Genomic DNA, 102568 nt, shown 5'->3' on the forward strand with positions numbered 1-102568 from the left:
CGGGTACCAGTGAAGACCTCAATGTGTTGGTCATGGAACCCAAGCTTGAACAAATGATTACCCATGCACACACCGCAGCAGGGCAAGACCAGGTTGGTATTGACCCCAACCTGGCAGAAAACCTGGCTCGCCAAACTGCCGATGCAGCAGGTCGTCAAGAGCAACTGGGTCAAAGCCCAGTGCTGTTGGTGCCCGACGCATTGCGTTTGTCCATGGCCCGTTTGCTTAAGCGTGCAGCGCCCAACCTTCGGGTGCTGTCGCACAGTGAAATTCCTGAAAACCGTACTATCCGCGTTGCGCAAGTCGTAGGAGCGAAAGCATGAAGCTGAAAAAATTCACAGCCCCCACCACAAGAGAGGCCTTGCAAAAGCTGCGTGCTGAACTGGGTGAAGATGCAATTATTTTGTCCACCAAGCAAACTGCTGCGGGCACCGAAGTGCTGGCCGCGTCCTCGCAAGATCTGGACACTGTGATCGAGAAGCCGGCTGCTTCGTCAGCGCCCCTGTCGTGGACCAAGGCTGAGCGCACACAATTTGCCGCGCAGGAAGCAACACGCCAGCCCACACCCGCCGAGAAAATTGCACAGCAGGTGGCCGCGCAGCGCGAGGTGTTGATCAATCGCGCACCCGTGATGCACCAAATACCGCAAGCCTTGCCTGAACACGACATGATCACGGACGTGGCCAAGCGCCGTTCGCAAGCGGCCAGCGATTCCATGGCCAGTGAGCAAACCGCGGTGCTGGAAGAAATCAAGCAAATGCGGCAGCTGTTGAAAGACCAAATGGCCATGATCACCTGGCGCGATGCACTGGAGAAAAATCCCCAGCGCGGCGAACTGTGGAACCAGTTGACCCAATCCGGGTTCTCACCGCTGTTTGCGCGCACTGTGGTTGAAAAACTGCCCGCAGACCTTTCCGACAGCCAGGTTCAAGACTGGGTGATGAACGTCATCAAGAAAAACCTGAATGTGGTGCCAGCCAACAAAGACATTGTTGAGACCGGCGGCACATTTGCTTTGGTAGGCCCCACCGGTGTGGGCAAAACAACCACCACAGCCAAACTGGCCGCACGTTGCGTGGTGAAGTATGGTGCTGACTCGCTGGGCTTGATCACCACTGACAGCTACCGGATTGGCGCACAAGACCAACTGCGAATTTACGGCAAGATTCTGGGTGTGCAGGTGTACACCGCACAAACCCACGCCGACCTCGCCCAGTTGCGCAACACCATGCAACGCAAGCGCCTCATTTTGATTGACACTGTGGGCATGGGCCAACGAGATTCTCGCGTGGCTGAGCAAACAAAAATTTTGACCGACAGCCATGTGAAGCGCGTGTTGTTGCTCAACGCAACCAGCCAGCCAGAGACGCTGGATGATGTCGTGCGCCATTACAAAAGCACGGGTTTGAGTGGTGCAATTTTGTCCAAACTGGATGAAGCCATCAAAATTGGCGGTGTACTCGATGTGGTCATGCGTCACAAACTGGCTCTGCACTACATTGCCACCGGCCAGCGTGTGCCTGAAGACCTATTCCCGGCTGACCCTCGCGTGTTGGTGCACCGCGCCATGCGTGCCCGCAGCAGTCAGGCGTTTCAAGCCTCGAGCGAGGAATTGAAATGGAAAATGGCCCAAGTCTCAGCGACTGGAATTTAAAGTTTCATGGTCTACTGAATCCTATGGATCAAGCCAAAACACTTCGACACTTGCTGGGCCGCAAAGCCGCCACCATTCACCCGATTCTCGGTGATATGGGGAGCGACTATGCAGCCTGTCTGGCTCGTTTTGTATTAGAGCAGCAAGCGCGCTCCGATCGGGCAGCCGTGTTGTTTGACGGGTCTGCAGCTGGCTTGCCGCAACTGCTGCCAATCCATGCACGCACAGATCTGATTGAATTTTTCAACGGCAATCTGAACCTGGAAGATCAGGTCATTGAGCTTGCTGAATCCCAATACCTGGTGGTGGCCCGAATTGGTCTTGAGGCCTTGGCCAAAAAGCCGGCTCAATCCCTGGCCCTGCTGGGCAAGCTTCATCGCATGCCGGTGAGCTGCGACCGCTTTTATGCCACATTGCCCTACGAGGCAGTCCAACTGGCCAAAGCCTTTTCCCCACAAGACGACTGGTACTGGGTGGTGCAGCCCACCGCCCGATCGGTGACCCGTGCCTTTCAGGCCATTCGTTCTTCAAAAGGGGTAGACGAAAATATTCGCCATCGTGTTATTGTTGCGGGTGTAAGAAGCACAGATGAAGCCGATCACGTGTTCGCAAATTTGCTGGAAAGCACCTCGAGCTTTCTGGTCAATCCTCTGCAGTATGCGGGGCATTTGCCAGCCTTGCCTTCGGGCAAAGCCTTGAACCAGGTCGGTCGGGAGATGATTGCGGCAGGTCGGCGAATTGCGAAAGCCATTTGCTCTTTCGACGAACACGCACTGGCGTAATAACAAGACAGGAAGCACAGACTCCATGTACACAGCCCAGGGCACTTTAGACAAATCAAAGCAAGTGGACCAATACATCCCCTTGGTTCGCAGGTTGGCGCATCACCTGATCGCCAAGCTGCCCGCGTCTGTGCAAATCGATGATCTGATTCAAGCCGGCCTCATCGGCCTGATGGACGCCATTACCCGTTTTGAAGAAGGGCAGGGCGCCCAGTTTGAAACCTATGCCAGCCAACGAATTCGCGGTGCCATGCTGGATGAACTCCGTTCGGCCGACTGGATGCCGCGTGGCGTGCGCCAGGCGCAGCGAAAAATTGAAACTGCCACGCTGAGAGCCGAGCAAAAGCTTGGACGCTCAGCCTCTGAGAAAGAGATTGCAGACGTTATGGGCGTTAGCCTGGACGAATACCAGGACATGCTGTTCGATTCGCGTGGCGCATCGCTGGTGTTTTATGACGATTACGCCGACGACGGCGATGGCGAAGGTTATCTGGATCGCCAGATCGGCGGTGACGAGGAAGCCAACCCACTTGAAATGCTGGGCGACCAGCGTTTCCGTGAAAACTTGATTCAGGCCATTGAAGACCTGCCTGAACGTGAAAAAATGCTCATGGGACTGTATTATGAGCAGGAGTTAAACTTCCGTGAAATCGCCGCTGTCCTTGGCGTGACTGAGTCCCGGGTGTGTCAGTTGCACACACAGGCGGTCAGTCGCCTCAAAGCCAAGCTTCGCGAACACTAAGCACACATGGCTGATCCCAAAGCCCAGGGAAAACCGAAAACTTTCGAGCAGTCTCGCACCCGGGTCAATCGTTCCCTGATTTTGGTCATACTCACCGGTGTTGGTCCCTTGGCCTTGGCCGCCTTTTACATGGCTGCCACAACTTCCGATGCCGCCAACTGGAATTTGACCGTTCTCCTGACCTTGGCGTTGGGGGTGTTGGGCGCGTGGTTCATGGGCAACAAGCTCATGTCGGGTCTGCTTGAAATCATCCGCTCTTCCATTCAGTCTGAAAGTCAGTTGCGCCGCCTCATGGAACTGTCGGGCGATTGGTATTGGCACCAAGATTCTGCCCACACCATTGTGCGGATCATCTACCGTGGCAAAGATCAAAACAGCGAGGCCAAAAACGGATTCAAGCTGCCTTTCGATGGCCTCGCACGTTGGGATGTTGAAGGCTTGAAATGCATTGACCCGCGCTACAACTGGGATACTTTCAAAGAACTTCTCGACAGTCATCAACCCTTCGATCGGGTCTGTTTCGAGTATTGGCCGCAGGATTCCGAGCGTATTATTTTTGAATCGACTGGCCGACCCCTGTACAACACCAACGGCGATTTTGTGGGCTACATGGGCGTGTCTTCTGATCGCACGCAGAAGCGCTTGAACGAGCAGTTGTTGTCCTTGCAACGTTCACTGCTGCAGGGCGTTTTGCTCTCTGCGCCCATTCCCGAGTTGGCAGCGTCGTACGCGCGTGGTTTGAAAAACTGCCTTACTGTGCATGCTGAAGTGGTGCTGGGTTTTCGGGACAAATCCGAGCACAACCACTGGCGTGTACGCGGCACCCATCCCAACCTGCGCATGCCTTTCGAGAAAGGACAGGCATTTTGGGACAACGCCGAACAGCTTTGTGAACCCTTGGAGGGACATGACCAGCACGGTGTGGTCTGGATCGCCAAAATGAAGCCCGAGCATTATTTTGAGAGCAACTGGGCCACAGAGCTTGGCATTACAGCGGTGTGGTTTGCCCTGCGCAAAGCCATCGAACCCAACCAGCCAGAGTACTGGATCATGGTGGCCCAGAAGGGCGTCGACAACACACGCCATGATGATGTATTGCGTGTTTTAACCGCTATTCGTCTGCTTGGTTTGTGTGTTGAGCGCCGTGTTTTTGAAGACGATTTGCAGGGGCTGAACGGAACCCTCGAGCAGCGCATCAATGACCGCACCGCCGAGCTTACCCGCAGTAACTCTGAGCTGGAGGCATTCACTTACACGGTGTCGCACGACCTTCGAGCCCCCCTTCGGGCCATCGATGGTTTCTCCAGTATTCTGAAAGAGGATTTCGCGGAAAACCTGCCAGAGGATGCCCGGGGCTTACTCGATCGAATCAGCAACAACGCACGTCAAATGGGTGGCCTCATAGACGGCCTGCTCGACTTTTCACGTTTGCTGCGCACCGATGTTGCGCGGGTCAAAGTAGATCAGCAGCAACTGCTGGATCAAATCCTGGATCAGCTCGATGCCCGGCGAAAAAATGTGGTGGAGTTGTGTGAGTTGCCACCTGTGTATGCCGACCCGGTGTTGTTGAAGCAAGTGTGGATGAATTTGATCGACAATGCCTTGAAATTCAGCAGCAAGGCAGCGCAACCGAAAGTCACCATTGAATGCGAAAAAACAGGGCGCTTCTACCGGTTTAGTGTCAGGGACAATGGCGCAGGTTTTGACATGAAGTACGCCGACAAACTGTTCAACGTGTTTGAACGTTTGCACCACAAGAAAGATTTCGATGGCACCGGGGTGGGCCTGGCCATTGTGAAACGAATCATTGAACGTCACGGCGGCGAAATCAGTGCCAAGGGTGAACTGGGCCAAGGTGCCTGCTTCACATTCACCTTGCCTGAGCACGCTGATTTGAACGACTAAAAGGATACTTGCCATGGCTGACGTAGTGCTGGTTGATGACAATTCCAATGACGCAGACCTTGCTTTGCGCGTGGTGCGCAAAACTTCCTCAAGCTCCACCACGGTGCTGCTTGAGGATGGTGAACGGGCTATCGAATACTTCAAACAGTTGATGGAAGATCACCCGAAAGACAGCGCGGCCCTGAATTTGCCCAAGCTCGTGCTGCTGGATCTGAAATTGCCCAAGCTGGATGGTCTGGAAGTGTTGAAGTTCTTGCGCTCGCACGATGTGTTCAAGACCATGCCCATTGTTGTACTGTCTTCATCACGCGAAATCAGCGATGTCAAACGTTCTTACGAGTTGGGAGTGAACAGCTTTGCAGTCAAGCCAGTGCAATTCGATCAGTATCTGACCCGAATTTCTGCACTGGTATCTTATTGGCTAACGATTAACGAATTACCGCGCGGGGCATAGCGCCACCGGTGAGGGCTGACTGGCTCATGCCGCCTTTGGGGCCATAGGTATCGCTGGCGGTGGGCTTTTGTTCAGCCACAGCAGCTGCAGTCAAAATCGAAATTCTTTCCTGCAGTCCCGCCAATTGCTCGGTTACCAACTCGCCATTTGTATTGTTCAAACGCTGTGCGTGGGTGAGGGTGGTGCGCAGGGTTGAGTAGGTGCCCAGCAGGCGAGGTTCGTGTGCTGCAAGTACATCGACCCACAGGGCGATGCCGTCCATATTGGGCTGAAAGCCCTCAGCCTTGGCCAATTGAACGTTGTTCAGGTAACGCTTTTCAAGCTCCAGCATCATGGCTTCCTTGCGAAGGGCCAGGCTGTTCAGCTCAGTGGTTTGCAGTTTTACAAGGCACGCCTGTTCTTCAAGCAAGATATCCACCAGCGCCATGGCCATGTCACATTCATAGGCCAGGTTGCGGTACAAATTTTTTGCTGCGTCAGCGTGCGACATAATCTTCAATCCTCAGTTACTTTTGACCAAGCAACTCGCGAGCACTTTCAATCACTTTGGCGGCAACCGCCTCGGCATTGACCTTGAACTCGCCTTTGCTAATGGCCTCTTTGATCTCGGCCACTTTCTCGGCGTTGAACGGCGCACCTGCTGCGCTCAGTTCACTCGACTGCCCGGAAAGCTTGGCTACTGCGCCTTCCGAACCGGTTTTCTCTGTGGAGCCAACCGATGCTGACTTGCTGCCACCTTGTGGCTTGGTCAGTTTGTCAATCGGGTTGCTTCCCGGGTTTATTCTATTAATACTCATGATGTCCTCCGCATTGGGGCAGAGCCTAAGTGGGTTTCGTATGTTTTCTTAACGGCTCGATTCCACCTAACTTTAACGAATTCTGGAAAGAATTCCTACTTTTTGAGGATCACCCCTACAAACTAACCTCAACCAGCAGCGCATCTCGCGCCACACCATGCAGTATCTTGCCCTGTGTGGTTTTGATTTTTACCACCTCGCCCAACTCGGCCTCACCCATCGCAACCGCGGTACCACCAATTGCAAAGCCAGGGCCTTTCATCATTACTTTCACGGTATCGCCGTTTTTCACCAAGGCCTGGCCGCGCAAATAGTCGTGCTTTAACAGCGTGCCTGGCCACAATTGGCGGGCTGCTGTTTTGTTGTTTAAATGCGCAAGGTCGCTGACCCAGCCGTGGCTCAGCTGGCTTAAATCCATGGTTCTGAATTCAACATCATTCAGGCCCAGCGTTTGGCCCGATTGAATTGTTCCTTTTACCACCAGCACAGGCGCCCACACTTTCACATCGACACCCACAAAGAAGGGGGCTGTGTCCGATCCCACGCACTGCACGCGCACATAAGTGCGGCCCCACATTTTGTTGCCTGCCGTATTGGCAAACAAGGCGGCGGGGCATTGCAGGCTGCCAATCCGTTCATCGGCTTTTACAAACTTCACATCCACACTTGCGCCAGGTGGCAGCAGCGCGGGGTCGACCAGTTCACTCAGTTGGGCTTCAGTCACCCAGCGAGAACTGTCGGTTTGTGCTGCACCAGTCTGAACAAGCCCAAGGACAAGCCCTGCGCCAAACAGCACTCGAAATGCGATGTTAAAAAAAGTGAGAAATTTCATTCAAGTTCTGGGCACTGCTGCCGTAAATGTCACTGTAAGAAACAATTTCTGCCTCGATGACAACATCCTAGGCGGGAGCTTGCTGCACCCTAAGCAGAAAAAGAGCACCCTTTCCCCCCTTTCTCTCCACTTTGATTTGACAGCATCAATTCAATAATCCATTCATCCGTCCGTGTATGAAGGATTAAAAGATGTTGGACAAACTTACAGATGCAATGCAGTTCTCTGCCGAGGCCCTGAAACTCAGAGCGCGTCGGCAAGAGGTATTGACCTCCAACATTTCCAACGTCGACACCCCCAATTACAAAGCAGTCGATTTCGACTTTCAAAGCGCGCTGAAAGCAGCCACAGGCGAGAAGGGTTCTATGGGTAGTCCTTCCAATCCAGGCCTTGGCAATGGCGCAGGCGCCTTGGCTGTGACCCACCAAGGCCACATAACCGGCAAAGGCAACGCAGGCATGAGCACCGCCGAGATGTTGCAGTTTCGCCGCGGCAACAATGCCGCCATCGATGGCAACTCGGTCGACATCGACCGCGAGCGCGCCGCATTTGCAGAAAACACGGTGAAGTACGAAGCCGCCTTGCGTTCAATCAACGGAAGAATTTCTTCCTTGAAGCAAGCCATGGGTTCGGGCAACCAATAAGGGTATAGGGAGCAAACATGTCGCTATTTAATTCTTTCAAACTGGCCGGTGGCGCGATGCAAGCGCAAACCACACGTCTGAACACAGTGGCGAGCAACCTCGCCAACGTCGACACGGCAGCGGGTGACCCCAATTCTGTTTATCAAGCCCGAAAAGTTGTGTTCGAAGCCGTGCTTCAAAAAGCGGCGCCTGGCAAGGCCTCGCTGGCTGAGAACGTGCAGGTGAAAGACATTGTGGAAGACAAAACCGAGGCCAAAAAAATGTTCGATCCCAAGCACCCCATGGCCGATGAAGACGGATATGTCTACATGCCCAATGTGAATGCCGTGGAAGAAATGGTCGACATGCTGGCCGCCTCGCGCAGCTACCAAACCAACGCAGAAGTAATGAACACAGCCAAACAGTTGATGTTGAAAACCTTGAACATGGGCAACCAGTAAGGAGCAATGAAAAATGACGATTGACGTAACTTCCGCACTGGGTAACAACAGCGGCACCACAGCAGCAAAAAAGAAAACCGATGAAAACAGCCCCGAAGCGATTCAGGAGCGGTTCATGTCTTTGCTGGTGGCCCAGTTGAAAAACCAGGATCCACTGGCCCCCATGGACAATGCCCAGGTGACCAGTCAAATGGCTCAGTTAAACACCGTTACCGGCATTAACACACTGAATGCCACCATGGAAGGCGTAGCAGCGTCGATCAATGCCAACCAAACAGTACAGGCCACCAGCATGCTGGGTCGCGCAGTATTGACCGAAGGCAATGATCTGAAACTGGTGGATGGCAAAGCTGTGGGCTCCATGGAACTGAACCAGAGTGCCGACATTCTGCGCGTGAATGTGCTGGATGCCGGGGCGAATGTGGTGCGCACCATCGAATTGGGCCCGCAATCCAAAGGTACGCATGAGTTTGAGTGGGACGGCAAAAGCAACGACGGCAGCACCTTGCCCGCCGGCAACTACAAGTTTGAGATCGAAGCAAAAGCAGCAGGCAAAGACGCCAGCGTCACTCCACTGACCCTTTCTGTGGTTCAAGGCGTGCGCAATGCCGGCGCAGAAGGCACCAAACTTTTAACCAGCAATGGCAGCGAAATTACCTTCGCAGACATCAAGCAGGTTTTCTAAATTAAAGATTTTTCAAGGAGTCAAGCATGGCTTTTTCAGCAGGTGGTAGTTTCCAGCAGGGTTTGAGTGGTCTGAACGCAGCGCAGCGCGGTTTGGAAGTCATTGCAAACAACGTGTCCAACGCCAGTGTGGTCGGCTTTAAAGGATCGGAGGCAGAGTTCTCCGATGTGTTCGCCCGAGCATTCAATGGCGCACGTTCTACCAATGGCATTGGTTTGGGTACCAGCCTTGCGGCGGTCACGCAAAACTTCAAACAAGGCAATATCAACGTGACAGGCAACCCCTTGGACCTGGCCATCAGTGGCACTGGTTTCTTCAAGGTACAGGCTGGCAACGGTGACAACATTTATACCCGCAATGGTCAGTTCACATTGAACAATGAAGGCGTTATCGTGAACTCCCGTGGCGACAAACTGCAGGGCTTTCCGGTGGATGCAGCCACTGGCCGTCCGTCCGATGTTGCCCAGGATATTCTGGTGCCACGCGGCAGTATTCCTCCTGCTGCAACCCGTTCGGCCAATCTGGAATTGAACCTGGATGCACGCGCCACTGCCATCGATCCTGCTTTGGCATTTGATCCTGCCAATTTGAACACCTTCAACAATTCAACATCGATGACGGTGTATGACGAATTGGGCGGTGCGCACATCATGGCCATTTACATGCGCAAGGAAGCGTCCAACGACTGGTCCGTGTTTGCAACCGTCGACGGCACACAGGTCGACGTGGGTACTGCGCCCGTGGCTGTAACCACTGCACCTGCGCAATCGACTTCAGCCAACCTTCAATACGGCGTGGACGGTTTGTTGACCACGCCCAACAGTGGCAACCTGACCGTGGACATGTCGCGTTTTGTCACTGCCAGTGGTGTGCCATTTTCTTCCACAGGCACAGCACCCAATCAGTTCACCTTCGACATGAGCAATACCACCCAGTACGGCAGCTCGTTTGTGGTGCAAAACCTGGGTCAGGATGGTTTTGAATCCTCTCCATTTGCAGGTTTTGATGTGGGCGCAGACGGCATGTTGACCATCAGCTACGCGAACGGTCAGTTGGTGAATCATGCACAAATTGGTTTGTATCGTTTCCCGAATCCCGAAGGTTTGCAGCCAGTGGGTTCGAATGGCTGGTTGGCCACCAACTCCTCGGGACCTGAATTGGTGTCGCTGAGTGAAGACACCGCATTCGGCATTATCCAGTCGGGTGCTTTGGAAGAATCGAACATTGATTTGACGGCTGAACTGGTGGCCATGATTTCCGCACAGCGCGTGTATCAGGCCAACTCACAGACCATTAAAACGCAAGATTCAATTTTCCAGACCATCACCAACCTTCGTTAATGTGAACTGAAGCGGGATCGCAAGAATGGACAAACTGATTTTCCTGGCCGCCCAAGCCGCCAAAGGCACAATGTCTCGCCAAGAGAACATTGCCAACAACCTGGCCAACGTGAACACGCCCGGGTTTAGGCAACAACTCATGGCTTTTCAAAGCGCGCCTGTGACAGGCGAGGGCAGTGGTTCCAGAAGCTTTGCGGTGGAAACCAGCATTGGCTTTGACACCACGCCAGGACAAATTCAGTCCACGGGGCGGGAAATGGACGTGGCCATTCAAGGCGAGGGCTGGTTTGCAGTCAACGACGCGAAAGGCAATGAAGCCTACACCCGCAACGGCTCCTTTCAGCTGGATGGGCAGGGCAATCTGGTGACCCAGGAAGGTTATTCGGTGATTGGCAGCAATGGCCCTATCAATGTACCGCCTGACCACCGTTTGTCGTTCGAAGGCGATGGTTCTGTGTCTGCCATTCCAATCAGTGGCGACACCAATGTGGTTCAGTTGGGCCGCTTGAAACTCGTGAATATTCCCGAAGGTGACATTAATCGTGGTGACGACGGTTTGTTTCGCGCTGCCAATGGCGATCCGGCCGAAGCAGATTTGAATGTGCGTGTGGCGGGTGGTTTTATTGAATCGAGCAATGTGAATGCGGTGGACATGATGGTGCAAATGATCACCGCGGCCCGCCAGTATGAAACCCAAATGAAAATGATCAGCACGGCCAAAGAAAACGGCCAGGCCGCCAACAGCCTGTTTGGCATGAATTAAGGAGAAAACCCATCATGATGCGTTCTTTGTGGATTGCAAAAACAGGTCTGGATGCCCAGCAAACCCAGCTGGATGTGATTTCAAACAACCTGGCCAACACAGCCACCAACGGCTTTAAACGCTCGCGCGCTGTGTTTGAAGATTTGCTGTACCAAACCCTTCGCCAGCCCGGTGCACAAACCACCGAGCAAACCCAGGTGCCTTCCGGCCTGCAAATTGGTACGGGTGTAAAGCCGGTGTCTACAGTGCGAAATTTTGCACAGGGTAACTTGCAGCAAACCGGCAACACACTCGATGTGGCCATCAACGGCCAGGGGTTTTTCCAGGTTCAAATGCCCGATGGCACCACCAGCTACACCCGCGATGGCAGCATTCAGATTGACGCCAACGGCACACTGGTCACTTCCAACGGTTACCCCGTGCTTGGTCCTGTCACCATTCCGCAAGGCGTCCAGGAAATATCAATTTCTCAAGATGGTGTGGTGTCCGCAGTGGTGCAGGGGCAGGTTCAACCCCAGGAACTGGGTCAAATCCAGTTGGCGAGTTTTGTAAATCCGGCCGGCTTGTTCAGCATGGGTCAAAACCTGTATTCAGAAACAGCCGCCTCAGGCGCACCTACACAAGCTGTGGCAGGTACCAATGGCGTGGGCTTTGTTTCCCAAGGCTTTGTCGAAACATCCAACGTCAACGTGGTGGAAGAACTGGTCGGCTTGATTCAGGCCCAGCGTGCCTATGAAATCAACTCCAAGGCAATCTCCACATCAGACCAGATGTTACAGCGCTTATCTCAGCTTTGATTCTTGAAACATTGGGCACACTGAATGTGTTCTGATGGAGTGTATGGCATGAAAAGATTGGTTCTAATCGGTTTAACGGCAGCGTTTTCAATAACTTTAGGGGCTTGTTCAACTTTCGCACCGAAAGTGGACATGCCCGAGAAAACCACCGTGTCGCAGCAGGTTCAACAACCCGCCCAAGTCGCCATGGCCGCGCCAACTGGCAGCCTTTATAGCCCTGCCACCTACCGCCCTCTGTTTGAAGACCAGCGCGCCCGCTTTTTGGGTGACACGCTCACCATTCAAATCATTGAGCAGATCAACGCTGCGCAAACCAACTCCATGAGTGCCTCACGCAGTGACTCTGCAAGTATCGATGTGCCACTGATTCAGGGTTTCTTTGGCAGCCGCGATTTGCGCGCCATCAACGGCAGTGCCAGCAGCGACAAAGATTTTTCTGGCGAGGGTTCCAGCCGCGCCGCGAATACCTTGACTGGGTCCATTACGGTCACAGTTGCCAGCGTATTGCCCAATGGCAATTTACAGGTTGTGGGTGAAAAGCAGATTGGCACCAATCGCGAAGTGGAATATTTGAAATTCAGTGGTGTCGTGAACCCCATCACCATATTGCCCGGCAACGTGGTGCCCAGCACCAAGGTTGCTGATGCCCGCATTGAATATCGTGGAAAAGGCGCATTGGACTCTGCCACTGCCATGGGCTGGTTGAGCCGCTTTTTCCTGACTGTATTGCCTTTCTGAACTGGACCACATCATGAAACGCATTTCCTTTCTGGAACTGAAAGATCGAATTCTCAAGGGTGCTGTATTGGCACTGACCGCCGCCGCTGTCATGGCTTTTGGCACACAGGCCGAGGCCCAAACCCGAATTCGTGATCTGGTCACTGTGTCTGGCGTTCGCTCCAACCCTGTGTATGGATATGGCCTCGTGATTGGCCTGGATGGCACCGGCGACCAAACCACGCAAACGCCGTTTACAAGTCAAAGCATTGTGTCCATGCTGCAGCAGTCGGGCATTACCTTGCCACCCGGTGCCAATTTGCAGCTGAAAAATGTGGCCTCAGTCATGGTCACTGCCAATTTGCCAGCCTTTGCTCAGCCTGGCCAAGCGATCGATGTGACAGTCTCGTCCATCGGCAATGCCAAAAGCCTGCGCGGTGGCATGTTGCTGATGACCCCGCTGAAAGGCGCAGACGGCCAGGTGTACGCCCTGGCCCAAGGTCAACTGATTGTGGGTGGTGCAGGCGCTTCTGCAGGGGGCTCTAAAACCGTGATCAACCACTTGTCGGCAGGCCGCATTCCTGCAGGTGCCTTGGTTGAGCGTGAAGTGGCCTCTCCTTTCTTGCTGGGTGAAACCCTGCAACTTGAGTTGACCAGCACCGATTTCTCCAATGCCATTCGCGTGGCCGAGGCGATCAACAACAACATGGGGCCGAATGTGGCCCAGGCGCTCGATGGCCGTACCATCAAAGTTCGTGCCCCTTCCAACCCCAATGACCGCGTCGCGTTTCTGTCGCGTGTTCAGGAACTGAGCATCAACAAAGCCATGGGCAGTGCCAAGGTGATCGTGAATGCACGCACCGGCTCTGTGGTCATGAATCAGGCGGTGATGCTTGAAAGTTGTGCTGTGGCCCACGGCAACCTCACCGTAAAAATTACCTCTACCCCAGTCATTTCTCAGCCTGCACCGTTTGGTCAGGGCGAAACCGTGGTGACCGAGGTGGCCGACATTCAAATTTCCGAGTCCGGCGGTGAGCTGATCGAAATCAAGGGTGCTGCACAATTGTCCGATGTGGTCAAAGCCCTGAATGCATTGGGCGCTACACCCAGCGACCTGATTTCCATTTTGCAGGCCATGCAAACAGCGGGCAGCCTGAAAGCCGAACTTGAGGTGATCTAAATGGCGCCATTGTCGAACAACCCCGTGGACACCCAACAAATGCTGTCGATGGATTCGCGCAGCCTGGAGGGCTTGAAGCGAGGCGCACGCGCAGAACGCGGCAGCGAAGAATTCAATGCTGCAGTCGATAAAGTGGCGGTGCAATTTGAATCAATTTTCTTGCAAATGGCCCTGAAAAGTATGCGGGATGCCACGCCCGAAGGTGGCTTGTTCACCGATTCCAGCACCAAAACTTACCAGGGCATGTACGACCAGGAACTGGTCCAGAAACTATCAGGCAAAGGTTTGGGTTTGGCAGGCGAAATTGCCAGGCAATTAAAAGCCGGGGCTGGTGTGGGTGGCGAGCAAACCATTTTCCCGCCGGGACAGGTAAAAAAGGACTTGCCCTCAACTTTCCCGAAAACTGACCGTTAAGTCGTTCAAGACACCAAAGGATCCTGAATTATGTCGAACTCGGTCTACGGAATTGCGCTCAGCGGCCTGAATGCGGCCCGGGCAGGGCTATCCACCACCTCGCACAACATTGCGAACAGCAACACCGTTGGCTTTAACCGCCAGCAGGTGATCCAACAGTCACGTCCGTCCACGGGCAGCGACATTGGTTATATCGGGCAAGGTGTCGATATTGCATCGGTACAGCGTGTGTACTCTGATTTCATCAATTCGCAAGAACAGAAAGCCACTTCAGATGCTGCTTTTTACAATGCCAAGGCCCAGCAAATTGCGCGCGTAGATGCGATGATCGCCGACGATGCCTCAGGTCTTTCCAGCGCATTGAGCATCTTCTTCGGTGCAGCACAAACACTCTCGACCAACCCTGCCGATCTGGCTGCACGCCAAAACTATTTGTCTTCTGCTGAAACCCTGAGTTCCCGTTTCAATGGTTTGAACACGGTGATGGATGAACTGCGCAGTGCCACCAACCTGAAGGTTCGTGACACCGTGGAGCAATTGAACAATGCCACATCGCAAATAGCCGCCCTGAACAATCAGATTGTGACAGCACTGAACCAGACGTCCAACGGTGGTCCCCCCAACGACTTGATGGATCGTCGTGACAAATTGATTCTAGAGTTGTCCGAGCAAGTACAAACCACCCGTGTGGACATGGCCGATGGCTCAACCAATCTGTTCTTGGCCAATGGTCAGTCATTGGTGATTGGTACTACGCAGTTTAAAGTTCAAACTCAGGTGGATCCTCAAGATCCACAAAACCTGTTGGTCGGCATGACCACCAATGTCAATGGTCAGGACCGTTTGCTGGCATTCGATTCCGGCAGTTTGGGCAATGGCGCTTTGGCAGGTTTCCTGAGTTTTCGGGAAGAGGAACTGACTGAATACCAAAACACCATTGGTTTGCTGGCTGCGCGCATCGGCCAAACTGTCAATGACATTCAAACGGCTGGGGTCGACCTTGACAACAACCCAGCCAGCGCACTGTTCAGCTTTGGCAGCAGTGGTAGTTTTGTGGACGACATTTCTCGCGTTGTTCCCAATGTAAACAACAGCACGGTCAACCCAACGCAAGTCACCTTGCGTGGTCTGGATTTGTCCAAGCTTGGCCCTGCCGAATACGAAGTTCAAATTGTGGGTAGCCAACCTCGCTATCGCGAAGTGGGCTCGGATGGCCCGTTTGTTCCTGCAAGCCTGGTGACCGATCCCAGCGGTGATTACTATGAATTCGCGATCCTGCAGGCGCACCTTTGCTCATTTTCATTGAACAATGCCACACCGCAAGAAGGGGACCGCTTTGTGCTAATGCCCGTGCGTGAAGCCGCATTGAACATGCGCACAGCGATTGACCGTCCATCGGAAGTCGCGGCCTCGTCGGCTGTGAATCCCAGTATCGGCAACAACGAGAACATTCTGGCGGTGGCTGCATTACAAAATTCACGCACCCTGTTTCAGTCCAATAACTCGGCGGGTGTGTCCATTTCTGACGGCTTTAACCAGCTGGTGAGTCGAGTGGGCAACAAAACCCGTGAATTTAATCTGGCTGCTGAGTCGCGCGAAACCGTGTTGAACCAGGTGGCTGATTCACGCGATGCCTTGCAAGGCGTGAACATGGACGAAGAGGCCGCCAACCTGATCAAGTTTCAGCAGGCTTACCAGGCTTCCGGACGGGTTATTTCATTGTCCAAAGAATTGTTTGATCAAATCCTCAGCATGTTCTGATCGGGTTTCAAGGAAAAATTATGGCAATCGGCAGAATCAGCACCAACCAGTACTTCAAGCTCAGCACAGACCGCATGAGCAAACAGCAAACTGAGCTGGTGAAACTACAAGGACAGTTGGCGACGGGGCAGCGCGTGCTGAAACCATCAGATGACCCTTTGGCCATGTCAGTTGCCCTTGGCGCGAAGGCGGGTGTTAAAACCATCGACAGCTACCAAAGCAACATCACGTATGTGAACAACCAGCTGGGTCAAATGGATGTGGCCTTGCAGTCGGCTTCTGACATCATGGTGTCTATCAAGGAAGCATTCCTGCAGGCTGGTAACGCCGCACTTAGCCCGGCCGACCGCGAAATTATTGCGCAAGACATTGAGGGCCGCATGGAAGAGTTGCGTGGCATTGCCAACCGCACCGACGCCAACGGTTATTACATGTTCTCCGGTACTTTCCAGGATCAGGAGCCATTCCAGACCCCTGGTGGTGCGATTACTGGCACTTTTCTCGAAACATCCACAGCTGCAGCCGGTGAGGCTGTAGTGGGTCGTGAAATTCAGGTGGCCAGCGGCCGTTTTGTAAACCTCAGTATTACCGGTCAAGACGCGTTTGTTGATCCGAACACCAACGAAGACGCATTTGCGATTCTTCGTGATGCCGTTGCCTTGTTGCGCAACCCAGCTTATCCCAACGGGCAAGAGGGCGCCACACCACAAGACACCTACCTGAGAGCATTCAATGACAAGGGTGCGCAGCTCGACGATATCTTTGACCAGGTTCAAATTTCCCGCACCAAGGTGGGTGTTCGTTTGCGTGAAGTAGAAACACTGCAGCAAATCAACCAATCGGCTCAGTTAGAGCTTGAGCGCGTTGCTGGCGAGGCGGTGGGGCTGGACTATGCCAAGGCCATCAGCGAGCTGTCACAGGGCCAATTGCAGCTCCAGGCAGCACAACAAAGCTTTGCGAGTACCTCGCAGTTGACTTTGTTCAACTTTATTGGCTGAACTTGAAGAGTCAGCGCTGGGGGTTTTTAGCCAACTCGGCACGGGTTGCTTGTGCCGCACAGAAAACCGCTTGATCCCTTGTTGAATTGATTCTTGCTCACCTCGCTCGGCAAAAGGTCGAGCCGAGTCTTGGTGTCGGCTTGAAGCCGAACGCTGCGAATCCACTCAAACGGGGCGGTTTTCTTGAAGTGCGCCCCAAGCAATCCCACTGCCGAGTTGGCTTAAACCTACTGTGCGCCACCACTTGTAAGTTCAGCTCCGAGTCACTAGCGCTAGCGTCTCTCCATCACCGCGCAACTCACCGCTGGATTCACAGCCCAATCGGCGGCGGTGTTTCGATCGTCTCGCCTTCAAGAAAACCTGCCCGTTTGAATTCACCCGCCACGGTCGGCCGAAGGCCGGCACCGAGACTCGGCCCGCCTTTTTGCCGAGCGAGGTGAGTCAGGGTGAATATCAAAAAGGGAAATACAGGTTTTCAGGCGAGAGATTGAACATCGCGCCGAATGGGTGAATAAACCAGACGATTAGATCAGCCCGTTCTCCAACGCATAGCGCGTCAGTTCACCATTGGTTTTCATGCGCATTTTTTCAAGAATCCGCGCCCGGTACACGCTCACAGTCTTGGGGCTAAGTGACAGTTCATCCGCAATTTCGCTCAGTTTCTTACCCGCAGCAATCATGCGAATGGTTTGAAATTCACGATCACTCAACGTGGCGTGCAGCGGTTTCTCAGAGTCCTCGGTGAGGTGGCTGGCCAGCGATTCTGCCAGCTCAGGCGTAATGTATTTGCGACCCGCTGCAATCACCTGAATCGCGTCTACCAGTTTTTCAGGGGCTGTATTTTTGGTCAGATACCCCGACGCGCCAGCCTTCAGGCAACGCACCGCATATTGATCTTCCGGGTGCATCGACAACATCAGGATTTTCAGGGCCGGGTATTTGTCTTTCAGAATCTTGACAATGTCCACCCCGTTTTTGCCAGGCATTGATATGTCCAGAATCGCCAGGTCAACTGTGTGGGAAGTCATGGCCTTCATGATTTCCGAATATTCGCCCGCCTGGGCCACCACCTGTACAAATCCTGTGTCGTCCAGCAACTGCTTCAAGCTTCCCCGAAGCAATGCATGGTCATCTGCCAGCAGCACCTTAATCATTTCCCGCCTCACCTGTCTGAATGCTTCTTGGTATGGAAACCATGACCGTTGTCCCGGATCCCAAGGATCCGCTGACATCGACCCACCCCTCGAAGGCTGCAACCCGTTCTTGCATGCCACGAAGGCCGAACGATGTTTCTTTTAATTTATCAGTATTCTCGATTCCGCGACCGTTGTCACGAATCTCCAGTGTTAATTCACTTTCTGTTACAAACAGTTCCACGTCAACCCGTGTGGCCTGTGCGTGTTTCACAATGTTGGTCAGGGCCTCCTGCAAAATCCTGAACAATGCCGTGCTTTGCTCGCTGTCCAGGTCCAGCTCTTCAACATTGCACTGAAAGGTGCCTTCAATCTGGGTGCGCTTCTGAAAGTCGTTCATCTGCCACTCCAGGGCAGGGATCAAGCCATAATCCAGAATTCCAGGGCGCAAATCTTTGGCAATCCGCTGACTGCTGGCCAGCAAATGTTCAATCAGCTCCAGCATGTCATCCAGCTTTTCCTGTATGGCAGAATCGGCCGTCAAGTTCTTGTTTAGCCACGCTACATCTGCCTTCAGTTTGGTCAGTGATCCACCCATGTCGTCGTGAATTTCTCGGGCAATTGCGCCGCGTTCCTGCTCACGTCGTTTTTCGAATTCAGTGGTCACCAATCGTAGTTCTGTCTGGGCATTCTGCAGGCGTTCCTCAGCCTGTTTGCGATCTGAAATGTCGAGCAACACGCCATCCCATACAAACACATTGCCGCGCGGTTTGGCCACCGCATTCATGTACACCCAACGCGATTCACGTTTGCCGTAATTCTTGATTCGACCCTCCCAGCTTACCGGCACTCCGGGTTTTGGGGGTTCCATCAGTTGCTCAAACAGGGTTGCAGCGTCTTCGGGTTCAAACTGTTCAAAGAAATAATGCGGATTTTCAAGAAACAGCCTGGGTGGGACACCAAACAGGCGTACCACGCCCTCGCTGACAAACGGCACCGTAGGTCGAGGCATCGAGGGGCCCGACTGCATCTGAAAAATAATGCCTGGAATATTTTCGGCAATCGCTGCGAATCGTCGCTCGGATTCACGCTGCGCAAGCTCAGCCGCCGCCAGGCTACGTCGTTCATTTGCAGCGCGCAGTGAACGCTCGATCGCTGGCACCAGGCGCGCCATTTTGTCTTTCATCAAATAATCATCGGCACCGGCGCGCATGGCTTCCACGGCCACATGTTCACCAATGCTGCCCGATACGATAATAAAAGGGATGTCCAGCCCCGAATCACGCACCACGCGCAGGGCCTCCTCTGAACCAAAGCCAGGCAAATTGTGATCAGAAATCACCACTTGCCATTCTTCGTGTTCAAGGCATTTTCGCAGGTCTTCTATGCGGTCTACCCGCGTTGCCGTGTATTTCAAACCACCCTGTTTCAGGCGGTAACACATCAGCTCAAAGTCCGAATCATTGTCTTCCACTACCAGAACTTTCAATCCACCGTCTGAAAAGTTACTGATGTCCAACAATGAAGGGGGTAGTCCTCTGGATTCACTCATTGTCTGTTCGCTGGTTGTTGGTTTTTATTGTTGTGTGCAGGATCAAAGCGAGAGATAACGCCCTTTCAAGGTTTTAATCCTTGCATTATTTTGTTCATCTTATCGGAACATATCAGGGTATAGAACTCATTCGCGTCGGGGCACCTCCCAAATTGTGTTAACCCCGCGACAAAGGCCCTGATGAACCGACCTCCAGTGAAATTTGAATTCTCCAAAGCACAATACGCCAACGACGCCGTCGCTGGCGCCAAACAGGCCGCAGCTGCGGTCAATCGCAGTTTGTTGAGCGATGACAATGCCGACCGTGAGTTTGAATTCAATGACAAGGACTTTGCCCGGGTACGTGCGCTTATCCTGAAAATCGCAGGAATTTCACTGGCACCCAGCAAGCAAAGCATGGTGTACAGCCGCTTGGCCCGGCGCTTGCGCGCCTGCAACCACAGCCGGTTTTCCACCTATCTGGATGCGCTTGAGTCCAACTCAAGCAACCCGGAATGGGAGCACTTCACCAATTCCCTGACCACCAACCTGACTTCGTTTTACCGAGAGGCGCACCACTTCGACATTCTGAAAAAGCAGTTGCAATCACTCTCACGCAACGCGCGAATCGAATTGTGGTGCAGTGCAGCCTCCACTGGTGAAGAACCTTACACCATGGCCATTACTGCCATGGAAGCCTTCAACAGCATGAATCCGCCAGTGCGAATTCTGGCCACCGACATTGACACCAAAGTGCTGGACCATGCCAAACAAGGTGTGTACCGCATGGACCAGGTCGACAAGATTCCGGATGAAATACTGCGCAAGTATTTTCTGAAAGGCAAAGGTGACAGTGAGGGCTTGATTCGTGTACGCCCCGAGGTGCAAGCATTGTTGACATTCAGAAAGCTGAACCTGATGGACAATGTTTGGTCCCTGCGACCCGGCTTTGACGCCATCTTCTGTCGGAATGTCATGATCTATTTTGAGAAAGACGTGCAGCTACAGATTCTCAAGCGGTTTGCTCCCCTGATGAATCCAAACGGTCTGTTGTACGCAGGTCACTCCGAGAATTTCGCCATGGCGCGAGACTATTTCACCTTGCGTGGCAAAACCGTGTACACCGTCAACACCGACAAGGCCGCGAAAACCGGCGCCGGCGGTGAAGGCCAGCCACGTCAGGTTACCGCATGAGCGCTGGGCTGCTAACCTCTCCTGCTGCCTCACACTGTTCACCTTCGCTGGTGAAAAAAGTCATCATGCCTGGCGATTATTTCGTGTCATGGGCTCCTGCTGAAATTGCTACCTTGTTGGGCTCTTGTGTGTCTGCATGTGTGTGGGACAGCCATCGAAAAATCGGAGGACTGAATCATTTCATGCTACCCGATTCACCCTCCGAGGCTCGCAGCCTTGGCGACAAAACCAAGTCGCTGCGATACGGTCTGTACGCCATGGAATGCCTGATCAATGACTTGTTGACCATGGGCGCAAAGCGAGAGCACCTCAGTGCCAAGGTATTTGGTGGCGCCAATATTACCGGTGCTTTGAACACACAGCATGTGGGCCGCCGAAACGCAGAGTTCGTGATCGACTTTCTGCAGAAAGACAAAATCAAAGTGGTGGCATCCGATTTGGGTGGACCACACAGCCGCCGTATTCGTTTCAATACCCATACCAGCGCTGTGCGTGTTGAGCGAGTGGCCAGTGCCAACTCAGCCGCCTTGCAGCAGGAAAAGCGCTACAGCGAAAAGATCAACAAAGACCCCGTCAATGGCGACATTGTGTTTTTCTAAGGGCCAGTGAGATGAACAAAATCAAAGTGTTGGTGGTAGACGATTCGGCCTTGATCCGAAACCTGATGAGCAAGATCATCAATTCACAGCGCGACATGGAAACCGTGGCCACCGCCCCGGACCCATTTATCGCCAGGGATCAAATCAAGAAATTCAATCCCGATGTGATTACACTGGACATTGAAATGCCGAAAATGGATGGCATTGAGTTTCTGGAAAAGATCATGCGTTTGCGCCCGACGCCAGTGTTGATGGTTTCCACATTGACCGAGCGTGGAACCGATGTAACCTTTCGCGCCCTTGAACTTGGAGCAGTTGATTTCGTGACTAAACCCAAACTGGACATCAGCCAAGGCATGATCGACTATGCCAACGAAATTACCGACAAAATTCGTGCTGCGTACGCAGCCCGTTTTCGCCTGAACCGCCTGCCACCCAAACCAGCCGCGCAGCCCGCTGCAGCACAAATGGATCCGGTGACTGGAATGGTAGTGCCAGCAGAAGTGGCCAAGCCTGTGCCCATCAACAATGCGCTGGGCAATCGCTTCGCAGCCACGGAAAAGCTGGTGTTGATTGGCTCTTCCACCGGAGGCACTGAGGCCATACGAGTCATTCTCGAGCAACTGCCCAAAGACAGCCCCGCGATTTTGATTACCCAGCACATGCCCGCTGGTTTTACCAAAAGTTTCGCAGATCGCTTAAACCAGGTGTGCAACATCACAGTAAAAGAAGCAGTGCACGGTGAGCGCGTATTGCCAGGCCATGCCTACATTGCGCCTGGCGACAAACACCTGCTGTTGGGGCGCAGTGGCGCCAATTACATTTGTCAGCTGTCTGATTCCGAGCCAGTCAACCGTCATCGCCCTTCGGTGGAAGTGTTGTTCAAATCGGGGCAGGAAGTGTCGCCGCGCAATATCGTGGGCATCATGCTTACCGGCATGGGTAAGGACGGTGCTCAAGCCATGGCTGACATGAAAAAAGCCGGCTCCTACAACATTTGTCAGGACGAAGCCAGCTCTGTGGTGTTTGGCATGCCACGGGAAGCAATCGCCTTGGGCGCTGCCGACGAAGTGGTGCCACTGAACCTGATTGCCAAGCGCTTACTCGATTATCTCTCGAAAATTGGCGGACGCTCAGCCGTGCGGATTTAACTCAGAGACGTTCGGCTTTCGCCAACCAGTTTTTCAGGCTGTCCAAGTCCATCGGGCGTGAAAACCAGTAGCCTTGCAGCCTGTCGCAGCCCATCTGAATCAGGCTTTCCCGCTGCTCCGCGGTCTCAATGCCTTCCGCATGCACAATCAGGCCAAGTGCATGCGCAAGGTCAATCACAGCTTTCACAATCATGTGGCTGTTCTTGTCCTCCAGCAAATCCATCACAAAGCTTTTGTCGATTTTCAGAACATCCACAGGCAGTTGGCGCAGGTAGTTCAGCGAGGCATAGCCGGTACCAAAATCATCCATCGCAATTTGCGAGCCCTGTGCTTTCAATTTGTTCAGCGCGTCCACCGTGCGGGTCATGTCATCAATCGCCGCAGATTCAGTGACTTCAAACTCAATCCATTTGGGGTCAAGCCCCGCATTTCGAATCGTTTGTTGGGCTTTGGCCGGAAACTCCGGATTCAGCAACTGGCCTGCCGAGCAATTGACTGCGCACCACAGCATGTGCCCTTGCTGGTGCAGTTCCAGAACTTTCTTGCTGCTTGATTCAATTACCCAGTCACCCAAAGCATCAATCAAGCCTGAGTCCTCGGCAACACCGATAAATTCACTGGGCATGATTCGACCCAATTCCGGGTGGGTCCATCTCACCAGGGCCTCAAGACCACAAATACGACCTGTTTTAAGGTCTTCAATGGGTTGAAAATCCAGCACCAGCTCGTTGCTTTCAATGCCTTTGGCCAAGCCCAGTTCAATGGTTTTTCGGCGCTTGGCAAGGTCATGAATTTCCGGATCCAGAACATTCAGAAGTTCCAGGCCACGCGACTCAATTACATGGGCCACCGACTGCGCATGCGTCACCAACTCGGCTGCATGTTGACCATGCACACCGGGGCGCGCCAGCCCCAAGCGCATATTGGGGCGCACCGCAATGTTGTCGACTGTGAATACACGATTCAGGTTGGCTTCAAATTCGCACAGGGTGTCTGCAATCAAGGTGCTGTCAGCACTCCAGTCCAGCTTGTTGGTCAACACCACCAGCACATTGTCAGACCAACGGCAAAGAATGTCCTGCTTGAACGTGTCCCGAATTCGCTCCACAATTTTTTCCAGCATATTGCGTCGAATGCGTGGGTCCACTTCCGGGCGTCGCGCCTGGTTTCTCGACACATTTACGCTCAACAGGCACAGATCGTTGTCATCGCCAGAATTCGTGCTCAACCCCGATAAAGTTTTTACCAAACCTTGGCGGTTCAAAAACCCGGTGCCTGCATCAAAATACACAGCACGCCTGTGGGCCTGCTCAAGCAGCAGTTTTTCACGGCGAAGCCTGTGGGTGTGTATCTCCCGGCGTACGGCAGGAATCAGCCGCTCGGGTTTGGACTTCTCGACATAATCCCGCACACCCTCGTGCATGGCTTGCACGCCCAAGGCATCGTTGGCCAATCCCGAGAGCAGGATCATCGGCGTGTCGGGTCGCATGGTCTGAACCATTTCAATGGCTCTCTCGTGCGTCAGTTGCGGCATGGAATAGTCGCAAATCACCAGGTCTGGTTCGATGTCTTCCAGCGTTGTTTTCAGCGTCTCCTCGCTGTGGGCGTGCCGGACAATGGCTGTGTTCCAGGTTTTGGTCAGCTGCCGCTTGATCAGTAAAAAGTCATCGTCGCTGTCGTCGACAACAATGATTCTGGGCGCTTCCTGTTCTATCGTCATTGAAGGTTTTATGATGGTGTTATTGGCAAAGAAACGACCGCTTTCCTGTATCCTGCACACTTCTGCAGAGGCTGTCTAGTCGGGCAATTCACGAGAAAAGACATGAGCAAGGCTTTCACGAAAGAAAACGATTCAGAATTTGAGGACGATGGTCCCGACGCGGGCCCGGCTTTGCCCCAGGGCTTGAAAAATTACATCACGCCAAAAGGCTATCGCCGTTTGCGCGACGAACTCACCCACCTTGTGAAAACCGAGCGACCCGAGGTGGTGTCGGTCGTCTCCTGGGCAGCATCCAATGGAGATCGATCCGAAAATGGAGATTACCTGTACGGCAAAAAACGCCTGCGTGAAATTGATCGTCGTATTCGTTTCCTCACCAAGCGCACTGAGATCGCAGAGGTAGTTGACCCAGCCACACAGCAAGAACTTGAGAGTATTTTCTTCGGTGCTACGGTCACCTACATTAATTCAAAGGGTGAAGAGCTGACTGTGAAAATTGTGGGGGTCGATGAAGTGGACACCGCCAAGGGGCACATTAGCTGGATTTCTCCGGTGGCCCGCGCTTTGTTGAAGGCAAAAGAGGGCGATGTTGTGCAACTGATGACGCCAGCAGGGCGCGATGAGCTTGAGATTGTCGAAGTGCGGTATGTGATTGATTGACCCGGTACGTGTGCTTTTTGATCTGAACTTGAAGGGTCACCGCTGGGGTTTTTAGCCAACTCGGCGCGGGTGATTTCTGATCTGAACTTGAAGGGTCACCGCTGCCCGAAAACTTGGCATTTCGGCTTGTCAGCTTGAGCCTGCACTAAGCCAAGCCCTCCAAAAGTAACGGTCGGGTCTTGGCTTTCGCGCCAGGGCGCGATCGTTTGCCTCGGCGCGCCAAGCCGGCAAGTTTTCTGACTGGTCATCGTGCGACCCATTGCAAGTTCAGCTCCGAGTCATGGCTGGCGCAACGCCCAATCGGCGGCGGTGTTTCGATCGCCTCGCCTTCAAGAAAACCTGCCCTTGCGTGCCGAGCAGGGCCGGTGTTGCCCAGCATGGGCGACAGAGAACGAACCCGACCCGCAGTTTAGGAGGGTCGTTCTCAGGCATCGCAAGGCTCAGCAAGGGGAATACAGGTTTTCAGGCGAGAGATTGGAACCCTAGCCGAGTGGGCGATTTAGAAGCTCTGGGAGATTGAAACTCACACCGAATGGGCTAAGCAAACCAGCCGATCAGTGTGTCGCCGTGTCTGCCACGGGCAAACGCACCTTCGCAAAAGCCCGGCCTTTCACGCGGGTTACGCGTTCCACGTACTCAAGTCTGCGCAGCGCCATCAAAATGCGCGCCAAGTGCACTCGGTCAGTGACCTGAATTGTGAAATGCAACAGTTTGCGGTAAGCCGTTTCATCACTCATCGTCAGGTTGGTGATGTTGGCACCTGCATCTGACAAAGTGGCTGCAATGGTAGCCAGCGCGCCTTTCTCGTTCACCGCCTGCAAGTCCACATTCACATCAAATGGTCTTGTAATTTCAGGCGACCACTGCACATCGGTCCAGCGCTCAGGTTCTTTGCGAATCTGCTTGCGGGCTGTTTCACATTCATCGGTATGAATAATCAGGCCCGAGCCCTTGCGCACATAGCCAATAATATTGTCGCCAGGAATTGGCAAACAACAGGGCGCGCGTTGCACTGACATGCCTTCTCCACCGTGAATCATGATCGGTGCACGGGCTTCACCCACATTGCCAGAAGGTGCGTCTACCCTTGCATCTGCACGACCCATGGCGATCAGTACACGGCGAGCGACAACCGGCGCCACACGGCGGCCAGCGCCAATGTCTGCCAGCAGTTCATCCCGAGTGCTGACTTGCGAATCTTTTTGCAAGCGGTCCCAAACCTCGTTGCTTAAGTGCTCCAGTTTGATTTGGTCCGCCTCAAGTGCCTGCTCCAGCAACCTGCTGCCCAAGCGCACGGTTTCCTCAAGGTTCATTGACTTTAAATAGTGCCGAATCTCGGAGCGTGCCTTTCCCGAGCGCACAAAGCCCAGCCAAACAGGGTTGGGGCGGCTGTGGGGAGCGGTAATAATCTCGACCACATCGCCACTTTTCAGAATGGTACGCAGGGGTTCGATCACCTGGTTCACCCGTGCAGCAACACAGTGATTGCCCACATCGGTGTGCACGGCGTAGGCGAAATCGACCACCGTTGCACCACGGGGCAGGCTCATGATTTTGCCGTTGGGCGTGAACACATAAACCGCGTCAGGGAACAGGTCTACCTTGATGTGCTCTAAAAACTCGGCTGAATCGCCGGTTTGGTTTTGAATGTCGAGCAGGCTTTGCAGCAGGCGGTGGGTTTGCGTTTGAATGGTATTCAATGCCTCGCCTTCGCCCTTGTACAGCCAATGCGAAGCCACGCCTTTTTCGGCCACCTGGTGCATTTCTTCGGTGCGAATTTGAAACTCTACCGGTGTGCCGTATGGGCCCAGCAGGGTGGTGTGCAAGCTTTGGTAGCCGTTCAGTTTTGGAATGGCAATGTAGTCTTTGAATTTGCCGGGAACCGGCTTGAACAACTGGTGCAGCATGCCCATGGCCATGTAGCAACCGGGCATGTCTTTGACCACCACGCGGAAACCATACACGTCCAGCACCTGAGAGAAGCTCAGGCGTTTTTCAATCATTTTGCGGTAAATGCCGTACAGGGCTTTTTCGCGGCCATACACCTGGCACTCAATATTGGCGTCGCTCAGGCACTTTTCAACCGCTTCCAGAATTTTGCCCACCACCTCGCGGCGATTGCCGCGCGCAGCCAGTACCGCTTTTTTCAGTACTTCATAGCGCATGGGGTAAGCATGCTGAAAGCTGAGTTCTTGCAGTTCACGGAAAATTTCATTCAAGCCCAGTCGGTGGGCAATTGGGGCATAAATTTCGAGGGTTTCAAGCGCAATGCGGCGTTTCTTGGCGGGGCTCATGATGTCGAGCGTTCGCATGTTGTGCAAACGGTCGGCCAACTTCACCAGAATGACGCGCAAGTCGCGGGCCATGGCCAGCAGCATTTTGCGGAAGTTTTCGGCTTGGGCCTCTTCCCGCGAAGAAAACTCCATCTTGTCGAGCTTGGAAAGCCCGTCCACCAAGTCGGCCACCGAACCGCCAAAGCGCTCGATCAGGTCTTCCTTGGTGGTGCCAGAATCCTCCATCACATCGTGAAGGAGGGCTGCTTGAATCGCCTGGCTGTCCAGGCGCCAGCTGGCACAAAGCTCAGCCACAGCGATGGGGTGGGTTACGTAAGGCTCACCTGTGGCTCGAAACTGCCCCAGGTGCGCAACGTCAGAAAACTTGTAAGCCTCGCGAACGCGCCGAATCTCAGCCTCGGGCAAATAAGTCGAGGCTAGTCCGATAAGCTGTGCGATAGAGACCACATCGGGTCGGTTTGGCTCAGGTTGAAGTTCTCTGGCTTGCATTGCCCCCCGCATTTTGTACCACTGTTACAACTAAAACTACGATCTTCTATTGTGCAGTCTTACTTCTGGTCCGGCAAGACGATATTGACTTCCAACATCTCCATATTGCCTTGTTTTTGAAGGTTAAACTTCACGTCTTCCTGATCAATCTTGACGTATTTTGCGATCACCTGCATCAATTCGTCCCGCATTTGGGGCAAAAAGTCGGGTCCATCCTGGTCTATACGCTCGCGCGCAATGATCAAAGACAGTCGTTCTTTTGCAACATTGGCCGATTTTTTCTTTTCGCCAAACAACATGCTCAGTAGTGACATGGCCTTAACCTCCGAACAAACGCTTCAGCAGACTGGGCTTTTCATAGTCTACGAATCGCAAGGGTTTGGTTTCACCGAGGAAGCGTGAAATGCAATCTTGGTAGGCCAAGGCTGCGTCGTTTTCCTCGGCATGAATCACCGGCATGCCCTGGTTGGAAGCCTGCAACACGGTCTCACTTTCAGGAATCACACCGAGTAAAGGCACGCGCAGCAGGTCGGCCACGTCGGTGTAGCTCAGCATTTCGCCGTCTGCGGCGCGCTTGGCTGAGTAACGCGTAATCAACAAGTGTTCTTTCACAGGCTCGCCGCCTTCTTTGGCGCGTTTGCTTTTTGCTTGCAAAATGCCAATGATTCGGTCGGAGTCACGAACTGAAGACACTTCGGGGTTGGTCACCACAATGGCTTCGTCGGCGAAGGTCAGGGCCATCACGGCGCCACGCTCAATGCCAGCCGGGCTGTCGCACACAATGTACTCGAAACCCATCTCGATCAGGTCTTTGATCACCTTTTCCACGCCTTCCTCGGTCAAAGCGTCTTTGTCGCGTGTTTGCGAGGCGGGAAGAATCGACAACATGGGGCAGTGTTTGTCTTTAATTAGGGTTTGCTGCAGGCTCGCCTCGCCATTAATAACGTTGACCAGGTCGTAGACCACCCGGCGTTCGCAACCCATGATCAGGTCGAGGTTTCGCAAACCCACGTCAAAGTCGATGACCACTGTTTTAAAACCACGCAGGGCCAGGCCTGCAGAAAAACTTGCGCTGGTGGTAGTTTTACCAACGCCACCCTTACCGGATGTAACAACAATGACTCGACTCACAAATGGTCTCCTAGCGGATGTTGATGGCTTCGAGTCGCAATACTGCCGGCTCAGTGCCATGGTCAAGATGAATTAATGTGGGTTTGGAGCGGTTTTCCTCGGGAAAGCCGCCTTCGAAAGTTAAGTAGTAACCAGCAACGGCCACCAGTTCCGCTTCGAAACAAGTGGAGATGATTCTGGCTTGGGTATCGCCTGCGGCGCCCGCCAAGGCGCGACCACGCAACACTCCGTAAACGTGCACATTGCCATCGGCGATGACTTCGGCGCCGGCTGACACCTGACCCATCACGATCAAGTCAGCCCCTTGGGCATAAATTTTCTGTCCACTGCGAACTGATTGATCAATCACCATGGTTCGGCGGGCGTTGTCGAAACTGGGTACAGCGGGGTGACTGGCCTGCTCGGAATCGGTTTCGAGCAATTCAGCTTGTACGGCCTGGGCGGCTTGTTCAGTTTTTTCTGGTTGCGGCTGTGGCTCAGGTTCAAGCTGCTCTGTCTGGCCCGTTTCGAAACGAATGCCCAGCTCTTCTGCTTGCGCTTCAAGGGCTTCGCTTTGGCCACGCACCTCAGCCAACAGCACGCCAGCAGCCCTCAGCATTTCTGCGTAGGTTTTCAATTCGATGCCATGCTCGGCCAGTTCGGTATCGTTCCAGCCAGAAAAGTCGAGCACAGCGGGCTCAGCGGAGTACACGCCGGGTGTTGGGCCCAAACGCTTCTTCAAGGCTTCAAGGCTTTCTTGCAGCGGCGCGGGGCGCAAAGCGAATGTCACCGCCTTGATTTTGGCGAATTTGATGTCCAGCGGTGCTGAGGAAGGTTTGTTCAAGGTAATCGGGGTCCGGAAATTCTGAGTTTCAGCCAGCTTGGTTTTCGGTCAATTTTACGAACAAAGCCCGAGCCGTATGCCGGTCTCGGGCTTTTTTGAATGCGCAATTGCCCGATTTAGATGGGCACGCGTTTCAGCATTTCGATGCCGATTTCACCGGCTGCAATTTCACGCAGGGCGGTCACAGTGGGCTTGTCCTTGTCGGACTTGACTTTGGGAGTGTGGCCTTGGGCCAGCATGCGAGCGCGGTAAGTGGCGCACAGGGCCATGTCGAAACGGTTAGGGATCTTTTTCAAGCAATCTTCAACGGTGATGCGGGCCATCTGGTGTCCTTACAGTCCAATACTTTTGAGTTGCGCCCCGTGGCGCGCCATTTGCTGATTGAAACGGCAACGGGATGCGAAGACGATCGATTTCAGCTCCAAAAGAGCCTGTGTGAAATCATCGTTAAGGATAACATAATCAAAGCGCCTCGCTTGCTCGATCTCGAGTTGTGCGGCACCCATTCGCTTCAAAATGACTTCTTCGCTGTCGGTGCCACGTCCACGCAGCCTTTTTTCTAGCTCCTCCATGCTGGGTGGAAGAATAAAGATGGACACCACGTTCTCTACCTTCCGTACCACTTGCTCGGCACCTTGCCAGTCGATTTCCAGCAGAACGTCGCGATCAATCGACATTTGCCCTTCGACCCAAGCTCGGGAGGTGCCGTAATAGTTGCCGTGTACGTGGGCCCATTCCAGAAATCCATCTTGATCGCGGATGGCTTCGAATTCGGGCTGGGAGATGAAATGATAGTCCTTGCCGTCCACCTCGCCAGGGCGGGCGTTGCGAGTGGTGTTGGAAATGGACAAACCAATGCCCTGAACCTCAGCCAGAAGCGCTTTCACCAGCGACGATTTGCCAGCGCCAGATGGGGCGCTGACAATGAACAGGCTGCCGGAATACTGTGGCGTGTGCTGGGGTTGGGCCAAGGCGGTCATGAAGCGCTCGAACAAAGATCAACAAGCCGTGATTCTATGGGATTTCCCGATGACTCGCCATGTTGAGTGCTTATTCAGAGGGCTTGGCATGTTCAGTCAAAACAAACCAGGGTTTTGCCGAAGTTTCATCGCCGAATCCACTTCCTTTGCTGACCTTGTAACTGGAAATGGGGGCGGCGATCAATTCCCGCTCATTGGGCAACAGGGCGTTCGACACGGAAATGTCTTTGGCCAGCTCGGATTGAACGATACAGCTGACCGCACCAAATACGCTCGGAATCAGTGGAGTTGACGCGTCATCGCGCTTGCTCATGCTTAAAAAGTGGTCGGGTACAAAGGGCCTTCCTGTCTTTGCAGCGTCCAGCAAGGCCTGAAACATGAGCGATTTTGGGTTCAGGTTGTGTTGTGCCTGCGCAGACTGCACCGGCAATGCATTCAAAAAACTGATCAGTATCAGGCTGCGTTCTCGCAGGTCCGAGTGCAGTTGTGGTGCGCCTTTGAACTCCCCACGCAAAAACTCGTTCATGGCTTGTGAATACCCGTCTGTTGCAATGTAGTCACGAAGCACGCAGCGCTCAGCTGCACTGACCGGTAGTGCTTGCAGGCCATCTTGGGGCGCGTTTGGCAAGGTTTGTGGGGCGGAAAGTACCTCGATCCGTTCCTGAATGGACAACTCGTTTTCAAACTTGTATTGCTCGCCCACTTTGACTTTCGGTATTTCCCCTTGGCTGGAGTTGCCGTACTCCAATCGTCCACTTTTGATCAGGTCCATATTGGCCAGTTTTTCCTGGCCAACACGATATTGCGCGAGCTCGCTGCGTTGCAGGCGCAAAGTGGGGTGGCACAACAAGGCCTGCCCAGCCATTGATTGTCCCTTGGCGACCAAAAGCAGACCAGCAATGCGCGAGTCTGTGGCTGCCTGAGGTAGCACGTGTTTCAGGAGCTGATTGAGAAAGGAGATCGGAGAAGTCATTGGGCAGGGTCTCGAACAAGGATAAGTTCGATTGGGTGCCCAAGTATTCAGATTGGTTCAGTTCAATCCAGAATTCAGGGTTTATTCAATATTCTGAACTTGCTCGCGGAACTGCTCCACCAGCACTTTCAGGTCAATGCTGGCTTGGGTTTGCGCAATGGCGTGAGCTTTGCTGCCCAACGTATTGGCTTCGCGGTTCAATTCCTGGGTGACAAAATCCAGCCGTTTGCCAATCACCCCGCCTTTTTTCAGAATGCGACGCACCTCAGTAAAGTGCGTTTGTAGTCGCTCTACTTCTTCTTTCACGTCAATGCGCACGCTGTGCAGGGCCACTTCGTGTTTGATGCGTTCTTCAAGGTCTTCCACCGTCAGGTGGCTGGCTTTGTCGGAAATGATTTTGTCGAAGGCCTCGGTCATGCGTTCCCGAATCTTGCCTTCGTAGTGGGCCAAAAATTGCGGCAACATGGGCAGCAGGCTGTTGACAATCGCTTCCATGCCATCCACTTTCTCCAACAACACTGCCGCGAGGCCAGCACCCTCACGTTCGCGGCTTTGCTTCAGGGCATCAATCGCCTGGTCGCAGAGGGTTGAAATCGTCTCTTGCAGTTCCTCGCCACTCAAGCTGTTGTCTTCCACCACGCCAGGCCAGTTCAACACCTCGGTTATGCGAAAACCGTTGGCTTTGGGCAAGGCGCTTTGAATGCTGGCCTCCAGGTCGGCCAGTTGTTTCACCTGTTCCAGATCAACCTTTGGAATCCGTTTCTCGCCTTCTGCACGCCCCCAGGAAATTCGGCATTCCACTTTACCGCGGCTTAGCGCATTCATCAGTTTTTCGCGAATCAGGGGTTCCACCATGCGCAGGTCGTCGGCCATGCGAAAGTTCAGGTCCAGAAAACGGGAATTGACGCTGCGCAACTCCATGCTCAATGTGCCTGCACGGGTGGTACTTTGTGCATTGGCAAAGCCTGTCATGCTGTGTACTGCGGCGGTGTTTTTGCTGTCCTTGCTCATTTGCGGCCTGTGCGTGATTGTCGGTGGTGCATGGATTGTAAACTCTGGGCTGGTGCTTGTTTTCTGTGGGGGTGTTTTTGTCGGGTCGAATCATTGCCCATCTGGACATGGATGCCTTCTACGCCAATGCTGAATTGGTGCGCAACCCGGCCTTGCGGGGTTTGCCAGTGGCCGTGGGTGGTCGCCGGGGCATGCAGCCGCTGCCCGGTCAGCAATTTCCAACACTGGCACAGTACGAGGGCAGGGGCGTTTTAACCACCGCCAATTACGAAGCGCGCGCATTGGGTTTGCACTCGGCCATGCCCACCATGAAGGCCGCCAAGCTGGCGCCCCATGCGGTGTTGCTTCCCGCAGATTTCGACTGGTACAAAACCCTTTCGAGGCAATTCAAGACCGCCGTGCGGGAATTGGCCCCCAACGTGGAAGACCGTGGCATCGATGAAATTTACATTGATTTGACCGATGAAACCGGGGGTGATTTTGAGGCAGCCGTCGCGCTGGCCCAGCGCCTGAAGGCGGCTGTCACCGACGCCACCGGTGGCATGACCTGTTCCGTGGGGCTGTCGGAAAACAAGTTGACCTCGAAAATTTGTTCAGACCTGCAAAAGCCAAACGGCTTGAGCGTGGTGCGCCCCGATCAGTTTCAGGAAATAATCTGGCCGCTTCCCGTGGGCAAAATCAACGGGGTGGGGCCCAAGGCCCAGGAAAAACTGAAGGCGATGGGGGTGAACAGTATTGCTGAACTGGCCGCGCAGCCGGTTGAGTTGCTTCGGGAACGTTTCGGTGAAAGTTATGGGCTGTGGATGCATGAAAGTGCGCATGGAATTGATCGCCGGGAAGTCACTTTGTATTCAGAGCCGAAAAGCATCAGCCGTGAAACCACGTTTGAGAATGACATGCATGTACGCAGGCAGCGCGACAACTTGACACAAGTATTGCTACACCTTGCTGACAGGCTTGCTCAAGACCTGGCCCGCAAACAGCGGCTCGCAAAAACCATCGGCGTGAAGGTGCGCTTTGCTGATTTCAAATCGCTGACGCGCGATACAACCACGGGTTTGACTGTGGGTTCTGCTGAAGAAATTCTTCAAGCCGCGCGAGCCTGTTTGAAAAAAATTCCTTTCGAGGAAAAAGGATCACGCTCAACCATCCGCTTGTTGGGTATCAAAGCCAGCCATTTGATTACGCCTGCAGATGCAGTGCCTAAAGGGTCGACCCAATTGTTTCTCGACCTGGAAGATGCGCCATAATGCGTGCACGACACATGGACACGTACTGGAGAATTTGAATGAATGCCACCCAAGCCCGCCCCGATGGACGAAACCCACGCGCATTACGCAACATCAGCCTGGAGCGCAATTACACCAAGCATGCAGAGGGTTCGGTCATGGTGCGTTTTGGCGATACCCATGTGCTGTGCACCTGCAGTGTTGAAGACAAAGTGCCCGGCTTTTTGAAAGGAAAAAACCAGGGTTGGTTGACCGCCGAGTACGGTATGTTGCCCCGTTCCACCCACTCCCGAATGGATCGCGAAGCCGCACGTGGCAAGCAAAGTGGACGCACGCAAGAAATTCAGCGCTTGATTGGCCGTGCCCTGCGCGCAGCAGTTGATTTGAACAAGTTGGGCGAACGTACCCTGAAAATTGATTGCGATGTGATTCAGGCCGATGGCGGCACACGCACCGCATCCATTACTGGTGCCATGGTGGCCGTGGCCGATGCAATCGGCAAACTGATCGCCAATGGTGCATTGCCTGAAAACCCCATCAAGCAGTTTGTTGCGGCGGTTTCGGTGGGCGTGGTCAATGGCCAGGTGGTGCTCGATTTGAATTACGACGAAGACTCCACCTGTGAAACTGACCTGAACGTGGTGATGACCGAGAAAGGCGGCTTTGTTGAAGTGCAGGGCACAGCCGAGGGCGATGCGTTTAGCCGCGAAGAACTAAATGGCATGCTAGATTCCGCGGCAGCCGGGATCATTGAGCTGGTTCGTTTACAGAAAGCCGCCTTATTGGCATAAAAATTAACGTTGGACTGCAAAGCAATGGCATCAAACAGCGAATGGGTATTGGCCAGCGGTAACAAGGGCAAACTGCGGGAATTTCAAGATCTGTTTGCCCCTTGGGGCGTGAATTGGCTTGCTCAAGGTGAGTTGGGTGTTCCCGACGCCGAAGAACCTTTTCACACATTTGTTGAGAATGCGCTGACCAAGGCGCGGCACGCCAGCCGGCTGACTGGCCGCCCCGCGCTGGCCGATGATTCGGGTTTGTGTGTGCCGGCCATAGCGGGTGCGCCGGGCGTGTTGTCGGCTCGCTATGCCACCTTGTTTGGGCAAGAAAAAAGCGATGCCAACAACAACGCTTGCCTGGTTGAAAAATTAAAGGGTATTGAAGACCGACGCGCTTATTTCGTGTGCGCCATGGTGTGGGTGGCCCATGCAGATGACCCTACACCTACGATTGCCCAAAAAATGTGGTGGGGTGAAGTAATTGATGTGCCGCAAGGTGATCATGGTTTCGGGTATGACCCCCTTTTTTGGCTGCCCGAACACCAGTGCACAGCTGCGCAAATGCCCAAGGAATTGAAAAACAAATTCAGTCACCGGGCACAGGCCACCCAAGCCCTGTTACAGGAATTGCAGCAGCGCCTGGATTTGAAGAAGGCGAATGTTTAATTGGAACAGGGCGAGGACAAAAAAGAGGGGGCGGTATTCATGAGCTCCACCACGGCCAACAACCTGGTGGGCCGTGTCTTCATGCCCAGTGAACTCCGTTTTGCGGCCATGCCGCCTTTGGCCCTTTATATTCACCTGCCTTGGTGCGTACGCAAATGCCCGTATTGCGATTTCAACAGCCACTTGGCCCCGGAAAGCAAGCTGCGTGAAGTGGGTGTTCCGCTGGTAGCCTCGGGCGAGCAGGGCTTTGCGGAATCCTTACCACTCGATTTGCAACGCCGTTACCTCAATGCCCTTATTGCAGACCTGGATCAGCAATTGCCCAAAATTTGGGGGCGCAAGCTTTACTCAATTTTCATTGGCGGTGGCACACCTTCCTTGTTTGCGCCTGAACTGATCGATGAATTGCTGGGTGCAGTACGTGCGCGGTTGGGTATGCCGCAAAGCGGTGAAATTACCATGGAAGCCAACCCCGGAACTTTCGAGCAAGCGCGGTTTGAAGGGTTTCGAAAGGCAGGGGTGAACCGCTTGTCGATCGGTGTGCAAAGTTTTTCAGACTCGCATTTGAAAGCCCTGGGCAGGGTTCACAACAGTCATCAGGCCCTTGCCGCTGTAAGCAGTGCGGTCGCCTTGTTTGAGGAAGTGAATATCGATTTGATGTACGCCTTGCCCAATCAAAATGTGGAGCAGGCCCTGGCCGATGTGGCACAGGCCGTGGCGCTGAACAGCACCCACCTTAGTCTGTACCAGTTGACCATGGAACCCAACACCCTGTTTGCAGCAAAGCCGCCGCCTTTGCCCGATGACGACACTTTGATCGATATTGAAGAGGCTGTTCACAAGGCTGCCAAGTCTGCAGGCTTTGAGCAATATGAAATTTCAGCATTTGCCAAGCCTGGCCACCGTTGCCAGCACAATCTTAATTACTGGGGTTTTGGTGATTATTTGGGCATTGGTGCAGGCGCGCATGCAAAAATCAGCTACCCAAACCGTATTGAACGGGAAACCCGCCATCGCAACCCCATGGCTTACATGGAAGAAATGGAGGGCGCTGCGCAACCGCTGGAGGTGCGCACCCTGGCCGTGAAAGAGTTGCCATTCGAGTTCATGCTCAACGCCTTGCGCTTAATCGATGGTGTACCCGAAAGCTGGTTTGTAGAACGTTGTGGTCGGCCTTTGAGTGATTTGCAAAAGCCTTTGAAACAGGCCTTGACGAAAGGCTTGATTGAAACCCAACCTGGCCTGTTCAAGCCGACTGAATTGGGCTTTCGTTTTCTCAATGACCTTCAGGAAATGTTCTTGGCCGGCTAAGTTGCAGGCCTGCTTAATTTAAGTGGCGTGTTTCCGGCCGCTCGATAATGCTGGGCACGCTTTTGAAATGCAATCCCCAATCGGCTTGGCCACAAGTCTTAATCAGAAGGTCGGCAAACCCATGCTGCAATTGTTCGGCCATGCGCATCTCAAATCCCTTGCCGCTGCCTGCCACCAGTTTCAACACCAGGTCGGTGTTGTGGGCTTCGCCACTGGGGCGCAGTTCAATTTGCGTAATCAGCAGCGGGTCCGCGCCCAGCGGCGTGGTGGTGTTTTTGTCTTGGAACGGGCTTTTGAAATCCGCAGAATACAGCGACACTTCCCGGCTCATTTCCAGCAGTGCCTTGCGGCCCGCTTCGTTCAGCGGTCTGTCGCTGGCCAGCAGTTTCTGCATCATCTCATCCAGGCTGGGTATTAACATGCGCACCATGCGGCGCGTCAGCCATACCCGAACCTCTTGATTTTCAGCTGAATTGATCCGCATCAGGATGCGATCATGTTCCGGCGCATAAGCAACTTGGAGTTGTTTGATTTGCATGGCAGCGTACTTGAAAAATAGTGCAAGTCATTTGTGTTGGCGTTATCTTGAAATCACCACGCTCGCCCACACATACGGTTCATGGGTATTGTGACTCAAAATTGTTAAGAAGGGTTTGCACACATGCGTTTAGATCGACTCACCACCAAGTTTCAGGAAGCTTTGGCCGACGCCCAAAGCTTGGCTGTGGGAAAAGACAACCCCACGGTTGAACCTGCACACGTGCTGTTGGCCATGCTCAAGCAGGGCGAGGGGTCTGTTCGCGGGGTGATCAGCAAAGCGGGCGGTAACCCGCAGGTGTTAGTGAAAGGTGTCGAGGCCGAGGTGAACAACTTGCCGCAAGTGGCGAACAATGCCGGTCAGATCCAGATTGGCAGCAAGTTACAGGCCGCCCTGAACCTCACCGACAAAGAGGCTCAAAAGCGTGGCGACCAGTTTATTGCCAGTGAGCTTTTTTTGCTGGCTTGTCTGCAAGACAGCACGGGTTTGGCCCGGGTAATGAAAGAAGCGGGCTTGAACGCCCAGTCGCTGAACACTGCAATTGAGCAGGTGCGCGGTGGCGCAGCCGTTGACAGCGCCGACGGCGAAAGCCAGCGGGAGGCCTTGAAAAAATACACCATTGATTTAACCGAGCGCGCCCGCATGGGCAAGCTGGACCCCGTCATCGGTCGCGATGATGAAATTCGCCGTGCCATTCAAATTTTGCAGCGCAGAACCAAGAATAACCCAGTGTTGATTGGCGAGCCTGGTGTGGGTAAAACCGCCATTGTGGAAGGTTTGGCCCAGCGCATTGTGAATGGCGAAGTACCCGATACGCTGAAAAACAAGCGTGTGTTGGTATTGGACATGGCCTTGTTGCTGGCGGGTGCCAAGTACCGCGGCGAATTTGAAGAACGCCTTAAAGCCGTGTTGAAAGACGTGGCCGCCGATGAGGGGCAAACCATTGTGTTTATCGACGAAATTCACACCATGGTGGGTGCAGGCAAAGCCGAGGGCGCGATTGATGCCGGCAATATGTTGAAGCCCGCATTGGCCCGTGGTGAATTGCATTGCATTGGTGCCACCACGCTGGATGAATACCGCAAGTACATTGAAAAAGACGCGGCACTTGAGCGTCGCTTCCAAAAGGTGTTGGTGGGCGAGCCCAGTGTTGAAAGCACCATCGCCATTTTGCGCGGCTTGCAAGAACGCTATGAGTTGCACCACGGCGTGGACATTACCGACCCAGCGATTGTGGCCGCTGCTGAGTTAAGTCATCGTTACATCACCGACCGTTTCCTGCCCGACAAGGCCATTGACCTGATCGACGAGGCAGCCGCGCGGATCAAGATGGAAATTGATTCCAAGCCTGAGGAAATGGACAAGCTGGATCGTCGGATCATTCAGCTGAAAATTGAACGCGAGGCTGTGAAGCGCGAACAAGACGACGCCTCCAAAAAACGCCTGGCCCTGATCGAAGAGGAAATTGTTCGTCTTGAGCGTGAGTATGCAGATCTCGACGAAATCTGGAAATCTGAGAAGGCAGCTGTGCAGGGCAGTGCCGCCATCAAGGAAGAGATCGATCACATTCGTGCTGAAATTGAACAATGGAAGCGCAAAGGCGACTGGCAAAAAGTGTCTGAACTTCAGTACGGCAAATTGCCCGATCTGGAGAAAAAACTGAACGATGTGAAAGACAACGAGGGTGGCGAGAAGAAACCCAACAGGCTGTTGCGCACGCAGGTGGGCACCGAAGAAATTGCGGAAGTGGTTAGCCGCGCCACGGGTATTCCGGTGAGCAAAATGTTGCAAGGCGAACGCGACAAATTGCTGCAAATGGAAGCGGCCCTCCACATGCGCGTGGTTGGGCAAGATGAAGCTGTTACTTTGGTATCCGATGCCATTCGCCGTTCTCGTGCGGGGCTTTCCGATCCCAACAAGCCCTTGGGTTCATTTCTTTTCCTGGGCCCAACAGGCGTGGGTAAAACAGAATTGTGCAAAGCCTTGGCGGGTTTCCTGTTCGATTCGGAAGATCACCTTGTTCGCATCGACATGAGCGAATTCATGGAAAAGCACACCGTAAGCCGATTGGTGGGTGCGCCCCCCGGCTATGTGGGGTACGACGAAGGCGGTTATTTGACCGAGGCTGTGCGCCGCAAGCCTTACAGCGTGATTTTGCTGGATGAGGTCGAGAAAGCCCACCCCGATGTATTCAACGTGCTATTGCAAGTGCTGGATGATGGCCGCCTGACTGACGGACAAGGCCGCACGGTGGATTTCAAAAACACAGTGATTGTGATGACCTCAAACCTGGGGTCGCATGAAATTCAGCGCTTGGCCGGGCAAGATGGCGAGGTCATTAAGGCCGCAGTGATGGAAGAAGTGAAGATGCACTTCCGCCCTGAATTTATTAACCGGGTGGATGAGCTGGTTGTGTTCCACGCTTTGGACAATGCACACATTGCGAACATTGCACGCATTCAGTTGCAGCGTTTGCAACAGCGTTTGGCCAGCCGCGATATGCGCCTGGAAGTAAGCGACGCCGCCTTGGCCGAGGTGGTGAAAGCTGGCTTTGATCCCTTGTACGGTGCGCGACCTTTGAAGCGGGCCATTCAGCAAATTATCGAGAATCCGGTTTCAAAAATGATTCTTGAAGGTCGGTTTGGGCCGAACGACGTAGTCCCGGTGGATTACAAGGATGGTGCTTTCACTTTTGATCGGGTGGTTCACTGAAATAGTGTTCAGGAACCTGCCTGTTGAAATCATTCGAGAAACTCGACAGGCTTGATTCAATGGAGTGGCGGGCCAGGTTTAATGCCTGGCCTGCAAATAGTCTGGGCAAGCCCGAGTAGGGCATCAAGTCGTGTTCGGGTGTTTCCAGCTGCTTGCCGGCTTCATCCCGAAAGTAGCTGCTAGTTTTGTAAAGGCTCTCGTATTCGTTCTCTCTCAAGCGGGCGACATAGCACTCAATTCTTTCCAGTGGGTGTGCCAGGCCGGTTTCCGCCAAATAGTTTGCTTTGGCCTGCCGAATGGCCTCCAGGCGACCCACGCCGTCCAGGGTGATCAATTGATTCTGTTTTGCACAGCCAATCTTCAATGCGCCAGAGGACCCTGCAAGTTCATCCATTGCGTCCATGTCAATCGTTTTTTCTGAAGGATTCGCCTTTAACCACGCCAGAATACGGCTGGCACGTTGGGCTGTTTTTTCAATCGCCTCACCATCGATACTGTGTTGTGACCGAATCGCATCGATTGGCACGTTTAGGAGGTTGTAATCCAGATTGCTTATTCTTCCCGTGATCCAGGCCGAGGTGTTGTGTCGTTTGACACGAGCAGGGCAGGCGATGGCTGTCAGCAGTTGGGGCAGGGCCTTTAGGCTGCCGAACTTGGAAAACATGGCGCGAATTCCGCCGCTGTCAGCTTGCTGCAGTGGCATGGCTTGTTGCGCAATACAGTCTTTCAGCGTCGTGCTGGATTGATGTTGGTTGAAGTGACTGGCAATTGCTTTCGCGCAGAGCGGGATTGATTCGTCCGGGGCGGGTTTGCTGTGTGAGAAGGTTTTGACACTGGATTGTGGGCTGGCTTCTGGCGTATTGGATATCACTTGGCGATTCAACAGTGGTTTCAATACTTTTTTGTGTCGCCCGGGGTCTTGAAAGTTCAACCCCGGGTTGTTCAAATCGCGCTCAATGCGCCGCTGCGTACATGGCCTCGCCAGCTTCTACCGGGTTACCTGTTTTGTTGAAGGTTTCCAGCCAGACACCGTAGTTGTGCACGGTTGGGTCTTGCCAGGGGTGAAAACCAGGTTTGAAGTAATTCAACAATTTGGGCAGCAGGCTGCTGTACAGGCCTTTGGGGCCCAACAACCACACCAAACCTTTCGAATACATCTTGAACCGGGTCCAGCCTTTAAAGCCATCCGTGCCCAAAATAATCCACGTGAACACCAGCGTGTGCAAGGTGAAGTTGAACATGGCGTGGGCCATGGCAAGGCTGCGTTTGAAGTAGCCGACCTTGGCTACTTTCTGCATCACATCAAAAGCCACTGCCTTGTGTTCCATTTCTTCGACTGCATGCCAGGCCAGCATGGCGCGAACGCGGTGATCAGCGCCTGCCATCACCTCTTTGCGCGCAAAAAACATTTCAGCCATCATGGCCGTGAAATGCTCTAGAGCAGCGGTCATGGCCAGGTTGTATTCGGGGGACAGCACCTGCAAACGGCGGTTCATGATTTTCGTAATCACATGCAGCATTTTGTCCACTGGCACACCTTGTTCTTTCAGGCGTTTGTTGTAATCGGTGTGCACCTTGCCATGCTGACCTTCCTGAAAAGAAAAGTCTTTAACCGCTTTCAACAATTCAGGATCGGTAATTTTGTCTTTGAAGTTGCGCACACTCGAAATGAAATAGCGTTCGCCGTCGGGAAAGCTCATTTGTACGCCGTCAATGACGCGGGTTTTGAATGCGTCGCCGTCCATCCAGTAGCGTGGAATGTCTTTGTCAGTGATTCCAAAATCAAGATCTTTGCGAACCACGATGTCTTCTTTGAATGATGTAGTAACCATTTCCGCCTCCTGCTGCTTTGTATGAACAAAGATTACCGAATCAGCTCGGTACACGATATGATTTGAAATGACAAAAAAGGAAGAATTCGCGACATATTTGATCTGATCCTGCCACAGGAGGTTTGGTGGAAACCATCAATTTTCAAATGCTTGCAAGCCTGGCCAACGCCGCGCGGCGCTGCGACATTGACTTGAACAGTGTGATGCAAGAACTGAAGCTAGAGATCGACATGAGCGGGGATCCACGCCGACGCATGTCTTTGTCTTGCTTCAGTTCCCTGTTTTCGGCAGTTGAGGCACGCAAGCCCAGCCAACACTTTCCGCTGGTGTTTGGTGATTCTTTCAATTTTGATGGTTTGCCCGAGCTTGCAACCTTTGTGACCAGCGCTTCAACGCCCCAGGAGGCCATGCGAGTTTTGGACTGGTCGCCAAAGCTGTTGCACCCCAATTTACACTTCATCACACTGAACCTGGGGGCCGAAGCGGCTCTGGAAGTCAGGGTCTCCGATCCGGAAGGTGTGCACGAGAACCTACCCGGATTTGTTGAGGCCTCCATGTCGGCCGTGTTGAAGTTTATTCATCTTCTCAGCCCTGGTTCGCACTTGATCAAGCGGATTGAGTTTCGCCATGCGCCTTTGACGCTGGAATCTGCTTATCAAGAAGTACTAAAAACCACGGTGCTGTTTGAGCAGCCAAACAACCGCTTGGTGGTAGATTCTTCCGCGCTGGATTTGCCCTTGCCGGGGGGCATCCCTTCAGCACACCACAAGGCGCAAGCCGTGATTTTGAACCGCCTGCTGCCGGACGTAGAAGAGCAAACCCTTGAAAAACAGATCAAGCGCTTGTTGAAGTCGCGCTTGAGTATGCTGAGTGAGCCTATACAGGTGATTGGCGAGATACTGCACATTCACCCCCGTACCCTGCAGCGAAGGCTGAAAAGCGAAGGCAAATCGTATGCTGAAATTCTGGGGACTGTTCGGCATGAGCTGGCCTGCGAAATGTTGAAAGGTTCGGTGCTGGACATTGAAACCATTGCCGCGAACCTCGGCTATTCAGATCGCCGAAGTTTTACCAGTGCATTCTTGAAATGGCAGGGTATCTCCCCGAGGGAATTCAGAAATCAGCAGTGAAACCTTTCGGTCATGTTTGGTGCCTGAATTTCATGTTTAAATTTTGGCTATTCATTCACTTAATTTTCGGAGCTTTCCATGACCCCTACCACTGATCTTTGCGATGCCAACGAGGACAAAATTGCCGCAGGCACTTTGCGAGTTGTTGAGCCCATGTTTCAAAGTTGGGGCTTGAAAAGCAGCTTCATGGGGCAAGCCCACACCTTGAAAGTGTTTGAAGACAATTCAATGGTGCGCAGCGCCCTTGAAAAAGACGGGCAGGGCAAAGTGTTGGTGGTCGATGGTGGTGGCAGCATGCGCTGTGCCTTGGTGGGAGGCAATCTGGGTATGCTGGCCGAGAAAAACAACTGGGCTGGTATTGTGGTGTATGGCTGTGTACGCGACACCCTTGAACTGGATGAATGCGATGTAGGTATTCGAGCGCTAGGCACACACCCCATGAAAAGCCAGAAGCGAGGCATCGGCCACGAAAACATTGATGTGGCCTTGAGTTTCACCACTGTGCGCCCCGGCAATTGGGTGTATGCAGATGAGGACGGCGTTTTGATCTCAGATTCAGCTTTGATCTGACCCTTTCAGGACAGGTCTCCGGTCAAAAAATTCGGGGGCCTGGTTTCATCGGTTTGAATCAACGAAGTTCGACTGACCCGTATTGCGCCTGTACCCGAAACTATTGATATTTCATCGTAGCCTTTTTTCACGACAGGTTCCACACCATACGTTTTAACCAATGAGGCAATGATTTCGTCTGTGCTTTGGTCTATGCCGGCTGTCACGCACAAGAATTTGCCGGGATTGGGAATCAGTTGATAGATTCGGTTGACTGCCCCCTCAATTTTGCTGAGTTGATCCGGTTGTATGTGGGCCACCAAGGCCTTGCCATCGGACTCGCGCCACAAGGCCAGGCCCACGCAAAGCGCGCACCCCGTGGTGCCAATCCGAACTGAATGGTTGTGGTTCGCGGCAGATGAGATCAAGCCATATTGGTTCTGTCCGATCATGTGGGTAGCAAGCAGGCGAGTCATCTTCATGTCCATTTGATGTTTTTGTTGAGTGGTCCGGCAGGGTCAAAATGTTCACACGAACCATTTTTAGAAGGTTGCGGCGCATGATTTAGAGTGCAGACTCTTTTTCATTTAGAGAAAAAGTATTTCGCATCGTGAATAATTTAACTTAAGTTATTGATTTTAAACAATACGAAAAAAAGTCTTGTATAAGATATAACTCTTGTTGCTCTGCGAAATGATCTGTAAGATACGGCTCATCACCTGATCGACACCACTTGCCCAAGTGATACCCGCGAAGCTGCACCCGCAGGGCACCGCAAGTAGGCCATCAAGCGAACCGTTTTCTTTTTTCTTCTATTGCCTTCTGAGGACATCACTATGAAATCTTTTGACCAACAGGTTCAAGAACTCAACAAAGACTGGGAAACCAACCCACGCTGGAAGCTGGTAAAGCGCGGCTACAAAGCCGAAGATGTGGTACGTCTGCGTGGTTCACTGCAGCCCGAGTACACACTGGCCAAGCGCGGTGCCGAAAAGCTGTGGGAAAAAGTAAACGGTACAGCCAAGAAAGGCTACGTAAACGCCTTCGGCGCGATCACTGCTGGCCAGGCCATGCAGCAAGCCAAAGCCGGTCTTGAAGCCGTTTATCTGTCAGGCTGGCAAGTTGCTGCTGATGGTAACAGCTCCGAAACCATGTACCCAGACCAGTCTCTGTACGCTTACGACTCCGTGCCAAAAATGGTTCGTCGTATCAATAACACATTCCAGCGCGCTGACGAAATTCAGTGGAAGAACATTTGCGACGGCAAAATGAAAGCCGAAGATGCAATCGACTACTTCCTGCCTATCGTTGCTGACGGTGAAGCTGGTTTCGGTGGCGTATTGAACGCTTACGAACTGATGAAGAACATGATCGCCGCTGGTGCAGCGGGTGTTCACTTCGAAGACCAGTTGGCCGCTGTAAAGAAGTGTGGTCACATGGGTGGCAAGGTGTTGGTTCCAACCGCTGAAGCGATCCAGAAGTTGATTTCTGCTCGTTTGGCTGCCGACGTAATGGGTGTTCCTTCAATCGTTCTGGCCCGTACAGACGCTGAAGCCGCCAACCTGTTGACTTCCGATTTCGACGAAAACGACAAGCCATTCCTGACTGGCGAGCGCACTCCCGAAGGCTTCTACCGCGTGAAGAACGGTCTGGAGCAGGCCATCAGCCGTGGTATCGCCTACGCACCTTATGCTGATTTGGTGTGGTGTGAAACAGGTACGCCCGACATCGGTTTTGCCCGCGAATTCGCGCAAGCCGTTCTGGAAAAGAACCCAGGCAAGCTGTTGAGCTACAACTGCTCACCTTCTTTCAACTGGAAGAAAAACCTGAACGACAGCCAGATCGCTTCCTTCCAGGAAGACCTGTCCGCCTTGGGTTACAAGTACCAGTTCATCACATTGGCCGGTATCCACGTCAACTGGTACAACACATTCAAGTTCGCAAACGCCTACGCTCAAGGCGAAGGCATGAAGCATTATGTCAATATGGTTCAAGAACCTGAGTTTGCAGCACGCGAACAGGGTTATACTTTCGTATCTCACCAGCAGGAAGTTGGCGCAGGTTACTTCGACGATGTAACGACTGTGATCCAGGGTGGCGCTTCTTCAGTAACAGCCTTGAAAGGCTCTACAGAAGAAGAACAGTTCCACTGATCTGCTAGTTTGAACTGAATTTGTCGGCAATCTTGGCAGTCTCCCACCCCAGGAGGGGTGGATAGATTGACCGACGGAGGGGGAGAGGAGACAAGCTCAAAAAATCAATTCAAGAGTATTTTTCCCCTTGCTGGGCCTTTACAAAAGGCCCAACAGCGAGTGCTGAAGCCCGGTAAGAAACTTGCCGGGCTTTTTATTTGAATGTACTGATTGCATGTACAAGCACATTCGATACGGATTGAAGTTGCTGTGCTACCTGGGTGTTGTTTTGTGCCGCTTGGGTGTTTTCTTCGGTCATTCTCGCCACTTTCTCTACACTTTGGCTAATCTGTACACTCACCTGCGACTGTTCCCTCATGGACACGGCAATGGTTGAAATTGCGTCTGAAACCCGTTCAGAATGGTTTTTGATGTCCAGGATAGTCATGTTCACTTGATTGGCCTGGCTCAAGCCAGCCTGAACCAGTTTCACAGAATTACCCATACTGCCGACCGCACCTTGAGTCATGCGTTGAATGTCATAGATCATGTCCGAGATCCGATGCGTTGCAGTCTTGGTTTGTTCTGCAAGTTTTCGAACCTCGTCCGCAACCACTGCGAATCCACGGCCCTGGTCCCCGGCTCTGGCAGCTTCAATGGCTGCATTCAAGGCCAGCAGGTTCGTGTGTTCAGCTATTTCAGTGATGGTTGAAATGATTTCTGAAATATCATTCGAACGTGCCTCGAGTGTTTGTACTGTCAATGCGCTTTCATCAACCGAGTGGGCGATTCGTTCAATTCCACCCACGACCATTTTCAAAGTGGCAATGCCATTTTCAGCAGCATTTCTAGCAGTGTGTGCCGTGTCGCTGGCCTGAGAAGTATTCTCCGAGATGTGCGAAATGCTGACGGTGAGTTCTTCAACTGCCGCAGCCATGGTCGAAGTGGCCTCGGCTTGTTCATCACTGGACTTGGCCATGGCCTGCGACAGGCGAGACACCTGATTTGAGTTGTCGTCCAGTTCCTGTGCTGATTGGCGAATGCCGTTGATCAATACCCGAAGATTATTCTGAGCTTTGGATATCTCTTGCAACAGCGTGTCGATTTCATCTTTGCCTTGAGTTTGAACGGTGCGCCCAAGCTGGCCGTTTGCCAACTCCCGAATATGCTGGTTTGCTTTGGCGAGTTTGGTTCTAAGCAATTTCCCAAGGCGAAGCATGATCATGACACCCGCGAGCAAGGACAAGACAACCACTGAGCCTACCGCCCAAAGGGAACTGGTGTAGGTTTGAACAGACTGAGCAGTTCGATTCTCAAGCATGGTTTTTTCGGCAGATTCAACCTGATCCAGCAAGGCCTGCATTTTATCCATGATGGGCTTGCCGGACATGGCTGCAAAGATGTCCAGAAAATCAGCCTGATCAAGTTCACCCTTGTCCAGGCTTTGACGCAGTTTGATGGTTTCATCGATCGAAAAAGTCAGCCATGGCGAATAGAGGGTTTGCAATTCCTCAACCCAGACGAATGATTCTGGCAGTTCATTTTTGCGTTTTGACAGATAAGCAAGTTCTTCCTGATAGCGTTTTTTGCCAAATTGGTATGTCGACAAATAGGAGTCATCGCCAGTCAGCAAGTATCCCCGTTGGCCCGATTCAATGAATACCAGACTCTCACGAATGGTGCTGACATGTTGCAGTGTTTTGAAACTGTCGGTGTTGTTCAGCCCACTGACTTGAATGCGTTGCATGTTCCACAAGCCCAAGCCCCCTCCAATGGCGACGCAAGCGATCAACAAGGCGAAGCCCAATACTATTTTTGACTGTATGGTTTGAAGCATCGAAATTCCTGAAAGACAAAGATTGAAATTTTGTCAATTATCAGCAGTTCGGTTGACTTTCAAAACCTTGAAATGCGGGGTGGTTCTGAACCCCGCAATTCAAGCAAATTCACGAATTTGAAACAAAAATCAATTACGCGTTTGAAGGCTCTGGCCGGGTTTTGATGAGGTCGTGAACGATGGCATCGCTCAATGTGTCTTCCCAGCGGTATACATGTACATCGGGCAGGGCACCCAGCATTTGTTTTTCCTCTTTCGAGTACGCCTGCACAAAAATCTGAATTGCCGGGTTCAGCATTTTGGCGTTTTCGATCATCTGGCTCAGCCCCGGGGTATCGCCAGTGGCAATAACAAGGCTATTTGCGTTGGTGGTGTGCGCTTGAACCAAGGTCACCGGGTCTGCATATTCGCCAGACACGGCAGCCTGTCCATTCTTTCTCAGTTTGGCCACTACTTCACGGCTGGTGTCGACAATCACCAACGGTACATTTTTCTTCTTCAGTGATTTCGCAATTTTTTTGCTCAGTTCGGTGTGCCCCACCAGCACCACGTGTTTACCAAGGTACTTGCCATCCGTTTGCTCAGGCAGTTCTTCCATCGTGTGGCTGCGCGCATTCAAATTGCGAACCCATTGAAAGCGCTGCACCATGTAATCATTTATTTTTGGGATTAAAGAGAACACCACCGGGTTCAGGGCAATCGACAAGATTGCACCCGACACCACCAGGCTTTGCACTTGAAGATCCACCAGCCCCAGGTACAAACCAAGTCCAATCAGGATGAATGAGAACTCGCCAATTTGTGCAAGGCTGGCCGCAATGACCAAGGCGCTCTTGAGGGGGTATTTGAACAGCAGCACCAGTGCTCCGGCGGCCAGCGATTTGCCCAGCACGATGATGGCCACCACGGCGAGTACGCGCAGCGGGTATTCCAGAATAACGTCGAATTGAAACAGCATGCCCACTGATACAAAAAACAGCACAGCGAAAGCATCGCGCAAAGGCAGGGATTCCTCGGCAGCACGGTGGCTAAGTTCAGATTCCCGCATTACCATGCCTGCAAAGAAGGCACCCAGTGCGAAAGACACATCAAACAGCCCTGCGGCAACGAAAGCCAAGCTGATGGCCAGTGCAATGACTGAGAGTGTGAACAATTCACGGGAGCCTGTTTTCGCAATGTGCCAAAGCATCCAGGGAATAACACGCTTGCCCACAACCAGCATCAAACCAACGAAAAGCGCTACCTTCACCAAGGTGAAACCAATGTCGAATACCAGGTTGGTTTCCGGGTCCAGGGTTCCGCCTTTCAACAAACCAGCCAGTGGTGGAAGCAAAACCAGAATCAATACCATGGCCAGGTCTTCAACCACCAGCCAACCTACTGCAATTTGACCGTTTGCACTTGTTAGCATGCCGCGTGCTTCCAGTGCTTTTAGCAACACCACTGTGCTGGCCACTGACAAAGCCAAGCCAAACACAAGGCTTTGGCCCATCGGCCAATCCCAGAAATAAGCTACACCCATGCCGAGCAGTGTTGCGGCCGCCATTTGAACAATGGCACCGGGCACTGCAATTTTTTTAACAGCCAGTAAATCGTTGAGCGAAAAGTGCATGCCCACACCGAACATCAGAAGCATCACACCGACTTCGGCCAATTGATTGGTTAGTGCGGGGTCCGCTACAAAGCCAGGGGTGGCTGGGCCAATCAGGAATCCGGCAACCAAATAACCCAACAAGGCGGGAGCCTTTAGTTTTTCTGCGATAAAACCGAAGATGAGCGCAAGGCCAAAACCAAATGCCAAGGTGGCAATCAGGGAAACGTCATGGGGCATGATGGGGGCAGTCCTAATGGTATTGTTCTAATGATAGCAAGTGCGTATGGAACGCACTTACTTCCTAGACCTAGACTTGCCCCTGAAGTTGCGATCGACTTATGGATTTCTGATTGATTGGGCGGATTGCTGACCTTGAATATCCAACAGTATCCGTATCAAGGTCTCTTTCTTGAATGGCTTGATGACATGTTCACACATGCCTGCATTCAGAATGTCCATGCGGTCCTGTTCGCTGGCCGACGCAGTCACAGCCACAATCGGCGGCGCAGCATTGCCCAGTTCTTCAAGAATTCTGGCGGTGGCTTCATAGCCGTCCATTTCGGGCATTTGCAGGTCCATCAACACCATGTCGTAACGCTCGGTGACACAGGCCTGCACGGCTTCCTTGCCATTTTCTGCAAGGTGCACCTGCGCACCCCATTTTTTCAGCATTTCCGAGGCCACCATGCGGTTCAGTTTGTGGTCATCCACCACCAGCACGCGCTTGTTCAACATGGGCGGAATGGCAGGCCCGGTGTCCGCAGGGGCTGGCTGGGTTTGCAATTTCAGTGCTTGTTGGTCTTCAGCCCGAATCTGGAACTCGGGTTCAACGCAATTCACCGTGAAATGGAAGGTTGTACCCAAACCTGGCGTACTTTCCACCCAAATTTGACCGCCCATCAGTTCAACCAGATTTTTACAGATCGACAGGCCCAGACCAGCACCGCCATAGCGTCGCGACGAGCTGTCGTCGACTTGGCTGAAAGGCTGGAAGAGGGCGGCGCACTGTTCCTCGTTCATGCCAATACCGGTGTCCTTCACACTGAACTGCAATTGCTTGCCATCGGCCACACTTTGTACCTGCAAATGAATGCGTCCCTTTTCGGTGAATTTCAGCGCATTCGAGAGCAGATTGTTCAAAATTTGTGCCAAGCGAAGTCGGTCACCTTTCAGGCTGACCGGGCAATTTGCGTCTTTGGAGCAATACAACTGAATGGCTTTTTCTTCAGCTCGGTAAGCAAATAAATCAGTAGCCTTGCTCAATACCTGATCAAGCAGAAAACGGCTGTGGCTCAGTTCAAGCTTGTTGGCTTCAACCCTTGAAATATCCAGAATGTCATTCAGCACGTTGAGCAATACATCGGCGGCAGAGCCAATTTTGCTGAGATAGTCACGTTGCCTGGCCTGCAGGTCTGTGTCTTCCAGCAGTTGCAGCAAGCCCATGATCGCATTCATCGGTGTGCGAATTTCATGACTCATATTGGCCAGAAATGCGCCTTTGGCTTTGCTGGCGGCCTCGGCCTGTTGGGTGCGATCGGTCAACACATGGTTGATACGTTCAAGCTCGCGTTGTTGCGCCTTGAAGTCGGTGATGTTGGTAGAAATCGAGAAGAAGCCCTCAACCTTGCCGTACAGCACGTCCGGAATCAGGTGCACCAACATGTCGGCATAGCCACCAGACGGCAGTGGTTTTCTGCGCTCAAAGCGCTGCTTTTCGCCTTTCAGTACACCCAGCACATAGTGGTGGTCGTGAATGAACAGTTCTTCACCCAACACCTTGCGCATGTGTTGCCCGCGCATTTTGTCTGCGGGAATGTTCGACCATTTTTCATGGTTGCGGTTGGCAAAATGACAGCGCAGGTCAGTGCTCCAGTAAGACACCAATCCAGGCAAACATTCCGACAAGGTTCGCAGAAAATGTTCTCTTTCAATCAATGTGGCTTCATTGCGTTTGCGCTCTGAAATGTCCTGGATTTGTGAAATAAAGTAGATCACCCGCCCTTTGTCATTGCGCACAGCCGACACCGAAAGATGAACCCACACCACATGCCCATCTTTGTGTATGTAGCGTTTTTCAAGTTGATAATTGTGGCGGCGCCCTTTGAGTACATCGCGCACCAAATGGGTGTGTTGCATGGTGTCTTGCGGGTGCGTAATCGCATCAAAACTAAAGCCCAGCAGCTCTTCTTCGCTGTATCCCAAAATTTCTGAGAGTGCTTTGTTGACCTGTAAAAACTGACCTTTGAAGTCCAGCATCGCCATACCAATTGCGGCCCATTCAAAGGACGAACGGAAGCGGGCCTCAGCCTCGCGCAGGGCATCTTCAAATTGGCGCTGCACGGTCACATCCACATTCACCCCAATCATTCTGAACGGGATACCTTTGGTGTTTCTGTGGGTTTTTGCACGGGCCTGAATGTGGCGAATGCGCCCGTCGCTCGCCCGGCGAATGTTGAAGTTGAATTGAAAGGTATCCTGGTTTTTCGAGGCCTCTAGCAGCACAGTACCCAGTTTGTTGACATCCTCGGGCACCACATAATGCAACCACTCTTTGTACGACACCAATTCTTGCTCATCCTTGACGCCGTAAATTTTCCGCATGGCGCTGTCCCAGCGAATGAATTTGTCCTGGATGTTGTATTCCCAAACCCCAATACCCGCACTCTCGGTCGCCAGTTGGAAACGTTCGTCATTGAATTGCTGGTCAGCCTTTGCTTTTTCTTTTGCCAACACCTGTTGGGCTTGGTAGGTCATGCTGGCTTTCACCATCAGCACCGCCAGAATACAAAATGCCAGGTAACCCAGAAAAAGGCTGATGGTTTGCTCGCGCCATTGTGCCTTCATGGGGGCGGCATCGGCCCAGGTGATCAGGTACAGAGGAATGGGGGTGTTTAACTGGTCGGAATTGGCCAGCGACAGGCTTGCGAAATAATGGTCTTTGAACAAACCGTGTTCAATTAAATTGCTCGGGGCTTGGGTGTGATCTGTTTGTGTGCGAAACGATTCGAAGTAGGGTAGCTGCTTGCCTAAAATTTTACCGATCTCGGGTTGCACAAGCAGCACTGTGCCGTCTTTAAAGGCAATGCCACTGCGCATGTGGTCGCCCAGTTGAAGCGAAGCCACCTTGCGTTCCAGATACCGGGCATTGAGCCTGCCCTGAATAACACCGAGCATTTCACCCTGCGTGTCTTTGATCTGGTAGTTGATCACCAGTACCAATTGGCCGTTGGTATTGAAAGAGTTTGAAAAAGAAACGAGCCTTTCGTTGTGCAAAAGTCTTGCATTGGGTGTGAAAGTGGCTTGAGTGTTGGTCAAGTCACGGTCCACTCCGGTTTGCCCCACGATGTTGCCGACCGAATCTCGGGCCACGATGTTATCCATGGAGGGCAGCGCACTTTTCAGCAATTCAAGGCGCTTGTGAATGTAGTTGCCGTTGTTGATGTCAATGTTGTCTGCCAGCTGCAGGGTGGCTTCATCAAATGACCGAACAATTGCACTGAACTCGTCGTGCAAAATATCGTGAAGCAATCGAAGCTGGGTTCGTGTGTTTTGTTCAGCCGAGTCATTGATGCGACGCAGGTCAGCAGCGGCCATTGCAAGCAATGCAAGGCCGAGCACGCAGAGCATCGCTCCGGCGAGAATCCATTGATATCGGATTTTGCTAGTAGTCACCTGATACGACCTGTGGCAAGTGGAAAAAATTAAGCTGATTGTTCGGGGCATATCACCCCACAGCTATTTTGTTACAGCCGCCTGCGCATCAATTGGTGGATTAAAGGGGCCTTTCCGCGGTTTATTCCCCTCAAGTTTCAGGTGTTCCAGTAAGACTCAATGCTGTAGCGGTGCTTGAGAAAATCGATCCACAAGCGTACGCGCAAGGGCAAGTGCTTCCTTTGGGGGAATACCGCATAAATTGCATTGGGTGGTGCAATAAAATCATCCAGCACAGTCACAAGGCTGCCACTGCGCAAATATTGTTGTACTTCCCAACGGCTGCGCCAGGCCAGGCCTGCATCGTTCAATACCCAATCGAGAATAGATGAGCCGTCGTTACATGCCAGGTTGCCACTTACCCGGATTGGGGTGGCTTCACCGTTTATGGTGAACAGCCAGCCACTTGGTGCGCCCGAGCTTACCAAATTCAAACAGTTGTGTTTGGCCAGTTCCAGTGGGTGTTGCGGGCTGCCATGCCGTTGAAGGTAGGTGGGGGTCGCAACCACCAGCCGCTGATTGTCAGCCAGTTTCACTCCTACCAGGCTGGAGTCTGGCAAGACACCAATTCTCACTGCGCAGTCGATGTTTTCGTTGAGCAAATCAACAACGCGATCAGACAAATCCAGTGATACCGTGACCTCCGGGTGTTCACGTACAAAATCATGCACCAAGGGGGCCACATGCTGCCTACCAAACCCGCCGGGGGCAGACACTCGCAGGTGGCCACTGGCTTTGATGCCACCCAGGCTTACGCTGGCCTCAGCGTTGGATAGATCGTTCAATATTCGCTGGCAATCCTCGAGGAACGCCGAGCCTTCATAGGTCAGGTTCAAGGTTCGGGTTGTGCGCAGCAAAAGCTTCACCCCGAGTCGCTCTTCCAGTGCATCCAGCCGCCTGCTGATTACGGCCGGTGCTACACCTTCTTCTCTGGCTGCGGCCGAAAGGCTGCCCTTGGTGGCCACTGCGGCAAAGGTGGTGATTTGTTTAAAGTGATCCATGCTTTTGCTTAAAAGGTAAAAATGTCTTCAATTAATTGAAAGAGTACGGTGGTTTTATTCAATAAACTAGAGATTACTTAATTTGTATGCCGAGGTATAAGGAATGGCGACTCCCAAATTGGTACTTTTCGATGCGTATGGCACCTTGTTTGATGTGTATTCCGTCTCAAGCACTGCTGAGCAAATCTTTCCCGGGCAAGGCGCTGCACTTTCAGTGCTTTGGCGTGACAAACAGATTGAATACACACGCCTGCGTGCCATGGCGGGTCGATACAAGCCTTTTTGGGATATCACCATTGATGCTTTGCGCTACGCCTGCGAAGCGCTAAAACTTGACTTGACTGAGGAACGGCAGCGCAGGTTGCTGAATGTGTACTCAAGCCTGGCTGCTTATCCCGAAAACAGGGCGGTGTTGCAGGCGCTGAAGAACCGGGGCATCAAAACTGCAATCCTGTCCAACGGCAATACAGAAATGCTGAACGTGGCTGTGCGTGGGGCGAACTTTCAGGACTTGCTCGATGCCGTGTTGTCGGTCGATTCACTGCAAACCTTCAAAATTCACAGCTCCGTCTATCAAATGGGCTTGAATCATTTTGGTGTTACTGCCGCTGAAACCTTGTTCGTATCCAGCAATTGCTGGGATGCCTGCGGTGCCACCTGGTTTGGTTTGCCAACCCTGTGGGTAAACCGTGCTGGTTTGCCTCTTGAAAGACTGGATGTTAAACCCATGGCCATGGGTCAGAATTTGAATGATGTTTTATCCCTCGTATGAGGGAGTGATTGTCCTGATTTTTGCCAGCTGTTTCGATTCGTGTCACCGTAATAAAAAAACACTGTCAGTCCTTGTCTTGAATTCAAGAAAAGGAAGTAGTAATGGCTGGCCCCCCACCCTTGGTCTCAACCGGTTTAAGCGCTGTTGCGCCTGCTGAATTACTGTACTCGCCCGATAAAGACGATTTCTCCTTGCAAAACTGCCGGGCTCACGTCATTCGGAAAGCCAACTACAAATCGCCGGGCAATGGGCAACTGGTGTGCAAGGGTCGACAATCCAGGCTCCGGGCCTGGGTTGAAGGCAACAACGCGGATGCCCGCTATCATCGAGCTGCCTATGAAAGTAGCCAGCGAATTTCTTCAGCAATTGTCTCGCAGCGGTACAAAAGTGAGCTCGAAGGCAAGCCAGTGGATATCTCCGGTAGCGAGTTGATCAAAGCGCGTTTTTATCGACAAGACAATTTGCGGTTTAACCCGCAGTTGAGCCATCCCAGGTTTGGTTTGTCCAAGCAGGATCAACATGCAGTCAAACTCTCCCGTTGGGCCCACTACGCCAACGGTGTCACCGAGTTGGGCGCAGCACCCACCGGGTTGTTGCTCAAAGTCAGCAAAATATGGTTCACGCCAAAGCACGATGACAAAGCATTCACAAGCCAATTGCGTGTTCTGGCTGCCTTGCCTGTGGTTGCCGGCGTAGTGGCATTGTTCTCCCGTGGGGTGTTTGGCGAGGGTTTGGGCAGGGCGTTCAACAATGTGAAACAAGCCCTACAAACCGATTTGCGGGCGCTGGCCTGCAGCTTCAGCGCCATATCCGCAGTGTCTGCTCTGGTTTCGCTGGCTCTCGGGGCTGGCAGTTGCATGACAGGCTCCAAGTTGCGCTTGAGCAGTGCGGTCACAGGCCTTATACAGTTCAACAAAGACAAGCATTTGCACCGCATTTATGTGTTGTTGAACGATGTGAAAGACAAACCCGATGCAGTCTCCTTGCTCGCAAGGGCTTTGTGTCAAAAAATTGGCCGTCACTATTGCATGGCAGAAGGGGTTCCAATTCTTCTCAATCGTTTGTTAGGCAATGTTCATGCTGGCCCAAGCGAAATAGAAATCAAGCAAGCCATTGAAAGGACGATCGGGTCTTACCTTACGGAGTTCAGCCCCACCGGCAGCACGAAGGGACGCTTTCTGGACCCCAGGGCTGACAAGTCTGAATTATTGGCCCGCGAGAATCACCTTCTTGCTTTGACCAATCTGGTTGAGCATTCTGCCGTGCATGCAGATCCGCACGAGAACTATATGGATATGCGCCACCACATTGAAAATGGAGCGGAAGGTTTGCGACAGAGTGTTTTGGAGGGCTCGGGCAGTTTACTTAGTGTGCTCGGTTTCGCCCGCAGGGAGAAAAAGGATATGTCCGCCGGGCAAAAGCAAGCGGCGACAAGTTTGCGCTACGGTGCGGAGAACATGTTGAACCAGGCCCATCAATATGGGCCCGTGACCCGAGGTTTGGCGAAGTGCTCAGAGGGCTTGCGGGTATTTAATCATGGGGTCCTGTTGTCTTTGAACTATCAGCTAACCCGCCCAATCGCAAAGTTGGCGGGGTATATCACCGAGATGGCGTTAAAAAGGCCCAATTCCCGGGTAACAAGCTTCAGCATTGGTAGGGCCGTTGCCAGTTCTATTTGGGCGGCCGTGGACGCATTTCTGATATTGTCGCTCGCTTCTGGCAACGGCATTGCCTTTGGCGGGCCCGAGGCTGCGACCAAGGTCAAATTTCCGCTGAACATACCATTTGGGTCGATCAGCCTGGGAATTTCCATCATCAGCACCGCGGCGCAAATGCTTCTGGTGGCCATACCGGCTGCAATTTTGATGGGGGCAGCGAAGGTTGCATGCTCTATTGAAGGGTGGAATGGGAATGTGGCGCGACCACTGGAATTGACCGGCAGCCGCCGAAGGCCTTTGGCCTGGGCTTGAAACAACAGGCGTAAAAAAAGCCGCCCTAGGGCGGCTTCTTCACGTAGACGCGAGTATTACAGCGCTGTTACGTTTTCAGCTTGTGGGCCTTTCTGACCTTGAGTCACAGTGAAAGACACTTTCTGGCCTTCAGCCAAGGTTTTGAAGCCGTTGCCCTGAATGGCGCTGAAGTGTACGAACACGTCAGGACCGTTTTCACGGGAAATGAAGCCAAAGCCTTTGGATTCGTTGAAAAATTTAACTTGACCGGTTACGGTATCAGACATAGCAATATCCTGGATTTCTGAATTGAACAAAATAGCTAAAAAACTGGGTGAAATTCGAGAAACAGAACTATTGCTTAAGCGGTTTGCCTGAATTGAACTGACCTGAAGTAGCGCCAAATTTTTTTTGCTGAAGTCAGTTTAGGCTTTTCCTGAGGCTTGTCAAGCAACATTTTCAGTTCGGTCACCTTTTCTTCATATTTCTTTTATAGCTCTGTCACATGCAGTCCGTACATTTCGTGTCATCGAAATGACAAATGGACCCTTGGATGGAAGCGATCAAGCACGATGTCACCAAGCAAGATGCCTTGAGAAATGCCTTGTACCTAAGCACTCCCGCGCGTGCGCAGGCCCCGTCACTGGAGGTTTGCCTGGCAAAAACGGCCGCTGAAGTACTGGAGGCCCAAAAATTACGTTTCAATATTTTTTCTGAAGAATATGGTGCAGATCTGGGTAGTAACGGGATTGATCATGATGTGTTTGATGCCTACTGTGATCACCTTCTTGTAAGAAACAGTCAAACCGGCGAAGTCGTGGGTACCTACCGCATTCTCGCGCCAGAAAACGCAGCGCGCCTGAAATGCTGGTACTCGGAAACCGAGTTTTTCATGAACCGCATTGAACGGCTTCGCAAAACAACGGTGGAAGTAGGCCGGTCTTGCGTACACCCGGATTACCGCAACGGTGCAGCCATCATGTTGCTGTGGAGTGGCATTGCGCAATATATGAAACTTGGAGGCTACAAGCACCTGATCGGTTGCGCCAGCGTAAGCCTGCGGGATGGTGGCCACCAAGCGGCCAGCCTGTTCAAGCAGTTAGAGCCGCACTTGGCTGAAGCAAGCTGCCAGGTTTTTCCCAAGAACCGTCTGCCGGTCGAGCGCCTGCGTTGCGATGTGGAAATTGAGCCGCCACCTTTGGTGAAAGGCTATTTGCGGCTTGGTGCCGTGGTGTGTGGAGAACCTGCATGGGACCCCGATTTCAACACCGCTGACTTCATGATGCTGTTGTCAATTGACCGCATGAGCCCGCGCTACGCAAGGCACTTTGGCTTTATCTAATCTGCACCTTTGTGCAGGGCCCGGCTCAACGCCGGGTCAGTAGCTCCAGCTCAAGCCCTATTCTTTGCCACTGCTCAACCTCAGTTTCAAGGCTGTACTGCGTCAGTGGGTGGGTTATAAGCCAGTTTTTGGGCACACTGAGTTGAATGCCTTGTTCAAGCAATTTCACCTTGAGTTCTGGCAAAGCTTCCACTTCCCTTCGGCGTAAAAACAACGCAGCCAAGCGTAAGCACATAGGCGCCGCCCAGTGAACTGCAGTGTTGGCAATGTCGCTGACCTTGCCCAGTTTTCCGTTGTGCGCCAATACCCAGGTTGAAAGCAGTTGTTGTTCCCGCTTCGAGAACCCGGGCATGTCGGCATTGCTGAGAATGTATGCCGCATGTTTGTGATGGCCATTGTGACCAATTGACAAGCCTATTTCGTGCAACATGGCTGCCCAATGCAACATGGGTAGCTGTTCTTTTAACTCGGGCAATTGCTTCATCAGTTGTTTGAACAATAACTCAGCCAGTACTTTGACTTTGCCCGCATGTTTGCTGTCAATCTTGTAACGGTGCAGAAACTGGGCTACCGTAATTTCGCGCATGTCTTCGTTGTGCTGACGGCCTAGCATGTCGTAGAGCAAACCTTGGCGCAGTGCGCCATCGGTCACGTCCATGTGCTCAATTTCAAGCTCTTCAAATACGGCACTCATCACCGCAAGACCACCTGGCATCATGGGCAGGCGGTCTACTTTCAATCCATCCAGCGTAATGTTGTCAAGGTGCCCAGCGGCAGTGACGTGTTCGCGGATGAGTCGTAATCCCTCGGCAGACATACCATGTTGGGTGAAGCCATTGGAAACGCAAATTTCGGCCAGGGCCCTCGCCGTGCCTGAGGAGCCGATGGCATGGGTCCAGCCCATGTCCAGCATTTGGCGGCGCAGCACAGCCACTTCCTTGCGAGCTGCCATGACCGCGTTTTTCATGGCACGGGGGCTGATGCTGCCGTCAGCAAAGTATTGTTGGGCTGTGCTCACACAGCCAATGTACAAACTCTCCATGGCTTCGGGTTCGTAGTCTTCACCAATGATGAATTCTGTAGAGCCGCCACCAATGTCGACCACCAGGCGTTTGCCCTGACCAATGGGCAACTGGTGGGCCACGCCGCAGTACACGAGGCGGGCTTCTTCTACGCCTGAAATAACATCAATCGGGAAGCCCAGCGCTGCTTCAGCTTTGGTGATGAATTCCACAGCGTTGCGAGCAACGCGCACCGCGTTGGTGGCCACAGCACGCACTTCACCGGGTTTAAAAGAACGCAGGCGTTCGCCAAAACGGCTCAGTGCACCCAAGGCGCGCTCTTGGGAGGCATCGTCAAGGTGTTTCTGGGCGTTTAGGCCTGCACCCAAACGAACGGGTTCGCGCAGGGTGTCGATGATGTAAATTTGAGATTGACCGTTGAGTTCTTCTACCCGGGCAACAATCATGCGAAAGCTGCTTGAACCCATGTCTACGGCGGCAATCAACTGACGTTGCTTGGACATTGTTTGTTCTGTGTTTCAGGTCAGGCGCTAGGATGCCACAAATGCAGCACACTGGCTTTGTTTGTAGCCATTTGACCACTTTCAAATGTTTGTCACAATTTTGAAATACCATCAAGGGTAACGCATCCACACTTGGAGTATTGCTTGAAAGTAGCCGCTGTCTCTGACGTAGCACCCAACAAAGAATTGTTTCTAAACCGCGAGTTGGGCGTTTTGGCCTTCAACCGCCGGGTTTTGGCCATGGCAGAAGACCAAAGCGTGCCATTGCTGGAGCGTTTGAAGTATCTGTGTATCGTGTCTAGCAATATGGACGAATTTTTTGAAATTCGGGTGTCAGGGTTGCAGGAGCAAATCCGGCAGAACCCGGAATTCAAAGACAAAGACGGCTTGAGCGCCCTGGAAACCTTGCACAAGGTGTCAGTGGCCTCGCAAGAAATTGTGGAGCAGCAATACCGTTTGCTCAATGAATCGGTGTTGCCTGCCATGCGGGATGAGGGCATCGCCCTGATGACCCTGGCCACATGGAATGAAGAGCAGGCGCATTGGGCGCGTCAGTATTTCAGGCACGAAGTATTGCCGGTATTAACCCCGATTGGGTTGGACCCGGCGCACCCGTTTCCACGCGTGTTGAACAAGTCGCTGAACTTTGCTGTTGAATTGACTGGCCATGACGCTTTTGGGCGTGCATCGAATGTGGCGATTGTGCAGGCACCAAGAGCGCTGCCACGGCTTATACGAATGCCTTCTAATTTGTCGGGCTACGAGCATGGCTTTGTGATGCTGACGTCTATATTGCAGGCCTTCATTCCAGAATTGTTCCCAGGCATGGAAGTGCATGGCGTGTATCAGTTTCGTGTTACCCGCAACAGCGACCTGTATGTGGATGAAGAAGAAATTACCAACTTGCGCGTGGCTTTGCAGGGCGAATTGTCGCAACGACACTTCGGGGATGCGGTGCGCCTTGAGGTAAGCGATCAAACCTCGCCCGACATGACCGCCCGTTTGTTGAAAGAGTTTGGGCTGCCTGAACAGGCGTTGTACCGTGTCAATGGCCCAGTGAATCTGGTTCGTCTGATGCAGTTGCCCGACTGGGTGGATCGCCCTGACTTGAAGTTTGCGCCGTTCGCCCCGGGTCGTCCCGATGCGCTGGTGAAACAGCCCGACATTTTCAAGGCCATTCAGAAGGGGGATGTGCTGCTGCACCACCCCTACCAAAGTTTCAGCCCAGTGCTGGAGTTTATTAAGAAGGCGGCGACCGATCCCGATGTAGTTGCGATCAAGCAAACCATTTACCGCACGGGTACCGAATCGGTGCTGATGGACAGTCTGTTGGCGGCGGCGCGAAGCGGCAAGGAAGTGACAGTGGTGCTGGAATTAATGGCCCGTTTTGATGAAGAGGCCAATATCAACTGGGCCTCGAAACTGGAGCGGGTAGGCGCACACGTTGTATACGGCGTGGTTGGCCAAAAAACCCATGCAAAAATGCTGATGGTGGTTCGCCGTGAAAAAACCGAAACAGGCAAGGTGGTTTTGCGCCGCTATGTGCACTTGGGTACTGGAAATTACCACCCAAAAACCGCACGCCTGTACACCGACTTCGGTCTGTTTTCTTGCGATGAATCGCTGGGCCATGACGTGCATGAAGTGTTTAATCACCTGACGGGACTGGGCCGTGCTCGCAAACTGAACAAAATATGGAATTCACCGTTCAATCTGCACAGCAACGTAGTGATCGCAGTGCGCAAGGAAGCTGAATTGGCCAAGGCCGGGAAGAAGTGCAGGATCATGGCGCGCATGAATGCCCTGCTGGAGCCACACCTGATCAACGAGCTGTATGAAGCTTCGCAGGCTGGAGTAAAGATTGACCTGATTGTTAGGGGTGTGTGTGCATTGCGCCCGGGCGTTCCGGGCTTGAGCGACAACATCACCGTGAGGTCGGTGGTAGGCCGCTTGCTCGAGCACAGCCGGGTGTTCTATTTCAGCAACGATGGTGAGGAGGAGGTGTACATTTCCAGCGCAGACTGGATGGACAGAAATTTCTTCCGGCGTGTTGAGCTGGCTGTACCCGTTACGGACAAAAAACTGAAGAAGCGGGTAATTGACGAAGGTTTAAAAGCGTTGCTTGCAGACAATATTCTGGCGTGGGTGATGGATTCTCAGGGCAATTACACCCGTAAGAAACCCACCGGGGCTCGCCGCATGAATTCGCAAAACTATTTGTTGAGCACTTTGGCAGCCAGTTTCACTGATCACAGCGAACCGAGCAACCCAGCAACACCGGTTTGATCGGTTTTAACGTCGCCGTACTTCAAACACACCGTTGATTTCCAGCAAGTGAGTGAGCGCCCCTCGTAGCTGCTCACCACTGCTGACTTCAGCGGTGAATTGCATTTTGGCCACTCCGCGTTGGGTTTCTGTTTGTACGCCAATCACGTTGATTTTGTCTTTTGAAAACACCTCGGTGATGTCGCGCAGCAAACCCTGCCTGTCGTTTGCGGTCACTGCAATGTCCACGGGATAGTGCAATCCCGAGGATTCTCCCCAGGTTGTTTCGATCAAGCGTTCGGGCTGCCGGCGCATTACTTCAGCCAAATTGGAACAGCCTAGCCGGTGAATGGATACGCCTTTGCCGCGGGTGACAAAACCAATGATGGGGTCGGGTGGTGCAGGGCGACAGCACCGTGCCAGATTGGTCATCAGTGTGCTGACACCCACCACCAGTACGCCTGATTCTTTGCCAGCCGTTTGGCCGGACGATCCTGGTTTGCGTTTGTTGAGTATTTCAACCTGTTCTTCATCAGACAGGGGACCTGTAGGTTGCAGGTCGGCGCGCAATGCGTTTTCAATGGCGCGCGGCCGTATTTCCTCTCGGGCCAAGGCCACATACAAATCATCGGGTTTTTCGTACCCCAACTTCTGGGCTAGCAGTTCCAGGTTTTGTGCGGTTTGCCCAATCCGTTGCAGTTCGCGCTCGGCAATCGCACGGCCGCGTTCAAGCGTTTCTTTGCGTTCTTGCTGTGCAAACCACTGCTTTACTTTTTGACGAGCGCGGTGGCTGATCAGGTACTTTTGCGTGGGGTTTAGCCAGTCGCGCGAGGGGCCTGTGGCAGCATCGCCCCGAGCACTCACAATTTCAACAGTTTGGCCATTGTCCAAGGGTGTATTCAGTTGCACCATTTGCCCGTTTACCTTGGCGCCACGGCACCGGTGACCTAGCTCGGTGTGCACGTGGTAAGCGAAATCAAGTGGGGTGCTGCCCGTAGGCAATTCAACCACTTTGGCCTGCGGCGTGAACACGTAGACCCGGTCGTTCAGCGCGCTGGTTTTCATTTCTTGCGCCCAGTCGCTGGCTTCACCCATGGTGTCGGTGACGTCTTTTTGCCAGGCCAATAGCTGGCGCAACAGGGCAATGCGCTCTTCAAACTGGCCTTCAGCGCGGCTCTCGCCGGTGTAGCCGTCTTTGCCCGATTCTTTGTAGCGCCAGTGCGCCGCCACACCATATTCAGCAAACTGGTGCATGGCTTCCGTGCGAATTTGCACTTCCAGCGTTTTGCCTGTTTCGTCCTGCACCACGGTGTGCAGGCTTTGGTAGCCATTCGGTTTGGGTTTGCTGATGTAGTCGTCGAATTCTTCGGAAATGGGGGTCCACAAATTGTGGACAATGCCCAATGCGGTGTAGCAGTCGTCGACTGTGTCTACAATCACACGGCATGCGCGCACGTCGTACAGCTTGTCGAAGCTGATGCCCTTGCCGCGCATCTTGTTCCAGATGCTGTAAATGTGTTTTGGGCGTCCGCTGATTTCGCAATGAATACCCGCCAGCAACAGGTTCTCTTTGATGCTGGCCATGGCCGATTCAATAAAAGCTTCACGTTCGACGCGCTTTTCATCGAGCATTTTGGCCACGTTCTTGTACGTGTTGGGTTGCAAAATGCGAAAAGACAAATCCTCGAGTTCCCACTTCAGTTGCCACAAACCCAAGCGGTTGGCCAAGGGGGCATACAGATCAAGGGTTTCTTGCGCGTGCGATACGGCATAAGGCCACAAGGAGCCTTTCTCGTTCTTGATGTCCTCGTGGCTGGTAAAGTGCCGCAAGGTTTGCAGGCGAGAGCACAAACGAATCATGATGACTCGAATGTCGGTGGACATGGCCAGCAACATTTTGCGCAGGGTTTCAATTTGGTCTGCCCACCGCAGGGTTTCAATGGTGGTACGAGTGGCGCTTGGCCCTACCATGGAACGCATTTTGAAAAGCTTGCGCAGGCTGGCCAGCATGCGGCCTACCTCATCACCAAACTTTTTCTCCATTTGGCTTTCAAGGTGCTTGTCAAAAAACACCAGTGGCCCCAGGGCACCTGCGATGCGGGTGTTGGCATCGGCGCGCAACTCCGCCAACAGGTCTGCCACGGCCAACATATGTTGAATGGCGGGCTCTTGCGTATCCAGAATGTGGTCTGCCGCGTGCAGCCGCGCATAGTTCAGGGCTTCTTCAACACGGGCGGCATCAAATTTGTTTAACAACACCAGGGCAGGCGCAGAAGCGCCGCCTTTTTTCTCAGAGCCCAGTGTTGATGAAACTGAAACCATGTGTGTTTGGGTGGATTCGTTAAGATCAGTTTAAAACAAAAAATCGCGAACAATATTAATTTGCTCGTTCTGCATGAAAGTAGGGGCATGGCCAACGCCGTGCACCTCGATAACGCGTGGCCTGGGGCCACGTTGACTCATTTCCGCCACTGTTTGTTTTGATAGAAGGTCGGAGTGTTCTCCGCGCACGACCAGTGTGTCGGCTTGGATGGCGTCAAATGCCGCCCAAAGCGCGGTTTCATGCAGCAAGGTGGTGGATTCTGACAGGTTTTGAAACGCTTGGCCGATGGCCGGGTCGTAGTGTAGATGCCAATGTCCGTTTTTTTCAATCAGCACCGAGTCGCACAATTCGTTCCATTGGGGTTCTGTATGAGGACCAAAAGGTTGGGATATCGTACGAATGTAGTGTCGCGCTTCTTGAAGCGTTTGAAATTGAACGGGTTTGCCGACGTAGTCGCCAATCCGTTGCAACGCGCCAAAGTTCAGGCTTGGGCCCACATCGTTCAGTATCAGTTTTCGAATTGGATTGTTGGGCAGGCTTGCGTAACCCATGCCGATCAACCCCCCCATGGAAGTGCCAAACCAATCCAGTGTGCCTGCGTTCAAGCGGGCGACCAAGGCCACGCAGGCACTTACGTAGGTGGGTACACCATACAGCGTAGGGTCGGGCAGCCAATCCGATCTTCCGCGGCCAGGCATGTCGGCTGCAACTACGCGCAGGTTTTTTCCAAGAGCTTGGGCCATGGTTTCAAAGTCGGCACTGCTGCGGGTCAGTCCATGCACACACAACAACACATGTGGGTTGTCGGGGTCGCCCCATTCGCGGTAGGCTAATTTGTGCAAACCATGTGGGCTCAACCATTGCACAGTGTGCAAGCGCGCTGTCAGCATTGTTCAATACCCTCCTTGTCATTGTTGTTGTCTTCAGTATTTCAGAGTTTATTCATTAGAAGAGGTTCATCCGTGGATTTTAAGAACATGAATGCATTGGTCACCGGCTCAACCAGTGGTATCGGTTTGGGTATTGCCCAACGGTTGGCTGCCAAGGGTGTGAATGTGATGCTCAATGGCTTTGGTACGCCCGAGCAAATTGAATCAGCCAAACAAAGCATTGCTGCCCACGGTGTGAAAGTGGGTTACCACGGCGCTGATTTAAGCAAAGTGGCCGAAGTAGAAGACCTGGTCAAGAGCACTGAGCAGTTGTTTGGCCAAGTGGATGTATTGGTGAACAACGCCGGTATTCAGCATGTGTCTCCCGTGGAAAGTTTTGATCCTGCCAAGTGGGATGCCGTCATCGCGATTAATTTGAGTGCTGCATTTCACACCACTCGTTTGGTACTGCCCGGCATGCAAGCACGCAATTGGGGGCGTATTGTGAACATTGCGTCTGCGCATGGTTTGGTGGCCTCGGCCAACAAGTCGGCGTATGTAGCGGCCAAACACGGGATTGTCGGGTTGACCAAGGTAGTTGCTTTGGAAAATGCAAAGACAGGCGTTACCTGTAACGCGGTTTGCCCTGGCTGGGTGCTTACACCCTTGGTGCAGGCGCAGGTTGATGCACGTGCGGTGCGGGAAGGCGTCTCTGTTGAAGAGGCGAAAGTAGGATTGCTGAGTGAAAAACAACCTTCGCAAGAGTTTGTGACACCTGAACAGTTGGGCGGCTTGGTGGTGTTTTTATGTTCCGACGATGCGCAGGAAGTGCGGGGCGCGGCGTGGAATATGGACGGCGGATGGGTGGCGCAGTAAGCGCTGCGTTTTTTGCTAACTCGGCACGGGTTGCCTGTCTCGCACAGAAAACCGCTTGACCCCTTGTTGAATTGATTCTTGCTCACCGAGCTCGGCAAAAGTGCGGGCCGAGTCTCGGTGTCGGCATGAAGCCGACCGCTGCGAATCCACTCAAACGAGGCGGTTTTATTGAAGTGCGCCCCAAGCAATCCGACTGCCGAGTTGGCTTAAACCGGCGCTCGCGAATCTCCACCAGCGTGCAGCTCACCGCGGGTTTCAAAGCCCAATCGGCGGTGGTGTTTCGATCGCCTCGCCTTCAAGAAAACCTGCCCTTGCGTGCCGAGCAAGGCCGGTGTTGCCCAGCATGGGCGACAGAGAACGGACCCGACCCGCAGTTTAGGAGGGTCGTTCTCAGGCATCGCAAGGCTCAGCAAGAGATAAACAGGTTTTCTGGCGAGAGATTGAAACCCAAGCCGAGTGGGAGATGAAGAAGCTCCGAGAGATCGGAACCCAAGCCAATTGGGCTATAAAACCAGCAGGTGATCTAATCAACCCGCTCAATCATCACTTGCACATCAAGGCTTTCTTGCCCGCCTCCAGTGCGAACGCCGCGAATGGGTGATGCACCCGTGAAGTCTTTGGCCACTGCCAGGCGGCAGTGATTGCCCTGCACCAAGGCTTTGTGGGTGGCGTCTACCCCCAGCCACTGCTGGCGATTCTCATCGAACACTTCAACCCACGCATGGCTATCGTGTTGCTCCACATTGGGATTGAAAAAGTAACCACTGACATATCGCGCTGGAATACGGTGCGCTCGCAGGCATGCCAACATCACATGCGAATGGTCCTGGCAAACGCCTTGTCCATTTTCAAAGGCCTGCAGTGCCGAGTCCGCCACGGTCGTGCTGCCTTTGGTGTACACAACCCTGTCGGCGACGGCATGGGCAAGGGTCAATATTCGATGGGCAAACGGAATGTGGGTGTCGGCGACGAAACTGGCAAAGTCACACATTTCATCGCTGAATTGAGTGAGTGGCGTGGTGGGCGTGTACACCAATGGATTCAGCGAAAATTTCGGCGGTGGTATGTAGCCATCGCTCAGTGAATCAATTTCGACATGTCCGAGAGATAGCACACTGAGTTCCCGGTGCTGCTGATTCACCGAAAATGTATGCACCTCGTTGCCATGATGATCGCGGGCACGGTGGTGTTTGGCTGGCGTTTTTATTTTCCAGTCAAGAATGCGTTGTTTGTTGTCCTGTTGCGGGGTAAGGCGCACGTGCTGAATGCTGTACAGCACGGGCCAGGTGTAGCGGTAGGTGGTGTGGTGTTGAATACGCAGTTTCATGCCTCAAGTGGCACCAGGAAATCTTTGCTGATCCGGTTGCCCAAATCATTGACACGTTCAAGAAAGTTGGTGAGGTAGGCATGCAAGCCCATTTGCAGAATGTCGTCGATTTGGCTGTACAAAAGTTCAGCGCGCAGCTTGCCTGCCCTGCGTTCAGTGTTGGCCGAGTAATCGTTTCGAATCATTTCAAGGTTGGCGCACACCTCATTCAACGAAGCCAGTAGCGAGCGTGGCATGTCATCACGCAGTATCAGCAACTCTGCAACACGATCTGGGGTAATCACATCCCTGTATACCTTCCGGTAAGTTTCAAACGCGGACACTGAACGCAAAATGGCAGCCCAGTGGTAATAATCCGCGTGGGGATCTGCTGTGCTCAAATTGGCCAGTGGACTGAAAGGCATGCTGTGAAACTTCACATCCAGCAGTCGCGCAGTGTTGTCGGCACGTTCCAGAAATGTGCCCAATCGAATAAAGCGGAAGGCATCGTCTTTTAGCATGGTGCCAATGGTGACACCGCGCGACAAATGACTGCGAAACTTCACCCATTCAAAAAACTCAGACGGGTCGCGTTCAACCGTGCCGTCGGCCAACACTTTTTTCAGTTCAAGCCATGTGGTGTTGTTGGTTTCCCAAACTTCGGTGGTCAGTGCGCCACGCACGGCACGCGCATTCTCGCGGGCACCTTGAAGACAGCAGTAAATACTCGATGGGTTGCTGGGGTCTTTTACCATGAAGTCAATCACGGCCTCCGCGCTGACTTCGTCATGTCTCTGGGCAAATGCCTCGGTTAGTTCACAAATCGACAGCATGGCGCGCCAGCCTTGTTCTGCGTTCTCCGGGTCTTGGGGAAGCAGGGCAGTTTGTACATTTACATCAAGCATGCGGGCGGTGTTCTCCGCGCGTTCAATGTAACGGGCCATCCAGAACAAATGGTCAGCAGTTCTACTCAGCATCTTGTTTGCTCCTTATCGTTCCAGTACCCAGGTGTCTTTGGTGCCGCCGCCCTGGCTGCTGTTGACCACCAGCGATCCCTCGCGCAGCGCGACCCGGCTTAAGCCACCGGGAATCAGGCTGACTTTGCTTCCTGACAACACAAACGGCCGAAGATCAATGTGGCGGGGGGCCAAACCCTGTTCTACAAAAGTGGGGCAGGTTGACAGCGCCAATGTGGGTTGGGCAATGAATTTCGCGGGGTCTGCAATCAGCTTTTGGCGGAAGTCCTCAATTTGCGCTTTGGTGGATGCCGGGCCCACCAACATGCCATAGCCGCCGGCCCCATGCACTTCTTTCACAACCAACTCGGGTAGCCTGGCCAGAACTTCTTTCAGTTGCTCAGGTTTTCGGCATTGCCAGGTGGGCACGTTTTGAATGATGGGTTCTTCGCTTAAATAAAAGCGAATCATGTCGGGCACGTAGGGGTAGATCGATTTGTCATCGGCCACGCCTGTGCCAATCGCGTTGGCCAAAGTCACGTTGCCGGCTCGGTACACCGACAACAGGCCGGGCACGCCCAGTTGCGAATCTTCCCGAAATGCCAGGGGGTCCAGAAAATCGTCATCCAGCCGGCGGTAAATGACATCCACGCGCTTGGGGCCTTGAGTGGTGCGCATGTAGAGCACCTCCTCATCTACAAACATGTCTTTGCCTTCCACCAGTTCAATGCCCATTTGCTGGGCCAGAAACGCATGTTCGAAGTAAGCGGAGTTGTACATGCCCGGTGTCAGCAAGACCACAGTTGGGTCGCTGCTGTTTTGTGGTGAAACCGAGCGCAGGTTTTCAAGCAGGTTATCCGGGTAATGTTCAACCGGGGCCACGCGATTGCGGGCAAACAGTTCAGGAAACAGGCGCATCATCATTTTCCGGTTTTCAAGCATGTAACTGACACCGGAAGGCACACGCAGGTTGTCTTCGAGTACGTAAAACTCGCCTTCACCGGCACGCACCACATCAACGCCAGCAATGTGGGCGTATATGTCGCCCGCCACTTTCACGCCCTGCATTTCGGGGCGGTACTGTTCGTTGTTGAAAATCTGTTCAGGTGGAATAAGTCCGGTCCCCAGTATTTTCTGTTCGTTATAGATGTCTTTCAAGAACATGTTCAGGGCTTGAACACGCTGGCGCAATCCAGCTTCCAGTGTTTTCCATTCAGACGCCTTGATCACCCGCGGCACAATGTCAAATGGAATCAATCGCTCGGTGCCCGATTCTTCTCCATAGACGGCAAAGGTAATACCCACCCTTCTGAAAATAAGGTCAGCTTCCGCACGTTTGTTCTGTAATTTCTCAGGAGATTGCATCTCGAGCCAACGCGAAAAATCCTGATAATGCGGGCGCACTTCTCCGCTGTGCGTGTACATTTCGTCGAAGGGTGTAGATGACATATGCTGATTATTCCTGTTCTGTTTAGTCTTGAAGTAACAAGAAGCATGCCAAGCGCATGCAGGCTGATTGTGTCGCGCACAGCCATAAAGTTAACAGTCTTAACGACCTTTTGCACCGCTTTCGTGCATGTGCCAGTAGCGCCGGCGTAGCTGGTGCGCGTTGTCTACCTCGGGCTGCAAGTTCAGGTGATTGAACCTCCACTTCATTGCACCATTTTGGGCGGTGTTAAACCATTGGACGCCCAGGGCTTCGTATCGTTCAATCACGACTTTGTGGGGATGACCAAACTGGTTTTCCCAGCCCGACTGTATCAGTGCAAATTCAGGCCGTACGGCTTGAAGAAACGGTGCGGTGGACGAGGTTTTGGAACCATGGTGAGGTACAAGCAAAACCCTGGATTTCAAGGCGTTCGCGCCGTGTTGGGCCAGCAAGGTCATCTCTGAAATCGCCTCGATGTCACCAGTCAGCAGCACGCTGTGTTTTGCATTGCTGATTTTTAATACACAACTTTGATTGTTTTTGGCCAATAACTTCGGGTGTGAATGTACCGGTGTATCCATGCCCACCGGAGTGAATTCGACGCCATCCCAGATCCATGGCTTTAAGGCGTGGCATTGCGAGGTGCTGCTTTTTTGCATGTGCGCCAGCAGGTTTAGGCTGTGCTGTTTGTCGATCGAGGCAGTGAATTGAATTGGAGGTGCCTTCTGTATCAACAGTGGAGCACCGCCCGAATGGTCGGCATCATCATGCGACAGCATGAACATATCGGCACGTTCATAACCATGCGCAGCCATCCAGGGCAGTACCACGCGCCTGGCAGAGTCAGAGCGCGCGTTGAACGCCGGGCCAGCATCGTAAATCAAGAGATGGTTTTGGGTTTGAATGCTGATTGCTGTGCCTTGACCCACATCCATCAAGGTCATCCAGAAGTCGTGCTGTGCAGGCCTGGGCGGTGGAATTAGAAGCAGGGCAATCAGCGCGATTCCTGTCCATCTTGGGATCAGCCCTGCGGGCAAAATTAAAACCAGGCAACCCAGCGCCACCAGGGCATTGATCCACCCTGGTTGGTTGTGTACCGGCAACGTAGCCCAGTTCAATTCATTGAAATACACAAGCCATTTGCGCTGAAGGGCAAGGCTGTTTGCGGCCAGCCACAGTAATACCGGCTGTTGTACCAGCCCACCGAGCAAGGCCAGAGGCGTGCTCACAAAACTCATCCATGGAATGGACAGGGCATTGGCCAGAGGGCTGATCAGCGACTGCTGGTTAAACAGCATCGCGCAGGGCAGTATCAATCCAATGGTTACTGTGTATTGGGCTTTCACTGCGTTGGCGATTAGTTCTTGCTTGGGCTTGATGAAGAGGTAGTGCCCCTGCGTGACAAAAATAAGCACTGCTACAGCACCGAAGGAAAGAATGAAACCCGCATCCAGAACAGCCCAGTTGTCAAACGCCAAGGTTAAAAACAAAGCGAGAAAAAAGGTGTCCCAACTGCTTTGCATGCCGCCACGTATTTGCCCCACAAACAGCGCAAACAGCATGAATACGGTACGTTGGGCTGGCACTCCCCAGCCTGCGATCAAGCCGTATAACACAGCAAACAGCAAGCCAAATGCGCTGCCTGCCAAGGGGGCTGGCAGGCGAAGACACAGCCGGGCTGATCGACGCCACAGCGCATTAAAAAGTTTGCCTGCAAGCATGGCGAACAGGGTAATGTGCAAACCGGAAATGGCAACCAAATGTGCAATGCCAGTTGCGCTGAACATTTCCCGATCCTCAGGGCTGATCAAACCTTGATCACCTACCACCATGGCCAGCACCAAGGCTTGCTCAGGGTGGCTTTGTAAGGCAGTGACGATTGTGCTTGCAATCTGCAGGCGTGCCCGTTCCATCCAGACCAGCGGGTTCAATGTGGTTTGTTCAGGCAGTTGTTCAAGCTTGCTTTTGAACTGCGCAGTGCCCGCAATTCGGTTGGCAAACCAGTGGCGATGAACATCAAAACCTTCCAGTTGCAAAGGCGCCTTGGGCGATTTGATGCGAACGGTTGACCGAAAGTATTCGCCTGGCAGAAGTTCACGGTATGCAGAGGCATTTTCGACAAATGTTTGCAGACGCGCACCCGTAACCAGACACTCGATGACGACATCATGGTCTCGCGGCGTGTGTTCGATTAACCAGGTTTGTGCGTTGTTGTCGCGAAACGCTTTTTCAAGAAGCCGAAATTCAGATTGAATGGTTTGCTTGTTGCAGGCCAGGGGTACTTGCGCTTGTTGATGTGCAGCGGCCTGAATGCCAGTACAAAGCTGTGCCATCACAAAACCCAGAATGAACCAGCCTAGTTTTTCAGTGACTTGCCGACTAACGCCACCCCGAATGCCAAGTAACAGGAAAACGGCTGCCCAAGCGAATAAAACGACATTGTTTTCTCCCAAGGTGCCATAGCCCACTTTCCACACCCATGGCAGTGTGGCCTGGTTGTGAAACAGCAGAAGGCTAAGCAGGTAGGCTGCAGTAAACAGCGGAAGGGAAGGCACAGCGTGATTCGGGTGGCGAGGCAAAGCCGCAAGGTTGCACCAAGGCGATCAGGTCCACCAATGATGAACGCGATCGGGTGATGGCTTTGATTAGCCTTGACGGGCGAGGGCAGGCAACACCCGTTGCGAGTTCACTTGTGTGTGCTCAGAGAGTTCTTGCATGCTCAAGTTACGCAGTTCAGCAATTGTTTGTGCAATTCTCGGCAGGTGTTCGGGCGCGTTGCGTTGTTTGTTAATCCATTCCGGTGCAATGTCGGGTCCGTCAGTTTCAAGCACCATGGCATGTTCAGGCAGCTCGGTGGCCAATCGGCGCAACTGAAGTGCCCGGGTAAACGTGCTTGCTCCGCCAAATCCAAGACACATGTTCAAACTCAGAAAATGATCCGCTTGCTGAAAGCTGCCATTGAATGCGTGGGCAATGCCACTGCGTGGTTTGTAAATTCGAAGACCTTTTAAAACAGGGTCTTGCGCCTTGCGAACATGCATCACCACTGGCACATCGAAATCGCGTGCCAATTTGAGTTGTGCATGAAAAAACCGCACCTGCTTGTCCCAGTTCAAACCAGGCACAAAGCCATCAAGACCGATTTCTCCCAAGCCTGCAAACTTGGGGTCGTCCATAGACAGCACGATTTGTTGCCTCAAGGTCAGCAGGTCTTCTTCTTTTGCGTTGTCTACAAACATGGGGTGTATGCCCAGGCAGTACACCGCCCCCGGAATGCTGTGAGCCAGGCTTTTTACCGCATCAAAATTGAATGCACCCACGGCAGGTAATACAAACCGGGTAACATGCACTTCACGCGCACGTTGAACTACGACAGCGCGATCGCTGTTGTATTCAGAAGCATCAAGATGAAGGTGCGTGTCGGTCCACATACTTTAAAGTTTGCCATGTTTCGTCGGAAAATTCGAAAGTACCTTCCCACTGTCGACCACTTTGAGCGCTTGCCGTGGGCGCGGCCATTCAAGCGCTTTCTGGGGCACCCCAATATTTGGGCATTGAATCGAAAAAGCATCGCGGGCGGTGTGGCGGCAGGTTTGTTCTGCGGGCTCATTCCCGGACCATTTCAAATTTTTGGTTCTCTCCTTTGGGTGCTGGTCGCAAAGGTGAATATGCCAGTTGCCTTTGCGGTTACCTTGTACACCAACCCGGTCACGATTGTGCCGTTGTACTTGATTGCTGTGGCTTATGGCGATTTGTTGCTGGGTGGGTTGGGTGAAAGCAATTTACCCCCGATTCCTGAATGGAACTGGTCAGCGTGGGGTGATTCCACCCACGCGATGGTGGACTGGATGTTGTCTATGGGCCCTTCGCTGGCGGTTGGTTTGCCCGCACTGATGGTGACTTTGTCGATACTCGGATATTTCAGTGTGCGTTTGGCCTGGAACATTGGTGTTCGAATTGCTGTGGTTCGCAGGCGCAGGCGGAATCTCTCCGCCACTCGCTAACCCAGCTAATTCATTCCGCTTTCAGTTCACCTTTCTCAAGACGCAACACCTTGCTGCATTTGCGGGCCAGTTCCATGGAATGCGTCACGATAATCAAGGCTGATTTGTTGGCCGCCTTGCTGTGAATCAGGCTTTCAAACACTTGGTCGGCGGTGTCCTGGTCCAGATTACCCGTGGGTTCGTCGGCCAAAATGGCTTTCGGATTGGTCACCATTGCGCGGGCAATCGCCACGCGTTGGCGTTCGCCACCTGACAATTCCGCGGGGCGATGGTTCAGCCTGTGCTCAAGCCCGAACTGCTTCAACAGCACAGCACTTTTTTCACGGGCCACCTGTTTGTTCTCACCGCCAATGCGAAGCGCCATGGCCACATTGTCCAGTGCATGGAATTCGGGCAGCAAATGGTGAAACTGGTAGATGAAGCCTAGGGTTTTATTGCGTTCCATGCCCAGTTTGCGAACAGACCATGGCTCGATGGCCTGGCCCGCCCAAAGCACTGAACCGCTGTCGGCTTTTTCAAGACCACCCAGCACATGCAGCAAGGTACTTTTACCCGCACCAGAGGCACCCACAATCGCGACGGTTTCGCCAGCCTGCACTTGAAAGTTCAGGTTTTTGATGACTTGCGTGGCTTGGTCATTCGCAGTGATCCCCTTGAATGCCTTGCTGAGGTTTTTGGTTTCCAGAACAACATTACTCATAACGCAGGGCCTCCGCAGGTTCGGCACGCGATGCACGCCAGCTTGGGTAAATGGTGCTGAGCACGCTGAGTACCAAGGCCACGGTTACGATGGTGACTACATCGCTTGCGCGAGGGTCGGAAGGCAACTGGCTGATGAAGTAAATTGATTTTGGCAAAAACTCAACGCTGAGCGCCCGTTCAATGGCGGGCACAATTGTGCCCAAATTAATGGCAAGCAACCAACCTGCTGTTACACCCAAGAAAGTACCGATCCAGCCGACCAGCGCACCTTGCAACATGAAGATTCGTTGAATGGCAAACGGACTGGCGCCCAAGGTACGCAGAATGGCGATTTCCCCGCGCTTGTCTTTCACGGTCATGACCAGCATCGACACCAGGTTAAACGCGGCTACCGCAATAATCAGCGTCAAGATAATGAACATCATGCGTTTTTCGGTTTGTACCGCGGCAAACCAGGTGCGGTTTTGCACCGACCAATCACGAACCCACACGGTGGGTGGCAATTGGCGTTCAATATCGCGTGCCACAAGCGGGGCGGCGTCCATGTCGTTCAACTTCACGCGAATACCGGTTGGGCCAAGGCTGCGGTAAAAGCGGGCAGCGTCGTCGAGGTTCATCAACACCAGGCCGCTGTCGTACTCATAGTGGCCGGTGCTCACCAATGCGGTAATTTCGAATGCTTTCAGGCGCGGAATCATGCCGGCGGGTGTCATTTGGCCGGAAGGCGCAATCAGCGTGATGCGGTCACCCACGCTGACTCCAATTTGTTTGGCCAACTCGATCCCCAGCACCACGCGGAATTCGCCTGCCTGCAGGTTGCTCAGGCTTCCGGAAATGACTTCCTTGAAATCTGATACTTCGCGTTCCTGGGCAGGGTCGATGCCACGAACAATGGCAGGGCGCAGAAGATCGCCGTGCGCCAGCATACTTTCGCCAGCGACATAGGGCGCAGCACCAATCACTTTGGGGTTGGCCGCTTTGATTGCACCGACCAAGGCTTCGGGGTTGTCAAAGCCCTCTTGGGGCGCCAGTACCTCGATGTGTGCAATCACCGACAGCATGCGATCGCGCACCTCTTTTTGAAAGCCGTTCATGACGGACAACACCACGATCAGCGCTGCGACACCAAGTCCAATGCCAGCCATGGACAATCCGGAAATAAAGGAAATGAATTTGTCACGGCTTCTATGGCCACCACCGCGCACATAGCGCAGTGCAATTTCAACATCAAAGGGTAAACTAATCACAAATTGTCCCGAATTGTTCAAATGCGCTCTTGAAGTTTCAAGGCGCTCTCATTGTAGTGTGAATAAAACCGTGTCCAAACCTAGCAATGCGCCTTTGTGGGTGTTCGTCCCCAACATTCTTGTGCCCGAAATGGCGCTGGAACGCCTGTCTGCCAATTCGCGGGCCCAGTCTTTTGCGGGCCTGCCAGCCGGTTTGTTACAAACCATGGCCCGAAACGCTGCGCCTGAATATCAAAATGCCGATGGGCTGGACCGTATCGAAGCCTGGCTGATGCGCTACTTGGATTCCCAAGCGCAAGCAAAGTTCGACCAGTACCCAGCCTGGGCCATGCTTGAAATGCCAAATCTTGATGCCGATGCACCGCAAGTAACGCCTTTCACCCGGTTTTGGAGCACGGTTGGGTGTCTTGAAATTGAGCGGGATGGTGTGCGTTTTACGCCGCCCGAGGTATTGCAGGTGGGCCAGGCTGACCTGGATGCCTTCTGGAACGTGGTGACGCCCTTGTTGCAGCAACACGGTTGGACATTCAACACACCGGCAGGTTTTCACAGCCTGCTCAGCAACTCGACGCCAGTGCCTATGGAACAGGCATCGCCCTGGTCGGTGCAGGGTATTCGGCTGACTGACTACTTGCCCATGAACCACGAATGCAGCGACTGGCGGCGCATGTGGCTGAATTTGCAGGTGGAGTTGCACAACGCCGAATTCAACAAAGCCCGCGAGGCCAAGGGTTTGAAGCCCCTGAATGCGCTGTGGTTTTGGGGGGGAGGTGAGGCTTGGCAAACCGATGTCGCCTTGCCGCGTGTGAAATCCGTTTCCGAAGACGGTGTATTTGATGCCGTAAAAATGACCGATGGCGCAGATGAGGCCGTGAATCGATTTGTGTTCTGGACCCAACTGTTAAGTCAGCTTGGTACGGGCACGGATGTAAAACCCGACCATGTCTACTGCGTGAACTTTCAAGGTTGGGGCGGCAATATTGGCGTGTTCAAACTGCTGGAAAGCGAGGTGCTGCAACCCATGCGCCTGGCCGGTCTGGCCTTCAACTGGGTGCTGTTGGGCAACAATGGCTGGAAAACTTTAAAAAGCAACTGGATGAATCGATTCAAGTTTTGGCAAAACAAACCCGATTGGGCCTTACTGGGCGAGCCTGAAATGCAGGAAGGTCCTTCCGAGGAAGACCTTCAAGCCGCTTGGCAACAGGGTCAGCGAGACCAAGACAGCATTCAGGCTGAATGGGAGGGCCGGTAATGAATACCAATATAGTTCAGCACCGGGTTAGAACCCCTCGCCCTCAAGTTGAAGCAGTACTTCGCAGCCAGGGCATGCACCCCTTGATGGCACGCCTCATGGCAGCGCGGGGCGTGGATTCTCAGGCCGAAGCTGAAACCCGACTGGCCGATTTGATTCCACCGGCTCAGCTCAAGGGCATTGAGCAGGCCGCAGAAATTCTGGCAGACGCGCTGGAAGCTGGAGCCCGCATTGTGGTGGTGGGTGATTACGATTGCGATGGCGCCACAGCCACGGCGGTGGGTGTTCGTGGTTTGCGCATGTTGCTGCAAAGCCTGGGTGCTGACGAAGAAGCCGCCAAGTACCACATCGATTTTTTGGTGCCCAACCGGTTTGAATACGGTTACGGACTAAGTCCTGAAATTGTTCAACTTGCTGCTCAGCAGTTTGAGCCCGATTTGCTGGTGACCGTGGACAACGGCATTGCCAGTGTGGAAGGCGTGAACGAAGCCAATGAACTGGGCATTGGTGTCATTGTGACCGATCACCATTTGCCCGGCGACCAGTTGCCCCAAGCACTGGCCGTTGTGAACCCCAACCAGCCTGGTTGTGAATTTCCGAGCAAGTCGATTGCCGGGGTGGGGGTGATGTTTTATGTGTTGTTGGCCACCCGTGCAGTGTTGCGCGAGCGTGGCGTTTTTGATGCGGCCACTCAGCCCCGTATCGATTCTCTGCTTGATTTGGTGGCTTTGGGCACTGTGGCTGATGTGGTGAAACTGGACGCCAACAACCGCCGTTTGGTGGCGCATGGTTTGCAGCGCATCCGTGCAGGCCGTGCCCAGCCTGGCATGTTGGCCTTGTTCCACGAGGCTGGGCGTGACCCCCGCAAGGCCACAGCCGCTGACATGGGCTTTGCCCTGGGCCCGCGCTTAAATGCAGCTGGCCGTTTGGCCGACATGGCCATTGGTATCCGTACCCTGTTGGCCGACGACGCAGGCGAGGCCGGCGCTTTGGCTGCCCAGCTTGGGAAAATGAACGAAGAACGCAAGCGCATTGAAGCCGACATGAAACGCGATGCCTTGGAAGACATCGAAAAATTCATTAGTCAGGACGAACCTGCAGCCGGCATTGTGGTGGCGCACAGCACCTGGCACCAGGGGGTAATCGGTATTTTGGCCTCACGAATCAAAGAGCGCCTATACCGCCCCACCATTGCACTGGCCCCGGGCGATGACGGTTTCTGGAAGGGCAGTGGTCGCTCCGTGCAGGGCGTTCATTTGCGCGACGTATTGGATTTGGTGTGCAAGCGACTGCCTGAAGGCAGCATGCCCAAGTTTGGTGGCCACGCCATGGCGGCGGGTTTAACCATTGCGGAAGGCGCGATTGAACAGTTCAAAATTGAATTTGCCAAAGCGATTCTGGATTTGAGCGATCCCAGCGCGCTGACGCAGGTGGTAGAAACCGATGGTTCAATTCCTGCCGACTACATTGCCGCCAGTGCTGCTGATCTGTTGGAAACACAGGTGTGGGGGCAAGGCTTCCCGGCGCCCTTGTTTTGTGATGAATTTGAGGTGGTCGAGCACCGTTTGCTGAAAAATGCCCACAGCAAGTTTACTTTGCGCCGCGACGGCAAAACCTTTGTGGCTTTGCGCTGGCGCGCCGTGGAAGCCCTGCCGGCCAAGGTAAAACTGGCTTACCGGTTCGAGCGGGACACGTTCACGGGTGGCGATGCCGTGCAAATCATTGTGGAGCATGTGTTGTAGGGTGGCTTGCGTTACAATATCGGGTTACGCACATTGAATTTGTTAGAGAAACATGGAAGCCGAACGCCTGAATGCCATCATCAACGCCCTGACTGACCTAGCCGACCGCGCAGGCCAGTTGCGGAGGTATCTTTGACGTCGACCGCAAGGCCGAGCGACTCACTGTAGTTGACGCTGAACTGGAAGACCCCAACGTTTGGAACGATCCCAAACATGCTCAAGAACTGGGCAAAGAGAAGAAGATGCTCGATGGCGTCGTGGTCACCATGAACACCGTGCAATCAAATATCAGCGATTCCAAAGAATTGGTCGAAATGGCTGAGGCTGAAGGTGATTTCGACACACTCGAAGCCATCGAAAGCGAAGTGGCTGAATATGAGAAGGTAATTGCCGACCTTGAATTCCGCCGCATGTTCAGCAACCCTGCCGACCCGGCCAACTGTTTCATCGACATCACCGCAGGTGCAGGTGGCACCGAAGCCCAGGATTGGGCCAGCATACTGTTGCGCCAGTACCTTCGCTACTGCGAACGCAAAGGCTTCAAGGTTGAGGTGATGGAACAGTCCGACGGCGAAGTGGCAGGCATTAAATCCGCCACCATCAAGGTTGAGGGCGAATACGCCTTCGGCTATTTGCGCACTGAAACCGGTGTGCACCGACTGGTGCGCAAATCACCGTTCGATTCCTCAGGCGGGCGCCACACCTCGTTTGCATCCTTGTTCGTGTATCCCGAAGTAGATGATTCTTTCGAAATTGAAATCAACCCGGCCGATGTACGCACCGACACCTACCGCGCCAGCGGTGCGGGTGGTCAGCACATCAACAAAACCGATTCTGCGGTGCGCTTGACCCATATTCCAACCGGCATTGTTGTGCAGTGTCAAAACGACCGTTCCCAGCACCGCAACCGCGATGAAGCCTGGGGCATGTTGAAAGCCAAGCTTTACGAGTTCGAAATGCGCAAGCGAATGGCCGAGCAACAGGCCCTTGAGGACACCAAAACCGATGTGGGCTGGGGCCACCAAATTCGCAGCTATGTGCTGGACAACAGCCGCATCAAAGACCTGCGCACCGGTGTGGAAATTTCCAACACGCAGCGCGTACTGGACGGCGACCTCGACCCATTCATTGAAGCCAGCTTGAAGCAAGGTATTTAAACCATGAACGACAAAACACAAGCCGCTGGCGACGAATTGCCAGTCGATGAAAATCAGATTATTGCCGAGCGCCGTGGCAAGCTGGCCAAATTGCGAGAGAAGGGCCAGCCTTTCCCCAACAGCTTCAAGCCTGAACACCGCGCTGCCGATTTGCATGCCCACTATGGTTTGCTGGACAAAGAAACCCTCGATCCGCAGGGCATTGAGGTGTCTGTTTCTGGCCGAATGATGTTAAAGCGCGTGATGGGCAAGGCCAGTTTTGCAACCGTGCAAGACGGCACCGGCCGCATTCAGTTTTACATCAACAATGAAGGCGTGGGCGAGGGTGTTCACGGCGAATTCAAGCATTGGGATTTGGGCGATATTATCGCCGCCAAAGGCAAGCTGTTCAAAACCAACAAAGGTGAGTTGAGCGTGCATTGCACGGAAATCCACTTGTTGGCGAAAAGCCTGCGCCCCTTGCCCGACAAATTCCACGGCCTGGCCGATCAGGAAATCAAGTACCGCCAGCGTTACGTGGATTTGATTGTTTCCGAGGAAACCCGCAGCACCTTTGTTGCGCGTTCACGTGCCATGTCGTCCGTTCGCAATTTCATGGCAGACCATGGTTTTCTGGAAGTAGAAACACCCATGTTGCACCCCATTCCTGGCGGTGCATCGGCCAAGCCTTTCATTACCCACCACAATGCGCTGGACATGGAAATGTACCTGCGCATTGCACCTGAGCTGTATTTGAAGCGCCTGATCGTGGGTGGTTTCGAGCGTGTGTTCGAGATCAACCGCAACTTCCGCAATGAGGGTGTCAGCCCGCGCCACAACCCTGAATTCACGATGATGGAATTCTATGCGGCGTACTGGAACTATCGCGACTTGATGGACTTCACTGAGCAGGTGATTCAGCATGCAGCCACCACTGCAACAGGTAGTGCGAAATTGACTTACCAGGGCCGTGACCTGGATTTGTCCAAGCCTTTTGCACGCCTGACCATTGTTGAAGCGATTCAAAAGTATTTCCCGGAGTACGGCACAGAAGATTTGCAAAACATCGACTACCTGAAAAAGGCCTTGGCCAAGAAAGGTGTGCATGTGGACAAAGAACCTGCGCTGAAAAATGTGGGCATCGGTGCCTTGCAGTTGGCCCTGTTTGAAGAAACGTCCGAGAGCCTGCTGTGGGAGCCTACGTTCATTGTCGACTACCCGGTCGAAGTGTCGCCTTTGGCGCGTGCATCGGATGCGAATTCGCAAATTACTGAACGGTTCGAGTTGTTCATCACGGGTCGCGAAATTGCCAATGGTTTTTCAGAGCTGAATGACCCGGAAGACCAGGCCGACCGATTCAAAAAACAGGTTGAAGCCAAAGAAGCTGGCGATGACGAAGCCATGTTCTTTGATGCTGATTTTATTCGTGCGCTTGAATATGGCATGCCGCCCACCGGTGGTTGTGGTATTGGTATTGACCGTTTGATGATGCTGATCACCGATAGCCCAAACATTCGGGATGTGATTTTGTTTCCGCATCTAAGGCGCGAAGACTAACTAAGTCACCTGCGGTGAGAAGTTCACCGCACGTGTGATGTTCACCGCACGTGTCACATCATCCCGCCTTGGCGGGCTTTTATCCCTTCTTGATTGCTGGCTCGGTTCATGCGAAACGCAAAAGCGTGTTCGCATCAATTGCTTGCGCAATCGCCCCTCGCTGTGCATCAAGCGGGAAGCCCACCTGAATCGGCGGGATAATTGCAACACTGTGCAGTGAACCTCTTGCTGGTGACACTCAACTGAGCGTTTATTTTGCTTACCGTAGTCACGCTATTACACTGAGCGCCCAAAATATCTCCCGGCTCACTATGCGTTGTTCTGTCTTTTTTGTATTCCTTGCTTCCCTTCCGATTATTTCTGCATGTTCCGCGTCTGATCAACGACTATCGACTCAACTGTTTATTCATTCGAAAAGCGAATGCGAGTTGATATTCAAATCTCAAAATGTTTCGGTAGTCGAGAATTTTTGCAGTACTGAAGGAAAACCTATTCTGATCAGGATGAACGATCAAGAAATCAGGTCTGACTGGATTGATGAGCGAACTAGCCGCTTTCTCTTGCAGGAAGGTTGCGCCAGTTCAGATGAATGTTTCTATGAGCTGAGTGCAAACGAAGCCGGGGTGCGTGGCCGCTTCTCATATCGAATCAACATGACTGAAGGTGAATACAGCTTTGAGGTTGGTGCATCTGGGCAACCGAAGGTGTTGACAGAGAAATCGAAGGACAGCGCATCCTGAATCTAAAGGTCTATGCGCTTTGTTGCATTCATCTCGCCGTTTCAGGTGGGCTGCCCGCTTGATGCACAGCGAGGGGCGCTTCCGCCAGGAAGCGATGCGAAGACGCTTTTGCGTTTCGCATGAACCGAGCAAGCATCAAGAAGGGATAAAAGCCCGCCAAGGCGGGATGATGCGACATGCGCAGAGGCCATTAAGAAACCGGCGAGATGATGCGAAAAGCTCAGAGGCCATCAAGAAACCGGCGATACCTAGAACACCGTCACCGCCACCTTCAAGGTATGTTCCCCCCCGCCATGCACAACTCCACGCATCGGCGGCACATCCGCATAGTCACGCCCAACTGCCACAGTCACATACCGGGTATCTGGCAATTGGTTGTTAGTCGGGTCGAAGTCTACCCAGCCTACATCAGCACCACACCACAGCGATACCCAGGCGTGGCTGGCGTCGGCTCCCAGCAGCTTGGGTTGTCCGGGCGGTGGTTCAGTCAGCATGTAGCCACTCACATAGCGGGCTGAAAGGCCCAGCGAGCGTAGCACCCCCAACATCACATGCGCGAAGTCCTGGCAAACGCCCTCGCGGCTTTGCATCACTTCTTCCACAGTGGTGTGGATGGTGGTGGAACCGCTTTGGTAGCTGAATTCCCGAAAAATACGTTGCATCAAAGCCTGCCCGGCGTGTACCACCTGGCGGCCCGGCCAGAAATCGAGACTGCCATAATCGCGCAGCGAATCGAGCAAGGGCACATGCTTGGACTCAAACCGGAACTGATAATCGTTGGAAATGGCCTGGCCTGCCTGGTAGCGCAACTGGTCAACCAACTCGTTCCAGCTTGGGCTGATCAAATCGTCAATCGGCCCAGTGTGTAAGAAGCTGCTGACTTCCACTTCGCTTTCGCTGTGCACTTCAAGATGATCGTGCGGATAATTCATCTCGAAGTGGTGAACCACATTGCCGAAGGAATCGGTATTGCTTTGCACGGTCGACGGGTTCGGGCGAATTTTTAGCGTATGCGAAATCAGCCTTTGGCCCTTGCGCAATGGGCCCGCTTCCATGCCTTCGCCTTCTTGCGGTTGCAAAATGCAAATTTGCTGCGAGCATTCCGCAGGTTGTTGATAGTCGTAGTCGGTGACATGGGTCACCTTTCTTCTTTCCGAGAAGGGCATTGATTTATCTTCCCTGAATGACTTGGTCGGGCAACTCTGCCAGTCTGAAATATTGGGCACCTACCAGGTCTGAAACCTTGTAGGCCGTGTCGAGTAATTCTTGCAGCCAGGCGCGCAATTTGCGCCCGGTATCGGCCGGGAAGGGGGGTTGAAGTCCTTCCAGGCTAAGACCATCCGGCATGTCGCCATTGCGGTACACGCTGTCGAACAGTTGTCGAATCTGGCTGGTGTCGCCAGGCAAACGATCAATCACAATGTCCAGCTTATACAGAATTCGGCGAATGGCATAGGGCGCATCTTCGTCAAATATCAACAGGTCAAGCGTGGGCAACCATTCAAACCGGTGCTGGTAGCGCGATCGGTAAGTAATGGTGCTGTCGGCCAAGGCTATCGCCAAAGCAAGGCCATGTTCACCGGCACGCCCGGGCATGCTGGTTAGTGACAGCAAACAATCACAGGCACCGCACAGGCGTTCAAGCTGGCGGCCCAGTTGCAAAAAGCGCCAGCCGTTGTCGCGCGTCATGTGGTCACTTTGCTCGCCATGCATGGCCAGCAAATACAACTGTACCTGCTCAAGCGAGGCGGTGGGCAGCGTGCGTTGAAAACGAACCCACTCGGGTTCGATCAGCACTTTGGCGCAGTCATTCAACAGTCGCCAGTGGCCGCTGCTAAGCCGTTCACGCAATTGGCCAGCCACATTCGCCAAGCCATTCAGTTGCCCCGCCAGGCCCACCGCAGCGGGTTCGTCCACACCGGTTTTGTACCAAAGGCGTTCAAGAATATTCGCCTCTAGTTCATCTTGGGTCAGTGGTTCGGCTGGGTCAAACTCGGTGCTCAATCCCTGCTTTCCACACAATTCATGCAACAAACCCAGGGTGGTGGTGTCCAGGTATTCCTCTTCGTTCAGCAGCAATTGCGCACGCATCAACAGGCGCAATGAAAAACTGGCCCGCTCGGTGTAACGCCCAAGCCAAAACAAATGCTCGGCAGCCCGGCTAGACACGGGCCTGCGCAGCGCCTGCAAATCTTTGGCTTGCAGTTTCTCTTTCAGGTTAGTTGTGCGTTCAACAGGTTCGCCACTGCGCACCCAGGTGTCCAGGCTGGTGCCACCCTTTTGCATGCTCACAATGCCGTGCTGGTCACCAGCCACACGGGTCAGCCCACCCGGCATCACCGTGTAGTTGCCTTGCCCGTCGGTTACAGCAAACAGACGCAGCATCATGGCGCGTTCTTCAATACCGCCCGCACCGGTCCAAATGGGCACGCGCGAGAGCGGTATCAATTCTTGCAAGGTGTATTGTGATGGCCTTTGGCTGATCTTGGATAACCAGGCGCGCTTTTCAATTTCATCCAGTTCAGACCCCATAATGGAATCCATGGTGCGCCCGCGGCGGTTTGGCCCGGTCGATTTGATCACCAGATTGTTCAGTCGCTCGCTGGCTTGTGCCCAGGCAGGCGACTCACCGCACCACCAACTGGGCACGCTGGGCAACAGCAAATCTTCTTGAAGGTAATGTTGTCCAAGCCCCGGCATGAAGCCATGAATGGCCGGGCTTTCCAGCCAGCCCGAGCCTGGCATGTTCGCCATGACAACGCCACCTGTGCGGATGGCTTGCAACAAGCCGGGCACGCCCAGTTGGGAGTCCTCGCGCAGTTCAAGCGGATCTAGCCATTGGTCGTCGGTTCGGCGAATCAAACCGTCAATTGGCTCAAGTCCGTTGACTGTTTTCAGAAACACACTGTTGTTACGCACGGTGAGGTCGCTGCCTTCAACCAGCGAAATACCCAGGTAACGCGCAAGGTAGGTGTGTTCAAAGTAAGTTTCGTTGTATGGCCCCGGAGTCAGCAGGGCAATGCGCGCGCTGTCTCCCTTGGGCGAAAGCCTGCGGATGCCATCGATGTAATCGCGGTAAAAACCGGCCAAATGCTGAATGTGCATTTCACGAAAACCACGCGTAAAGCTGCGCGAAATACTCAGGCGGTTTTCAAGGGCATAACCGAGACCCGACGGCGCCTGCATGCGGTGGGTAATCACCCACCATTTCCCATCGGGGCTGCGCCCAAGGTCGAATGCCACCATGTGCAGCCACACCTTGTTGGGCGGCTCGATACCCTGCATTTGCGGCAAGTAGCCTGAATGGCCGTAGACCAGGTCTGCGGGCAGCAAGCCTTTGGAAAGCAGTTCGCGCTGGCCATACACGTCGGCCATCATCGCGTTGAGCAGGCGTGCACGTTGGGCAATGCCGGTTTGCAGCACCGCCCAGTCGGCTTGGTCAATGATGAAGGGCAGCAAGTCGAGAGACCAAGGGCGCGAGGTGCCCTGTGCATGGTCGGCGTACACATTGTAGGTAATGCCGTTGTCACGAATTTGCTTGGCCAGCGCATTCAGTTTGCTGTCCAGGTGATCGCTCAGCCCGGTGCCGGGCAGGCGATTCACAAAATCAGCCCAGGCCGGGCGAAGAACACCCTTGACTGCCAGCTCGCTGTAGTACGCGCTGGTGCCTTGAAGGATGCTCTGCTGCCAGGGCACCTCGACGTTTGCAAGGGTGGTGTTCGGGTTCGCGCTCAAAGCGGTCACTGCCTAAAGTTCGGTGCCCTATTGTAAATGCCTAACACCATCTTAGGTCTAGTGTGATGGGGAACTCGGGTCTTCCGCTTGGGCTTTTTACACTAACCTTGCCGTGGGTGTGGCCCATGCGGAAGAAGCGCGTTAAACGCCTGCTTTCCGCTTCGAAGGCATTCACCGGGAATAGGTCATAATTGCGCCCGCCTGGGTGGGCCACATGGTATTGGCAACCTCCCAAGCTGCGGCCGTTCCAGGTGTCGATCAAGTCAAACACCAAGGGGGTGTGCACGCCAATGGTGGGGTGCAGTGCATTGGGTGGTTGCCAGGCTCTGTAGCGCACACCAGCGACATATTCGCCCTCGGTGCCAGTGCTGTGCAAAGGTACTTTCACGCCATTGCAGGTCAGGGTGTAGCGTTCGTCTACAAAGTTTTTGACTTTCACTTCCAGGCGTTCAAGTGAGGAATCAACATAACGCACAGTGCCGCCAGGCGCGCCTTCCTCGCCCAGCACATGCCAGGGCTCCAGGGCGCTGAATAGTTCCACTTCCACACCCCGGCTTGAAAAGTCGCCCATTTTCGGGAATCGGAATGCGAAGTGCGGTGCAAACCAGTCCATCTGAAACGGAAAACCGGCAGCGTTCAGGTCGGCCACCACATCCGCAATGTCGTTTTTGACGAAGGTCGACAACATGAACTGGTCGTGCAGGCGTGTGCCCCATTTCACCAGCCTTGCCGTGTAGGGCGTTTTCCAGAATTTCGCAATCAAGGTGCGCAGCAGCAGTTGCTGTGCAAGGCTCATTTGCGCATTGGGTGGCATCTCAAAGGCACGCAACTCAAGCAGGCCCAGGCGTCCTGTGGAGGTGTCGGGGCTGTACAGTTTGTCGATACAAAATTCGCTGCGGTGGGTGTTGCCAGTCGAATCGATCAAAATGTTGCGCAAAAGGCGATCGATAATCCACGGCGGCGGGTTGCCCCCGTGTTTCTGCATTTGCTTGTCCAGTTCATTCAGTGCCAATTCAAGTTCATGAACCTGATCGCTGCGGGCCTCGTCCACACGTGGGGCTTGGCTGGTAGGGCCAATAAACAGGCCTGAGAACAGGTACGACAAACCCGGGTGGTTGTGCCAGTACCGCAGCAGGCTGCCCAACAAATCGGGGCGACGCAGGAAAGGGCTGTTCTCGGGTGTCTCACCGCCCATCACAAAGTGGTTGCCGCCACCCGTGCCACTGTGCCTGCCATCGAGCATGAATTTCTCAGTGGACAGGCCAATAAGACGCGCTTCTTCGTATAAATTTGTTGTCAGGTGCAGCAGTTCGCCCCAGTTCTTGCTGGGTTGAATATTCACCTCCAGCACGCCGGGGTCGGGTGTGACCTGCAGCATGGTCATGCGCTTGTCGCGTGGGGGCGGGTACCCTTCCAGCACCACAGGCTGGTTCATTGCCTCGGCTGTGTCTTCAATTCTGGCTACCAGTTCAAGATAATCGTCGAGCACCTCCAGTGGTGGCATGAACACATACAAATGTCCGTTGCGTGCCTGCACACACATGGCAGTACGCACAATGTGCGTGGCCGATTCTTTCAATACAGGGGCTTTGTCATCGGCCACACTGGCCACACTTGCTTTGGCACTGGGCTTTTGCAGGGCCACGCGTGAAGGAGCAGGGGGTGCGAACGGGTCGGCAGGAATTGTGTAGGGAAAATCTTTCTTGGCCACCCACGGTTGAGAATCCAGTGGCAGGCGATAGCCCATGGGCGAATCGCCGGGAATCAGGTACATGCGTTCGTCCCGCAAAAACCACTGCCCTGTGCGCCATTGGCCTTTGGTTGATTGAATGGGCAGGCAATAGCCCACTTCCTCGGTCAGCCCTTGGGTAAACACCTTGTTCAGGCGTTTGCGCTCAAGTGGGTCGTCCAGCCTCGAATCGAATGGGTCGACGTTCACAGGCAGTTTGCGCTCTCGCCACATGTAGTACCAGGCATCTTCGAAACCGGGCATGACGTAGCGAGGGTGAAGCCCCAAGCGGCTGCACAACCCTTCGATGAATTGTTTGGCAGTGGCATTGCCGGCTTTGCCATCCGTTTGTTCGTGGCTAAGCAGTTTCGGATTCTTCCAGATGGCTTCGCCACTTTTCAGCCAGTACATCGACAGCGCCCAACGTGGCAGTTGCTCGCCGGGGTACCACTTGCCTTGCCCAAAGTGATACAGGCCACCCTTGCCGTAATACTTGGCCAGCTTGTTCAGCATCTTGATGCCGTATTCGCGTTTCGTGGGCCCCAGCGCGTCGATATTCCACTCGGCAGCACCCCGATCGGTGTTGGCCACAAAGGTGGGTTCGCCACCCATGGTCAGGCGCACGTCGAGCGCGTCCAGTGCCTTGTCCACTTCGAAGCCCAGCGCCTCAATGCCTTTCCACTGTTCCTCGGTGTAGGGCTTGCTGGTGCGCGGCGACTCATACACCCGCTGCACGCTCATTTCATGTTCAAACTCAACTTCACATTCATCCAGCGTGCCAGTGATGGGGGCTGCACTGCCAGGCTCGGGAGTGCACGCCAAGGGTATGTGCCCTTCGCCAGCCAGCAAACCAGAAGTGGGGTCCAGCCCTATCCAGCCGGCACCGGGCAAATACACCTCGCACCAGGCATGCAGGTCGGTGAAATCTTTCTCCGGGCCATCAGGGCCGTCGATGGCTTTGACATCGCTTGTGAGTTGGATCAGGTAGCCCGAGGCAAACCTTGCCGCCATGCCCAGCCGGCGGAATATTTGTACCATGAGCCATGCCGTGTCACGGCAGGAACCCGACCCACTGTTCAGTGTTTCATCCGGCGTTTGCACGCCCGGTTCCATGCGGATCAGGTACTTGATTCGTTTCGCCAAATCCTGATTCAGGGCCACCAGAAAGTCGATGGTTTTAACCCGGCTCAGGTTCATCTCGGCCATGTAGGCGTTGAATGCCTTGCCCGTGTGGCAGGGCACCAAGTAGGGTGCCAGTTCCTGGTCCAGCGATGCATCATATTTAAAAGGGAAGAACTCAGCGGCTTCTTCGAGGAAAAAATCGAAGGGATTCAGCACCGACATTTCAGCCACAAGGTCCACCGCAATTTCCAACATCTCTGTGCGTTCGGGAAATATCAGGCGACCCATGTAATTGCTTTGAGGGTCTTGCTGCCAGTTGATGAAGTGGGTTTGTGGCAGCACTTCCATGCTGTAACTGAGAATACGCGTGCGGCAATGCGGGGCCGGGCGTAAACGCACCACTTGGGGGCCCAGGTTGATCAGGCGATCGTAGCGGTAGCGTGTAATATGGCGCAGAGCAACGTGAATAGACACTGTGTAATCCCAAAAATGAAGCCGAACAAACAAAACCTGTTTACGGCATGGAGAGAAGCATGAACCATGCCGAAGAAATCTGGAAAACTTTGGTGCGCGCCACCGTGGACAAAAAACACCCTTGGCGCGTGGTGGGTTTCAGCACATCGGGCCCGAAGGGTCCGCAAGTACGCTCGGTCATTTTGCGGGCGGTCAACACTGGCGAACATCACCTGGTTTTTTACACTGATCGCCGAAGCCAGAAAATGACTGACATCGCACATGATCCACGTGTGGCGCTGTTGTTCTGGAACCCGCGCAGCAACACCCAGCTTCGAGTATGTGGCATTGCAGCGCCGCAGGCCAGTGAATTGATTGTGAATAGTCTTTGGGCGCGTATCCCCGACTATGCGCGAAAAGACTATGCCACCCTGAGCGCACCCGGTGACGCCCTTCCTGGTGGTGATCTGGTGTATGACTTCGATACGGCCCGTGCCAACTTTGTGGTGTTGAACGTGAAAGTGTTGAGTCTGGAACTGCTGGAATTGAAGCGGGAAGGCCACGTCAGATTTCGTTGTGAACTTGACGAAACCGGACACTGGATTCATCAAAACATGATTCCCTGAGGGTATCCTGAACTTTGAGTTTTTTTGAGTAGTCAGCAAAGCGAGGTCATAGCAATGAGCGACACAAAATACACACCACCCAAGGTTTGGGTGTGGGACAAAGAAAGCGGCGGCAAGTTTGCAAACATCAATCGCCCGATTGCCGGTTCCACGCACGACAAAGAATTGCCCGTGGGCGAGCATCCTTTGCAGCTTTATTCACTGGCCACACCCAATGGCGTGAAAGTCACCGTGATGCTGGAAGAGTTGCTTGCTCTTGGCCACAGTGGTGCGGAATACGATGCCTGGTTGATCAATATTTCCAATGGCGACCAGTTCAGTAGTGGTTTTGTGGACGTGAACCCCAACAGTAAAATTCCAGCCCTGCTGGACCGCAGTACGAACCCGGCGACGCGGGTTTTTGAGTCGGGCTCAATCCTGTTGTACCTCGCCGAAAAGTTCAAGGCATTCTTGCCCACTGACCCAGCCAAGCGAACAGAAACCTTGTCGTGGTTGTTCTGGCAAATGGGCAGTGCGCCCATGCTGGGTGGTGGTTTTGGGCACTTTTATGCTTATGCCCCCGAGAAGTACGAGTACCCGATTAACCGCTACGCGATGGAAGTGAAGCGACAGCTGGACGTGCTGGATCGACAGTTGGCCCATCAGGAGTACATTGCAGGCAGCGAATACACAATTGCAGACATGGCCATATGGCCTTGGTATGGTGCCTTGGTCACCAACAAGGTATACGAGGCTGCTGAATTTCTGGAGGCCCACACCTACACCAATGTGTTGCGCTGGACCCATGAAATAGCCAAGCGTCCAGCGGTGATTCGCGGGCGAATGGTGAATCGCGCCTGGGGTGAGCCCAACGAACAGGTGCTTGAGCGGCACAGTGCCAGTGATTTCGACGGCAAGGCCATTTAAGGGCGGCTGGCTGGGGCACAATGTGCCCTTTCTTTAATTGGCAGTGGAGTTTTATTGTGTACAAGCTTGCGTTTGCACTGGTAGTGGCTGGTTTGGCGGGTTGTGCGTCAACCCATGATTTGTCCAAAGGCAGCAATATGCTGGGCGGTGGTTACAAACAAGAGGAAATGGGCCCAGGCCTGTTTTACATCTATGCGCGCTCTAACCATGCCCCTTGGACCAATCTTGAAGCTGCCCGCACAACCTGGCGCACTGGTGCAGAGCGCGCCTGTGCTTCTGCTGAATATGACGAGCTGGCCATTGCAGAAAACGAGAAGGACACCGGCCTGCAGAACAGCAGTGGTGTGCGTTATTTGGTGACCGAGAGAACGGGGTATGCCAAATGCGATTCATCAACGTTAAGCAGCGCAGAGATCAATCAAATTATCGGAAAGGACTCCGCAGTTCGATAATAAAAAGGGGGAGTTAATGCGCCTGTTCAATACAGTTTTATTGGCATTCGCCATGTTTGCAAGCACTGTGTATGGGGCATCTCCACCGGCTTCAGTCGAACGTACGGACTGGAAATCCTTTTTTGATCAACACAATGCGGTCGGCACCTTGGTGGTGCTTGATCAGCGCAGCCCAAATCCCGTTTTCCAGGTTTACAACCCCAAGCGCGCCAGTACACCTTACCTGCCAGCTTCCACCTACAAAATACCTCATGCCCTGTTTGCGCTGGAACATGGTGTGGTGAAAGACGAGTTCCAGGTGTTTAAATGGGATGGGAAAAAACGTGATTTCGATGTCTGGAATTCTGATCACAACCTGCGCTCGTCCATGCGAGGCTCTGTGGTGTGGGTGTATCAGTGGATAGCACAACGAATTGGCGAACCAGCCGCCAAAACCTATCTTGAAAAAGCAGGTTACGGCAACGCCGACCCGAGTGGCGGAAAAGACGGTTACTGGCTAGATGGCAACATACGAATTACTGCGTTTGAGCAAATCAGTTTTCTACAGAAACTGTATGCGAATAGTTTGCCTTTCAAGCCAGAGCATCAGCGCCTTGTGAAGGACATCATTATTGTAGAAGCCGGACGGGACTGGATACTGCGCGCAAAAACGGGCTGGGAAGGCAGCTTCGGCTGGTGGGTGGGCTACGTTGAATGGTCGACTGGCCCCGTATTTTTTGCTTTGAATATCGACACTCCCAACCGCATGGGCGACCTGCCAAAGCGAGAAGCGATTACCCGGGACGTGTTACAGTCCATGAACGCGCTGCCCCCGGCGTCGAAATGATCTCTTAGCGTGATCGCACTGGAGCGGAAAAATGGCAATCAAAGCAATGACCGCCGTTTTTTTTCTGCTTGCCCTGTTGCAAGGCTGTGCCTTGCCCCCATTGAACGATCGAACACAGTCAACTGCACTTGCCCCTGAGCAGGCCCGCGTCACAACACTTGGAAAAGCCTTGTCAGGGCGCTTGGCGCAAAACAGGGGTAAGGCTGGCATTTACCCCATGCAAGACCCCAAACAGGCTTTTGCAAGCCGGGTTGCGTTGGCACGCACAGCAGAACAAACCATCGATATTCAGTCGTACTTGTGGCACAACGACACCACGGGCACCTTGATGTTAAATGAGCTGTTCGCTGCAGCGGAGCGTGGCGTTCGGGTTCGATTGCTGCTGGATGACAACGGTATCACTGGCCTGGACAATCAATTGAACCGCTTGGACCGACATCCGAATATTGAGGTGCGCCTGTTCAATCCGTTTGTCATTCGCAATCCAAAGTGGCTGGGCTACATCACGGACTTCTCGCGTGTAAACCGCCGCATGCACAACAAGGCTTTCACCGTAGACAACATAGTGACCATTTCCGGTGGGCGCAATATCGGGGATGAATACTTTGGCGCAAGCCATGCTCAGTTATTCACTGACCTTGACGTGCTGTGTGTTGGCGCGGTGGTTGATGCGGTGTCTCGTGACTTTGATGCCTACTGGACAAGCGATTCGGCCTATCCGGCCAGCAAAATTTTGCTTCCTTCGGAGCCGGCCGTGCTTGATGAGCTTGACCGTGAACAACTCACTGTAGAGCAAGAAGAGCGTGCTGCCGTGTACGTAAAACAGGTTCGAGAATCTGTGTTTGTACAAGATTTTTTGCGCGGCAAGTTACCGTTGCAGTGGACCCAGGTACGCATGGTTAGCGATGACCCTGCCAAGGGACTTGATGAAGCCAGTCGCGAAGATTACCTGGTCAGTGAGTTGCGCGATTTCATTGCAGAGCCCAGGTTCAGCCTGAGTGTGGTGTCGCCTTACTTTGTGCCCACAGAGCGGGGCGTTGCGTTCTTTTCACGTTTGGCCAAAGCGGGTGTGAATGTGCAAATTTTGACGAATTCGCTGGAGGCGACCGACGTGGCTGCGGTGCACTCGGGCTATGCGAAAACACGCGTGGAGTTACTGAAAGCTGGCGTTAAATTATTTGAATTGAAAAGTAGTTCAGGGGTGCAAAAAACTGGAACCAGGCGGAACCTGATGTTGGGCACTTCAGGTTCAAGCCTGCACACCAAAACTTTCTCAGTCGATAGTTCGCGGGTGTTTGTAGGTTCGTTCAACTTTGACCCACGGTCCGTGAACCTGAATACCGAAATGGGTTTCCTGATTCAAAGTGAAAGTCTGGCCACTCAAATTGATTTGGCGTTTCAGGCCCTGCCAGTGATGGCCTACGAGGTTCGTCTGGATGAAAACGATGCCTTGGTGTGGATTGAACGGCAGGGCGGAAAAGAGATTGTTCACAACCTGGAGCCCAAGGCCACTTTGTGGCGAAAGGCGGTTGTTTTCTTTTATTCCCTGCTTCCGATCAACGACCTGTTGTAATCAGTCCTGTTCTTCAATCCAGGTCATCTGGATTGCTTCCAGAATTTTTTCATTGGATTTTTCAGGGTCATCTTCAAAGCCGGGCAGGGCGCAGACCCATGCATGCAAATCCGTGAATCGAATGTACTGCGGGTCAACATCGGGGTGCGCTTCAATTAGCTCCAGCGCAATGTCCAGTGTGTCAGTCCATTTCATGTGGGTGCCCCTTGATCAGTGATTTTCGCGTGCGTGGTTGATGGTGTACTTTGGCAATTCAACCACCAGGTCTTTGTCGGCCACTTTCACCTGGCAAGACAAACGGCTTTGTGGCGTCAGGCCCCAGGCCATGTCCAGCAAGTCATCTTCATCGTCGTCGCTTTCAGTCAGGCTGTTGAATCCTTCCTTGATAACCACATGGCAAGTGGTGCAGGCACAGCTCATTTCGCAGGCGTGTTCCAGTGCAATGTCGTTTTTCAGAATGGCTTCGCAAAGCTGGGCGCCCACGGGCACTTCAAATGTTTTGCCTTCCGGGCACAAACTTTCATGGGGCAAAATTTTAATAATCGGCATTTCTCAATCTCTCGTGTTCTGTTGTATTGCGTTTACTTCGCAGCGCCACCAAGGGTAGTGCTCACAGTGTCAATGGTTTTACCAGTCAATGCTTTGCGTATACCTGCATCCATGCGGCGCGCTGCAAAGTCTTCGGTAAGATGGCTCAAGTCTTCAATGCCTTTTTCAATGGCGCGCAAGTCGTCGGTCTGCGCCAGTTCACGCAAGGCATTGACACTCGCGTGGATCATTTCAAGTTCGCTGGCCTCGAGCAGGTCACGGTCTTTGCCAATGGCCGCTTCAACCGATTCCACCAAGCGCATGGCTTCAACTTGTTGCTCGCGCAGCTGGCGGGCGTTCATGTCTGCTTCTGCAAACTCAAAACTGTTCTTCAGCATGCCGGCAATTTGATCATCGTCTAGCCCGTAGGAGGGTTTCACGGTGATGTTGGCTGAAACACCTGAACCGGTTTCCATGGCATTGACTGCCAGCAGGCCGTCGGCATCGACTTGAAAGGTGACGCGAATGCGCGCAGCACCAGCTACCATCGGTGGAATGCCCCGCAATTCGAACCTTGCCAGTGAACGGTTTTCAGACACAAGCTCGCGCTCGCCCTGAACCACGTGAATGGCCATGGCGGTTTGACCGTCTTTGAAGGTGGTGAATTCTTGCGCACGCGCCACAGGAATGGTGCTGTTGCGGTTGATCACGCGCTCGGTTAAACCACCCATGGTTTCAAGGCCAAGGCTTAAGGGTATTACGTCAAGCAACAGCAGCTCATCGTCGCTGCGGTTGCCCGCCAAGGTGTCTGCTTGAATGGCAGCACCAATGGCCACAACCTCATCCGGGTTCAAATTCACCAGCGGGTCTTTGCCAAAAAATGCTTTCACTGCTTTGCGAATGACTGGCATACGGGTAGAACCGCCCACCATGACCACGCCATCAATTTCATCGGTACTTAAGCCAGCATCTCGCAGGGTTTTGCGTGCGGCTTGAATGGTGCGTTTCACCAAGGGCTCAACAATGGTTTCAAACTGTTCCGCAGTCACTGTTTCCGCGATGGTTTCACCGCTTTTGAATTCAACGCTGAGAAATGCGGTGTGTTCGTGGGAAATTTGTTCCTTCACTCGGCGGCAAGCCATCACAAGGCGCGAACGTTGTTGTGGGTTCAGTTCCTGAAACCCGTGCGTGGCAATAAAGTGATCAGCCATTGCGCGATCGAAATCGTCGCCACCCAAGGCAGAATCGCCACCCGTGGCCAGCACCTCAAATACACCACCTTGCAATCGTAAAATGGATACATCAAATGTGCCGCCACCCAAATCGAACACCACAAATTGCCCTTGCGCTTTTTGATCAAGGCCATAAGCCACAGCGGCGGCGGTGGGTTCGTTGATTAGTCGAAGTACGTTCAAGCCGGCCAGTTGAGCAGCGTCTTTGGTGGCCTGGCGTTGGGCGTCGTCAAAGTAAGCGGGCACAGTTATCACGGCGCCCACCAGCTCACCACCCAAGGTGGCCTCTGCACGTTTGCGCAAGTTGCGCAGAATATCGGCAGACACTTCAACCGGGCTTTTCACACCATGGTCAGTTTCAATTTCAACCATGCCGCCTGAATCTTTGACACGGTAGGGCAGGTTCAAGCTTTCTACGTCCTTGAAGCCGCGACCCATTAGGCGTTTGACGGAGAACACCGTGTTGAACGGGTCGGTGTCGGCGCAGGCCAAAGCATCTTCGCCCATGTTTTTTACGCCGGTTTCGCCGTAGCGAACCACGCTGGGCAAAATAACGCGGCCAGAAGAATCGGGTAAACATTCGGCACTGCCGCTTCGCACGCTGGCCACCAGCGAGTGCGTGGTGCCCAGGTCGATGCCCACAGCAAGCCTGTGCTCGTGGGGCGCAGTCGACATGCCGGGTTCGGCAATTTGTAACAAAGCCATTAGCTGGCGTCCTCCAGTTGCTCCAATTTCTTGGTCAACTCAATCATGAATTTGTCGATAAACAGCAAGGCCTGCGCGGTGGCGTTGGCCGCCTGCGCATTCTTCTCGCTGTCAATTTGCTGCGCAATCAGTGCAAGGCAACGTTTCTTTTCTGCAGCCACTTCATCCAGCAAGTTTTCGAGTGCCTCAACGCTGTCAATTTCTTCCAGTGCTTCACGCCACTCCATTTGCTGCATCAGCAGGGCGGGTGGCAAGTTGCTTTGCTGCCCACGCGGGTTTTCACCGTTTAGCTCACACCAGTAAATGGCGCGTTCCATGGGGTTTTGCAAGCGCTTGTATGCTTCGTTAACCCGTGTGGCCCATTGCACCGCCAGCCGTTTTTCTTGAGCGCTGGAATTTGCAAAACGGTCGGGGTGGGTTTGACTTTGCAGGCGCAAGTACGAAGCAGAAAGGGCTGCGCTGTCCAGTGCAAACTGGCAGGGCAACCCAAATATGTCGAAATCGCTGTCGCTTAACTTAATGGTTAAATCAGCCATTACACAGTGAAGCTTTCACCACAGCCGCAGCGCGCCTTTTCGTTGGGGTTGTTGAATTTGAAACCTTCATTCAGGCCTTCGCGTGCGAAGTCCAGTTCAATGCCCTCAAGATAGGGCATGCTTTTCGGGTCAACAAACAGCTTGACGCCATGGGCCTCGAACACATTGTCTTCATCGGCAACAGCGTCTACAAATTCAAGCTTGTAAGCCATGCCGGAACACCCGGTGGTGCGCACACCAATGCGCAAGCCTATTCCCTTGCCGCGTTTGGTCAGGAACTTGCTAATGTGGTCGGCGGCGCGCTCGGTCAATGTAATCGCCATGGTGTTCAATTCCTTTTCAACAACTTTTAACGATCAGGCATGCTTCTTTTTGTAATCTTCAACTGCAGCCTTGATGGCGTCTTCAGCCAAAATGGAGCAGTGAATTTTTACAGGTGGCAATGCCAGTTCTTCGGCGATGGCGGTGTTCTTGATTTCCAAAGCCTGGTCCAGGGTTTTGCCCTTGACCCACTCGGTTACCAATGAAGACGATGCAATGGCTGAACCACAGCCATAGGTTTTAAATTTTGCATCGGTAATCACGCCGTCTTCACCCACCTTGATTTGCAGCTTCATCACGTCGCCGCAAGCGGGTGCACCCACCATGCCTGTGCCTACTTCGTCGTCGCCCTTCTCGAACGAACCCACGTTGCGGGGGTTTTCATAGTGGTCCAAAACTTTTTCGCTGTATGCCATGGTACTTCTCCTCAATCTTTAAATATTTCAGTGTTCTGCCCATTGAACGGTGCTCAAATCGACGCCGTCCAGGTGCATTTCCCACAGGGGCGACAATTCGCGCAACTTCGCCACTTTGGTTTTCATCAGTTCGATGGTGAAATCAACATCCGCTTCGGTGGTGAAGCGGCCAATCGAGAAACGAATGGAGCTGTGCGCCAGTTCGTCGCTACGACCCAAGGCGCGCAACACATAAGAAGGCTCTAGCGAGGCTGATGTACAGGCGGAACCGGAAGACACTGCAATGTCTTTCACCGCCATGATCAGGGACTCGCCTTCCACAAAGTTGAAGCTGACGTTCAGGTTGTGTGGAATACGCTTTTCCAGATCGCCATTCACATAAATTTCATCAATGGCTTTCAGGCCGTTCAGCAAGCGGTCGCGCAGTGCTTTCATGCGGGGCAGTTCGCTGGCCATTTCTTCTTTGGCAATTCGGAATGCTTCGCCCATGCCCACGATTTGGTGCGTGGCCAAGGTGCCTGAACGCATGCCACGCTCGTGGCCGCCGCCATGAATTTGCGCATCAATGCGAATGCGGGGCTTGCGGCGCACGTACAGGGCACCAATGCCTTTGGGGCCATAGGTTTTGTGAGCACAAAAGCTCATCAAATCGACTTTCAGCTTTTGCAGGTCAATTTCAACTTTACCAGTGGCTTGTGCTGCATCCACGTGGAAAATAATGCCTTTCTCGCGGCACAGTTCGCCAATGGCGGGGATGTCTTGAATTACACCAATTTCGTTGTTCACGAACATGACCGAAATCAGCACTGTGTCGGGGCGAATGGCCGCTTTCAACGCGTCCATGTCCAACAATCCATTTTCCTGAACATCCATGTAGGTGGCTTCAAAGCCATGGCGTTCCAGATCGCGGAAGGTGTCCAGCACTGCCTTGTGCTCGGTTTTTACAGTGATGATGTGCTTGCCTTTGGTTTCGCCGTAAAACAGCGCTGCGCCCTTGATGGCCAGGTTGTTCGATTCGGTCGCGCCTGAGGTCCATACGATTTCGCGTGGGTCTGCGTTGACCAAAGCTGCAACATCTTCACGGGCTTTTTCAACGGCTTCCTCGGCGGTCCAGCCATAGGCATGGCTGCGGGATGCCGGGTTGCCAAAGCTTTCACGCAGGAAAGGGATCATGGCGTCGGCTACACGCGGGTCCACCGGAGTGGTGGCGCTGTAATCGAGGTAAATCGGCATCTTCATAATGTGTGTGCTCCAATCAACTGCTGTTTAATGTGTGTGCTGTGCGCGCGTTACGGCTGCGGCATTGTTGGCCGCTGGCCTTTCGCGAAACTGAATGGTTCGTTCCGCGTCTTTCTGTTTGTGCTTTTCAACCAGGCATTGCAAGGTCACCGAGCCCAGGTATTCAAGCATTTTCGTATTCAGGCTGCTCCACAGGTCGTGTGTCATGCACTGGCCTTCGTCGGTGCAGTTTTCCTTGCCGCCGCATTGCGTCGCGTCCAAGGGTTCGTCAACCGCCAAAATGACATCGGCCACGCTAACTTCCTTCAGGGCGCGTGCGATGTGGTAACCACCACCTGGGCCACGAACACTTTCGACCAACTCGTGGCGTCGCAACTTCGAGAACAACTGCTCCAGATACGACAGTGAAATGTTCTGGCGCTGGCTGATGCCGGCGAGCGAAACCGGCCCTGTGTCTTGCTGCAAGGCAAGATCAATCATGGCTGTGACGGCAAATCTGCCTTTCGTGGTCAATCGCATGGCAACCCTTTTTAATTCCTACTATTTCACTCAAGTATAGCAAAGTTGACTGTTTTGCTCAAGTATTCGGGTGGTTTGAAAAACTAGGGGAAACCTTGATTTGGCGCGGGGAGTCGACAAAGAAAAACCGCCAGCCAAGGCCAGCGGTTTTTTGTTCAGTGCCCAGCCAAAGCCTGGCTGTTGCCTTTATGCAGCAGCGAATTGAAATACGCGTTTGCGCAACACTTCCAACAAGCCGGTGCAGCTGTCTTCGATGTAGTTCAGAACAGTGTCGAAGCCGTCTGGTCCGCCGTAGTAGGGGTCGGGCACGGTGGCTTCATCGTGTTCAGTGGCGTAGCGCATCATCAACTGGATTTTGTGCGCGTACTGGCGTGGGCACTGCTGTTGCAGCAGGCTCATGTTGTCCCAGTCCATGGCCAAAATCATGTCGCTGTCGCGGAAGTCGTCGGCTGTAACCTGGCGTGAAATGAGGCTGGAAATGTCGTAACCACGCTTGGCGGCAGCTGCCACCGCGCGGGGATCGGGCGTTTTGTCCAAATGGTAGGCATGCGTGCCGGCTGACTCAACAGAAATTTCATGGTCAAGACCCGCTTCGCTTACCATTTGCCTGAAAACGCCTTCCGCTGTTGGTGAGCGGCAGATGTTTCCCATGCACACAAACAAAACTTTGCTTTTCATATTGGCTTCCTATTGTCCTGAACCCATTAAAGTAAAACTCTTCAAACTAAGCGCTGCGTTTGGCGTCCAGCGACGTCACATTGGAGTCGCCCTTGCTGCCAAACAACTGTTCTTTCAACAAACCCAACTGGTCGCGTGCCTGGGCCGCTTTTTCGAACTCCAGGTTTTTCGCGTGGTCCAGCATGAGTTTCTCAAGCCGTTTAATCTCTTTGGCCAACTGCTTTTCACCCAACGGCGCAACTTCCATGGCCTTGTCGGCCTTGCGTTGCTTTGAAGCGTTTGGATCGAACACGCCATCAATTAGTTCCTTGATCTGCTTGTTCACGCCCCGTGGGGTAATGCCGTTTTCCGTATTGAATTCAATTTGCTTGTTGCGGCGGCGGGTGGTTTCGCCAATCGCCAACTCCATGGAGTTGGTAACCCGGTCTGCATACAAAATGGCTTTGCCGTTCAAATTACGGGCGGCGCGGCCAATGGTTTGAATCAAACTGCGTTCACTGCGCAAAAAGCCTTCTTTGTCGGCATCCAGTATTGCAACTAGGGACACTTCTGGAATATCCAAGCCCTCGCGCAACAAATTAATTCCGACCAGCACGTCAAATTCACCCAAACGCAGGTCGCGGATAATTTCTACGCGTTCTACGGTGTCGATGTCTGAATGCAAATAGCGCACGCGCACGCCATTGTCGCTGAGGTAGTCAGTGAGGTCTTCGGCCATGCGCTTGGTCAACGTTGTGACCAATACTCGATCGCCAGCGCGAGTTCTCTCGTGGATCTCGCTGAGCAGGTCATCGACCTGGGTGGTGGCAGGGCGCACCTCAATCACAGGATCAATAAGACCCGTGGGGCGCACCACTTGTTCAACCACTTGGCCAGAATGCTCTTTCTCGTAATTCGAGGGCGTGGCTGAAACAAACACTGTTTGCCGCATTTTGGACTCGAATTCCTCGAAACGCAAGGGGCGATTGTCCATGGCAGATGGCAGACGAAAGCCGAAGTTAACCAGTGTTTCCTTGCGAGACCTGTCTCCACGGTACATGCCGCCCAGTTGCCCAATGGTCACGTGGCTTTCATCAATGATCATCAGCCCGTCTTTGGGCAGGTAATCAATCAGCGTGGGTGGGGGTTCACCGGGCGCTGCGCCTGACATGTGGCGGCTGTAATTCTCAATGCCTTTACAAAAACCAAGTTCAGCCAGCATTTCCAGGTCGAAGCGGGTGCGCTGTTCCAGGCGCTGGGCCTCGACCAGTTTTCCGGTTTTTACAAAGAAATCAAGCTGTTCGCGCAGTTCTTCCTTGATGGTTTCAATGGCACGCAGCACGGTGGCGCGGGGCGTTACATAGTGACTGCTGGGGTAAATGGTGAAACGGGGCAGCTTTTGGCGAATTTTGCCGGTCAATGGATCAAACAGCTGAATACCGTCAATTTCATCGTCAAACAGGTCAATGCGAACAGCCAGTTCTGAATGCTCTGCAGGGTACACATCGATGGTGTCGCCCCGAACACGGAAGGTACCCCGTGTGAAATCAAGATCGTTGCGCTTGTATTGCATGGCAATAAGGCGCTTCAGGATATCCCGCTGGCTCAACTTGTCGCCATGGCGAATACTCAAGATCATGGCGTGGTAATCGGAGGGGTCACCAATGCCGTAAATGCAGCTGACCGTGCCCACAATAATGGTGTCCCGGCGTTCCAGAAGGCTTTTCGTGGCTGAAAGCCGCATTTGTTCAATGTGCTCGTTGATCGAGCTGTCTTTCTCGATGAACAGGTCGCGGCTGGGTACGTACGCCTCGGGCTGGTAGTAGTCGTAATAGCTCACGAAGTATTCCACGGCGTTTTTCGGGAAGAATTCGCGCATTTCGGCGTATAACTGCGCCGCCAGTGTTTTGTTGGGGGCCAGCACCAGGGCAGGGCGGCCTGTTTGGGCAATTACATTGGCCATGGTGAAGGTTTTGCCCGAGCCTGTTACACCCAGCAGGGTCTGGAATACTTCGCCGTCGTTGACGCCTTCCACCAGTTTTTCAATCGCGGTCGGTTGGTCTCCAGCCGGGGAATAGGGCTGGTAAAGCTCGAACGGGCTGTTGGGGTAACTGATAAATCCAGGGGCCATGTTAAACTACAAGTCTTGATGCGAGGCAACCACAAAGCACACAGGTTTTAGCCAATGATTAACCCAACGGGTTGAACCTTCTGGCCAATCCCGTAGAATTACGGAGTTGCATCATTGGGCTGATGGCTGCAGAAACTTTGCAGCGTTTTGTGATAAGCCAATCCTGCATTATCGTCGGAAATGAGTTTTTTTTCCAGACTTGACTTTTTCTTTTTTCACTCCCAGACAACGGAATCATGCTTTCAAATCGCGCACTTACGATCAAACCTTCCCCTACACTTGCCGTGACAGCCAAGGCGGCCCAACTGAAAGCCGAGGGTAAAGACATTATCGGCTTGGGCGCTGGTGAACCCGACTTCGACACCCCTGATCACATCAAGGAAGCTGCCAAGAAAGCGATTGATGCCGGTTTTACCAAGTACACCGCCGTGGGCGGCACAGTTGGCTTGAAAAACGCAGTAATCGCCAAACTGAAGCGCGACAACGGCCTGGAGTACAAGCCCAATGAAGTGGTGGTGGGCGTTGGCGGCAAGCAGTGTATTTTCAACATGATTTTGGCCACCATCAACGATGGTGATGAGGTGGTGATTCCTGCGCCTTACTGGGTGAGCTACGCCGACATCGTGGAAATTGCCGGTGGCGTGCCCAAGCTGGTGTTTGCCGGTATTGAGCAAGGTTTCAAAATGACTGCTGCCCAACTGGAAGCGGCCATTACGCCAAAAACCAAAATGTTCATGATCAACAGCCCCAGTAACCCCACGGGCGCTGTGTACACCAAAGAAGAGCTGGCTGCCTTGGGCGAAGTGCTGTTGAAGCACCCCAATATTCTGGTGGCCACAGATGACATGTACGAGCACATCAACCTGACTGGTACGCCATTCGTGAACATTGTGAACGCATGCCCTGCCCTGAAAGACCGCACCATTGTGTTGAACGGTGTTTCCAAGGCCTACAGCATGACTGGCTGGCGCATTGGTTTTGCAGCAGGCCCGGCCAAGCTGATCGATGTGATGACCAACTTGCAAAGCCAGTCCACTTCCAACCCCACTTCAATTTCACAAGTGGCTGCTGAAGCCGCCCTGAACGGCGACCAGGATTGTTTGAAGCCCATGGTGGCAGCATTCCGCGAGCGCAACGAGTTTGTGACCAAGGCTTTGAATGCTGTGTCTACCATTCAGTGTTTGAAAGCGGAAGGCGCTTTTTATGCATTTGTGGACGCACGCAAGGCGATTGAAAAGCTGGCGGCTGAGGGCAA

General features: G+C 53.3%; 92 protein-coding genes. 46 read left to right on the forward strand and 46 right to left on the reverse strand.

The genetic code is table 11. The features are described 5' to 3' along the window. The 6 genes from LMED105_RS12175 to LMED105_RS12200 form a co-directional block, all read left to right on the forward strand. Positions 1-323 (forward strand): FHIPEP family type III secretion protein (locus LMED105_RS12175; RefSeq protein ID WP_008251747.1); only part of this gene is annotated, 323 nt, incomplete at its 5' end. Further along, a complete protein-coding gene (gene flhF / locus LMED105_RS12180) occupies positions 320-1654 on the forward strand; it encodes a flagellar biosynthesis protein FlhF (protein WP_008251748.1) in 1335 nt (444 codons plus the stop codon). The genes LMED105_RS12175 and flhF, both read left to right, overlap by 4 nt. Further along, entirely contained in the window at positions 1618-2436 is an 819-nt protein-coding gene (locus LMED105_RS12185) for a hypothetical protein (protein ID WP_156799684.1), read from the forward strand. Before flhF ends, LMED105_RS12185 begins: the two co-directional genes overlap by 37 nt. Positions 2437-2461: 25 nt before the next feature. After that, the gene (locus tag LMED105_RS12190; RefSeq protein ID WP_008251750.1) at positions 2462-3178 is read left to right on the forward strand and encodes an RNA polymerase sigma factor FliA; all 717 of its coding nucleotides are present in this window, start codon (positions 2462-2464) and stop codon (positions 3176-3178) included. 6 nt (positions 3179-3184) lie between these two features. Next, positions 3185-5083, forward strand: coding sequence for an ATP-binding protein (locus LMED105_RS16455; protein ID WP_008251751.1), 1899 nt, complete (start codon positions 3185-3187; stop codon positions 5081-5083). A gap of 13 nt (positions 5084-5096) precedes the next feature. Then, positions 5097-5537, forward strand: coding sequence for a response regulator (locus LMED105_RS12200; RefSeq protein ID WP_008251752.1), 441 nt, complete (start codon positions 5097-5099; stop codon positions 5535-5537). Here the strand turns inward: LMED105_RS12200 and flgN are convergent. From flgN to flgA, 3 genes are all read right to left on the reverse strand, one after another. After that, positions 5512-6027, reverse strand: a complete 516-nt coding sequence (gene flgN / locus LMED105_RS12205; protein ID WP_008251753.1) for a flagellar protein FlgN — start codon at positions 6025-6027, stop codon at positions 5512-5514. The two genes, LMED105_RS12200 and flgN, sit on opposite strands and share 26 nt — an antisense overlap. Positions 6028-6043: 16 nt before the next feature. Continuing rightward, entirely contained in the window at positions 6044-6334 is a 291-nt protein-coding gene (flgM, locus tag LMED105_RS12210; protein WP_008251754.1) for a flagellar biosynthesis anti-sigma factor FlgM, read from the reverse strand. Between the two features lie 115 nt (positions 6335-6449). Then, positions 6450-7166 (reverse strand): flagellar basal body P-ring formation chaperone FlgA, encoded by a 717-nt coding sequence (flgA, locus tag LMED105_RS12215; protein ID WP_008251755.1) that lies wholly within the window; start codon positions 7164-7166, stop codon positions 6450-6452. Between the two features lie 191 nt (positions 7167-7357). Between flgA and flgB the strand changes: the two genes are divergently transcribed. Genes flgB through flgL form a run of 11 tightly spaced genes read left to right on the forward strand, consistent with a single transcriptional unit; the run spans position 7358 to position 16905 of the window. Further along, positions 7358-7810 carry a flagellar basal body rod protein FlgB gene (gene flgB, locus LMED105_RS12220; protein ID WP_008251756.1) on the forward strand — a complete coding sequence of 151 codons (453 nt, stop codon included), beginning with the start codon at positions 7358-7360 and terminating at the stop codon, positions 7808-7810. A gap of 17 nt (positions 7811-7827) precedes the next feature. Then, a complete protein-coding gene (gene flgC, locus LMED105_RS12225; RefSeq protein WP_008251757.1) occupies positions 7828-8250 on the forward strand; it encodes a flagellar basal body rod protein FlgC in 423 nt (140 codons plus the stop codon). A gap of 13 nt (positions 8251-8263) precedes the next feature. Then, a complete protein-coding gene (locus LMED105_RS12230) occupies positions 8264-8935 on the forward strand; it encodes a flagellar hook assembly protein FlgD (protein ID WP_008251758.1) in 672 nt (223 codons plus the stop codon). 26 nt (positions 8936-8961) lie between these two features. Beyond that, positions 8962-10275 (forward strand): flagellar hook protein FlgE, encoded by a 1314-nt coding sequence (gene flgE / locus LMED105_RS12235; protein WP_008251759.1) that lies wholly within the window; start codon positions 8962-8964, stop codon positions 10273-10275. Between the two features lie 25 nt (positions 10276-10300). Next, positions 10301-11038, forward strand: a complete 738-nt coding sequence (gene flgF / locus LMED105_RS12240) for a flagellar basal-body rod protein FlgF (protein WP_008251760.1) — start codon at positions 10301-10303, stop codon at positions 11036-11038. A gap of 14 nt (positions 11039-11052) precedes the next feature. Next, positions 11053-11835, forward strand: coding sequence for a flagellar basal-body rod protein FlgG (gene flgG / locus LMED105_RS12245; RefSeq protein WP_008251761.1), 783 nt, complete (start codon positions 11053-11055; stop codon positions 11833-11835). Between the two features lie 48 nt (positions 11836-11883). Further along, a complete protein-coding gene (locus tag LMED105_RS12250) occupies positions 11884-12573 on the forward strand; it encodes a flagellar basal body L-ring protein FlgH (RefSeq protein ID WP_040513418.1) in 690 nt (229 codons plus the stop codon). A gap of 13 nt (positions 12574-12586) precedes the next feature. Further along, positions 12587-13732, forward strand: coding sequence for a flagellar basal body P-ring protein FlgI (locus LMED105_RS12255; RefSeq protein ID WP_008251767.1), 1146 nt, complete (start codon positions 12587-12589; stop codon positions 13730-13732). After that, positions 13733-14146 (forward strand): rod-binding protein, encoded by a 414-nt coding sequence (locus LMED105_RS16460; protein ID WP_008251768.1) that lies wholly within the window; start codon positions 13733-13735, stop codon positions 14144-14146. A gap of 30 nt (positions 14147-14176) precedes the next feature. Beyond that, positions 14177-15907 carry a flagellar hook-associated protein FlgK gene (gene flgK / locus LMED105_RS12270; RefSeq protein ID WP_008251769.1) on the forward strand — a complete coding sequence of 577 codons (1731 nt, stop codon included), beginning with the start codon at positions 14177-14179 and terminating at the stop codon, positions 15905-15907. A gap of 20 nt (positions 15908-15927) precedes the next feature. After that, entirely contained in the window at positions 15928-16905 is a 978-nt protein-coding gene (flgL, locus tag LMED105_RS12275; RefSeq protein ID WP_008251770.1) for a flagellar hook-associated protein FlgL, read from the forward strand. A gap of 524 nt (positions 16906-17429) precedes the next feature. Here the strand turns inward: flgL and LMED105_RS12280 are convergent. Both LMED105_RS12280 and LMED105_RS12285 read right to left on the reverse strand, forming a co-directional pair. After that, positions 17430-18059: a response regulator transcription factor gene (locus tag LMED105_RS12280; RefSeq protein WP_008251771.1), complete on the reverse strand. Its 630-nt coding sequence runs from the start codon at positions 18057-18059 to the stop codon at positions 17430-17432. Continuing rightward, positions 18052-19590 carry an ATP-binding protein gene (locus LMED105_RS12285; protein WP_008251772.1) on the reverse strand — a complete coding sequence of 513 codons (1539 nt, stop codon included), beginning with the start codon at positions 19588-19590 and terminating at the stop codon, positions 18052-18054. Before LMED105_RS12285 ends, LMED105_RS12280 begins: the two co-directional genes overlap by 8 nt. Positions 19591-19770: 180 nt before the next feature. On the opposite strand from LMED105_RS12285, the gene LMED105_RS12290 reads away from it, so the two are divergent. The 3 genes from LMED105_RS12290 to LMED105_RS12300 are packed head-to-tail and all read left to right on the forward strand — an operon-like array spanning position 19771 to position 22513. Further along, complete coding sequence (locus LMED105_RS12290) at positions 19771-20763, forward strand: CheR family methyltransferase (protein WP_008251773.1); 993 nt, start codon at positions 19771-19773, stop codon at positions 20761-20763. Then, positions 20760-21362 (forward strand): chemotaxis protein CheD, encoded by a 603-nt coding sequence (locus LMED105_RS12295; protein WP_008251774.1) that lies wholly within the window; start codon positions 20760-20762, stop codon positions 21360-21362. Before LMED105_RS12290 ends, LMED105_RS12295 begins: the two co-directional genes overlap by 4 nt. Positions 21363-21373: 11 nt before the next feature. Then, positions 21374-22513 (forward strand): chemotaxis response regulator protein-glutamate methylesterase, encoded by a 1140-nt coding sequence (locus LMED105_RS12300; protein WP_008251779.1) that lies wholly within the window; start codon positions 21374-21376, stop codon positions 22511-22513. 1 nt (position 22514) lies between these two features. On the opposite strand, the gene LMED105_RS12305 is transcribed toward LMED105_RS12300, so the two are convergent. Further along, positions 22515-24233, reverse strand: coding sequence for an EAL domain-containing protein (locus tag LMED105_RS12305; RefSeq protein ID WP_008251781.1), 1719 nt, complete (start codon positions 24231-24233; stop codon positions 22515-22517). Positions 24234-24335: 102 nt separating this feature from the next. Here LMED105_RS12305 and greB point away from each other — a divergent pair, with 102 nt between their 5' ends. Next, positions 24336-24893, forward strand: a complete 558-nt coding sequence (greB, locus tag LMED105_RS12310) for a transcription elongation factor GreB (protein ID WP_008251783.1) — start codon at positions 24336-24338, stop codon at positions 24891-24893. Positions 24894-25447: 554 nt separating this feature from the next. On the opposite strand, the gene LMED105_RS12315 is transcribed toward greB, so the two are convergent. The 8 genes from LMED105_RS12315 to LMED105_RS12350 form a co-directional block, all read right to left on the reverse strand. Next, on the reverse strand, positions 25448-27676 hold the full coding sequence (locus tag LMED105_RS12315; protein ID WP_008251785.1) for a bifunctional (p)ppGpp synthetase/guanosine-3',5'-bis(diphosphate) 3'-pyrophosphohydrolase: 2229 nt from the start codon (positions 27674-27676) through the stop codon (positions 25448-25450). A 59-nt stretch (positions 27677-27735) separates the two neighbouring features. Then, the gene (gene minE, locus LMED105_RS12320) at positions 27736-27990 is read right to left on the reverse strand and encodes a cell division topological specificity factor MinE (RefSeq protein ID WP_008251787.1); all 255 of its coding nucleotides are present in this window, start codon (positions 27988-27990) and stop codon (positions 27736-27738) included. A 4-nt stretch (positions 27991-27994) separates the two neighbouring features. Further along, positions 27995-28807, reverse strand: coding sequence for a septum site-determining protein MinD (gene minD, locus LMED105_RS12325; protein ID WP_008251789.1), 813 nt, complete (start codon positions 28805-28807; stop codon positions 27995-27997). 10 nt (positions 28808-28817) lie between these two features. Further along, positions 28818-29630: a septum site-determining protein MinC gene (gene minC / locus LMED105_RS12330; protein WP_008251791.1), complete on the reverse strand. Its 813-nt coding sequence runs from the start codon at positions 29628-29630 to the stop codon at positions 28818-28820. A gap of 116 nt (positions 29631-29746) precedes the next feature. After that, positions 29747-29953 (reverse strand): DNA-directed RNA polymerase subunit omega, encoded by a 207-nt coding sequence (gene rpoZ / locus LMED105_RS12335; RefSeq protein ID WP_008251793.1) that lies wholly within the window; start codon positions 29951-29953, stop codon positions 29747-29749. Between the two features lie 9 nt (positions 29954-29962). After that, on the reverse strand, positions 29963-30610 hold the full coding sequence (gene gmk, locus LMED105_RS12340) for a guanylate kinase (protein WP_008251795.1): 648 nt from the start codon (positions 30608-30610) through the stop codon (positions 29963-29965). Positions 30611-30680: 70 nt separating this feature from the next. Continuing rightward, positions 30681-31583: a hypothetical protein gene (locus tag LMED105_RS12345; protein ID WP_040513406.1), complete on the reverse strand. Its 903-nt coding sequence runs from the start codon at positions 31581-31583 to the stop codon at positions 30681-30683. Between the two features lie 81 nt (positions 31584-31664). Then, on the reverse strand, positions 31665-32594 hold the full coding sequence (locus LMED105_RS12350) for a YicC/YloC family endoribonuclease (protein WP_008251797.1): 930 nt from the start codon (positions 32592-32594) through the stop codon (positions 31665-31667). A 71-nt stretch (positions 32595-32665) separates the two neighbouring features. Here LMED105_RS12350 and dinB point away from each other — a divergent pair, with 71 nt between their 5' ends. Genes dinB through hemW form a run of 4 tightly spaced genes read left to right on the forward strand, consistent with a single transcriptional unit; the run spans position 32666 to position 36579 of the window. Further along, positions 32666-33844 carry a DNA polymerase IV gene (dinB, locus tag LMED105_RS12355; RefSeq protein ID WP_040513426.1) on the forward strand — a complete coding sequence of 393 codons (1179 nt, stop codon included), beginning with the start codon at positions 32666-32668 and terminating at the stop codon, positions 33842-33844. A 38-nt stretch (positions 33845-33882) separates the two neighbouring features. Continuing rightward, the gene (gene rph / locus LMED105_RS12360) at positions 33883-34614 is read left to right on the forward strand and encodes a ribonuclease PH (RefSeq protein WP_008251799.1); all 732 of its coding nucleotides are present in this window, start codon (positions 33883-33885) and stop codon (positions 34612-34614) included. A 24-nt stretch (positions 34615-34638) separates the two neighbouring features. Then, a complete protein-coding gene (rdgB, locus tag LMED105_RS12365; protein ID WP_008251800.1) occupies positions 34639-35268 on the forward strand; it encodes an RdgB/HAM1 family non-canonical purine NTP pyrophosphatase in 630 nt (209 codons plus the stop codon). 39 nt (positions 35269-35307) lie between these two features. Next, positions 35308-36579, forward strand: coding sequence for a radical SAM family heme chaperone HemW (hemW, locus tag LMED105_RS12370; RefSeq protein WP_083797205.1), 1272 nt, complete (start codon positions 35308-35310; stop codon positions 36577-36579). Between the two features lie 13 nt (positions 36580-36592). Here hemW and LMED105_RS12375 read toward each other — a convergent pair whose 3' ends face one another. Next, positions 36593-37117 carry a hypothetical protein gene (locus LMED105_RS12375; RefSeq protein ID WP_008251809.1) on the reverse strand — a complete coding sequence of 175 codons (525 nt, stop codon included), beginning with the start codon at positions 37115-37117 and terminating at the stop codon, positions 36593-36595. A 123-nt stretch (positions 37118-37240) separates the two neighbouring features. On the opposite strand from LMED105_RS12375, the gene clpB reads away from it, so the two are divergent. Further along, entirely contained in the window at positions 37241-39829 is a 2589-nt protein-coding gene (gene clpB, locus LMED105_RS12380) for an ATP-dependent chaperone ClpB (RefSeq protein ID WP_008251810.1), read from the forward strand. Here the strand turns inward: clpB and LMED105_RS12385 are convergent. Further along, on the reverse strand, positions 39804-40712 hold the full coding sequence (locus LMED105_RS12385; protein WP_156799688.1) for a hypothetical protein: 909 nt from the start codon (positions 40710-40712) through the stop codon (positions 39804-39806). The two genes, clpB and LMED105_RS12385, sit on opposite strands and share 26 nt — an antisense overlap. A 70-nt stretch (positions 40713-40782) precedes the next feature. Continuing rightward, positions 40783-41661 (reverse strand): metal-dependent hydrolase, encoded by an 879-nt coding sequence (locus LMED105_RS12390; RefSeq protein ID WP_008251812.1) that lies wholly within the window; start codon positions 41659-41661, stop codon positions 40783-40785. A gap of 125 nt (positions 41662-41786) precedes the next feature. On the opposite strand from LMED105_RS12390, the gene LMED105_RS12395 reads away from it, so the two are divergent. Beyond that, positions 41787-42791 (forward strand): AraC family transcriptional regulator, encoded by a 1005-nt coding sequence (locus LMED105_RS12395; RefSeq protein WP_156799689.1) that lies wholly within the window; start codon positions 41787-41789, stop codon positions 42789-42791. Between the two features lie 78 nt (positions 42792-42869). After that, positions 42870-43361 (forward strand): ribonuclease E activity regulator RraA, encoded by a 492-nt coding sequence (rraA, locus tag LMED105_RS12400; RefSeq protein ID WP_008251814.1) that lies wholly within the window; start codon positions 42870-42872, stop codon positions 43359-43361. Between the two features lie 5 nt (positions 43362-43366). Here the strand turns inward: rraA and LMED105_RS12405 are convergent, their stop codons facing one another. Continuing rightward, entirely contained in the window at positions 43367-43816 is a 450-nt protein-coding gene (locus LMED105_RS12405) for a hypothetical protein (RefSeq protein WP_156799690.1), read from the reverse strand. A 360-nt stretch (positions 43817-44176) separates the two neighbouring features. Here LMED105_RS12405 and aceA point away from each other — a divergent pair, with 360 nt between their 5' ends. Beyond that, the gene (aceA, locus tag LMED105_RS12410) at positions 44177-45493 is read left to right on the forward strand and encodes an isocitrate lyase (RefSeq protein WP_008251824.1); all 1317 of its coding nucleotides are present in this window, start codon (positions 44177-44179) and stop codon (positions 45491-45493) included. A 193-nt stretch (positions 45494-45686) separates the two neighbouring features. On the opposite strand, the gene LMED105_RS12415 is transcribed toward aceA, so the two are convergent. The 4 genes from LMED105_RS12415 to LMED105_RS12430 form a co-directional block, all read right to left on the reverse strand. Continuing rightward, positions 45687-47309, reverse strand: coding sequence for a methyl-accepting chemotaxis protein (locus LMED105_RS12415; RefSeq protein ID WP_008251828.1), 1623 nt, complete (start codon positions 47307-47309; stop codon positions 45687-45689). 133 nt (positions 47310-47442) lie between these two features. Continuing rightward, positions 47443-49140 carry a cation:proton antiporter gene (locus LMED105_RS12420; protein WP_008251844.1) on the reverse strand — a complete coding sequence of 566 codons (1698 nt, stop codon included), beginning with the start codon at positions 49138-49140 and terminating at the stop codon, positions 47443-47445. A gap of 99 nt (positions 49141-49239) precedes the next feature. Next, positions 49240-52497 (reverse strand): PAS domain S-box protein, encoded by a 3258-nt coding sequence (locus tag LMED105_RS16465; protein ID WP_008251845.1) that lies wholly within the window; start codon positions 52495-52497, stop codon positions 49240-49242. 215 nt (positions 52498-52712) lie between these two features. Beyond that, the gene (locus LMED105_RS12430; protein ID WP_008251846.1) at positions 52713-53615 is read right to left on the reverse strand and encodes a LysR family transcriptional regulator; all 903 of its coding nucleotides are present in this window, start codon (positions 53613-53615) and stop codon (positions 52713-52715) included. Between the two features lie 103 nt (positions 53616-53718). Here LMED105_RS12430 and LMED105_RS12435 point away from each other — a divergent pair, with 103 nt between their 5' ends. Continuing rightward, positions 53719-54387 carry a haloacid dehalogenase type II gene (locus tag LMED105_RS12435; RefSeq protein ID WP_008251847.1) on the forward strand — a complete coding sequence of 223 codons (669 nt, stop codon included), beginning with the start codon at positions 53719-53721 and terminating at the stop codon, positions 54385-54387. A 101-nt stretch (positions 54388-54488) separates the two neighbouring features. Then, a complete protein-coding gene (locus LMED105_RS12440; protein WP_008251848.1) occupies positions 54489-56357 on the forward strand; it encodes a hypothetical protein in 1869 nt (622 codons plus the stop codon). 56 nt (positions 56358-56413) lie between these two features. On the opposite strand, the gene LMED105_RS12445 is transcribed toward LMED105_RS12440, so the two are convergent. After that, positions 56414-56623, reverse strand: a complete 210-nt coding sequence (locus tag LMED105_RS12445; RefSeq protein WP_008251850.1) for a cold-shock protein — start codon at positions 56621-56623, stop codon at positions 56414-56416. A 254-nt stretch (positions 56624-56877) separates the two neighbouring features. On the opposite strand from LMED105_RS12445, the gene LMED105_RS12450 reads away from it, so the two are divergent. Then, positions 56878-57678, forward strand: coding sequence for a GNAT family N-acetyltransferase (locus tag LMED105_RS12450; protein ID WP_008251854.1), 801 nt, complete (start codon positions 56878-56880; stop codon positions 57676-57678). Between the two features lie 25 nt (positions 57679-57703). On the opposite strand, the gene ppx is transcribed toward LMED105_RS12450, so the two are convergent. Next, positions 57704-59203, reverse strand: coding sequence for an exopolyphosphatase (ppx, locus tag LMED105_RS12455; RefSeq protein ID WP_008251855.1), 1500 nt, complete (start codon positions 59201-59203; stop codon positions 57704-57706). A gap of 144 nt (positions 59204-59347) precedes the next feature. On the opposite strand from ppx, the gene ppk1 reads away from it, so the two are divergent. Continuing rightward, positions 59348-61489 (forward strand): polyphosphate kinase 1, encoded by a 2142-nt coding sequence (gene ppk1 / locus LMED105_RS12460; RefSeq protein ID WP_008251857.1) that lies wholly within the window; start codon positions 59348-59350, stop codon positions 61487-61489. Positions 61490-61495: 6 nt separating this feature from the next. Here ppk1 and LMED105_RS12465 read toward each other — a convergent pair whose 3' ends face one another. After that, positions 61496-63790: a bifunctional (p)ppGpp synthetase/guanosine-3',5'-bis(diphosphate) 3'-pyrophosphohydrolase gene (locus tag LMED105_RS12465; protein WP_008251859.1), complete on the reverse strand. Its 2295-nt coding sequence runs from the start codon at positions 63788-63790 to the stop codon at positions 61496-61498. Between the two features lie 30 nt (positions 63791-63820). After that, a complete protein-coding gene (locus tag LMED105_RS12470; RefSeq protein ID WP_008251867.1) occupies positions 63821-64681 on the reverse strand; it encodes an alpha/beta fold hydrolase in 861 nt (286 codons plus the stop codon). Positions 64682-64768: 87 nt separating this feature from the next. Between LMED105_RS12470 and LMED105_RS12475 the strand changes: the two genes are divergently transcribed. After that, a complete protein-coding gene (locus tag LMED105_RS12475) occupies positions 64769-65536 on the forward strand; it encodes a 3-hydroxybutyrate dehydrogenase (RefSeq protein ID WP_008251869.1) in 768 nt (255 codons plus the stop codon). A 523-nt stretch (positions 65537-66059) separates the two neighbouring features. Here the strand turns inward: LMED105_RS12475 and LMED105_RS12480 are convergent. The 5 genes from LMED105_RS12480 to LMED105_RS12500 all read right to left on the reverse strand — a co-directional run bounded on the left by LMED105_RS12480 (position 66060) and on the right by LMED105_RS12500 (position 72658). Then, positions 66060-66863, reverse strand: a complete 804-nt coding sequence (locus tag LMED105_RS12480; RefSeq protein ID WP_008251870.1) for a transglutaminase family protein — start codon at positions 66861-66863, stop codon at positions 66060-66062. Further along, entirely contained in the window at positions 66860-67819 is a 960-nt protein-coding gene (locus LMED105_RS12485) for an alpha-E domain-containing protein (RefSeq protein WP_040513408.1), read from the reverse strand. Before LMED105_RS12485 ends, LMED105_RS12480 begins: the two co-directional genes overlap by 4 nt. A 12-nt stretch (positions 67820-67831) precedes the next feature. Then, positions 67832-69247, reverse strand: a complete 1416-nt coding sequence (locus LMED105_RS12490; RefSeq protein WP_040513409.1) for a circularly permuted type 2 ATP-grasp protein — start codon at positions 69245-69247, stop codon at positions 67832-67834. A 99-nt stretch (positions 69248-69346) separates the two neighbouring features. After that, positions 69347-71782, reverse strand: a complete 2436-nt coding sequence (locus LMED105_RS12495) for a DNA internalization-related competence protein ComEC/Rec2 (protein ID WP_008251874.1) — start codon at positions 71780-71782, stop codon at positions 69347-69349. 90 nt (positions 71783-71872) lie between these two features. Further along, positions 71873-72658 carry a TatD family hydrolase gene (locus LMED105_RS12500; protein ID WP_008251876.1) on the reverse strand — a complete coding sequence of 262 codons (786 nt, stop codon included), beginning with the start codon at positions 72656-72658 and terminating at the stop codon, positions 71873-71875. A gap of 15 nt (positions 72659-72673) precedes the next feature. On the opposite strand from LMED105_RS12500, the gene LMED105_RS12505 reads away from it, so the two are divergent. Further along, positions 72674-73231, forward strand: coding sequence for a DUF2062 domain-containing protein (locus LMED105_RS12505; RefSeq protein ID WP_040513435.1), 558 nt, complete (start codon positions 72674-72676; stop codon positions 73229-73231). 10 nt (positions 73232-73241) lie between these two features. Here the strand turns inward: LMED105_RS12505 and LMED105_RS12510 are convergent, their stop codons facing one another. Both LMED105_RS12510 and LMED105_RS12515 read right to left on the reverse strand, forming a co-directional pair. Beyond that, the gene (locus tag LMED105_RS12510; RefSeq protein WP_008251880.1) at positions 73242-73931 is read right to left on the reverse strand and encodes an ABC transporter ATP-binding protein; all 690 of its coding nucleotides are present in this window, start codon (positions 73929-73931) and stop codon (positions 73242-73244) included. Then, on the reverse strand, positions 73924-75177 hold the full coding sequence (locus tag LMED105_RS12515) for a lipoprotein-releasing ABC transporter permease subunit (RefSeq protein ID WP_040513436.1): 1254 nt from the start codon (positions 75175-75177) through the stop codon (positions 73924-73926). Before LMED105_RS12515 ends, LMED105_RS12510 begins: the two co-directional genes overlap by 8 nt. Positions 75178-75250: 73 nt before the next feature. Here LMED105_RS12515 and LMED105_RS12520 point away from each other — a divergent pair, with 73 nt between their 5' ends. From LMED105_RS12520 to LMED105_RS12545, 5 genes are all read left to right on the forward strand, one after another. Then, positions 75251-76432: a hypothetical protein gene (locus LMED105_RS12520; protein ID WP_156799691.1), complete on the forward strand. Its 1182-nt coding sequence runs from the start codon at positions 75251-75253 to the stop codon at positions 76430-76432. Beyond that, positions 76432-78174 (forward strand): single-stranded-DNA-specific exonuclease RecJ, encoded by a 1743-nt coding sequence (gene recJ, locus LMED105_RS12525; protein ID WP_040513411.1) that lies wholly within the window; start codon positions 76432-76434, stop codon positions 78172-78174. Before LMED105_RS12520 ends, recJ begins: the two co-directional genes overlap by 1 nt. A 52-nt stretch (positions 78175-78226) precedes the next feature. Then, a protein-coding gene (gene prfB, locus LMED105_RS12535) for a peptide chain release factor 2 (protein WP_156799692.1) occupies positions 78227-79331 on the forward strand; the annotation gives its coding sequence in 2 pieces (ribosomal slippage) (positions 78227-78307 and positions 78309-79331; 1104 coding nt in all). A 3-nt stretch (positions 79332-79334) separates the two neighbouring features. After that, the gene (lysS, locus tag LMED105_RS12540; RefSeq protein WP_008251890.1) at positions 79335-80867 is read left to right on the forward strand and encodes a lysine--tRNA ligase; all 1533 of its coding nucleotides are present in this window, start codon (positions 79335-79337) and stop codon (positions 80865-80867) included. Between the two features lie 503 nt (positions 80868-81370). After that, the gene (locus LMED105_RS12545) at positions 81371-81607 is read left to right on the forward strand and encodes a hypothetical protein (RefSeq protein ID WP_008251891.1); all 237 of its coding nucleotides are present in this window, start codon (positions 81371-81373) and stop codon (positions 81605-81607) included. A gap of 248 nt (positions 81608-81855) precedes the next feature. On the opposite strand, the gene LMED105_RS12550 is transcribed toward LMED105_RS12545, so the two are convergent. The 3 genes from LMED105_RS12550 to LMED105_RS12560 are packed head-to-tail and all read right to left on the reverse strand — an operon-like array spanning position 81856 to position 88667. Beyond that, positions 81856-82773: a transglutaminase family protein gene (locus tag LMED105_RS12550; RefSeq protein WP_008251892.1), complete on the reverse strand. Its 918-nt coding sequence runs from the start codon at positions 82771-82773 to the stop codon at positions 81856-81858. A gap of 4 nt (positions 82774-82777) precedes the next feature. Then, a complete protein-coding gene (locus LMED105_RS12555; RefSeq protein ID WP_198006855.1) occupies positions 82778-85342 on the reverse strand; it encodes a circularly permuted type 2 ATP-grasp protein in 2565 nt (854 codons plus the stop codon). Positions 85343-85382: 40 nt separating this feature from the next. Continuing rightward, positions 85383-88667, reverse strand: coding sequence for a DUF2126 domain-containing protein (locus tag LMED105_RS12560; RefSeq protein WP_040513439.1), 3285 nt, complete (start codon positions 88665-88667; stop codon positions 85383-85385). 59 nt (positions 88668-88726) lie between these two features. Here LMED105_RS12560 and LMED105_RS12565 point away from each other — a divergent pair, with 59 nt between their 5' ends. Genes LMED105_RS12565 through LMED105_RS12585 form a run of 5 tightly spaced genes read left to right on the forward strand, consistent with a single transcriptional unit; the run spans position 88727 to position 93029 of the window. Next, positions 88727-89272 carry a pyridoxamine 5'-phosphate oxidase family protein gene (locus LMED105_RS12565; protein ID WP_008251898.1) on the forward strand — a complete coding sequence of 182 codons (546 nt, stop codon included), beginning with the start codon at positions 88727-88729 and terminating at the stop codon, positions 89270-89272. Positions 89273-89326: 54 nt separating this feature from the next. Beyond that, a complete protein-coding gene (gene yghU / locus LMED105_RS12570; RefSeq protein ID WP_008251900.1) occupies positions 89327-90178 on the forward strand; it encodes a glutathione-dependent disulfide-bond oxidoreductase in 852 nt (283 codons plus the stop codon). 56 nt (positions 90179-90234) lie between these two features. After that, positions 90235-90630 (forward strand): hypothetical protein, encoded by a 396-nt coding sequence (locus LMED105_RS12575; RefSeq protein ID WP_156799693.1) that lies wholly within the window; start codon positions 90235-90237, stop codon positions 90628-90630. Positions 90631-90646: 16 nt separating this feature from the next. Further along, positions 90647-91456: a class D beta-lactamase gene (blaOXA, locus tag LMED105_RS12580; RefSeq protein ID WP_008251904.1), complete on the forward strand. Its 810-nt coding sequence runs from the start codon at positions 90647-90649 to the stop codon at positions 91454-91456. 31 nt (positions 91457-91487) lie between these two features. After that, positions 91488-93029: a phospholipase D family protein gene (locus LMED105_RS12585; protein WP_008251906.1), complete on the forward strand. Its 1542-nt coding sequence runs from the start codon at positions 91488-91490 to the stop codon at positions 93027-93029. On the opposite strand, the gene iscX is transcribed toward LMED105_RS12585, so the two are convergent. From iscX to uvrB, 10 genes are all read right to left on the reverse strand, one after another. Next, on the reverse strand, positions 93030-93224 hold the full coding sequence (gene iscX, locus LMED105_RS12590; RefSeq protein ID WP_008251908.1) for a Fe-S cluster assembly protein IscX: 195 nt from the start codon (positions 93222-93224) through the stop codon (positions 93030-93032). A gap of 15 nt (positions 93225-93239) precedes the next feature. Further along, on the reverse strand, positions 93240-93578 hold the full coding sequence (gene fdx / locus LMED105_RS12595) for an ISC system 2Fe-2S type ferredoxin (protein WP_008251910.1): 339 nt from the start codon (positions 93576-93578) through the stop codon (positions 93240-93242). Positions 93579-93610: 32 nt separating this feature from the next. Further along, positions 93611-95494 carry a Fe-S protein assembly chaperone HscA gene (gene hscA / locus LMED105_RS12600; RefSeq protein ID WP_008251914.1) on the reverse strand — a complete coding sequence of 628 codons (1884 nt, stop codon included), beginning with the start codon at positions 95492-95494 and terminating at the stop codon, positions 93611-93613. After that, positions 95494-96030: a Fe-S protein assembly co-chaperone HscB gene (hscB, locus tag LMED105_RS12605; RefSeq protein WP_008251915.1), complete on the reverse strand. Its 537-nt coding sequence runs from the start codon at positions 96028-96030 to the stop codon at positions 95494-95496. Before hscB ends, hscA begins: the two co-directional genes overlap by 1 nt. Beyond that, positions 96030-96353: an iron-sulfur cluster assembly protein IscA gene (gene iscA, locus LMED105_RS12610; protein WP_008251916.1), complete on the reverse strand. Its 324-nt coding sequence runs from the start codon at positions 96351-96353 to the stop codon at positions 96030-96032. Before iscA ends, hscB begins: the two co-directional genes overlap by 1 nt. 33 nt (positions 96354-96386) lie before the next feature. Continuing rightward, positions 96387-96767 carry a Fe-S cluster assembly scaffold IscU gene (iscU, locus tag LMED105_RS12615; RefSeq protein ID WP_008251917.1) on the reverse strand — a complete coding sequence of 127 codons (381 nt, stop codon included), beginning with the start codon at positions 96765-96767 and terminating at the stop codon, positions 96387-96389. Positions 96768-96794: 27 nt separating this feature from the next. Continuing rightward, positions 96795-98006: an IscS subfamily cysteine desulfurase gene (locus LMED105_RS12620; RefSeq protein ID WP_008251918.1), complete on the reverse strand. Its 1212-nt coding sequence runs from the start codon at positions 98004-98006 to the stop codon at positions 96795-96797. 27 nt (positions 98007-98033) lie between these two features. Continuing rightward, entirely contained in the window at positions 98034-98525 is a 492-nt protein-coding gene (gene iscR, locus LMED105_RS12625; protein WP_008251919.1) for a Fe-S cluster assembly transcriptional regulator IscR, read from the reverse strand. A 186-nt stretch (positions 98526-98711) separates the two neighbouring features. Further along, complete coding sequence (locus LMED105_RS12630; RefSeq protein ID WP_008251920.1) at positions 98712-99203, reverse strand: low molecular weight protein-tyrosine-phosphatase; 492 nt, start codon at positions 99201-99203, stop codon at positions 98712-98714. 46 nt (positions 99204-99249) lie between these two features. After that, positions 99250-101313: an excinuclease ABC subunit UvrB gene (gene uvrB, locus LMED105_RS12635; RefSeq protein WP_008251923.1), complete on the reverse strand. Its 2064-nt coding sequence runs from the start codon at positions 101311-101313 to the stop codon at positions 99250-99252. Positions 101314-101549: 236 nt separating this feature from the next. Between uvrB and LMED105_RS12640 the strand changes: the two genes are divergently transcribed. Then, a partial coding sequence (locus LMED105_RS12640) for a pyridoxal phosphate-dependent aminotransferase (protein ID WP_008251925.1) occupies positions 101550-102568 on the forward strand: 1019 nt, incomplete at its 3' end.

It is taken from the genome of Limnobacter sp. MED105 (assembly GCF_000170915.1).
Taxonomy (GTDB): domain Bacteria; phylum Pseudomonadota; class Gammaproteobacteria; order Burkholderiales; family Burkholderiaceae_B; genus Limnobacter.

Coding starts and splice junctions, on each gene's coding strand:
- flhF (WP_008251748.1), top strand. CDS start 320: ATGAAGCTGAAAAAATTCACAGCCCCCACCACAAGAGAGGCCTTGCAA.
- LMED105_RS12185 (WP_156799684.1), top strand. CDS start 1,618: ATGGAAAATGGCCCAAGTCTCAGCGACTGGAATTTAAAGTTTCATGGT.
- LMED105_RS12190 (WP_008251750.1), top strand. CDS start 2,462: ATGTACACAGCCCAGGGCACTTTAGACAAATCAAAGCAAGTGGACCAA.
- LMED105_RS16455 (WP_008251751.1), top strand. CDS start 3,185: ATGGCTGATCCCAAAGCCCAGGGAAAACCGAAAACTTTCGAGCAGTCT.
- LMED105_RS12200 (WP_008251752.1), top strand. CDS start 5,097: ATGGCTGACGTAGTGCTGGTTGATGACAATTCCAATGACGCAGACCTT.
- flgN (WP_008251753.1), bottom strand. CDS start 6,027: ATGTCGCACGCTGACGCAGCAAAAAATTTGTACCGCAACCTGGCCTAT.
- flgM (WP_008251754.1), bottom strand. CDS start 6,334: ATGAGTATTAATAGAATAAACCCGGGAAGCAACCCGATTGACAAACTG.
- flgA (WP_008251755.1), bottom strand. CDS start 7,166: ATGAAATTTCTCACTTTTTTTAACATCGCATTTCGAGTGCTGTTTGGC.
- flgB (WP_008251756.1), top strand. CDS start 7,358: ATGTTGGACAAACTTACAGATGCAATGCAGTTCTCTGCCGAGGCCCTG.
- flgC (WP_008251757.1), top strand. CDS start 7,828: ATGTCGCTATTTAATTCTTTCAAACTGGCCGGTGGCGCGATGCAAGCG.
- LMED105_RS12230 (WP_008251758.1), top strand. CDS start 8,264: ATGACGATTGACGTAACTTCCGCACTGGGTAACAACAGCGGCACCACA.
- flgE (WP_008251759.1), top strand. CDS start 8,962: ATGGCTTTTTCAGCAGGTGGTAGTTTCCAGCAGGGTTTGAGTGGTCTG.
- flgF (WP_008251760.1), top strand. CDS start 10,301: ATGGACAAACTGATTTTCCTGGCCGCCCAAGCCGCCAAAGGCACAATG.
- flgG (WP_008251761.1), top strand. CDS start 11,053: ATGATGCGTTCTTTGTGGATTGCAAAAACAGGTCTGGATGCCCAGCAA.
- LMED105_RS12250 (WP_040513418.1), top strand. CDS start 11,884: ATGAAAAGATTGGTTCTAATCGGTTTAACGGCAGCGTTTTCAATAACT.
- LMED105_RS12255 (WP_008251767.1), top strand. CDS start 12,587: ATGAAACGCATTTCCTTTCTGGAACTGAAAGATCGAATTCTCAAGGGT.
- LMED105_RS16460 (WP_008251768.1), top strand. CDS start 13,733: ATGGCGCCATTGTCGAACAACCCCGTGGACACCCAACAAATGCTGTCG.
- flgK (WP_008251769.1), top strand. CDS start 14,177: ATGTCGAACTCGGTCTACGGAATTGCGCTCAGCGGCCTGAATGCGGCC.
- flgL (WP_008251770.1), top strand. CDS start 15,928: ATGGCAATCGGCAGAATCAGCACCAACCAGTACTTCAAGCTCAGCACA.
- LMED105_RS12280 (WP_008251771.1), bottom strand. CDS start 18,059: ATGATTAAGGTGCTGCTGGCAGATGACCATGCATTGCTTCGGGGAAGC.
- LMED105_RS12285 (WP_008251772.1), bottom strand. CDS start 19,590: ATGAGTGAATCCAGAGGACTACCCCCTTCATTGTTGGACATCAGTAAC.
- LMED105_RS12290 (WP_008251773.1), top strand. CDS start 19,771: ATGAACCGACCTCCAGTGAAATTTGAATTCTCCAAAGCACAATACGCC.
- LMED105_RS12295 (WP_008251774.1), top strand. CDS start 20,760: ATGAGCGCTGGGCTGCTAACCTCTCCTGCTGCCTCACACTGTTCACCT.
- LMED105_RS12300 (WP_008251779.1), top strand. CDS start 21,374: ATGAACAAAATCAAAGTGTTGGTGGTAGACGATTCGGCCTTGATCCGA.
- LMED105_RS12305 (WP_008251781.1), bottom strand. CDS start 24,233: ATGACGATAGAACAGGAAGCGCCCAGAATCATTGTTGTCGACGACAGC.
- greB (WP_008251783.1), top strand. CDS start 24,336: ATGAGCAAGGCTTTCACGAAAGAAAACGATTCAGAATTTGAGGACGAT.
- LMED105_RS12315 (WP_008251785.1), bottom strand. CDS start 27,676: ATGCAAGCCAGAGAACTTCAACCTGAGCCAAACCGACCCGATGTGGTC.
- minE (WP_008251787.1), bottom strand. CDS start 27,990: ATGTCACTACTGAGCATGTTGTTTGGCGAAAAGAAAAAATCGGCCAAT.
- rpoZ (WP_008251793.1), bottom strand. CDS start 29,953: ATGGCCCGCATCACCGTTGAAGATTGCTTGAAAAAGATCCCTAACCGT.
- gmk (WP_008251795.1), bottom strand. CDS start 30,610: ATGACCGCCTTGGCCCAACCCCAGCACACGCCACAGTATTCCGGCAGC.
- LMED105_RS12345 (WP_040513406.1), bottom strand. CDS start 31,583: ATGACTTCTCCGATCTCCTTTCTCAATCAGCTCCTGAAACACGTGCTA.
- LMED105_RS12350 (WP_008251797.1), bottom strand. CDS start 32,594: ATGAGCAAGGACAGCAAAAACACCGCCGCAGTACACAGCATGACAGGC.
- rph (WP_008251799.1), top strand. CDS start 33,883: ATGAATGCCACCCAAGCCCGCCCCGATGGACGAAACCCACGCGCATTA.
- rdgB (WP_008251800.1), top strand. CDS start 34,639: ATGGCATCAAACAGCGAATGGGTATTGGCCAGCGGTAACAAGGGCAAA.
- hemW (WP_083797205.1), top strand. CDS start 35,308: ATGAGCTCCACCACGGCCAACAACCTGGTGGGCCGTGTCTTCATGCCC.
- LMED105_RS12375 (WP_008251809.1), bottom strand. CDS start 37,117: ATGCAAATCAAACAACTCCAAGTTGCTTATGCGCCGGAACATGATCGC.
- clpB (WP_008251810.1), top strand. CDS start 37,241: ATGCGTTTAGATCGACTCACCACCAAGTTTCAGGAAGCTTTGGCCGAC.
- LMED105_RS12390 (WP_008251812.1), bottom strand. CDS start 41,661: ATGGTTACTACATCATTCAAAGAAGACATCGTGGTTCGCAAAGATCTT.
- rraA (WP_008251814.1), top strand. CDS start 42,870: ATGACCCCTACCACTGATCTTTGCGATGCCAACGAGGACAAAATTGCC.
- LMED105_RS12405 (WP_156799690.1), bottom strand. CDS start 43,816: ATGACTCGCCTGCTTGCTACCCACATGATCGGACAGAACCAATATGGC.
- aceA (WP_008251824.1), top strand. CDS start 44,177: ATGAAATCTTTTGACCAACAGGTTCAAGAACTCAACAAAGACTGGGAA.
- LMED105_RS12415 (WP_008251828.1), bottom strand. CDS start 47,309: ATGCTTCAAACCATACAGTCAAAAATAGTATTGGGCTTCGCCTTGTTG.
- LMED105_RS12420 (WP_008251844.1), bottom strand. CDS start 49,140: ATGCCCCATGACGTTTCCCTGATTGCCACCTTGGCATTTGGTTTTGGC.
- LMED105_RS16465 (WP_008251845.1), bottom strand. CDS start 52,497: ATGGCCGCTGCTGACCTGCGTCGCATCAATGACTCGGCTGAACAAAAC.
- LMED105_RS12430 (WP_008251846.1), bottom strand. CDS start 53,615: ATGGATCACTTTAAACAAATCACCACCTTTGCCGCAGTGGCCACCAAG.
- LMED105_RS12435 (WP_008251847.1), top strand. CDS start 53,719: ATGGCGACTCCCAAATTGGTACTTTTCGATGCGTATGGCACCTTGTTT.
- LMED105_RS12440 (WP_008251848.1), top strand. CDS start 54,489: ATGGCTGGCCCCCCACCCTTGGTCTCAACCGGTTTAAGCGCTGTTGCG.
- LMED105_RS12445 (WP_008251850.1), bottom strand. CDS start 56,623: ATGTCTGATACCGTAACCGGTCAAGTTAAATTTTTCAACGAATCCAAA.
- LMED105_RS12450 (WP_008251854.1), top strand. CDS start 56,878: ATGGACCCTTGGATGGAAGCGATCAAGCACGATGTCACCAAGCAAGAT.
- ppx (WP_008251855.1), bottom strand. CDS start 59,203: ATGTCCAAGCAACGTCAGTTGATTGCCGCCGTAGACATGGGTTCAAGC.
- LMED105_RS12465 (WP_008251859.1), bottom strand. CDS start 63,790: ATGGTTTCAGTTTCATCAACACTGGGCTCTGAGAAAAAAGGCGGCGCT.
- LMED105_RS12470 (WP_008251867.1), bottom strand. CDS start 64,681: ATGCTGACAGCGCGCTTGCACACTGTGCAATGGTTGAGCCCACATGGT.
- LMED105_RS12475 (WP_008251869.1), top strand. CDS start 64,769: ATGAATGCATTGGTCACCGGCTCAACCAGTGGTATCGGTTTGGGTATT.
- LMED105_RS12480 (WP_008251870.1), bottom strand. CDS start 66,863: ATGAAACTGCGTATTCAACACCACACCACCTACCGCTACACCTGGCCC.
- LMED105_RS12485 (WP_040513408.1), bottom strand. CDS start 67,819: ATGCTGAGTAGAACTGCTGACCATTTGTTCTGGATGGCCCGTTACATT.
- LMED105_RS12490 (WP_040513409.1), bottom strand. CDS start 69,247: ATGTCATCTACACCCTTCGACGAAATGTACACGCACAGCGGAGAAGTG.
- LMED105_RS12500 (WP_008251876.1), bottom strand. CDS start 72,658: ATGTGGACCGACACGCACCTTCATCTTGATGCTTCTGAATACAACAGC.
- LMED105_RS12505 (WP_040513435.1), top strand. CDS start 72,674: ATGTTTCGTCGGAAAATTCGAAAGTACCTTCCCACTGTCGACCACTTT.
- LMED105_RS12510 (WP_008251880.1), bottom strand. CDS start 73,931: ATGAGTAATGTTGTTCTGGAAACCAAAAACCTCAGCAAGGCATTCAAG.
- recJ (WP_040513411.1), top strand. CDS start 76,432: ATGAATACCAATATAGTTCAGCACCGGGTTAGAACCCCTCGCCCTCAA.
- lysS (WP_008251890.1), top strand. CDS start 79,335: ATGAACGACAAAACACAAGCCGCTGGCGACGAATTGCCAGTCGATGAA.
- LMED105_RS12545 (WP_008251891.1), top strand. CDS start 81,371: ATGAACGATCAAGAAATCAGGTCTGACTGGATTGATGAGCGAACTAGC.
- LMED105_RS12550 (WP_008251892.1), bottom strand. CDS start 82,773: ATGCCCTTCTCGGAAAGAAGAAAGGTGACCCATGTCACCGACTACGAC.
- LMED105_RS12565 (WP_008251898.1), top strand. CDS start 88,727: ATGAACCATGCCGAAGAAATCTGGAAAACTTTGGTGCGCGCCACCGTG.
- yghU (WP_008251900.1), top strand. CDS start 89,327: ATGAGCGACACAAAATACACACCACCCAAGGTTTGGGTGTGGGACAAA.
- blaOXA (WP_008251904.1), top strand. CDS start 90,647: ATGCGCCTGTTCAATACAGTTTTATTGGCATTCGCCATGTTTGCAAGC.
- LMED105_RS12585 (WP_008251906.1), top strand. CDS start 91,488: ATGGCAATCAAAGCAATGACCGCCGTTTTTTTTCTGCTTGCCCTGTTG.
- iscX (WP_008251908.1), bottom strand. CDS start 93,224: ATGAAATGGACTGACACACTGGACATTGCGCTGGAGCTAATTGAAGCG.
- fdx (WP_008251910.1), bottom strand. CDS start 93,578: ATGCCGATTATTAAAATTTTGCCCCATGAAAGTTTGTGCCCGGAAGGC.
- hscA (WP_008251914.1), bottom strand. CDS start 95,494: ATGGCTTTGTTACAAATTGCCGAACCCGGCATGTCGACTGCGCCCCAC.
- hscB (WP_008251915.1), bottom strand. CDS start 96,030: ATGGCTGATTTAACCATTAAGTTAAGCGACAGCGATTTCGACATATTT.
- iscA (WP_008251916.1), bottom strand. CDS start 96,353: ATGGCGATTACATTGACCGAGCGCGCCGCCGACCACATTAGCAAGTTC.
- iscU (WP_008251917.1), bottom strand. CDS start 96,767: ATGGCATACAGCGAAAAAGTTTTGGACCACTATGAAAACCCCCGCAAC.
- LMED105_RS12620 (WP_008251918.1), bottom strand. CDS start 98,006: ATGAAGATGCCGATTTACCTCGATTACAGCGCCACCACTCCGGTGGAC.
- iscR (WP_008251919.1), bottom strand. CDS start 98,525: ATGCGATTGACCACGAAAGGCAGATTTGCCGTCACAGCCATGATTGAT.
- LMED105_RS12630 (WP_008251920.1), bottom strand. CDS start 99,203: ATGAAAAGCAAAGTTTTGTTTGTGTGCATGGGAAACATCTGCCGCTCA.
- uvrB (WP_008251923.1), bottom strand. CDS start 101,313: ATGGCCCCTGGATTTATCAGTTACCCCAACAGCCCGTTCGAGCTTTAC.